The organism is Polaromonas sp., assembly GCF_030689685.1.
Taxonomy (GTDB): Bacteria; Pseudomonadota; Gammaproteobacteria; order Burkholderiales; family Burkholderiaceae_C; genus Polaromonas.
Genome location: NZ_JAUYEY010000019.1, coordinates 1 through 86,784 on the forward strand (window position 1 = coordinate 1; position 86,784 = coordinate 86,784).

At 61.7% G+C, this 86,784-nt stretch carries 91 protein-coding genes, 1 other RNA gene and 3 pseudogenes; 59 read left to right on the plus strand and 36 right to left on the minus strand.

The window, feature by feature from the left end:
• The 3 genes from Q8O29_RS04420 to Q8O29_RS04430 all read right to left on the minus strand — a co-directional run.
• Window positions 1-421, minus strand: a 421-nt coding sequence (locus Q8O29_RS04420) for a carboxypeptidase-like regulatory domain-containing protein (RefSeq protein WP_305560848.1), incomplete at its 3' end; no start/stop codon positions are given.
• Window positions 422-535: 114 nt separating this feature from the next.
• On the minus strand, window positions 536-895 hold the full coding sequence (locus Q8O29_RS04425) for a hypothetical protein (protein ID WP_305560849.1): 360 nt from the start codon (window positions 893-895) through the stop codon (window positions 536-538).
• A 109-nt stretch (window positions 896-1,004) separates the two neighbouring features.
• Entirely contained in the window at window positions 1,005-1,781 is a 777-nt protein-coding gene (locus Q8O29_RS04430) for a hypothetical protein (protein WP_305560850.1), read from the minus strand.
• 272 nt (window positions 1,782-2,053) lie between these two features.
• On the opposite strand from Q8O29_RS04430, the gene Q8O29_RS04435 reads away from it, so the two are divergent.
• From Q8O29_RS04435 to Q8O29_RS04445, 3 genes are all read left to right on the plus strand, one after another.
• Window positions 2,054-2,176: a hypothetical protein gene (locus tag Q8O29_RS04435; RefSeq protein WP_305560937.1), complete on the plus strand. Its 123-nt coding sequence runs from the start codon at window positions 2,054-2,056 to the stop codon at window positions 2,174-2,176.
• A gap of 218 nt (window positions 2,177-2,394) precedes the next feature.
• Window positions 2,395-2,943 (plus strand): TVP38/TMEM64 family protein, encoded by a 549-nt coding sequence (locus Q8O29_RS04440; protein WP_305560851.1) that lies wholly within the window; start codon window positions 2,395-2,397, stop codon window positions 2,941-2,943.
• Between the two features lies 1 nt (window position 2,944).
• Window positions 2,945-3,265, plus strand: coding sequence for a hypothetical protein (locus Q8O29_RS04445; protein ID WP_305560852.1), 321 nt, complete (start codon window positions 2,945-2,947; stop codon window positions 3,263-3,265).
• A gap of 171 nt (window positions 3,266-3,436) precedes the next feature.
• On the opposite strand, the gene Q8O29_RS04450 is transcribed toward Q8O29_RS04445, so the two are convergent.
• The 12 genes and pseudogenes from Q8O29_RS04450 to gyrA all read right to left on the minus strand — a co-directional run bounded on the left by Q8O29_RS04450 (window position 3,437) and on the right by gyrA (window position 17,042).
• Window positions 3,437-3,904, minus strand: coding sequence for a helix-hairpin-helix domain-containing protein (locus Q8O29_RS04450; RefSeq protein WP_305560853.1), 468 nt, complete (start codon window positions 3,902-3,904; stop codon window positions 3,437-3,439).
• 125 nt (window positions 3,905-4,029) lie between these two features.
• Window positions 4,030-5,031, minus strand: a pseudogene (gene rfaD / locus Q8O29_RS04455) (ADP-glyceromanno-heptose 6-epimerase); the annotation flags it as partial.
• Window positions 5,028-5,969 carry a D-glycero-beta-D-manno-heptose-7-phosphate kinase gene (rfaE1, locus tag Q8O29_RS04460; protein ID WP_305560854.1) on the minus strand — a complete coding sequence of 314 codons (942 nt, stop codon included), beginning with the start codon at window positions 5,967-5,969 and terminating at the stop codon, window positions 5,028-5,030. The gene rfaE1 and the pseudogene rfaD, both read right to left, overlap by 4 nt.
• Before the next feature lie 113 nt (window positions 5,970-6,082).
• The gene (lapB, locus tag Q8O29_RS04465) at window positions 6,083-7,228 is read right to left on the minus strand and encodes a lipopolysaccharide assembly protein LapB (protein WP_305560855.1); all 1,146 of its coding nucleotides are present in this window, start codon (window positions 7,226-7,228) and stop codon (window positions 6,083-6,085) included.
• Window positions 7,218-7,490: a lipopolysaccharide assembly LapA domain-containing protein gene (locus Q8O29_RS04470; protein WP_305560856.1), complete on the minus strand. Its 273-nt coding sequence runs from the start codon at window positions 7,488-7,490 to the stop codon at window positions 7,218-7,220. The genes lapB and Q8O29_RS04470 overlap by 11 nt, the downstream gene beginning before the upstream one ends.
• 53 nt (window positions 7,491-7,543) lie before the next feature.
• Entirely contained in the window at window positions 7,544-7,855 is a 312-nt protein-coding gene (locus tag Q8O29_RS04475) for an integration host factor subunit beta (RefSeq protein WP_305560857.1), read from the minus strand.
• 67 nt (window positions 7,856-7,922) lie between these two features.
• Complete coding sequence (rpsA, locus tag Q8O29_RS04480) at window positions 7,923-9,608, minus strand: 30S ribosomal protein S1 (protein ID WP_305560858.1); 1,686 nt, start codon at window positions 9,606-9,608, stop codon at window positions 7,923-7,925.
• 150 nt (window positions 9,609-9,758) lie between these two features.
• Window positions 9,759-11,747, minus strand: coding sequence for a bifunctional 3-phosphoshikimate 1-carboxyvinyltransferase/cytidylate kinase (locus Q8O29_RS04485; RefSeq protein WP_305560859.1), 1,989 nt, complete (start codon window positions 11,745-11,747; stop codon window positions 9,759-9,761).
• Window positions 11,748-12,626 carry a prephenate dehydrogenase/arogenate dehydrogenase family protein gene (locus tag Q8O29_RS04490; RefSeq protein WP_305560860.1) on the minus strand — a complete coding sequence of 293 codons (879 nt, stop codon included), beginning with the start codon at window positions 12,624-12,626 and terminating at the stop codon, window positions 11,748-11,750.
• Window positions 12,627-12,665: 39 nt separating this feature from the next.
• Window positions 12,666-13,748 (minus strand): prephenate dehydratase, encoded by a 1,083-nt coding sequence (gene pheA, locus Q8O29_RS04495; RefSeq protein WP_305560861.1) that lies wholly within the window; start codon window positions 13,746-13,748, stop codon window positions 12,666-12,668.
• A 79-nt stretch (window positions 13,749-13,827) separates the two neighbouring features.
• The gene (locus tag Q8O29_RS04500) at window positions 13,828-14,397 is read right to left on the minus strand and encodes a DUF2059 domain-containing protein (protein WP_305560862.1); all 570 of its coding nucleotides are present in this window, start codon (window positions 14,395-14,397) and stop codon (window positions 13,828-13,830) included.
• Window positions 14,394-17,042 (minus strand): DNA gyrase subunit A, encoded by a 2,649-nt coding sequence (gene gyrA / locus Q8O29_RS04505; protein ID WP_305560863.1) that lies wholly within the window; start codon window positions 17,040-17,042, stop codon window positions 14,394-14,396. Before gyrA ends, Q8O29_RS04500 begins: the two co-directional genes overlap by 4 nt.
• A 257-nt stretch (window positions 17,043-17,299) precedes the next feature.
• Here gyrA and ompA point away from each other — a divergent pair, with 257 nt between their 5' ends.
• The 4 genes from ompA (at window position 17,300) to ssrA (ending at window position 19,786) form a co-directional block, all read left to right on the plus strand.
• On the plus strand, window positions 17,300-17,944 hold the full coding sequence (ompA, locus tag Q8O29_RS04510; RefSeq protein ID WP_305560864.1) for an outer membrane protein OmpA: 645 nt from the start codon (window positions 17,300-17,302) through the stop codon (window positions 17,942-17,944).
• 68 nt (window positions 17,945-18,012) lie between these two features.
• Window positions 18,013-18,720, plus strand: a complete 708-nt coding sequence (gene ubiG, locus Q8O29_RS04515) for a bifunctional 2-polyprenyl-6-hydroxyphenol methylase/3-demethylubiquinol 3-O-methyltransferase UbiG (RefSeq protein WP_305560865.1) — start codon at window positions 18,013-18,015, stop codon at window positions 18,718-18,720.
• 1 nt (window position 18,721) lies between these two features.
• The gene (locus tag Q8O29_RS04520) at window positions 18,722-19,387 is read left to right on the plus strand and encodes an HAD-IA family hydrolase (RefSeq protein WP_305560866.1); all 666 of its coding nucleotides are present in this window, start codon (window positions 18,722-18,724) and stop codon (window positions 19,385-19,387) included.
• Between the two features lie 12 nt (window positions 19,388-19,399).
• Window positions 19,400-19,786: a transfer-messenger RNA gene (gene ssrA / locus Q8O29_RS04525) on the plus strand.
• Window positions 19,787-19,840: 54 nt separating this feature from the next.
• Here the strand turns inward: ssrA and Q8O29_RS04530 are convergent.
• Window positions 19,841-21,139, minus strand: a complete 1,299-nt coding sequence (locus Q8O29_RS04530) for a phosphatidylserine/phosphatidylglycerophosphate/cardiolipin synthase family protein (RefSeq protein ID WP_305560867.1) — start codon at window positions 21,137-21,139, stop codon at window positions 19,841-19,843.
• 181 nt (window positions 21,140-21,320) lie between these two features.
• On the opposite strand from Q8O29_RS04530, the gene Q8O29_RS04535 reads away from it, so the two are divergent.
• The 4 genes from Q8O29_RS04535 (at window position 21,321) to Q8O29_RS04550 (ending at window position 23,906) form a co-directional block, all read left to right on the plus strand.
• Window positions 21,321-21,650 carry a type II toxin-antitoxin system RelE/ParE family toxin gene (locus Q8O29_RS04535; RefSeq protein ID WP_305560868.1) on the plus strand — a complete coding sequence of 110 codons (330 nt, stop codon included), beginning with the start codon at window positions 21,321-21,323 and terminating at the stop codon, window positions 21,648-21,650.
• Window positions 21,647-21,964: an addiction module antidote protein gene (locus tag Q8O29_RS04540; protein ID WP_305560869.1), complete on the plus strand. Its 318-nt coding sequence runs from the start codon at window positions 21,647-21,649 to the stop codon at window positions 21,962-21,964. Before Q8O29_RS04535 ends, Q8O29_RS04540 begins: the two co-directional genes overlap by 4 nt.
• A gap of 336 nt (window positions 21,965-22,300) precedes the next feature.
• Window positions 22,301-22,768, plus strand: coding sequence for a hypothetical protein (locus tag Q8O29_RS04545; protein ID WP_305560870.1), 468 nt, complete (start codon window positions 22,301-22,303; stop codon window positions 22,766-22,768).
• A 409-nt stretch (window positions 22,769-23,177) separates the two neighbouring features.
• Complete coding sequence (locus tag Q8O29_RS04550) at window positions 23,178-23,906, plus strand: pseudouridine synthase (RefSeq protein ID WP_305560930.1); 729 nt, start codon at window positions 23,178-23,180, stop codon at window positions 23,904-23,906.
• Window positions 23,907-23,989: 83 nt separating this feature from the next.
• Here Q8O29_RS04550 and Q8O29_RS04555 read toward each other — a convergent pair whose 3' ends face one another.
• Window positions 23,990-24,769 (minus strand): alpha/beta fold hydrolase, encoded by a 780-nt coding sequence (locus tag Q8O29_RS04555; protein ID WP_305560871.1) that lies wholly within the window; start codon window positions 24,767-24,769, stop codon window positions 23,990-23,992.
• 160 nt (window positions 24,770-24,929) lie between these two features.
• Here Q8O29_RS04555 and Q8O29_RS04560 point away from each other — a divergent pair, with 160 nt between their 5' ends.
• The 10 genes from Q8O29_RS04560 (at window position 24,930) to Q8O29_RS04605 (ending at window position 35,274) form a co-directional block, all read left to right on the plus strand.
• Window positions 24,930-25,853 (plus strand): YncE family protein, encoded by a 924-nt coding sequence (locus Q8O29_RS04560; protein ID WP_305560931.1) that lies wholly within the window; start codon window positions 24,930-24,932, stop codon window positions 25,851-25,853.
• 127 nt (window positions 25,854-25,980) lie between these two features.
• Complete coding sequence (locus tag Q8O29_RS04565; protein WP_371134149.1) at window positions 25,981-26,793, plus strand: polysaccharide deacetylase family protein; 813 nt, start codon at window positions 25,981-25,983, stop codon at window positions 26,791-26,793.
• 5 nt (window positions 26,794-26,798) lie between these two features.
• Window positions 26,799-27,755, plus strand: a complete 957-nt coding sequence (locus Q8O29_RS04570; RefSeq protein WP_305560873.1) for a sterol desaturase family protein — start codon at window positions 26,799-26,801, stop codon at window positions 27,753-27,755.
• Window positions 27,756-27,908: 153 nt separating this feature from the next.
• Entirely contained in the window at window positions 27,909-28,799 is an 891-nt protein-coding gene (locus Q8O29_RS04575) for an EI24 domain-containing protein (RefSeq protein ID WP_305560874.1), read from the plus strand.
• A gap of 28 nt (window positions 28,800-28,827) precedes the next feature.
• Window positions 28,828-29,754, plus strand: a complete 927-nt coding sequence (locus Q8O29_RS04580; RefSeq protein ID WP_305560875.1) for a molybdopterin-binding protein — start codon at window positions 28,828-28,830, stop codon at window positions 29,752-29,754.
• A 219-nt stretch (window positions 29,755-29,973) separates the two neighbouring features.
• Window positions 29,974-31,389, plus strand: coding sequence for a type I glutamate--ammonia ligase (glnA, locus tag Q8O29_RS04585; protein WP_305560876.1), 1,416 nt, complete (start codon window positions 29,974-29,976; stop codon window positions 31,387-31,389).
• Window positions 31,390-31,537: 148 nt separating this feature from the next.
• Window positions 31,538-32,056: a hypothetical protein gene (locus tag Q8O29_RS04590; RefSeq protein WP_305560877.1), complete on the plus strand. Its 519-nt coding sequence runs from the start codon at window positions 31,538-31,540 to the stop codon at window positions 32,054-32,056.
• Between the two features lie 26 nt (window positions 32,057-32,082).
• Complete coding sequence (gene glnL / locus Q8O29_RS04595; RefSeq protein ID WP_371134150.1) at window positions 32,083-33,186, plus strand: nitrogen regulation protein NR(II); 1,104 nt, start codon at window positions 32,083-32,085, stop codon at window positions 33,184-33,186.
• A gap of 54 nt (window positions 33,187-33,240) precedes the next feature.
• Window positions 33,241-34,782: a nitrogen regulation protein NR(I) gene (ntrC, locus tag Q8O29_RS04600; protein WP_305560879.1), complete on the plus strand. Its 1,542-nt coding sequence runs from the start codon at window positions 33,241-33,243 to the stop codon at window positions 34,780-34,782.
• Between the two features lie 228 nt (window positions 34,783-35,010).
• Entirely contained in the window at window positions 35,011-35,274 is a 264-nt protein-coding gene (locus Q8O29_RS04605; protein WP_305560880.1) for an HNH endonuclease, read from the plus strand.
• Window positions 35,275-35,324: 50 nt separating this feature from the next.
• Here the strand turns inward: Q8O29_RS04605 and xth are convergent, their stop codons facing one another.
• The 8 genes from xth to Q8O29_RS04645 form a co-directional block, all read right to left on the minus strand.
• On the minus strand, window positions 35,325-36,107 hold the full coding sequence (gene xth, locus Q8O29_RS04610) for an exodeoxyribonuclease III (RefSeq protein WP_305560881.1): 783 nt from the start codon (window positions 36,105-36,107) through the stop codon (window positions 35,325-35,327).
• Window positions 36,104-36,598: a dihydrofolate reductase gene (locus Q8O29_RS04615; RefSeq protein ID WP_305560882.1), complete on the minus strand. Its 495-nt coding sequence runs from the start codon at window positions 36,596-36,598 to the stop codon at window positions 36,104-36,106. Before Q8O29_RS04615 ends, xth begins: the two co-directional genes overlap by 4 nt.
• Window positions 36,595-36,999 carry a FosX/FosE/FosI family fosfomycin resistance hydrolase gene (fosX, locus tag Q8O29_RS04620; RefSeq protein WP_305560883.1) on the minus strand — a complete coding sequence of 135 codons (405 nt, stop codon included), beginning with the start codon at window positions 36,997-36,999 and terminating at the stop codon, window positions 36,595-36,597. The genes Q8O29_RS04615 and fosX overlap by 4 nt, the downstream gene beginning before the upstream one ends.
• 211 nt (window positions 37,000-37,210) lie before the next feature.
• On the minus strand, window positions 37,211-38,059 hold the full coding sequence (locus tag Q8O29_RS04625) for a thymidylate synthase (RefSeq protein WP_305560884.1): 849 nt from the start codon (window positions 38,057-38,059) through the stop codon (window positions 37,211-37,213).
• 26 nt (window positions 38,060-38,085) lie between these two features.
• Window positions 38,086-38,400 (minus strand): CcdB family protein, encoded by a 315-nt coding sequence (locus Q8O29_RS04630; RefSeq protein WP_305560885.1) that lies wholly within the window; start codon window positions 38,398-38,400, stop codon window positions 38,086-38,088.
• A 3-nt stretch (window positions 38,401-38,403) separates the two neighbouring features.
• The gene (locus Q8O29_RS04635) at window positions 38,404-38,694 is read right to left on the minus strand and encodes a type II toxin-antitoxin system CcdA family antitoxin (protein WP_305560886.1); all 291 of its coding nucleotides are present in this window, start codon (window positions 38,692-38,694) and stop codon (window positions 38,404-38,406) included.
• A 27-nt stretch (window positions 38,695-38,721) separates the two neighbouring features.
• Window positions 38,722-40,143: an FAD-binding oxidoreductase gene (locus tag Q8O29_RS04640; RefSeq protein WP_305560887.1), complete on the minus strand. Its 1,422-nt coding sequence runs from the start codon at window positions 40,141-40,143 to the stop codon at window positions 38,722-38,724.
• On the minus strand, window positions 40,140-40,550 hold the full coding sequence (locus Q8O29_RS04645; protein WP_305560932.1) for a DUF2069 domain-containing protein: 411 nt from the start codon (window positions 40,548-40,550) through the stop codon (window positions 40,140-40,142). The genes Q8O29_RS04640 and Q8O29_RS04645 overlap by 4 nt, the downstream gene beginning before the upstream one ends.
• A 32-nt stretch (window positions 40,551-40,582) precedes the next feature.
• Between Q8O29_RS04645 and Q8O29_RS04650 the strand changes: the two genes are divergently transcribed.
• Window positions 40,583-41,797: a YihY family inner membrane protein gene (locus Q8O29_RS04650; RefSeq protein ID WP_305560888.1), complete on the plus strand. Its 1,215-nt coding sequence runs from the start codon at window positions 40,583-40,585 to the stop codon at window positions 41,795-41,797.
• Between the two features lie 30 nt (window positions 41,798-41,827).
• On the opposite strand, the gene Q8O29_RS04655 is transcribed toward Q8O29_RS04650, so the two are convergent.
• From Q8O29_RS04655 to Q8O29_RS04675, 5 genes are read right to left on the minus strand one after another with little or no spacing between them, the layout of a single operon-like run.
• Window positions 41,828-42,556: a ribonuclease activity regulator RraA gene (locus tag Q8O29_RS04655; RefSeq protein ID WP_305560889.1), complete on the minus strand. Its 729-nt coding sequence runs from the start codon at window positions 42,554-42,556 to the stop codon at window positions 41,828-41,830.
• Entirely contained in the window at window positions 42,556-42,906 is a 351-nt protein-coding gene (locus Q8O29_RS04660; protein ID WP_305560890.1) for an Mpo1-like protein, read from the minus strand. Before Q8O29_RS04660 ends, Q8O29_RS04655 begins: the two co-directional genes overlap by 1 nt.
• A 56-nt stretch (window positions 42,907-42,962) precedes the next feature.
• Window positions 42,963-44,267, minus strand: a complete 1,305-nt coding sequence (locus Q8O29_RS04665) for a cytochrome P450 (protein WP_305560891.1) — start codon at window positions 44,265-44,267, stop codon at window positions 42,963-42,965.
• Complete coding sequence (locus Q8O29_RS04670; protein ID WP_305560892.1) at window positions 44,264-45,082, minus strand: alpha/beta fold hydrolase; 819 nt, start codon at window positions 45,080-45,082, stop codon at window positions 44,264-44,266. The genes Q8O29_RS04665 and Q8O29_RS04670 overlap by 4 nt, the downstream gene beginning before the upstream one ends.
• Complete coding sequence (locus tag Q8O29_RS04675) at window positions 45,079-46,377, minus strand: O-acetylhomoserine aminocarboxypropyltransferase (protein WP_305560893.1); 1,299 nt, start codon at window positions 46,375-46,377, stop codon at window positions 45,079-45,081. Before Q8O29_RS04675 ends, Q8O29_RS04670 begins: the two co-directional genes overlap by 4 nt.
• 173 nt (window positions 46,378-46,550) lie before the next feature.
• Here Q8O29_RS04675 and Q8O29_RS04680 point away from each other — a divergent pair, with 173 nt between their 5' ends.
• Entirely contained in the window at window positions 46,551-47,015 is a 465-nt protein-coding gene (locus Q8O29_RS04680; RefSeq protein WP_305560894.1) for a CBS domain-containing protein, read from the plus strand.
• 80 nt (window positions 47,016-47,095) lie between these two features.
• On the opposite strand, the gene Q8O29_RS04685 is transcribed toward Q8O29_RS04680, so the two are convergent.
• Together Q8O29_RS04685 and Q8O29_RS04690 are read right to left on the minus strand one after the other, a co-directional pair.
• Window positions 47,096-50,266: an FAD-binding and (Fe-S)-binding domain-containing protein gene (locus Q8O29_RS04685; protein WP_305560895.1), complete on the minus strand. Its 3,171-nt coding sequence runs from the start codon at window positions 50,264-50,266 to the stop codon at window positions 47,096-47,098.
• Window positions 50,263-50,958, minus strand: a complete 696-nt coding sequence (locus Q8O29_RS04690; RefSeq protein ID WP_305560896.1) for a GntR family transcriptional regulator — start codon at window positions 50,956-50,958, stop codon at window positions 50,263-50,265. Before Q8O29_RS04690 ends, Q8O29_RS04685 begins: the two co-directional genes overlap by 4 nt.
• A gap of 114 nt (window positions 50,959-51,072) precedes the next feature.
• Here Q8O29_RS04690 and Q8O29_RS04695 point away from each other — a divergent pair, with 114 nt between their 5' ends.
• The 5 genes from Q8O29_RS04695 (at window position 51,073) to Q8O29_RS04715 (ending at window position 56,887) form a co-directional block, all read left to right on the plus strand.
• Entirely contained in the window at window positions 51,073-52,293 is a 1,221-nt protein-coding gene (locus Q8O29_RS04695) for an alanine--glyoxylate aminotransferase family protein (RefSeq protein ID WP_305560897.1), read from the plus strand.
• Between the two features lie 80 nt (window positions 52,294-52,373).
• On the plus strand, window positions 52,374-53,342 hold the full coding sequence (locus Q8O29_RS04700; RefSeq protein ID WP_305560898.1) for a tripartite tricarboxylate transporter substrate binding protein: 969 nt from the start codon (window positions 52,374-52,376) through the stop codon (window positions 53,340-53,342).
• 150 nt (window positions 53,343-53,492) lie between these two features.
• The gene (locus tag Q8O29_RS04705; protein WP_305560899.1) at window positions 53,493-54,731 is read left to right on the plus strand and encodes a CaiB/BaiF CoA-transferase family protein; all 1,239 of its coding nucleotides are present in this window, start codon (window positions 53,493-53,495) and stop codon (window positions 54,729-54,731) included.
• On the plus strand, window positions 54,728-55,516 hold the full coding sequence (locus tag Q8O29_RS04710) for an enoyl-CoA hydratase/isomerase family protein (protein ID WP_305560900.1): 789 nt from the start codon (window positions 54,728-54,730) through the stop codon (window positions 55,514-55,516). Before Q8O29_RS04705 ends, Q8O29_RS04710 begins: the two co-directional genes overlap by 4 nt.
• A gap of 297 nt (window positions 55,517-55,813) precedes the next feature.
• Entirely contained in the window at window positions 55,814-56,887 is a 1,074-nt protein-coding gene (locus Q8O29_RS04715; protein WP_305560901.1) for an ABC transporter substrate-binding protein, read from the plus strand.
• Between the two features lie 14 nt (window positions 56,888-56,901).
• Here Q8O29_RS04715 and Q8O29_RS04720 read toward each other — a convergent pair whose 3' ends face one another.
• The gene (locus Q8O29_RS04720) at window positions 56,902-57,792 is read right to left on the minus strand and encodes a LysR family transcriptional regulator (protein ID WP_305560902.1); all 891 of its coding nucleotides are present in this window, start codon (window positions 57,790-57,792) and stop codon (window positions 56,902-56,904) included.
• A gap of 113 nt (window positions 57,793-57,905) precedes the next feature.
• Between Q8O29_RS04720 and Q8O29_RS04725 the strand changes: the two genes are divergently transcribed.
• From Q8O29_RS04725 to Q8O29_RS04790, 15 genes and pseudogenes are all read left to right on the plus strand, one after another.
• Window positions 57,906-58,901 carry a Bug family tripartite tricarboxylate transporter substrate binding protein gene (locus Q8O29_RS04725; protein ID WP_371134145.1) on the plus strand — a complete coding sequence of 332 codons (996 nt, stop codon included), beginning with the start codon at window positions 57,906-57,908 and terminating at the stop codon, window positions 58,899-58,901.
• Between the two features lie 25 nt (window positions 58,902-58,926).
• A complete protein-coding gene (locus Q8O29_RS04730) occupies window positions 58,927-59,817 on the plus strand; it encodes a MaoC family dehydratase N-terminal domain-containing protein (RefSeq protein ID WP_371134146.1) in 891 nt (296 codons plus the stop codon).
• 144 nt (window positions 59,818-59,961) lie between these two features.
• On the plus strand, window positions 59,962-61,131 hold the full coding sequence (locus Q8O29_RS04735; RefSeq protein ID WP_305560903.1) for an acyl-CoA dehydrogenase family protein: 1,170 nt from the start codon (window positions 59,962-59,964) through the stop codon (window positions 61,129-61,131).
• A 17-nt stretch (window positions 61,132-61,148) separates the two neighbouring features.
• Entirely contained in the window at window positions 61,149-61,343 is a 195-nt protein-coding gene (locus Q8O29_RS04740) for a hypothetical protein (RefSeq protein WP_305560904.1), read from the plus strand.
• A complete protein-coding gene (locus tag Q8O29_RS04745; protein ID WP_305560905.1) occupies window positions 61,340-62,527 on the plus strand; it encodes a CaiB/BaiF CoA-transferase family protein in 1,188 nt (395 codons plus the stop codon). The genes Q8O29_RS04740 and Q8O29_RS04745 overlap by 4 nt, the downstream gene beginning before the upstream one ends.
• Before the next feature lie 65 nt (window positions 62,528-62,592).
• Window positions 62,593-63,966, plus strand: coding sequence for an MmgE/PrpD family protein (locus Q8O29_RS04750; RefSeq protein WP_305560906.1), 1,374 nt, complete (start codon window positions 62,593-62,595; stop codon window positions 63,964-63,966).
• A complete protein-coding gene (locus Q8O29_RS04755; protein WP_305560907.1) occupies window positions 63,963-64,808 on the plus strand; it encodes a CoA ester lyase in 846 nt (281 codons plus the stop codon). The genes Q8O29_RS04750 and Q8O29_RS04755 overlap by 4 nt, the downstream gene beginning before the upstream one ends.
• A 68-nt stretch (window positions 64,809-64,876) precedes the next feature.
• A complete protein-coding gene (locus Q8O29_RS04760; protein ID WP_305560908.1) occupies window positions 64,877-65,863 on the plus strand; it encodes a tripartite tricarboxylate transporter substrate binding protein BugD in 987 nt (328 codons plus the stop codon).
• Between the two features lie 274 nt (window positions 65,864-66,137).
• The gene (locus Q8O29_RS04765; protein WP_305560909.1) at window positions 66,138-66,773 is read left to right on the plus strand and encodes a glutathione S-transferase family protein; all 636 of its coding nucleotides are present in this window, start codon (window positions 66,138-66,140) and stop codon (window positions 66,771-66,773) included.
• 71 nt (window positions 66,774-66,844) lie between these two features.
• Window positions 66,845-67,096, plus strand: coding sequence for an antitoxin (locus Q8O29_RS04770; RefSeq protein WP_305560910.1), 252 nt, complete (start codon window positions 66,845-66,847; stop codon window positions 67,094-67,096).
• Window positions 67,093-67,506 (plus strand): type II toxin-antitoxin system VapC family toxin, encoded by a 414-nt coding sequence (locus Q8O29_RS04775; protein ID WP_305560911.1) that lies wholly within the window; start codon window positions 67,093-67,095, stop codon window positions 67,504-67,506. Before Q8O29_RS04770 ends, Q8O29_RS04775 begins: the two co-directional genes overlap by 4 nt.
• A 17-nt stretch (window positions 67,507-67,523) precedes the next feature.
• Window positions 67,524-67,685: a glutathione binding-like protein gene (locus Q8O29_RS20330; protein WP_371134147.1), complete on the plus strand. Its 162-nt coding sequence runs from the start codon at window positions 67,524-67,526 to the stop codon at window positions 67,683-67,685.
• Window positions 67,686-67,694: 9 nt separating this feature from the next.
• Complete coding sequence (locus Q8O29_RS04780; protein ID WP_305560912.1) at window positions 67,695-67,955, plus strand: AbrB/MazE/SpoVT family DNA-binding domain-containing protein; 261 nt, start codon at window positions 67,695-67,697, stop codon at window positions 67,953-67,955.
• Window positions 67,952-68,350 (plus strand): PIN domain-containing protein, encoded by a 399-nt coding sequence (locus Q8O29_RS04785; RefSeq protein WP_305560913.1) that lies wholly within the window; start codon window positions 67,952-67,954, stop codon window positions 68,348-68,350. Before Q8O29_RS04780 ends, Q8O29_RS04785 begins: the two co-directional genes overlap by 4 nt.
• A gap of 130 nt (window positions 68,351-68,480) precedes the next feature.
• Window positions 68,481-69,031, plus strand: a pseudogene (locus Q8O29_RS04790) (AbiEi antitoxin N-terminal domain-containing protein).
• Window positions 69,032-69,238: 207 nt separating this feature from the next.
• Here Q8O29_RS04790 and Q8O29_RS04795 read toward each other — a convergent pair.
• Window positions 69,239-70,363, minus strand: coding sequence for a 5-methyltetrahydropteroyltriglutamate--homocysteine S-methyltransferase (locus Q8O29_RS04795; RefSeq protein WP_305560914.1), 1,125 nt, complete (start codon window positions 70,361-70,363; stop codon window positions 69,239-69,241).
• Window positions 70,364-70,503: 140 nt separating this feature from the next.
• Between Q8O29_RS04795 and Q8O29_RS04800 the strand changes: the two genes are divergently transcribed.
• The 8 genes from Q8O29_RS04800 (at window position 70,504) to Q8O29_RS04835 (ending at window position 78,655) form a co-directional block, all read left to right on the plus strand.
• The gene (locus Q8O29_RS04800; protein ID WP_305560915.1) at window positions 70,504-71,598 is read left to right on the plus strand and encodes an aromatic ring-hydroxylating dioxygenase subunit alpha; all 1,095 of its coding nucleotides are present in this window, start codon (window positions 70,504-70,506) and stop codon (window positions 71,596-71,598) included.
• A gap of 4 nt (window positions 71,599-71,602) precedes the next feature.
• Window positions 71,603-72,400: a GntR family transcriptional regulator gene (locus Q8O29_RS04805; protein WP_305560916.1), complete on the plus strand. Its 798-nt coding sequence runs from the start codon at window positions 71,603-71,605 to the stop codon at window positions 72,398-72,400.
• Window positions 72,401-72,527: 127 nt separating this feature from the next.
• Window positions 72,528-73,514 carry a PDR/VanB family oxidoreductase gene (locus Q8O29_RS04810; RefSeq protein ID WP_305560917.1) on the plus strand — a complete coding sequence of 329 codons (987 nt, stop codon included), beginning with the start codon at window positions 72,528-72,530 and terminating at the stop codon, window positions 73,512-73,514.
• Between the two features lie 181 nt (window positions 73,515-73,695).
• Window positions 73,696-74,724 carry a TRAP transporter substrate-binding protein gene (locus Q8O29_RS04815; protein ID WP_305560918.1) on the plus strand — a complete coding sequence of 343 codons (1,029 nt, stop codon included), beginning with the start codon at window positions 73,696-73,698 and terminating at the stop codon, window positions 74,722-74,724.
• A gap of 102 nt (window positions 74,725-74,826) precedes the next feature.
• A complete protein-coding gene (locus tag Q8O29_RS04820; protein WP_305560919.1) occupies window positions 74,827-75,303 on the plus strand; it encodes a TRAP transporter small permease in 477 nt (158 codons plus the stop codon).
• The gene (locus tag Q8O29_RS04825; RefSeq protein WP_305560920.1) at window positions 75,300-76,619 is read left to right on the plus strand and encodes a TRAP transporter large permease; all 1,320 of its coding nucleotides are present in this window, start codon (window positions 75,300-75,302) and stop codon (window positions 76,617-76,619) included. The genes Q8O29_RS04820 and Q8O29_RS04825 overlap by 4 nt, the downstream gene beginning before the upstream one ends.
• A 170-nt stretch (window positions 76,620-76,789) precedes the next feature.
• Window positions 76,790-77,713 (plus strand): tripartite tricarboxylate transporter substrate binding protein, encoded by a 924-nt coding sequence (locus Q8O29_RS04830; RefSeq protein WP_305560935.1) that lies wholly within the window; start codon window positions 76,790-76,792, stop codon window positions 77,711-77,713.
• A 57-nt stretch (window positions 77,714-77,770) separates the two neighbouring features.
• Entirely contained in the window at window positions 77,771-78,655 is an 885-nt protein-coding gene (locus Q8O29_RS04835) for a DUF1932 domain-containing protein (protein ID WP_371134151.1), read from the plus strand.
• 42 nt (window positions 78,656-78,697) lie between these two features.
• On the opposite strand, the gene Q8O29_RS04840 is transcribed toward Q8O29_RS04835, so the two are convergent.
• Window positions 78,698-79,630 (minus strand): LysR substrate-binding domain-containing protein, encoded by a 933-nt coding sequence (locus tag Q8O29_RS04840; protein ID WP_305560922.1) that lies wholly within the window; start codon window positions 79,628-79,630, stop codon window positions 78,698-78,700.
• Window positions 79,631-79,732: 102 nt separating this feature from the next.
• Here Q8O29_RS04840 and Q8O29_RS04845 point away from each other — a divergent pair, with 102 nt between their 5' ends.
• The 8 genes from Q8O29_RS04845 to Q8O29_RS04880 are packed head-to-tail and all read left to right on the plus strand — an operon-like array spanning window position 79,733 to window position 86,435.
• A complete protein-coding gene (locus tag Q8O29_RS04845; RefSeq protein ID WP_305560923.1) occupies window positions 79,733-80,443 on the plus strand; it encodes a substrate-binding domain-containing protein in 711 nt (236 codons plus the stop codon).
• A gap of 24 nt (window positions 80,444-80,467) precedes the next feature.
• Window positions 80,468-81,502, plus strand: coding sequence for an amidohydrolase family protein (locus Q8O29_RS04850; RefSeq protein WP_305560924.1), 1,035 nt, complete (start codon window positions 80,468-80,470; stop codon window positions 81,500-81,502).
• A 2-nt stretch (window positions 81,503-81,504) separates the two neighbouring features.
• The gene (gene ligK / locus Q8O29_RS04855) at window positions 81,505-82,188 is read left to right on the plus strand and encodes a 4-carboxy-4-hydroxy-2-oxoadipate aldolase/oxaloacetate decarboxylase (protein ID WP_305560925.1); all 684 of its coding nucleotides are present in this window, start codon (window positions 81,505-81,507) and stop codon (window positions 82,186-82,188) included.
• A 19-nt stretch (window positions 82,189-82,207) separates the two neighbouring features.
• Window positions 82,208-83,134 (plus strand): amidohydrolase family protein, encoded by a 927-nt coding sequence (locus Q8O29_RS04860; protein ID WP_305560926.1) that lies wholly within the window; start codon window positions 82,208-82,210, stop codon window positions 83,132-83,134.
• Window positions 83,135-83,136: 2 nt separating this feature from the next.
• Window positions 83,137-83,580: a protocatechuate 4,5-dioxygenase subunit alpha gene (gene ligA / locus Q8O29_RS04865; RefSeq protein ID WP_305560927.1), complete on the plus strand. Its 444-nt coding sequence runs from the start codon at window positions 83,137-83,139 to the stop codon at window positions 83,578-83,580.
• Window positions 83,581-83,582: 2 nt separating this feature from the next.
• Window positions 83,583-84,449 (plus strand): class III extradiol dioxygenase subunit beta, encoded by an 867-nt coding sequence (locus Q8O29_RS04870; RefSeq protein WP_305560928.1) that lies wholly within the window; start codon window positions 83,583-83,585, stop codon window positions 84,447-84,449.
• Entirely contained in the window at window positions 84,450-85,415 is a 966-nt protein-coding gene (locus Q8O29_RS04875) for a Gfo/Idh/MocA family oxidoreductase (RefSeq protein ID WP_305560929.1), read from the plus strand.
• Between the two features lie 3 nt (window positions 85,416-85,418).
• On the plus strand, window positions 85,419-86,435 hold the full coding sequence (locus tag Q8O29_RS04880) for an aldo/keto reductase (protein WP_371134148.1): 1,017 nt from the start codon (window positions 85,419-85,421) through the stop codon (window positions 86,433-86,435).
• A 163-nt stretch (window positions 86,436-86,598) separates the two neighbouring features.
• On the opposite strand, the pseudogene Q8O29_RS04885 reads toward Q8O29_RS04880, so the two are convergent.
• A pseudogene (locus Q8O29_RS04885) lies at window positions 86,599-86,784 on the minus strand (sigma factor-like helix-turn-helix DNA-binding protein); the annotation flags it as partial.

Consider the following 86,784-nt stretch of genomic DNA (forward strand, 5'->3'; position numbering starts at 1 on the left):
GGGTAGCCGTACCGGGGGGGGTAACCGTGACAGGGATATCCGTGGTGCTGCTATAGGTGACTGTGCCGTCGTCGTTGCGCATCAACATGCCGGCTATGGTTCGTTTTTCGTCGACGGTGATCGATTGATTACGTCGACCGACGATAATAAGGTCGTACTTTCCCGGTGCCAGCCCAGTGAATTTATAAATTCCATCTTTGTTCGTCACGGTCGTAAGTGCGCTGCCATCGGGATGCTTCTTCACGACGACGACGACATTCGGAATAGGTTCACTGGCCGCCATTGCCGCCGAGCTCAGCAGCGTGAAAGCCAATCCAAGGACGAGCGCGCGCGTGCCAGCGTATGCCGACGAAAGTCTTACTTTTTTTTCTTCGGCGTTTATGACACGGCTATGCTGGTAGTTGATTTCGCTGCTCCTCATTGGAGGTTGGGTGATGGATCATTCAATTTCGAAATACTTGTCAATTCGCTCGGTGGTTTTGATACCGCCCGGTTTGACGGTGAACAGCCTTAGCGGCAAGGGTCCGGAAATGGACTATCTCGGCCCCATCGCTCCGCTGCCCGTGCTTGCAGTGCCCGTCATCGAAGGACGGGAAAGGGGGCCGGAGCCGATGGTTTGCTGTTGATTGAAGCCACCGCCGAAAGTTTGACCGCCTGAGCCGCTGCCGCTCATTTGTGAGCTGAATCCGCCGGACAGGCTGCTGGCGCTGCCGGTACCGCCTGCGGGACCCATGCCAGTGCCGCTACCGAAGCCGATAACCGGGTTGGGTACAGTTTGCTCCGCAACTATGGCGGTGCCGACCGCCTGGTTGAATCCAGGTTGAGCCGCTGCATTGATGGGGCCGATGGCGATGAAGGCGTATGCCGCTGTGAAAATTGCAGGTTTGATTTTCATTTCAATGACCTTTCATTGGGGTTGAACCTCGATGGCAAGAGGCATTAAGCTCTACAAGCTTGAGGCGCAGTGGGCAGGTTTTTGGTTGTCGATTTAGCTTGCGGAGCTATCAATAACTGAAATTCAGGCCTACCGACACCGTGTGGTTGGTATAGGCTGTTCCGGCCAAATTGGAATCATTGCGCCCATAGGCGTAGCCGCCGCTCAGATACCAGTTTTTCGCCACCCGCTGTGTCACCTCGGCGAACAGCGTTTCCGATTTGCTGACAAAAAGCGTGGCACCCTTGAAATCACGCGTAGCGTGGCTGTAGCCGAGGTTGACGAACGTGTCCTTGAGCGGCAGGTAGCCCAGATTCACGCCGTAGGTTTCGCCGGTGTAGCTGTAGCCACTGAGGTTGGCTTTGGAGTCCTCATAGTCGCCAAACCCTTTGACCCAGACAGTCGGGCTCAATTGCTTCTTGATTTCAAGGGTTCCGCCGAAACCTTTGGAGTCGCTCGCGGTCTGCTGGGTGTAGCGAGTAAAACCGCGAGCCGTGACCTGCCCCGACCAGGTGGGGGAAAGCTGCTGGTAGAGCCCCGCGCTCGCCACCAGCATGGAACTGTTGAGGTTGTTGAATTTGTTGTAGGCAGAAGACAGGGCACCGATCTGACCGATGAAGTAGCGGGTTTGCGCGTCATCCAGCGGGGTGAAGTACACTGCAGAAGTGCTCAGTGTAAGGTAGTTGTCGCTGAGCTGATTCGGGGTATTTGGCGCGCCGTTGACGTTGTTGTCATGGGACAGCTTGGCACCCGCATTGAAGGTGACTTCGGCTTGCGCCGGGCCGACCAGAACCGCCAAAACGGAGGCAAAGACGAAAGCAGGGGCCAAATTAAATCTCACTGGCATGGCCGTTCTTCTTTATGGTTTGAGCTTCTTGCAAAACGTTCGAACTGAGTGGGTTTAGCCGCCGATGGGGCAGGGATGGACGGCCATTGCTGGCAAGATGGAGATTCCAAAGACCTCGGCGGTGCCCAAATGCATAGTATGCCACTCCAAGAATATTGCAACAACTTGTGAGGGACTTGCAGAATTCAAAACCACAGCCGCCCGTAATTGATCTTGCCGCTGACAAACGGACTCCATAGCTGATGTAAAAATTCAGCAATTGGAGAACATTGATGAGCAAGAGAAGCGACGGGCAGGCCTGGGGCAAGTACACCCTGGAATTCAAACTGGAGGCGGTGCGCCTGGTCAAAGGCGGGCAAGCCCGTGCCTTGTTTTTTGCCTCAAGCTGCGGTTAATTCGACTGGTTTGTCGAATTCTGTAAGTCCCTCGCATGATCACACTTTTGTAAGAATCGTGCTTTTCGATCGACTGACTTCAGACAACAACCCACAAAGGCGGCTTTGGGTACGCGAAAATTGATCATTGCCGCGCTCCTGCTGGCCGGCATAGGCGCTTTTTTGCGTTTGATCTGGGGCGCTATTTCAGTCTGACCTTTGTCAAGGAAAGCCAGGCTTTGTTTGCAGCGCTATATGCCGAGCAGCCGGTGCTTCTGGCACTCGGTCTCTTTGCCGCTTGTGTGGCTGTGACCGCGCTGTCCCTGCCTGGGGCTGCCATCATGACGTTGGCCGCAGGTGCCAGTTTCGGCCTGGTGATGGGTACGGTGCTGGTGTCTTTCGCTTCGACCCTGGGCGCGACGCTGGCCATGCTGGCGGCACGTTACCTGCTGCGTGACAGTATTCAGGCACGTTTTGGTCGGCGCCTGGATGAAGTCAACCAAGGCATCAAAAAAGAGGGCGCGTTATACCTCTTCACGCTGCGGCTGATCCCGCTGGTGCCGTTTTTTGTGCTGAATCTGCTGATGGGCCTGACCCGCATCAGGACCTGGACTTACTTCTGCGTCAGCCAGTTAGGCATGTTGGCCGGTACCGTGGTGTATGGGATCGCGGGTACGCAGATCGCCAAAATTGATTCGCTGCAGTCAATAGCCTCTCCAGCGCTGATCGGTTCGTTTGTGTTGCTGGGCCTGCTGCCGCTGCTGGTCAACAAGGTATTGCAATTTTGAAGTGACCCGTTATGGCATGGACGACCTGGACCGCGCCATTGCCGACAGCGAGGCCAGGGGCTTTGTCAAAGTGCTGACGGTTCCAGGCAAGGACACCATTTTGGGGGTGACAATTGTGGGTACCCATGCGGCTGACCTGCTGGCCGAGTACGTGCTAGCCATGCGCCACGGCCTGGGCCTGAACAAGGTGCTGTCAACCATCCACACCTACCCCACGCTGGCTGAGGCCAACAAGTACGCGGCTGGTGAATGGAAGCGCGCGCACCAGCCCAAACGCCTGCTTGAGTGGGTGCGCAAATACCATGACTGGAAGCGTGGTTGACGGGAGCCGAGGGTGTTGCAGTTGCTATGTTTTTGATAGCTTCTTACGCTTGTGCGACGGGGGCTAAAGGCATTTTTTAATAGCTCCATTACTTTGCTGGGCAAGGGTTGGAGGTAAAAAAAGGCATGAAAAAACCCGCACAAGGCGGGTTGATTCACAAGCGCGGAGTGCTTACTTCTTGACGGGTTCGGTCTTGGTGTCGGCTTTGGGTGTCACGGCGGCCTTCACGTCCTTGGCAGTTTCCTTGACCGCATCCTTGGTTGCGACGGCGGCGCCTTTCGCGGCATCCTTGGTGGCCACGGCCGCATCCTTGGCTTTTTCAGTCACCGGTTTGGCAGCTTTGGGGTCGGCCTTGACATCGGCTTTGCCGCCGGCCTTGTAGCTGGCGCCGTTGACCGTCATGCCTTCGGCCGAGAACTTGGCCGCGCTGTCGGTGCCTACGCCTTTGACGCGGGTGACAAAATCATTCCAGTCCTTGAAGGGCGCCTTCTTGCGCTCGGACATGATCAGTGCGGACTTGACCGGGCCAATGCCCTTGATGCTGTCGAGTTCGGCAGAGGTGGCGGTATTGACATCGACAGCGGCAAAGGCCATGGCGACATACAGGGTGGCGACGAAGGCCAGCAGTTTCTTGAACATCGGGAAGCTCCTCATGGTTGTTGAAAGCGGATGATCCTTCCTGCGAATCAGGAAGTCCCGCTTTTAACGGTTGCGCAGCCCCAAACGTTGACCGGGGCGACGGGAACCCCCAGCATACGGCCTACAGGCCCTTGGGCCAGCTTGTTCATGTAAGCAGATACACCTGTCTGGACATCTGCAAACGAATGCTTACAGCCTACCGCCCGCAGGGCCGTCAAATCCGCTTGGGTGTAACTCTGGTATTTGCCCACCAGGGCGGGCGGGAAGTCGATGTAGTCGATCATGCCGCCGTGCGCGGCTTCTTCCAGGCTCAAGGGCTTTTCACCCTGGTGGTGGCGCAGCGTGTTGACAACCGCGAGCGCCACATCGTTGAAGGGCTGGGCCCGGCCGGTGCCGAGGTTGAAGATGCCGCTTGCTTCCGGATGGTCGAGGAACCACAGGTTGACGGCAACCACGTCGTCGATGAAGACGAAGTCGCGCATCTGCCCGCCAGGGCCGTAGCCGCCGTACTCGCCAAACAGCTTGACCTTGCCTTCCGTGCGGAACTGGCTGAACTGGTGGAAGGCGACGCTGGCCATGCGACCCTTGTGTTGCTCGCGCGGGCCGTAGACGTTGAAATAACGAAAACCTGCCACCTGGGTTTGCGCATTTTTGAAAAGCGGGCCCAGCTCGCGCCGCAGCCGCTGGTCGAACAGCAGCTTGGAGTAGCCATAGACGTTGAGCGGCTTCTCGAACTCGGGCGACTCGCGGAAGGTGTCCGAGCCGCCGTAGGTGGCCGCCGACGAGGCATAGATCAGCCGCGTGCCTTGGGCCTGGCAGGCGTCGAACAGGTCGCAGGACAAGGTGTAGTTGTTGTCCATCATGTACTTGCCGTTGGGCTCCATGGTGTCGCTGCAGGCACCCTCATGGAACACGGCCTCGACCTCGCCGAAAGCCGCTTCGGCAAACAGGTCGTAAAAGTCATCGACGTCGATGTACTCGGCAATCTGCAGGTCCGCCAGGTTGCGGAATTTGTCGCCATGGGTCAGGTCGTCCACCGCGATGACGTCGTCGATGCCGCGCGCGTTGAGGCCCTGGATGATGTTGGCGCCGATAAAACCTGCGGCACCCGTGACGACGATTTTCATGTGAAGAGTTCCTCGTAACTGACGGTTGCAGTGCCGAATTTGCCGACCACGATGCCGCTGGCGCGATTGGCCACCGGCACCGCCTCGCGCAGACTCAGGCCGGCGGCCAGCATGGCGGCCAGTGTGCCGATTACCGTGTCGCCGGCGCCTGTCACGTCAAACACCTCGCGTGCCAGCGCAGGCACATGAAGCTGACCCTGGGCGTCGAACAGCGTCATGCCTTCCTCGCTGCGGGTCAGCAGCACGGCTTGCAATTGCAGGTCCTCGCGCAGCCTGTGCGCGCGCAATTGCAGGTCCGCCTCATCGTGCCAGGGGCCGATGACCTGTTCAAGTTCGGCGCGATTCGGTGTGATGGCCGTGGCATTTCGGTAGCGTGAGTAGTCCGATCCCTTGGGATCGACCAGCACCAACTTGCCGGCGGCGCGGGCCTGGCCAATCATCAGTGCGATGTGTGCCAGGCCACCCTTGCCGTAGTCAGAGAACAGCACGGCGTCGTGCTGCGGCAGCAGTTTGTCGAAGGCGGCCGACTGCGAGGCCAGCACTTCGTTTTCAGGCGTGTTTTCAAAATCCAGCCGCAGCAACTGCTGCTGACGCCCGATCACGCGCATCTTGACGGTTGTCTTGAGCTGCGGGTCGCGCCCGAAGCAGGGCGTGATGCCAGAGGCGGCCACCAGCGCTTCGAGCTGGTGGCTGGCTTCATCATCACCGACCACGCTCAGCAGCGAGGCGCGGGCGCCGACGGTCACGATGTTGTAAGCCACATTGGCAGCGCCGCCCATGCGTTCTTCCTGGCGCGTCACGCGCACCACCGGCACCGGCGCTTCGGGCGAGATGCGGTCCACCGCGCCATACCAGTAGCGGTCCAGCATGGCGTCGCCGACCACCAGCACACGGGCCTTGGCCAGCTGTTCACGCGTTAAAGTCGTATGTGTTGTCATGTGTATGGATTCTTACACCAGCGGACACTGCGGAACCGGCTTTGCCGGGCCGCTGGTGTCGCCCCCTGCAAGGGGGAAGGCGCAGCGAAGCGAAGCCACGGGGGTGTGCAATGTCATAGTTCTTCGATCCGCCGCGCCGGGTAGCTGTCCCAGGCCTGGCAACCTGGGCAGTGCCAGAAGTGCTGGGTCGCCTCGAAGCCGCAGGCCGCGCAGCGGTAGCGCAGCAATGGTTTGGTGGCTTTGTCCAGCGCCCTTTGAAGCAGCCCGTGCTGATGTTCGTTGCCCAGTTTTTCACCCGCAATCCACTTGGCCGCAGCGACCAGCGAGGCTTCGCGCTCAAGGTGCCGCCCATACCACTGGCGCGCCTCGCCAGCGGCAATGTCCAGCCGGATGATGGCCTCCAGCAGATCGAGTGAAGGCAACTGGGCGTAACTGGTTTTGAGCAGTTCCAGGGCAGCGGCCTGCTGCCCGCCTTGCTGCGCAATGTTGACCAGCAAGCCAGCGGCAAGCGGCAAGGCCTGCGGGGCATTTTGCGCAAGCGTGCCCAGACTGGCGAAGGCCGCAGCGTGCTGGCCCAGCTGGGTCTGGAGTTTCGCCAGATCAATCAGCGGACGGGGCGAGGCCGGCGCCAGTGCAACTGCCTGTTGCAGGCTGTCCAGCGCCTGCGCCGTGGCCCCCGATGCGGCTGCGGCCAGGGCCTGTTCACACAGGTAGTGCGCCTGCCGGTTGCTGAAGCTGCCCTGGCTGGTACTGTCAAGCTTGCCAGCGATCTCGGTCGCGTGGTCCCAGTCGCGTGAACGTTCGTAAATCGACAGCAGCGCCAGCCGGGCTTCTTCCTCGTAAGGGGTGCCCTCGAGCTTTCGCAGGGCGACCTCGGCGCGGTCCAGCAGGCCGGCCTTCAGGAAGTCGAGCGCCAGCGCGTGCTGCGCGCGGTCGCGCTCGGGCTGGGTTAGGTCGCCGCGCGACATCAGGTGTTCGTGCACGCGCACCGCGCGTTCGTATTCACCGCGGCGGCGAAACAGGTTACCGAGCGCGAAATGCAGCTCCGAGGTGTCGGGGTCGTTCTGCACCGCCTCGATGAAGGCGTCGATGGCCTGGTCCTGCTGCTCGTTGAGCAGGAAGTTCAGGCCTCGGAAGTAGGCCTTGGGCGCCTGCCGGTTTTCGATGCGCATCTGCCTCAGGTCAAGGCGGGAGGCCAGCCAGCCGAGGGTGAAGGCGATGGGAAAGCCGAGCAGGACCCAGGTGAAGTCAAAGTCCATGGTGCATGGTGGAGGGGTTCTCGCTGAGCTGGCTTTGCTGGCTGAGGCGTGTGCCCCGGCGTTTTTTCCACCAGCGCGGCATCATCATCAGGATGCCGGCCGCCAGGCCAAAAGCAAACGTGACCAGCACCACCAGCACCAGCGGCGCCTGCCAATGTGTTCCGAAAAAGAAATTGACGGAAACGACCTGCTGGTTGTTCAGCGCGAACGCAAAAAGCGTAAAAAAAATGGCTGCCTTGAGCAGCCACATCAGGTATTTCACGTCGGGACCCCTTGTGGTGCGGCAATTGTAGCCAGCCCGAACAGGGAAAGCGCTTATTTGGCTTTGGGCGCCAGCATTTCTTCGGTGCGGGTGTCCACCGCTTCACGCAAGGCTTTGCCTGGCTTGAAGTGGGGCACGCGTTTTTCCGGGATGGCCACGCTTTCGCCGGAGCGCGGATTGCGCCCCATGCGGGGCGGGCGCCGGTTGATGGAAAAGCTGCCAAAGCCTCGGATCTCGATCCGGTGCCCACGCACCAGCGCGTCGCTCATGGCGTCAAGAATCGTCTTGACGGCATATTCGGCATCGCGGTGTGTTAGCTGGCCGAATCGGGCCGCCAGTTCTTCGACAAGATCGCTTCGGGTCATGGGAATGTGGGGACAGCGAAATGGCGTGCCGTTCCGGAGAGGGGGCAGGCCATTCGCAGAAGTCCGTTTATTTCTCGGTGTTGTCCAGCTTGGCGCGCAGCAGGGCGCCCAGGCTCGTCAGGCCGGCGCTCTCGCGCGAGGACTGCTGGCTCAGGGTGGCCATGGCTTCTTGCTGGTCCGCGTTGTCCTTGGCTTTGACCGACAGCTGGATGTTGCGGGTCTTGCGATCCACGTTCACCACGACTGCCGACACTTCATCGCCTTCTTTCAGCACGTTGCGTGCGTCTTCAACGCGGTCACGGCTGATTTCGCTGGCACGCAGGTAACCAATGATGTCTTCGCCCAGATCGATCTCGGCGCCTTTGGCATCCACCGTCTTGACCTTGCCGGTCACAATCGCGCCTTTGTCGTTGATCGACACAAAGGTGGTGAACGGGTCAGAGTCAAGCTGCTTGATGCCCAGCGAGATACGCTCGCGGTCTACATCGACAGCCAGCACAATCGCTTCGACTTCCTGGCCCTTTTTGTAGTTGCGCACGGCAGCCTCACCAGGCTCGTTCCATGACAGGTCAGACAGATGCACCAGGCCGTCGATACCGGCAGCCAGGCCAACGAACACGCCGAAGTCGGTGATCGACTTGATCGGACCCTTGACGCGGTCGCCGCGCTTGGTGTCCTGCGCGAACTCTTGCCATGGGTTGGCCTTGCACTGCTTCATGCCCAGGCTGATGCGGCGTTTGTCTTCGTCGATCTCGAGGACCATGACTTCAACTTCATCACCCAGGGTGACCAGCTTGCTTGGGGCTACGTTTTTGTTGGTCCAGTCCATTTCGGACACGTGGACCAGGCCTTCGATGCCGGGCTCGAGTTCCACAAACGCGCCGTAGTCGGCAATGTTGGTGATCTTGCCGAACAGGCGGGTGCTTTGCGGGTAACGGCGGTTCACGCCCATCCATGGGTCGTCGCCCATTTGCTTCAGACCCAGCGAGACACGGTTTTTCTCGGTGTCGAACTTGAGGATCTTGGCGATGATTTCCTGGCCAGCCGTGACCACTTCGCTTGGGTGACGCACGCGGCGCCATGCCATGTCGGTGATGTGCAGCAGGCCGTCGATTCCGCCCAGGTCCACGAAGGCACCGTATTCGGTGATGTTCTTGACGATGCCCTTGACGGCAGAGCCTTCTTTCAGGGTTTCCATCAGCTTGGCGCGTTCTTCGCCCATGCTGGCTTCGACCACGGCGCGGCGGCTCAGCACCACGTTGTTGCGCTTGCGGTCCAGCTTGATGACCTTGAATTCCATGGTCTTGTTCTCATACGGAGACAAGTCCTTGATCGGGCGGGTGTCGATCAGCGACCCGGGGAGGAAGGCGCGGATGCCGTTGACCAGAACGGTCAGGCCGCCCTTGACTTTGCCGCTAGTCTGGCCGGTGACGAATTCGCCGGATTCCAGGGCTTTTTCCAGGCTCATCCACGAAGCCAGGCGTTTCGCCTTGTCGCGGCTCAGCAGGGTGTCGCCGTAGCCGTTTTCGACGGAGTCGATGGCAACAGACACAAAGTCGCCGACCTGGACTTCGAGCTCGCCCTGGTCGTTTTTGAATTCTTCGAGGGGAACGTAGGCCTCGGATTTGAGTCCGGCGTTGACGACGACGTGGTTGTGGTCGATACGCACGACCTCAGCGGTGATGACTTCACCGGTACGCATTTCAGAGCGTTTCAGCGATTCTTCGAATAGGGCGGCAAAAGATTCAGACATTGATATTTCCTAGTCCACAGAGCAGGGTTCCAATAGCGGAATTGCTATTGTTTTTAGAGCTGACTGCGGCGATTTGGTGCGGGTGACCGCAGTTAAGTTAATGATCCTGCTGACCGAAGCACTGGCGTGCCTACAAAAAATGTACAGGGGTCAGAAGGGCCGGGTGCGTTGCCAGAGTTGCAACACCTGGGCCACCGATTCTTCGATCGACAGCTCGGAGTTGTCCAATAGCGCAGCGTCATCAGCGGGTTTCAAAGGAGCTGCTTGCCGTGACATGTCGCGGGCGTCGCGGGCCTCCAAATCCTGCTGAATCTCAGCGATTGTAGCCGAAATTCCCTTTGAAATCAACTGCTTATGGCGCCGTTCGGCACGGTGGCGGGCGCTTGCCGTCAAGAAGATTTTCAGCGCGGCGTCCGGAAAGATCACCGTGCCCATGTCCCGGCCGTCAGCCACCAGCCCCGGCAGTTGCCTGAAGCCGTGTTGCAGGTCCACCAGTGCCAGACGTACGCTGGGCAGGGCCGAGACGCGCGAGGCATTCATGCCCCCCTCCTCGGTGCGGATCGCCTCGGTTACATTTTGTTCGCCCAGCAAAACCTTGCCTTCTGAGAAGCGGACCGGAAGCTGGCGAGCCAGGGACGCAATAGCTGCCTCCTGTTCCGCAGTGATGGCCAGCCCGGCCTGCGTGGCAGCGAGCGCCGTAATGCGGTACATCGCGCCGGAATCGAGAAAGTGGTAACCCAGTTTTTGAGCCACCACCGCAGCGACCGTGCCCTTGCCGGAGGCGGTCGGGCCGTCGATGCAGATCACGGGGATGAGTTCTTGCGCGGTACGTGTCACGGAAAACAGGGTTTCAAAATAATCGGGGAAAGTCTTGCCGACGCAGCGCGGATCCAGGATTCGGATGGGAAGCCGGGCGGAATTAAAAGCTGCCAGCGAAAAACACATCGCGACGCGGTGATCGTCGTAGGTGTGAATCGGTGCGCTAGTCCACTTCACTGGCGGCGTGATGCGGATGAAGTCCGCGCCTTCCTCGACGCTTGCACCCAGCTTGCGCAGCTCGCAGGCCATGGCGGCGATGCGGTCAGTTTCCTTGACGCGCCAACTGGCGATGTTGCGCAGCGTGCTGGTGCCGTCGGCGTACAAGGCCATCACGGCCAGGGTCATGGCCGCATCGGGGATGTGGTTGCAGTCCAGGTCGATAGCCTTGAGCGGCCAGGCGCCGCGGCGGATGCGCAGGCTGTTGGCGCTGGCGTCGATGCTGGCGCCCATTTGCCGAGCTGCCTCGATAAAACGAATGTCGCCCTGGATGGAAGCTTCGCCCAGACCCGAGATTTCTATGCCATTTTGGACCTCAGCCCATGCCCCTATTGCCCCAAGTGCTATGAAATAGCTAGCAGAAGAAGCGTCGCCCTCGACGTGAATGGTGCCGGGGGAACGGTAGCGGCTGCCGACCGGAATGGTGAAACGCTGCCAGCCCTCGCGCCGGACGGCGATGCCGAAGCGCGCCAGCAGGTTCAGCGTGATTTTGATGTAGGGCCGGGAGATCAGCTCGCCGACCACGTCGATGTGGATGTCGCGTCCAGACAGCAGGGGCAGCGCCAGCAGCAGGGCGGTCAGGAACTGGCTGGAGACATCGCCGCGCACGCGGATCGGGGCATCCAGCATCAGTTGGCCGGTGCGGATGCGCAGCGGCGGAAAGCCGTCCTCGCCCAGGTAGTCGATGGCGCAGCCGAGCCCGCGCAGCGCATCGACCAGGTCGCCGATCGGCCGCTCATGCATGCGAGGCACGCCCGAAAGTTCAAAGTCGCCGCCCAGCAGGGCGAGTGCCGCAGTCAGGGGCCGCATCGCCGTGCCGGCGTTGCCCAGATAGAGCTTTGCCTGTTGCTGCACCGGTCGGCCACCCAGGCCGGTGATCACGGCCGTGCTGCCGTTTTCCTCGACGCCGCAGCCCAGTTGCCTCAGCGCGGCCAGCATCACGGCGGTGTCGTCGGAGGCCAGCAAGTCGTGTACCGTGGTGCGGCCTTCGCTGAGCGCCGCAAGCAACAACACGCGGTTGGAAATGCTTTTGGAGCCGGGCAGGTGAACGGTGCCACCAGCACCCGTCAACGCTGGAATGTCCAGGAAGGCGGTGTCGAACATCTATTTAAGCGATTTCGGCGAGCTGATGCGCCAGTTGGCGCGTGTATGGCTGGCTTTTTCGATCCGGTCTTCCAGCGCATCCCCGTCGGCGGCTGCGATCAGTTTTTCCAGATCCTGCAGAGTGCTGTGGAAGATTTTGGATTGCTCCAGCAACTCTTCCTTGTTGGCGATCAGGATGTCGCGCCACATCTTGGGATCGCTGGCAGCGATACGCGTGAAGTCCCGGAAACCGGGGCCCGCCAGCGACAGGTAGTCCTTGCCCTGGGCTTGGCCCGAAATGCTGTTGATCAGCGCAAAGGCAATCAGGTGCGGCAGGTGGCTGACGGCGGCGTAGGCGGCGTCATGCGACTGGGGCGACATCTTCACCACGTTGCAGCCCAGGGCGGTCCAGACATTGACTGCTTTTTCGAGCTGGACGGTGAAGGTGCGTTCGATCGGCGTCAGGATGACCTGCTTGCCGAAGTAAAGATCCGGGTCGGCATGCTCCACGCCCGAAACTTCCTTGCCGGTAATCGGGTGTGCCGGCACAAAGCAACCCAGGTGGTCGCGCAGTACGCGGCGTGCCGCATCCACCACGTCGCGTTTGGTGGAGCCGACGTCCATGATCAGCGTGGTGGGGCCCACCAGATGGCGGATGGCCTTGAAGGTGGCCTCGGTTGCCGAGACCGGCACCGCCAGCAGCACGATGTCTGCGCCGGATACCGCCAGCAGGGCCGAGGGCGCTTCCACGTCAATCACACCCATCTGGCGCGCTCGCTCGGTGGTGGACGGCGACTTGCTGTAACCGACCACACGCTTGACCAAGCCGGCGCGTTTGAGGGCGAGCGCGAACGAGCCGCCCATCAGGCCGCAACCGATGAGTCCCAATTGTTCAAACATGAAGGGGTGCCCGGGTGGACGGTAGATATTTCATTTTTTTCAATCGGCTATCGGATAGGTACCCAGCACTTTGTAAAACGCGCAAAGCTGCTGCAGGTCTTTCAAGGCGGCGGCAACATGCGGCTGCGAGGGGTGACCCTGCAAATCGATGTAGAAGAAATACTCCCACTGGCCCGAGCGGGCAGGGCGGGACTCGAAACGCGTCATCGACACGCCGTGGGTTTTTAGTGGAACCAGAATGTCATGCACGGCGCCGGGCCGGTTCGGCACCGAAACGATCAGGCTGATGCAGTCCTTGCCAGAGGCTTCAGGCGCGTCCAGCACCTGCGGCAGACAGATCACGGCAAAGCGGGTGCGGTTGAAGGCGTCGTCCTGGATGGCATGGGCGCCAATGTGCAGGCCGAATTCCGATCCGGCGCGTTCGCTCGCAATCGCAGCCCAGGCCGGGTTGCCAGCGGCCAGGCGCGCGCCTTCCGCGTTGCTGGACACCGCGCGGCGCTCGGCGTCGGGCAGATGCGTGCCCAGCCAGCCCTGGCACTGAGCCAATGCCTGGGCATGGGCCAACACCACGTCGACGCCCTCAAGTGTGGGCGACAGGCGCAGCAGGTTGTGGCGCACCAATAGACTGGTTTCACCGATGACATGCACCGGGGAGTTGAGAAACAGGTCCAGCGTGCGCGTGACCACGCCTTCGGTGTTGTTCTCAACCGGCACCACGCCGAACTGGGCCGTGCCTGAGGTCGCGGCGCGAAACACCTCGTCAAAACTGGCACAGGGCACATGCTCGATGCTGGAGCCAAAAAACTGCACGGCGGCTTGTTCGCTGAAGGTGCCGGCAGGCCCCAGGTAGGCCACGCGCTGCGGTGCTTCGAGCGCGCGGCAGGCCGACATGACCTCGCGCCAGATATAGGCAATGCTGTCGTCCTTGAGCGGTCCGGGGCTGCTTGTCTGCAGGCTGTGAATCACCTGGGCTTCGCGCTCCGGTCGAAAAACTGGCGAGCCTTCATGCCGCTTGATGTCGCCGACCTCATTGGCCAGTGCCGCACGCTGGTTCAGCAGCATCAGCAATTGCTGGTCCACGGAATCGATTTGCTGGCGGAGTTGCTGCAGGGTCTGGGTCATGTCGGGTCAGTATCGGGCAAGGCGTTTGCGCCGGGGCCCTGGCACTGCGAGGGACGGTGCTAGGGCTTGGACGCGAGGATCACTTTTTCTGTGGCTGTGGTTTTGCGGCCGGTGCTGCAGGCGCTGAGCCCACAATCTTGCTCGCTGCCACATCAAACTGTTTGGCGCGGGCGAGAATGTCTGGCTGCGTACTTGCCACAAGTTTTTTCACGAACACATCCACCAGTTCTGGGGTGGCAGCCTTGTATTTTTTGATGACAGGCGACTCGAAAAAGGCGGCCAGCTGTTTGAGCTCGTCCAGGCTGAAACGCTCCATGTAGGCCGGTACCAAGGCTTCGCTGTTCGCCTGCCCGACCTTGCTGGTGATGATTTTGTTGGCGTCAGAGGCAAATTTGGCAAGTTCTGCATTGAACTCCTCCGTGGCCTTGGCTTGACGCGCTTTGGTTACCGTGGTGTCAAAGCGTGGTGCCCAGCCGGCGACGATGTCCTGGGCGGCTGTGCCGACCAGTTGCCCCACGAGGCCGTCCAGGTCGGCCTGCTGCAGGGCGACCACTTTGGTGGCCCACTCCAACTTGGGATCGTTGGCGGTCTGGCCAGCGGCGGAGAACGTACAGCCTGCGATCAGCAGGGCTGTCAGTAGTTTTTTCATTCAGGGGTATCCGGGTTGGAGGTGTTGGCAGGATCGCCTTCGCTATCGTTGTCGTCCAGTGTCGCGTCGTTTTCGACGATGCGCTGCAGGCCGCTGAGCTGGGAGCCTTCGTCCAGGCCGATCAGGGTGACGCCTTGGGTGGCGCGCCCCATCTCACGTATTTCGCTGACGCGGGTGCGAACCAATACACCCTTGTCGGTGATCAGCATGATTTCATCGTCCACATGCACCAGCGTCGCCGCGACCACCTTGCCGTTGCGTTCGCTTTGCTGGATCGCGATCATGCCCTTGGTGCCGCGGCCATGGCGCGTGTATTCCTGAATGGAAGTGCGCTTGCCGAAGCCGTGCTGGGTGGCAGTCAATACGCTTTGCTGCTCGTCCTCGGCGACCAGCATGGCAATGACGTTCTGCCCCGGCTCAAGCATCATGCCGCGCACGCCGCGCGTATCGCGGCCCATGGGGCGTACATCATTTTCGTCGAAACGCACCGCTTTTCCGCCATCGGAAAAAAGCATCACGTCATGTTTGCCGTCGGTCAAGGCTGCGCCGATCAGGAAGTCGCCCTCGTCCAGCTTGACCGCGATGATGCCGCCCTTGCGCGGATTGTTGAACTCGTCCAATGCCGTTTTCTTGACCGTGCCCATGGACGTCGCCATGAACACGTACTGGTCGGCCGGGAACGTCCGCTTTTCACCTGTCAGGGGAAGCACCACCGTGATTTTTTCGCCTTCCTGCAGGGGGAACATATTGACGATGGGCCGGCCGCGCGAGCCGCGCGAGCCGGCCGGCACTTCCCAGACCTTGAGCCAGTAGAGCCGGCCGCGGTTGGAGAAGCACAGGATGTAGTCATGCGTATTGGCAATGAAGAGCTGGTCCACCCAGTCGTCTTCCTTGGTGGCGGTAGCCAGCTTGCCGCGGCCACCACGTTTTTGTGCCCGGTATTCCGACAGTGGCTGGCTCTTGATGTAGCCGGTGTGCGACAAGGTGACCACCATGTCTGTCGGGGTGATCAGGTCTTCGGTGCTGAGGTCAAACGAGCTGTGTTCGATGTGGCTGCGGCGCGCGCCCAACTTGGTCTGGCCGAACTCCTGGCGGATGACCGACAGCTCTTCGCCAATGATGGTCGAGACGCGTTCCGGCCGCGCCAGGATGTCCAGCAAATCGTCAATTTCTGCCATCACTTCCTTGTACTCGGCGACGATCTTGTCCTGCTCCAGGCCGGTCAGGCGCTGCAGGCGCATTTGCAGGATTTCCTGGGCCTGCGTGTCGGACAGTCGGTACAGGCCGTCGCTGCCCATGCCAAATTCCTTTTCCAGTCCATCAGGCCGGTAATCGTCGGCATTGACCACGCCGCCGTCGGTGCGGGTGCGCGTCAGCATCTCGCGAACCAGGCTGCTGTCCCAGGGGCGCAGCATCAGCTCGGCTTTGGCGACGGGCGGCGTCGGCGCGTTGCGGATGATGGCAATGAAATCATCAATATTGGCCAGCGCGATGGCCAGGCCTTCGAGCACATGGCCACGCTCGCGTGCCTTGCGCAGGGTGAAGACCGTGCGACGCGTCACCACTTCGCGGCGGTGCGACAAAAACACCTGGATCAGGTCCTTCAGGTTGCACAGCTTGGGCTGGCCATTGACCAGCGCCACCATGTTGATGCCGAAGGTGTCCTGAAGCTGCGTCTGCTTGTACAGGTTGTTCAGCACCACCTCGGGCACTTCGCCACGTTTGAGTTCAATCACCAGGCGCATGCCTGACTTGTCGCTTTCATCCTGGATGTGGCTGATACCCTCGATTTTTTTCTCGTGAACCAGCTCGGCCATGCGCTCCTGTAGCGTCTTTTTGTTGACCTGGTAGGGCAGTTCGTCAACGATGATGGACTGGCGCTGGCCCTTGTCGATGTCTTCAAAATGGCAGCGCGCACGCATGACCACCTTGCCGCGGCCGGTGCGGTAACCGTCCTTGACGCCATTGATGCCGTAAATGATGCCGGCGGTGGGAAAGTCGGGTGCCGGAATGATTTCCATCAGCTCGTCGATGCTGGCCTGCGGGTTTTTCAGCAGATGCAGGCAGGCATCAACGACTTCGTTGAGGTTGTGCGGCGGGATGTTGGTGGCCATGCCCACCGCAATGCCGCCGGAGCCGTTGATCAGAAGGTTGGGAATACGCGAGGGCAGGACCAGCGGCTCTTTTTCGCTGCCGTCATAGTTGGGTCCGAAATCGACGGTTTCCTTGTCGATGTCAGCCAGCATTTCCTGGGCAATCTTGGCCAGCCGAATCTCGGTGTAACGCATGGCGGCCGGGTTGTCGCCATCGACCGAGCCGAAGTTGCCCTGGCCGTCCACCAGCATGTGGCGCAAAGAGAAATCCTGCGCCATCCGCACGATCGCGTCATAGACCGACTGGTCGCCGTGCGGATGGTATTTGCCAATCACGTCGCCGACAATACGCGCCGACTTTTTGTAAGGCCGATTCCAGTCATTGTTCAACTCATGCATCGCGAACAGCACTCGCCGGTGCACTGGCTTGAGACCATCGCGGGCATCCGGCAGGGCGCGCCCGACGATCACGCTCATCGCGTAATCAAGGTAGCTGCGCCGCATTTCCTCTTCAAGACTGATGGGGAGGGTTTCTTTGGCAAACTGGGTCATGAGAGGCCTGAATTGGAATTCGCAACGCGCGGAGAGAAGATAAGCCCGCTGATTTTAAGGCCTGCTTCGAGCTTAGCCGGGGTGTGGCAAGCCCGCAACAAAAAACAAAGATTCTTGATTCTGTGTCGGACGAAGCCGCTACCGCGCTTGAACCGCGAATGAGCTATGGCACAATAACTGTAACGCTTTGAGTGATGGTCACTTACGGCGTGCATTTAATTCGCAGCGAGTCTGCGGCTTTTCTCTAGAGGAGAACCATGAAGAAACTCAACAAAGTGGCAATGTTGTTTGCTTCCGCAGCGCTTGCAACCGCCGCTGGTGCACAAACAATTGACAACTGGAAAAACGGCACAAACGAGCTGGTTTGGAAAAATGGCACCAACGAACTGTGCTGGCGCAATGGCTTCTGGACCCCCGCTACCGCCGCTCCAGGCTGTGATGGTGCTATCGTGCCGGTTCCTGCACCCGCGCCTGCTCCCGCTCCCGCTCCCGCTGCCGCACCTCCCCGTCCTGCTCCTCCTGCAGTTGTGGCTCCTCCTGCAGCTACTAAAGTTACTTACGCTGCTGACGCCTTTTTCGATTTCGACAAGTCTGTGCTCAAGCCTGAAGGCAAAGCCAAGCTCGACGACCTGGTTGGCAAGATCAAAGGCATCAATCTTGAAGTCATCATTGCTGTCGGTCACACCGACGCCGTGGGTAGCGACTCCTACAACCAGAAGTTGTCGGTCCGCCGTTCAGAAGCTGTCAAGGCTTATCTGGTGTCCAAAGGCGTCGAGAAAAACCGCGTTTACACCGAAGGCAAAGGCGAGAAGCAGCCTGTTGCCGACAACAAGACCGGCGAAGGCCGCGCGAAAAACCGTCGCGTGGAAATCGAAGTGGTTGGTACCCGCGCCAACAAGTAATCCCTCGCGGATCGCTTAAAAAACCGCGCTACGGCGCGGTTTTTTTATGTCCGGACGATAATCACCCCATGCAAACCACTGAAAATGCCGACCCGGTCGAACTGGCCAAATTCTCCGACCTGGCCCACCGCTGGTGGGACACCGAAAGCGAGTTCCGGCCCCTACACCAGATCAATCCGCTGCGCCTGGGCTGGATTGAAAACCTGGCGCCGCTCAAAGACAAGCGCGTTCTGGATATCGGTTGCGGCGGCGGCATACTGGCCGACGCCATGGCCAGACGCGGCGCGCAGGTGTTGGGCATTGACCTGGCAGCCAAGGCCCTTAAAGTGGCCCAGTTACACGCGCTTGAGGCCGGAACCCAGGGGGTTGAGTACCGTGAAGTCAGCGCCGAGGCCCTGGCGCTGGAGGACCCGGGCGGGTTTGATGTGGTTACTTGCATGGAGATGCTGGAGCATGTGCCCGACCCGTCCTCGGTGGTTCGCGCTTGCGCCACCCTGGTCAAGCCGGGCGGTCACGTGTTTTTCTCCACCATCAACCGCAATGCCAAGGCTTTCCTGTTTGCGATTGTCGGGGCCGAGTACGTGTTAAGTCTGCTGCCGCGCGGCACCCACGAATACGCCAAGTTCATCAAACCGAGCGAGCTGGCGGGCTATTGCCGCAGTGTGGGCCTGAACCTGCAGCACACCCGCGGCATGGAATACAACCCGCTGAGTCAGCATTACTGGCTCAGCGCCGATACCAGCGTGAACTACCTGCTGGCCACGCAGAAGGCCTGACATGTTTCACCGGATAGAGGCCGTGCTGTTTGACCTGGACGGCACGCTTATCGACAGTGCGCCCGACCTCGGCGCCGCTGCTGACAAGATGCGCACCGACCGGGGGCTGGCGCCGCTTCCGCTGGTTGACTACAGGCCGATGGCCGGTGCCGGTGCCAGGGGCATGCTGGGCGTGGCTTTTGGCCTGACGCCCGAACATGCCGACTACGGGGCACTGAAAGAAGAGTTTTTTGCAAACTATGAAGCCTGCATGACCGAACGCACCTACGCCTTTGACGGGGTATCCGAGCTGATAGCCCGGATTGACGGCGCCGGACTCAAATGGGGCGTGGTCACGAACAAATCGGAGCGCTTCACCTTGCCGCTGACCTGCCGTATGCCCCTGTTTGTCACAGCGCGGGCCATCATCAGCGGTGATACCACGCCACATGCCAAGCCGCATCCGGCGCCCCTGCTCGAAGCGGCCCGTCAGCTCAACGTTCAGCCGGGCCGCTGTGTGTATGTCGGAGACGACGAGCGCGACATTGTTGCCGGCCGCGCCGCCGGCATGCCGACCGTGGCCGCCTCTTACGGTTATCTGGGTGCGATCGCCGACACACTGCACTGGAAAGCCGACGCCACGATTGTTTCGCCGACCGCGCTCTTGAATTTGCTGCGTTTGGCGTAAACTAGGATGCCTGGGGCTGCATTGGTTTCGACGTGGGTTCGGACGCGGTGTGGTGCATGTCGAGCTGAATGTGCTCGTAAAACTGATTCAAACAAACTAACTGCAAACGACGAACGTTTCGCACTCGCTGCTTAATTGCCAGTGAGCTTTACAACAGCAGGCCGATGGGCTGGGCAAGGGGTGTTTAGCGCAAGTTGAACGCTCCCGGCTGTAAAGATAATTTCATCGGCTGGCACCTAGCTGGGTACCTTAGCTAGGGGCAAGAAAATAGGGTGCTGGCGTCCTGTGTAGCGTGCGACTGCGCGACACAGGTGGCGAGACTTAAATCAGACCGCTAAACATGTAGATCTGCCCGAACAAGGCTTGCGGACGGGGGTTCAAATCCCCCCAGCTCCACCATTTTTTTTCCAATCCCGGCCTTTTTTGGCCGGGCTTTTTTCTGTGCGCTGCAGCTCAAAGCTGCGACCCCAGCAACAGCGCCAGCCGCTCCATCGCGCGCTCTTTCAGGGGGCGATTGGCCCACTCCTCATAAGTGATGCGGCGTGTGCGCTTGAGATCGTCTTCAAACACCTGGGTCTGACGCGCGGCGAAGGTGGTGTCAAAAACGTTGAGGTTGGCCTCGTCGTTCAGCCGGAATGAGCGGTTGTCAAAGTTGGTCGAGCCGACCGAGACCATCAAATTGTCGATGATCATGACCTTGCAGTGGTACATGGTCGGCTGGTACTCATAAATCTCGGCGCCCGCTTTGAGCAGTGGGCCCCAGCTACCGCGCGATGCGGCGCGCACGGTGCCGGTGTCGATGATCTCGCCGGGCGTGATGATGCGCAGCTTGACACCGCGTTTGAGCGCCTCGGTCAGCGCACGGGTGGTCAGGTCGTCGGGCACAAAATAAGCACTGGACAAATCGATGCTGCGTGAAGCCGCTGTGATGGACAGCAGGTACATCAGCTGCATGCTCTCGCTACCGCCCGACGGCGAGCTGGAAAACACCTGCGCGCGACTGCTGCCGGCCACCGACAATGCGGGAAAGTAAGCCTCGCCATGCATCACCTGCCCGGTGACCTTGAGCCAGTTGTCCATGAAAACCGCCTGCATCTGCGCCACGGCCGGGCCCTCGATGCTGAAGTGCGAGTCGCGCCAATGCTCGGCGTCCTGTCCGTTGCCGGTCCACTGGGGTGCAATACCTACGCCGCCGGTAAAACCGGTCTTGCCGTCCACCACCAGAAGCTTGCGGTGCGTACGGTTGTTCATGCGGCCCCAGTTGTACCAGTGGGGTTTGTGAAATTTGCGTATTTCCACCCCCGCCGTCTCCATTTTTTCAAGAAACGAGTCGTCAATCTTGGCGCTGCCGACCCAATCCAGCAGCACATGCACCTTGACGCCGGCGCGCGCCCGCTCGGTCAGTGCGTCGGCAAACTCCCGGCCAATGTCGCCCGACCAGTAGATGTAGGTTTCAAACGTGATGCTGCGTTTGGCGCCGCGTATTGCTGCCAGCATGGCCGGAAAGATCTGGTCGCCATTGAGCAGCTCTTGGGCGCGATTGCCGCCCACGATTGCGGGGCCCAATAGCGAACCCATGGCCCGCAGGTATTGCGGATCGTCGGTGTTGTAGAGGCGGGGCAGTTCCCGATCGACATTTTTCTCGCCGGTGGTGAAGTTGGCGGCCAGCAGCACCACGGCCAGCGTGGCGAAAAAAGTGATGAGAATGGTCATGACTAGGCGTTTTTTCTTGATCATCGTGGTGGTGCTCATGCCCTGCGGTTGGAGGAAAGACGTTGCGCCGGCGCGCACGACAGGGCAATTTATAACGCGTGCGCGCCAGCTGCAGCGGGAAGCCGTCGCTTTGGCAAGTAGGCGGGCGGCGCGTCACACGGTCTGAGCTTGGTTGTATGCGATGATTTTTGCTGGTTGTAACTTATAATCCACAAAGACAATGTTTGAAATCCTTGACTACCTGCGTCCCGACGGCCAAGACCCCTATCTAACGTGGTTGAGTGGGTTGAATGACAGGCACGCGCGGGCCCGCATTCTGGTTCGGGTGCAGCGCATGGCCGCTGGCAATTTCGGGGACTGCAAGGCGCTACAAAGCGGCGTATGGGAGCTTCGTATCGACCACGGACCAGGCTACCGCGTGTATTACGCGCAAGCTGGAAAACGCCTGATTCTGCTGCTGGTTGGAGGCGACAAGCGCAAGCAACAGACCGACATTGCAGCCGCGCTTGAATATTGGCAAGATTGGCAACACCGAAGGAAAGCAACATGAAAACAGCCAAATCCCCAGCATCCCGCTCACATGATGCCGCTGTGGTCGACATGCTCAAGGCCGACCCCGAGTTTGCCGATGCCTACCTGGCTACCGCACTGGAGGAGGCTGACCAGCCGGGCGGGCAAACTGCGCTGCTCGCGGCGCTCAGGCATGTTGCCGAGGCTCAGGGTATGGCCGCCGTGGCCGAGCGCGCGGGAATTCCCCGTGAGAGCCTGTACCGCGCTTTGTCGCCCAGGGGCAACCCGACGATCAAGACGCTGCTTGCGGTGATGGGGGCTGCTGGTTTGCAACTGGCTGTGACACGAGGGTGAATACGCGGTAAACGCACGTACCTAAACACTGACCTGGTGGTTCCGAGTGTCTATGTGGGATATTGAGGAACGCAAATGGCGAAACAAAATTTGAAAATTTCAGAACCATAGCTAATTGACCAAAAAGATCCAGATAATTTTCTTGTAATTCCAGATTTTGGTGTCAATCCTGTTGATGTCGCTTTCGAAGGTTTTGCGTTTCCAATCGTCACCCCAAGCTCCAACGAGCTGCGGGAACGGCATGAAAACATTCGCGAACTGGTCAAGTTAATAAGATCGAAGATTCGTAAGCAATTCAATTCATTGGCTGACGTACGGGCCGCGCATCTTCGCGTGTTGGATGTGCTCTACCCGCAAGATGGAAGTCTATCGAACGAAAACGAAGTTGAGCACTTATCCCACCAGGACAAGTGCGCGTCCTTTTATATGTTTACGATGCAGTCGCTGGACAGCGCGACCAGCGATTACGTCTATGCGGGCTTGTCGAAATCCGCTGGGAACGCTGCGCTTAATCTGAGTCGCGCTGCATTGTGGATAGCGCAATGGACGGATAGCGATGTTGGCTCTCTTTCTCAATCTTTGCGGGAAGCGGCCGAGGCAAGCTCAGATCGTGCGCGAAAAGCAGCAGATGCACGGCACAATAAACCAGGCGGCAGCAGACAGAAGCAGGATGCGATACGCGCTGCATGGGCCACGGGCAAATACACCAGCAGAGACATTTGTGCAGAGCAAGAGTGCGCAGCGCTGATGATGTCTTTTTCAACTGCACGCAAAGCACTTAGAAATACGATTAATCCGTCCTAGCCGGTGCGCAGGACAGGCTAGCCGCAGCATTGCATGAGGTATTCCCGCAAAGGCCAGAAAGCCAAACACTAACCTTGTTGCAGCAATCTTGCTGCTTCAATCGCAACAAGTGCGGGAGGGTTCAGTCGTGACTATTGTGAGAGTGCCAGTCATTGCCGCTGGGGTGGCGCACTGTGGTTGCGTGTACCCCTTGAGCTCCAGTCGGGCTGTGCCATGCAAAAAAACTATGCAAATCGGTATGGGCATCGCATGGCGTTTATGTGCTGATCGATCCGTGCGATACATCACCCCAGGATGGCATCTGGCAACTGAGTGGCATCGCACCCTCTCGATGCGGAGGTCTTGTGATTTGTTGGCTCAAGGCATTTCGACAGCATGCTCACCCAGCGACAATACGGCCATGGCCTCCATGCAACTTCAAGACATTCTTTTCTCCCAGGGTTTCGGCACGCGGCGCGTCTGCGCGGGGCTGATTCAACAGGGTTTTGTGGCTGTAGCCGGGGTTCCGTGTGCGGAGCCAGCTATGGAATTTATAGCGGACGGGCTGCAGTTCAGCGTGCAGAGCGTGGCCTGGGAATACCACGCCAAGGCTTACCTGATGCTGCACAAACCGGCGGGTTACGAGTGTTCGCAAAAACCCAGCACCTATCCCAGCATCTACACCCTGTTGCCGGCGCCGATTCGCCAGCGCGGCGGCGGGGCGGCGGCCGGCGTGCAGGCGGTCGGCCGGCTGGACCAGGACACCACCGGCCTGCTGCTGCTGTCAGACGACGGCAAGTTCATTCACCGCATGAGTTCGCCCAAGCACCATGTGCCCAAGGTCTATGAAGTCCGGGCGAAACACCCGGTGGACGACAAACAGGTTGCCAAATTGCTGGCCGGCGTGGTGCTGGACGACGACCCGAAGCCAGTGCGCGCCGCTGCCTGCGAAAAAACCGGCGAGCAGACGCTGAGTCTGACCCTGACCGAAGGCAAGTACCACCAGGTCAAACGCATGATTGCGGCCGTCGGCAACCGGGTTGAGGAGGTCGGCGGCCTGCACCGTGCGCGCATTGGTTCATTGGCGTTGCCGACTGAACTGAAAGCCGGGCAGTGGCGCTGGCTGACGCCGCAGGACCTGGCCGCCATTTCAGCCTGAGTCTGCACGTATGAGTATAAAAAAGGCCTCCAGTCCATGACTGGCGGGCATAAGCAGCTACTTATTCGATAGCAAATAAAAACTCAAGGCAGAGGCTGCAGGAAGGCGGCCACCGCCTTCAGCGTGCGTTCCGGCTGGTCGCGCTGCGGCGAATGACCGCAATCGGCCAGCCGCAACTGCACCGTCTGCGGCGCCGCCAGCGTTAGTTCGTCGAGCTGGGCCATCGTGCCGTATTCATCGCCCAGGCCCTGGATCGCCAGCAGGGGAGCGCCGATGCGGACGCAGTCGGGACGGATGTCGAAGCGGCGAAAACCTTCGGACAGCCAGACATCGTTCCATTGCCAGAAAGCGCTTTCCACGTCGGCGTGATGGCGTGCCAGCTTTTCCCGCAGCCCCCCCGACTCAAAGGCAGTGGTCGCTTGCGCAATCGCCTGCACCGCGATGTCCTCGACCATCAGGTGCGGCGCCATCACGATGCCGGCGGTCACCGGATGCCGCGAGGCGTGGAGCAGGGCGATGCTGGCGCCGTCCGAATGGCCCAACAGCACGGGTTTTTCCATATGCAGCGCCGCCAGCAGCGCCGGCAACACCTCCCAGGCTTCGCGGTGCATGTAGTCGGGGGTCAAGCGGCCGCTGTGGCGCACATCGGGCACAGCGGCCGACTGGCCGTAACCGCGCCTTGAATACACGACACCGCTTCGGCCGGTGGCCTCGCAAACTGCCTGCGGCCAGCTTTGGCCGCGCTGGGTCCAGAGGCTGACCGAGCCCAGGCCTTCATGCAGGAAGACCAGCGGCGCTTTGTCGGCGGGCCCGGCAATCTGCTGCAGCTCAAGCCGCGTGCCATGGATAGCTAAAAATTTCATCGTGTCATCGTAAAGGATGTAAGCGGCTCGCTGCCCTGGCGCGTTAGGGTTAGGAAATGCCCGCCCGCTACACTTGCCGGTCGTCTGAAGAAAGTCGTTTGTGACCCTGTCCCTCCGTTTGTTTGCCGCAGCGCTGTGCTGCCTGTCGGGCGCCGCCGCCATGCCTGCCCTGGCCCAGCCCGCGCCACTGTTTGTGCTCAATTCGCTGGACGCCAATGTCAGTGTCATCAACCCGCTGACCTGGACGGAAACCAAACGCATTGCCACCGGCAAGGAGCCGCACCACATTTACCTCACGCCCGACGAAAAGTCGGTGATTGTGGCCAATGCGCTGTCCGACACCTTGACCTTCATCGACCCGAAAACGGCCGAGGTCCAGCGCGTGATTCCCGGCATCCTCGACCCCTACCAGCTGCGCTTCTCGCCAGACATGAAGTGGTTTGTCACGGCGGCCAACCGGCTCAACCACATCGACATCTACCGCTGGGACGGCAGCAACATCACCCTGGTCAAGCGTGTGGCCACCGGCAAGACGCCCAGCCATTTGTGGATAGACAGCAAAAGCACCACGGTGTATTCGACCATGCAGGACAGCGACGAGCTGATCGCACTCGATCTGTCGACGCAAACCATCAAGTGGCGCACGGCCACCGGCTCGATCCCGGCTGACGTGTACGGCACCTCCGACGACAAGCTGATCCTGGTCGGCCTGACTGGCGGCGACACGGTCGAGGTGTTCGACGTCAGCGGCAAGCTGCCGCAGCGCACACGGGTGATCAAGACCGGCGCCGGCGCGCACGCCTTTCGCGCGCTCGGCGATGGTCGCCATGTGCTGGTCAGCAACCGCGTGGCCAACAGCATCAGCAAGATTGATCTGCAGACACTGAGCGTGGTGGACAGCTACCCGGCGCCCGGCGGGCCGGACTGTATCGAGATTTCGCGCGACGGCAAGCTGATTTACGTGACCTCGCGCTGGGCGCGCAAACTCACGGTGATCGACATGGCCAGCCGCAAGGTGGTGCGCCAAGTCAATGTTGGAAAGAGTCCCCATGGTGTCTGGACGCTGGATCACGCGCCTAGATAGACCCCCACGGTTGCTCACTTCGTGTAGCGCCCTGCCCCCCGAGGGGGCCGCTGCGCCTGCGGCCGGGCAAAGCCCGTTCTGCGGCCCCGGCTTGAAGGGGAGATCGGTTCAGTCCTTCGTTGCATTGCTGGTTGCTACGGTTTTTATAGCTGGTGGCGCCCGTCCGGCGTGGGCTGAGGGTTGTTTTGATGCCCAAGGCAAGCCGGGAAAGCCGGTCTACCTGACGCTGGACACCGGCCACATGGGCGTGGCGCCGCTGATGGCGGACATCCTCAACAAGCATCAGGTCAAGGTCACGTTTTTTGGTGCCAACGAACGCACGCAGACCGGCGACGGCAGCCTGGGCAAGGACTGGGCGCCCTGGTGGAAGGCGCGTGCGGCCGAGGGCCACGAATTCGCTTCGCACACCTTCGACCACACCTATTGGCGCGCAGACGTCGGTTCTGACCAGTTCAGGGTGCGCCCCTCGGCCGGGCCTTCGGAAGGCCAGGAATCGGTCTGGACGACCGCCCAGTACTGTGCCGAAATCGCCAAAGCCGGCAGCCGGCTGGAAGAGCTCACCGGTAAGAAACCGCTGCCGCTGTTCCGTGCGCCGGGTGGCAAGACCTCGCCGAAGCTGCTGGCCGCCGCCCAGGCCTGTGGTTACGACCATGTGGGCTGGGCACCGGCCGGTTTTCTTGGTGACGAACTGTCCAGCGGGGCCTACCCCAACGACCAATTGCTCAAAAAAGCGCTGCGCGATATCCGTTCCGGCAACATCTTGCTGGCGCACCTGGGCATCTGGTCGCGCAAAGACCCGTGGGCACCGGCTGTGCTGGAGCCGCTGATCACCGGGCTGAAAGCGCGCGGTTTCTGCTTTGCGACCCTGCGCGATCACCCCCGCTACCGGGCCTGGATTGCGCAGCAGTCCGGCCAGGCGCCGGCCCGGACGGAAAAATAAGCGGCATGGACAGTCTGGAGGCTTTTTTTTCGACGGTACAGCAATGGCTGTTTGAGAGTGCTGTGCAACCCGCGATGTTTGCGCTGGGTCTGGGCAACCTGCTGGAAACTGGCTATGAAGCCACCGCCTGGTTCATGGTTGGCCTGATCCAGATTCTGATTTTGCTGGCCGTGGTTGGCCCGTTGCAGCGCTGGCGCCCGGTCGAGCCGGTGACGGACCGCGCGACGATTCGGACCGACATCCTCTACACCCTGATCCACCGTCTCGGCCTGTTTCGCATTGCGCTGTTTTTCACGCTGGAGCCGCTGTTCAACGATCTCTTTGGCATGGCACGCACGGCCGGTTACGGCACTTTTCACCTGGACCAGATCTGGCGGGGCATGACGGACAACGCGCTGGTCAGCCTGCTGATCTACCTGGTGGTCTTCGACTTCATCGCCTACTGGACGCACCGTGGCCAGCACCAGATCGAGTGGTGGTGGCGCCTGCATTCGCTGCACCACGCGCAGCGGCAAATGACCATGTGGAGCGACAACCGCAACCATTTGCTTGACGACATCATCGTGGACGTGATCGTGGTGCTGGTGGCGCAACTGATTGGCGTGGCGCCGGGTCAGTTCATCGCCATCGTGGCGCTGACCCAGCTCAGCGAAAGTTTCCAGCACGCCAACCTCAAGCTCTGGTTTGGCTGTGTCGGCGAGCGCCTGTGGGTCAGTCCGCGTTTTCACCGGTTGCATCACAGCATAGGCATCGGACATGAAAGCGCGGGCAAGGGGTCGCTGGGGGGATATAACTTCGGCGTGCTGCTGCCGTGGTGGGATGTGCTTTTCGGCACCGCCAACTTCGAGCAGCGTTACGATCCCACCGGCATCCGCGACCAGGTCGAGCAGTCGCGCGACTACGGCCGCGGCTTCTGGGCGCAGCAGTGGCTGGGGTTGAAGCGCCTGGTGGGGCGCGCCTGATGGTTGCAGCCCTCTGCGTAAGGCTATCCTATTGAGCGTTACAAAATTCATGACAGTAGAAACGCTCAATCCCTCACCCCGGCCCTCTCCCAAAGGGCGAGGGTGAGAACCGTCCAAGTCACTGTCGTGTAATTGGAAAAAATCAATAGACCGATGAACAAACTTCTCGATTCCTTCTGGCGCGCAGTCATGTACTGCCTGCACCTGCGGGTGATTGCGCTGTCGATGCTGCCGCTGGTCATCATGGTAGCGCTGTCGCTGGGGCTGGGCTACTTCTTTTGGGATGATGCGCTGGCCGCCGTGCGGGCTGGCCTGGAAAGCTGGGAGTTGCTCGGCACCATGGCGCGCTGGCTGGAAGGCCTGGGCTTGGGCGGCCTGCGTGTGGTGCTGGCGCCGACGATTTTGCTGTTCCTGAGTATCCCGGTGATCGTCATCGTGGCGTTGCTGTTCGTCGCGATCCTGATGACACCGGCCATGGTGGCGCTGGTGGCCGAACGCCGCTTTCCGCTGCTGCAGCGCAAGCAGGGCGGATCGCAGGTGGCCAGCCTGTTCTGGTCGTTGGGCTCGACGGTGCTGGCCGCCGTCGCGCTGGTCATTTCGATCCCGCTGTGGCTGATCCCGCCGCTGATATTGATTCTTCCGCCGCTGATCTGGGGTTGGCTGACTTACCGCGTGATGTCTTACGACGCGCTGGTTGACCACGCCAGCGCCGAAGAGCGGCGCGAGATTTTCCGGCGCCACCGCGCCAGCCTGCTGGGCATAGGCGTGCTCAGCGGTTACCTGGGTGCCGCGCCCAGCCTGCTGTGGGCGTCCGGTGCGATGTTTGTGGCCATGGCGCCGATTTTGGTGCCAGTGGCGATCTGGATTTACACCCTGGTGTTTGCTTTCTCTTCTCTTTGGTTTGCCCACTACTGCCTGGCGGCGCTGGAGCAACTTCGCAAGCAAAATGCCCCGTCGGCCCTTGATCTGCTGGGCCGGACAGCCATTGAACAAGGAGCTCAAGGAGATCAAAAAAAGGACACACAGGCATTTCTGCCTCCTTGATCTCCTTGTTCATCCCATCTTTTTCAGCATGACCACTCATTTCGGACTCATCATCGTCGGCGACGAAATCCTCTCCGGCAAACGCACCGACAAACACATGCCCAAAGTCATTGAACTGCTGGCCGCGCGCGGGTTGCAACTCAGTTATGCCGACTATGTGGGCGATGACCCGGTGCGCATCACCACCGTGCTGGCGCGTGCCCTCGGCGCCGCGCGTGAATCGGGCGACGTGGTTTTTTCCTGTGGCGGCATAGGCGCGACGCCGGACGACCACACGCGCCAGTGCGCCGCCGCTGCGCTGGGCGTGGACCTGGCCCTGCACCCCGAGGCCGAGCGCCTGATCCGCGAGCGCATGCAGGACATCGCCAAAGAGCAGGGCGTGCGCTATGAGCCGGACCGGCACGACAACATCCACCGGCTCAACATGGGCATGTTCCCGGCGGGGTCGGAGATTATCCCGAATCCGTACAACAAGATCCCCGGGTTCAGTTGCCTTGTTGAGCGTGGGGGCTCTTCAATCAAGCAGGGGCCGCGGGACTGGCTTCGCCAGACCGCAGGCGCAGCGGCCCCCTCGGGGGGCAGGGAGTTACACGAAGTGAGCGACCGTGGGGGCGTCCACTTCGTCCCGGGGTTTCCAGTGATGGCCTGGCCGATGATCGAGTGGGTACTGGACACGCACTGCGCGCATCTGCACCAAAAATCAGCCTACACCGAGAAGTCGGTCATCGTCATGGGCTCAATGGAAGCTACGCTGACGCCACTGATGCTCGCGATTCAAGCAAGGCACAGCGGCGTCAAGGTGTTCAGCCTGCCCAGCGTCGATCACCCCGAATACGGGCGCCATATCGAGCTGGGCGTCAAAGGGGCACCCAAGGCCGTGAATGCGGCTTTTCCAGCCTTGCTGGCGGGTCTGCACGCGTTTAACGCCAAGCTTGGCCCCGAATTGGTGCGTTGAATAATTGCACCAATCATGTGCATTTTGATTTGCACATGATTGGTGCCTGAAAAATTTGGCAATTTTTCGAACTGACGGCCGGATGTCATGCTTATCGGTACCAAGTTGACGGCACAATCACAGGCTTGGCAGAAAAAAGCGCCATCAGTGGTGGCACAAAACGTGCATCCATCGAAGCCGAAAGTATTTTTAACAACCATCCAACAACAGGAGATTTTGATGGCAAAGACCGTCGCAGACGTCATGAAAATGGTCAAGGAAAACGAAGTCAAGTTTGTTGACTTCCGTTTCACCGACACTCGGGGCAAAGAGCAGCACGTGACCGTGCCAGTGTCCCACTTTGACGAAGACAAATTCACCTCGGGCCATGCTTTCGACGGCTCCTCCGTGGCCGGCTGGAAGGGTATTGAAGCCTCCGACATGCAACTGATGCCTGACCCGAAAACGGCCAACATCGACCCCTTCTTTGAAGAGACCACGCTGTTCATGAGCTGCGATGTGCTTGAGCCCGCTGACGGCAAGGCCTATGATCGCGACCCGCGTTCCATCGCGCAGCGCGCCGAGGCTTACCTCAAGGCGTCCGGCCTGGGCGACACCGCCTACTTCGGTCCTGAGCCAGAATTTTTCATCTTCGACGACGTGCGCTGGAACACCGACATGTCGGGTACCTTCTTCAAGATCGAAGAATACGAAGCCCCCTGGAATTCAGGCGCCAAGCTTGAAGGCGGCAACCGCGGCCACCGCCCGACCGTCAAGGGCGGCTACTTCCCGGTGCCTCCGGTCGACAGCACCCAGGACATGCGCGCCGAGATGTCCCTGATCCTCGAATCGCTGGGCATCCCGGTTGAAGTGTTCCACCACGAAGTGGCCGGCGCCGGCCAGAACGAAATCGGCACCAAGTTCAGCACGCTGGTCCAGCGCGCCGACTGGACCCAGATCCTCAAATACGTGGTCCAAAACGTCGCCAACGCCTACGGCAAAACCGCGACTTTCATGCCCAAGCCCATCGTGGGCGACAACGGTTCCGGCATGCACGTGCACCAGTCGATCTGGAAAGACGGCAAAAACCTGTTTGCCGGCGACGGTTACGCAGGTCTGTCGGACTTTGCGCTGTACTACATCGGCGGCATCATCAAGCACGCCCGTGCATTGAACGCCATCACCAACCCGGGCACCAACAGCTACAAGCGTCTGGTGCCCGGTTACGAGGCACCGGTCAAGCTGGCTTACTCGGCCAAAAACCGCTCGGCCTCGATCCGCATTCCTTACGTCGCCAATCCCAAAGGCCGCCGTATCGAGGCACGCTTCCCCGATCCACTGATGAACCCTTACCTCGGCTTCTCGGCCCTGATGATGGCGGGTCTCGATGGCGTGGAAAACAAGATCCATCCCGGCGAGGCGGCCACCAAGGACCTGTACCATCTGCCGCCCGAGGAAGATGCGAAAGTGCCAACCGTGTGCCACAGCCTGGACCAGGCGCTGGACTGCCTCGACGTGGGCCGCAGCTTCCTGACCAAGGGCGGTGTGTTCACCGACAGCATGATCGACGCCTACATCGAACTGAAAATGGGTGAAGTGACACGCCTGCGCCAGGCCACGCACCCGATCGAGTTCGACATGTATTACTCACTGTAATTCCTTACAGTCTGTGGTCAAAAAAGGACGGCTTGTGCCGTCCTTTTTTATTTCCTTGCAGGGTTATCAATTGCAGGATTTTGTTTTTCTTACCCTTTGCAGGATACTGACAGACCGTCCAAGCCTTAACAGGCACTTGGGGTTACGCATGAAACCTACAGTACTTCTTTCAACCTTTCTAGTTCTCGCGGGCAGCCTGGTCGCCGCTTCCGCGCAGGAGCGCATCTACCGCTGCGCCGGAAAAGACGGCGCCACGCCAGAGTACATCAACAACGCCAGGGATGCCCAGGCTCGGGGCTGCAAACAGATCGATGGTGGCAACGTCACGGTGGTGCAGAGCACACCAGCGAGCCGTCCGGCGGTTGTTCGTGTGGCCGGGGCCGTGCAGGCCGCGCCCGTATCGAGCAGCAGCGAGCAACGTGCACGCGACAGCGACACACGGGCCATTCTCGAGTCCGAACTCAAAAAAGCCGAGATCAAGCTGGCCGAGCAGCAAAAAGAGTTCAACAAGGGCGAGCCGGAAAAGCAAGGCATTGAAAGCCGTAACTACCAGCGTTACCTCGACCGCGTGGCTGAAATGAAGGAAAGCATTGCACGCCACGAAAGCGACATTGCCGGCTTGAAACGCGAAATCGGCCGCCTGCCGGCACCCACTGCCCGTCAGTAAGCCAGTCCCGTTGCTTCTGCGTCAAAATAGGACGCTTGAAAAAGCCAAACTTCTTCCCTGCCGCCGCTACCACTGCGGCGTCTTCACGCTTTCAGTCCTTTGACCTGCTGGCTACGCTGGTGGCTGTCGTGCGCACCAATGGTGTGGTGGTGTTTGCCAACGCAGCGCTCGAAGACGCGCTGGGCACCTCGCGTCGGACCATCGAGGGCTCGCAGTTACCCGACTGTTTCACCGAGCCGATGATCCTGCACAACGCGCTGGAAGGCGCGGGCAGCAACGAGTTTGCGGCGCTGCGTTACGACGCCTGGCTCAAGCCGCTGAACCGCGAGCCCATGCCGGTGCATGTGGTGGTGGCGCAGACCGACACGCCGGGCGAAGCGATTGTCGAGTTGCTGCCGCTGGAGCAGCAAGCCAAGCAGGACAGGGAAGAGCGGCTGATCGACCAGGCCCAGGCCAACAAGGAGCTGATCCGCAACCTGGCGCACGAGATCAAGAACCCGCTGGGCGGTATACGCGGCGCGGCGCAACTGCTGCAGATGGATATCCAGTCTAAAGAGCTGACCGAATACACCCAGGTCATCATCCATGAGGCCGACCGGCTGCAGACCCTGGTGGACCGCCTGCTGGCGCCGCACCGTCGGCCTCACCTGGTGGGTGATGTGAATATTCACGAGGTTAGTGAACGCGTGCGCTCGCTGATTCTGGCCGAGTTTCCGAAAGGCCTGCGCGTGCTGCGCGACTACGACATCTCGATCCCCGACTTCCGTGGCGACCGCGAGCAGCTAATCCAGGCGGTTCTGAACATTGCCCACAACGCTGCGCAGGCGTTGGCCGAGCGCATTGCCGCCGGTGATGCGCAGATCAGTTTCAGGAGCCGGATTGCGCGGCAGGTGACTTTCGGCAAGCAGCGGTATCGCTTGGCACTGGAATTGCATGTTATCGACAATGGACCGGGTGTTCCGGACTCCATCAAGGACCGTATCTTCTATCCCCTGATCTCGGGGCGCGAGGGCGGTTCCGGGCTGGGGCTGACACTGGCGCAAACCTTTATTCAGCAACATCACGGCTTGATCGAGTGCGACAGCGTCCCCGGTCGGACGGATTTCAAGCTGCTGATACCTTTGCCTTGAAACCGTCACCTTCATTGATGGATAACCGGTAGAAGTACCAAAGGGATAAAAAACATGAAACCGATCTGGATTGTTGACGATGACCAGTCCATCCGGTTTGTGCTGGAAAAGGCCTTGCTGCGCGAAGGCCTGCCAACCCGCAGCTTCATCAACCCGCGCGAGGTGCTGGCGGCACTGGACATTGCCACCGACGACGACGGCCCACAAGTGCTGGTCAGCGACATCCGCATGCCCGGTGGCTCCGGCCTGGACCTTCTTTCCACCGTCAAGGAAAAACATCCCGGCCTGCCCGTCATCATCATGACGGCGTTCTCCGACCTCGACAGCGCGGTCTCGGCCTTTCAGGGCGGCGCTTTCGAATACCTGCCCAAGCCCTTCGACCTGACCAAGGCGGTCGAGCTGATCCGCCGCGCCGTGGAAGAAAGCCAGCGCGAGGAAGTGGCCGAAGAACGCATGGCCGCCACGCCCGAGATGCTGGGCCAGGCGCCGGCCATGCAGGACGTGTTCCGCGCGATCGGCCGGCTCAGCCAGAGCAATGTCACGGTGATGATCACTGGCGAGTCCGGCTCCGGCAAGGAACTGGTGGCACGCGCGCTGCACAAACATTCGCCGCGTGCCAACGGGCCCTTCGTGGCCATCAACACCGCCGCCATCCCCAAGGACTTGCTGGAGTCCGAGCTGTTCGGCCATGAACGCGGCGCCTTCACCGGCGCGCAAACCATGCGCCGCGGCCGCTTCGAGCAGGCCGATGGCGGCACGCTGTTTCTCGACGAGATCGGCGACATGCCCTTCGATTTGCAGACGCGGCTGCTGCGGGTGCTCTCCGACGGCAACTTCTACCGCGTCGGGGGTCACAATGCCGTCAAAACCAATGTGCGCGTGATCGCCGCCACCCACCAGGACCTGGAGCAACGCGTCAAGGAAGGCGGCTTCCGCGAGGATTTGTTCCACCGCCTCAACGTGATCCGCCTGCGCCTGCCGGCGCTGCGCGAGCGGCGTGAAGACGTGTTCATGCTGACGCGCCACTTCCTGCAGCAAAGCGCCAAGCAGCTCGGCGTGGTCGAACCCAAGCGAATTTCTGACGCGGCGTTGCAAAAGCTCAGCACCTTTGGTTTTCCCGGCAATGTCCGCCAACTCGAAAACATTTGCCACTGGCTGACCGTGATGGCCCCGGCCCAGGTCATCGAGGCCAAAGACTTGCCGCCCGAGGTGCTGGACGCTGCGCCCGAGCCGCTGCGCGCGCCTGCGCCCGTGCTGGTCGAAGGCGGTGCGGTGGTCCGTCATACATCCTCGCCGGATGCCGGCATGGCTGCTGCTGTGGACTCTGCGCCTGTCGAGAAAATCTCGTTGGCGCCTGCGAACCTCGGGCTGTCGCTGCCGGGGAGCACCTGGGAAACCGGGCTGGAGGCCGAGGCCATGGCCCTGCTGGCCACTGGCCGCAGCGATGTCTGGGACGTGCTGACCCGGCGTTTCGAGTCCAAGCTGATCCAGACTGCGTTGCTCAACACCCGCGGCCGCCGCATTGAAGCCGCACAAAAGCTGGGTATAGGCCGCAACACCATCACGCGAAAGATCCAGGAGCTCAATCTGGAGTGATGGAGCCCCCACGCTTGTCGCTTCGCGTACTGCGCTGCCCCCCGAGGGGGCGCTGCGCCTGCGGGCCGGCAAAGCCGGACCCGCGGCCCCTGCTTGAAAAGAGATGCCTCCGCAGGCGTCGCTATTTATCCGTTCGTCCTGAGCTTGTCGAAGGATGCCCCCCTGAGGGAGACGCTGCTTGAATGTAGATCCCGCGTGGACCGTGTCGCTCTGATTTAAAGTCCAGGCATGAGCCGTTTATCCCTGACCCGCGACAAGATATACAAAACTGTGGCGCGCCAGTTGCATGGCAAAGTGCCGTGCTGGGTCTGTGGTGAACATGTGTTGCCGGCGGCTGCGACGCTGGAACACATCCAGCCGCTCAGCGAGGGCGGCAACAGCCATGCAGAGAACCTGGCCATCAGCCACGAGCTCTGCAACAGCCAGCGCCACGCCAAAGGCGTTGTTGCCGGCTCTATCGACTCACCGGGGCGGGTCGCCCGCAGTTTATGAATGAAATCGGCCACCAGCCCATAGCGGGCGGGCGTGAACAGCTATTTTATTTATAGCAAATCAAGGTGGGCGACGACCGGCACATGGTCGCTGGGGCGCTCGTTTTTGCGCGGCAGCTTGTCGATCACGCAGCTTTGTACCAGCGGTTTGAGCGCGTCGCTGACCAGGATGTAGTCGATGCGAAGGCCACGGTTGCGGCGGAAGGCGAAGTCGCGGTAGTCCCACCAGGAGTAACTTTTCTCGGGCTGCTCGAACAAGCGGAAGGCGTCGTGCAAACCCAAACCTAGCAGCGCCTTCAGGTGCTCGCGCTCCTCGGTCGTGTGGTGGATGGTTTCGCGCAGGCCTTCGGCGTCGTAGGTGTCGCGGTCGTCGAAGGTGATGTTGAAGTCGCCGACCAGCACCAGATTCGGCTGCGCTGCCAGCTCCTGGCCCAGCCAGTTGCGCAGGCCTTCGAGCCACTTCATCTTGTACTCAAATTTCTCGGTACCGGGTGCCTGGCCGTTGACGAAATAAGCGTTGACCAGACGCAACTCGCCCTGTGGCGTGTCCAGGGTAGCGGCAATCACACGCGATTGCTCGTCGGTGAAACCGACGATGTTTTTCACGATGTTGCGCGCGGGGTTGCGGCTCAGAATCGCCACGCCGTTGTAGGTCTTCTGGCCGAAGACCGCGCTCTGGTAACCGGCGGCGGCCAGCGCTTCGAGCGGGAACTTGTCGTCGCTGAGCTTGAGCTCCTGCAGGCACAGCGCATCAACCGGGTTGGTGGCCAGCCAGTCCAGCACCTGCGGCAGGCGCACCGCCAGCGAATTCACATTCCAGGTAGCGATTTTCATGGGCGCTCCAGCGTGACAAAACTGAAAGGCAGGCCCTTGGCCGAGACGTGTGTGCTGCGCGCAGTTTCGCGCCAGGCAGGGCCCAGGGCGGGCGCGTGGGCATCGCCGTCGAAGTCCTGGGCGATCTCGGTGACTTCGGCGCGTGCGGCCAGCGGCTCGGCCTGGGCATAAATTTGCGCGCCGCCTATGACCCAAATTTCCGGGGCGGGGCTCGCCTGCTGCAGGGCTTCTTCCAGGCTGGCGGCACGCTGCGCTCCCTCGGCCTGCCAGTCGTCATTGCGTGTAATCACAATGTTGGTCCGGCCCGGTAGTGGACGAAATTTAGGTGGCAATGAGTCCCAGGTTTTCCGACCCATAACCACCGGGCAACCCTGGGTGAGCTGTTTGAAGTGCGCGAGATCTTCCGGCAAATGCCAGGGCATGACGCCGTCCTTGCCGATGACGCCGTTGGCGGCGCGCGCGTAGATCAGGTTGATGCTGGGAGAAATCATGCGCGGTAGTTCCTGAGCCGTTCTTCCAGCGTTCCTGTGTGCAGTTCAAACAGGTGGTTGTCAAAATCATAAAAATACAGCGATTGCCCTTCACCTGGAACGCGCGGGCGTGGCTCCTTGACTTCGGCGCCTATGGCTCGCAGCCTGACTTCAAAGTCGGCCAGCTCATCCGCCTCGACCTTCAATGCCAGATGGCGGTAGCTGCGATCCGCTGGAGGCTCGCCCTCCATGGCTGCCAGCCAGGTGTCACCAAGAACAAAAAACTTTTCCCGTGCCAGAGAGAAATTTTTTGCATTGCTGTCGTAGACCTCTTTGGCACCGAGGCCTTCACACAAAAAGGTCGCCATGCGGTCCAGATCGCGCACGATGAAGGTGATGTGGCTGACGCCCTGCACTGGCATGGCTAAACTATCGCCTCCCAAACCAAGCAGTTCGCAAAGGACGCAGGTGTCGGCGCCCAGCGGCACTCCGGCGCGGCTATCCCCGCTTTGCGGGGCCCCTCGCCTACCGTCGCCTCCCGAACGAAGTAGGTTTCAGAAGGCACAGGTGTCGACTCCCAGCGGCCTTCGCGCGGTGTCGATCCCCGCTTTGCGGGGCCCCTCGCCAGTGCGCTCATACCGCTACAGGCGCCTTGATCGTCGCATGGTGCTGGTAGTCGACAAACTCGAAGTCTTCGAACTCGTAGCCAAAAATCGAGTCGGGTTTGCGCTTGATCTTCAGCGTCGGGTAGGGGAAGGGCGCGCGGCTCAGTTGCAGCGCCACCTGCTCGGCGTGGTTGCTGTAGATGTGGCAATCACCGCCAGTCCAGATGAAGTCGCCGATGTCGAGGTCGCACTGCTGAGCCACCATGTGGGTTAGCAGCGCGTAACTCGCGATGTTGAAGGGCACGCCGAGGAAGATGTCGGCACTGCGCTGGTAAAGCTGGCAGCTCAGTTTGCCCTTGCCACCGGCCTCGGTGGCGGGCGCCACATAAAACTGGAAGAAGGCATGGCAGGGCATCAGCGCCATCTTCGACAGCTCGGCCACGTTCCAGGCGCTGACGATGATGCGGCGCGAATCCGGGTTGGTTTTCAGTGTCTTGATGACATCGCTGATCTGGTCGATGTGACCGCCGTCCGGCGTCGGCCAACTGCGCCATTGCACGCCGTAAACCGGCCCGAGGTCGCCGTCCTCGCGCGCCCACTCGTCCCAGATTGTGACGCCGCGTTCCTTCAGCCAGTTGTTGTCGCTGGAGCCCTGCAAAAACCACAGCAACTCTTGGATGATAGAGCGCAGGTGCACCTTCTTGGTCGTCACCAGCGGAAAGCCTTCGTTGAGATCAAAACGCATCTGGTAGCCAAACACGCTTTTGGTGCCGGTGCCGGTGCGGTCGGCCTTGAATACGCCGTGGGTATCCACATGGCGCATGAAATCTTCGTACTGGGAGCGGATGGGACGGCTGGACGCGGAAGTCGGAATCATGAAGAAGCTTTCTGGGCGTATCGGTATCAGTAAGCGCCAAACAATGCGTCCAGGGCGTCCTGGACCAAGGCCTGTTGGGGTTGCAGGCTGGCCACCGGTGTGTGCAGCCAGTTGCGCGGAAAGGTCGCCATGGTGGGTGTGTCCAGAACGACTTTGCGGCCCGCTACGGAGAAAGTGGGGTGCACTCTTTCAAGCCGCGCTCCATGCATCTTGGCATCGCGCAAGGGGATGACGATGCGCGTTTCGACGCCGCTGAGATGATCGTTTTGGACGTCGAGCACAAAAGGCGTATGGGCGTGTTCGGATTTTTCCGGGTTGGCGTAAACGTCAAAGCGCGCCATCGGTCAGGCAGCTTTCTTGTCTTTGGTGCTCGTCCGGCCATCGCCCATGCTGCGGGCGAAAGTCCGGTATTTCGCGCCCCAAATGCCGTGTTCCCGAATTCGCTCGTTGTAAGCTTCGATGGCCTCTTTGTTGCGCTCATTCCACTGCTCCCAATAGCGCCGCTCCACTTCCCTGGTCAGCAATTCATTGACCGTCTGGGAGACATTCATGCCCATTTCACGAGCGGCCTCCAGCACCTTTGAATTGAGCGACAGATTGGTGGCTTTTTTGGGGGCGTGATCAAATTTGAGCATGATTGGCCTTCATGAACGATGCGCATATTATATGCGCAACACCCGCCCCGGGTTCATCAGATTATCGGGATCCAGGCCCTGCTTGATCGCGCGCATCATGCCAAGTGCGACCGGCGATTTGTGTTTCGGCAGGGTGTTGACCTTGAGGCTGCCGACACCATGCTCGGCCGAGATCGAACCGCGGTAACGGTCCACCACCTCGTAGACCACGGCATTCATGGGCGCTTCCTGCTCGTTGAGGAAACGCGCCTGGTCCTCGTTCTCGGGCGCCTGCACGTTGTAGTGCAGGTTGCCGTCACCCAGGTGGCCATAGACCACCAGGCGAGCGCCGGGGAAGCGGGCTAGCAGCAGGGCGTTGGTCTCTTCCACAAACGCGGGAATGCGCGAAACATTGATCGAGATGTCGTGTTTGATGTTCAGGCCCTCTTCGGCCTGCGCCAGCGGAATGCTTTCGCGGATGTGCCACAGCGCATGCGCCTGGGCCATGCTTTCGGCCACCACCGCATCGCTGACGCAGCCGGCTTCCATGGCGGCTTCGAGCAGGCGCTCAAAACATTCCCGCGCATGCGTTTCCGATTCGTTGTCCGAATTCTCCAGCACCACGGCCCAGGCCGACTCCTGCCAGAAGGGCACACGCTGCTGTGGAAAATGTTTGGCCACCAGGCCGAGCGCGAACTGGCCCATGACCTCGAAGCCGGTCAGGCCAGCACCCAGGTGTTCATGCGCCAGGCCCAGCAACTGCACCGCAGCTTCGAGCGAAGGCACGGCGGCAAAAGCGGTGAGCTGGGCTTTGGGTAGGGGATACAGCTTCATGGTCGCGCCGGTGATGACGCCCAAGGTGCCTTCGCTGCCGATGAACAGATGGCGCAGGTCGTAGCCGGTGTTGTCTTTGCGCAGGCCAGTGAGGCCATCCCAGATCTCGCCCTGCGCCGTCACGACCTCCAGCCCGAGGCAGAGTTCACGGGTGTTGCCGTAACGCACGACCTGGGTGCCGCCGGCATTGGTGCCGAGGTTGCCGCCTATGGTGCAACTGCCCTCCGAGGCCAGGCTCAGCGGGAACAGAAAGCCGGCTTGTTCGCAGGCTTCCTGCAGGTTTTGCAACACGCAGCCGGCATCGACGGTGATGGTCAGGTTGCCGGCATCGAGCGTGCGCACCTGGTTCATGCGTGTCAGGCTCAGCACGACCTGTGTACCGCTGGCGTCCGGCGTTGACCCGACCACCATGCCGGTGTTGCCACCTTGCGGCACCATGCTGACGCGGGCGGCGGCGCAGGCTTTCACCACCGCAGCGACTTCCGCCGTAGAGCCGGGGCGCACCACAGCCAGGGCCTTGCCGGTTTCGCGCCGGCGCCAGTCCTGCACCCAGGCGGTCAGGTCGCCCTCGGTCAGGACGTTGGGCGCGCCGACGATCTGGCGCAGCGATTCAATCAGTTCGTTGTGTGTGCTCACGGTGTTTGGGCTTGCGGTTCAGGAATCGTCTGGGTTTTTGCGTTTTTCAGGCGAATCCGCACATGCATCGCGCAGGCGGTGAACAGCAGCAAGCACAGTGCCACTTCAATCATCGCCAGGTAGTTGCCGGGCGGCTTGTCGCTCCAGGCGCGCACCACGCCTTCGGTGAAGTAGAGCCAGACCATCAGGCTGAGCCAGCGGTAGGTGTACATGCGGTTTTTCAGCAGGCCGGCCAGCGGAATACACAGCGGCAGCACCTTCAGCGCCAGCAGCGAGCCGCCCGGGCGAATCGGCGCCAGCCACATCTCCCAGGCCAGGCCCAGCACGATCAGGCCGCCGAGGCTGCCCAGGGCCAGCCAGCGGGTGGCGTCGATTTGCGTGGTTTTGTTCATGGGGGAGGGGGTCATCATTTGCACAGGTCGATGGCATGATACCGGGGATGACATTCAAGCAGTCCCTGCAGCAGTTATTGACGGACCTCTCGCACTTTCCCTGGCGCGACACCGCCTTCACGCTGCGCCAGCGTTTTCGCGAAGACCACATGGGCCTGACGGCCAGCAGCCTGACCTTCACCACCAGCATTGCGCTGGTGCCGTTTTTTACGGTAGCACTGGCGATCTTCACGGCGTTTCCGATGTTTTCCAAGCTGCAGGGGGCGCTGCAGGTCTGGCTGGTCAACAGCCTGATCCCGGACAACATCTCGCGCCAGGTGCTCGGTTACCTGACCCAGTTCGCCCGTCAGGCCAACAAGCTGGGCGTGGCTGGCCTGGCGGTGCTGCTGGGCACGGCGATTGCGCTGATCCTGACCATAGACCGCACGCTCAACGGCATCTGGCGCGTGAAAAAGCCGCGGCCGTTGGCGCAGCGTGTGCTGATCTACTGGGCGGCCATCACGCTGGGCCCGCTGGTGCTGGGTGCCAGTCTGGCGGTCACCTCCTATGTGATCTCGGGCTCGCGTGGCGTCGTCAGCACCATGCCGGGCGGGCTGCGCGTGTTACTGGACATCCTGCAGTTCTTCCTGCTGGCCGGCGGCATGGCGGCGCTGTACCGTTACGTGCCCAACACCTTTGTGCGCTGGTCGCATGCCTGGGTAGGCGGGCTGTTTGTGGCGGCCGGGATCGAACTGGCCAAAAAGCTGCTGAGCCTGTACCTGAGCAGTGTGCCGACTTATTCGCTGGTCTACGGCGCGTTTGCCACGCTGCCGATTTTGCTGGTCTGGATTTATGTGGCCTGGGTCATCGTATTGCTGGGCGCAGTGATCGCGGCCTACCTGCCCAGCCTGCTGGCCGGCGTGGCGCGACGCGGCAGTGCGCACGGCTGGCAGTTCCAGCTCGCGGTGGAACTGCTGCAGCAACTTCACCTGGCGCGCAGTACCACACGCATCGGGCTGGAAGCGTCGGAGCTGGCAAAGGCGCTTCAGGTCGATGTGTTGCAGTTAGAGCCCGTGCTGGAAACCTTGATGTCTTTGGACTGGATCGGCCAGTTGACCGACCCCGACGACGAGAAGGAAGCGCGCTACCTGTTGCTGGCCGACCCGGATGCGACCCGGCTGGCGCCGCTGATGGCGCAGTTGCTGCTCAGCCGCGATCCGTCCATGGAAAATTTATGGGAAAACGGCCGTTTCCCCATGCTGCGCCTGCGTGACGTGTTATGAAATTGATAGCAAATCGAAGGCGCGACGGACTCAGTTGGCCGTTTTTTTAGCCGCCTCATAACGCGCCTTGTTCTCTACATTCGGCGGGTACAACCCCGGCAGCGAAGCGCCAGCCTCGACCTCGGCCATGATCCAGGCCTCCAGCTTTTCCTGCTCGGGCGCCAGCGTGAGCATTTCGTCCAGCAGCGCCGCCGGGATCAGCACCGCGCCGTCGTCATCGACCACCACCACATCGCCGGGAAATACCGCGACGCCGCCGCAGGCAATCGGCTGCTGCCAGGCCACAAAGGTCAGGCCCGCCACCGAAGGCGGCGCGGCCGCACCATGGCACCAGACCGGCAGGCCGGTCGCCAGCACGCCCGCCTGGTCGCGCACCACGCCGTCGGTCACCAGTGCGGCCACGCCGCGTTTGCCCATGCGGGCGCAAAGAATGTCGCCGAAGATGCCGGCGTCAGCCACGCCCATGGCGTCCACCACGGCAATGCAGCCCGCCGGCATGTCCTCGATTGCGGCGCGGGTGGAGATTGGTGAGGACCACGATTCCGGCGTGGCCAAGTCTTCCCGAGCCGGCACAAAGCGCAGTGTGAAAGCACGCCCGACCAAGCGCGGCTGACCAGTACGCAGCGGCCGCGCGCCGCGCAGCCAGACATTGCGCAAGCCTTTTTTTAGCAGTAGCGTGGTCAGCGTGGCGGTGGTGATGCCCGAGAGAATCTCTACAGCCCGGGCGTCGAGCTGCATGGGGATGGCGTTGGCGGTCATCAGATATTCACCTTGCCGGTCCAGATGTCTTTGTACATGACCCAGTCGCCCATGAAGCTGTAGAGCGGGCGCTTGAAGGAGGCGGGCTTGTTTTTCTCGAACACGAAATGGCCGACCCAGGCAAAACCGTAGCCGCAGAGCAGGCCGGCCAGCAGCCACCAGGGGTTGCGGGTGACTGCTGCGGCCGCCAGGCACAGCAGCGCCAGCGTCGAGCCGGCGAAGTGCAGGCGGCGGCAGGTGCGGTCGCTGTGTTCGGTCAGATAAAAGGGGTAGAACTCGGCAAAACTCCCGAAGGCTCTGGCGTCGGTGGCGCCCGCTTGCGGCTGGGCGCTGGGGTGGGTGTTGTCCATGGCGGGTCTCCTGTCGAATGGTTGTGGCCCATGATAGCCACAGCGGCTCCCCGAGATCAAGCGATTGAAAACGGCGCCTTCAGAAAGCCCCGAAAGCGCGCCCGCCCGCCACGCGTCGGCGCGGCGCTCAGCACATAGTCCGGAAAGCGCTGCAGAAAACGCCCGACGGCGATCCGGCCTTCGAGCCGCGCCAGGCTCAAGCCCGCGCACTGGTGGATGCCAAAACCGAAGGCCAGATGGCGGTTGTTCTCGCGCGCCAGGTCCAGTTGCTCGGGGTGGGCAAACTGCGCCGGGTCGCGGTTCGCCGCGCCTATACACAGTGTCAGCAACGTGCCTTCTGGCAGGTCCACGCCGCCCACCTGACAGGCCTTGATGGCGCGGCGGTTGCTGAGCTGGTTGGACGACTCGAAACGCAGGAATTCGTCGATTTCCACAGTCAAATCGGCCTCCAGCCCATGTCCAGGCTGGCTAGATAGCTTCACTTTTGATAGCAGTTGGGCCTTTGCCTGCGGCCATTCTTGCAGCGCGACCAGCGCATTGCCGATCAGGTTGGTGGTGGTCTCATGGCCGGCGTTGAGGATGAAGACACAGTTTTGCAGCAGCTCGGTCTCGCTGAGTTGCTCGCCGGCGACCAGCCCCTCGGGCGAGTCCCTGTTTTCGCCCTGGATCAACCGCGTCAGCACATCGTGCTCCGGGTCGCCCGGATGTTGGCGGCGTTCAGCCACCAGCGTTGTGAGGTAGGTCGTGAACTCGCTGACGCTGCGGTTGCCCAGCGCTTCCTGTTCGGGCGTGAGCCTGGGCTCCAGCGCGCCCAAAATGGCCAGCGACCAGTCGCGCAGCGGCCTGCGGTTGGCATGTGGCACGCCCAGCAGGTTGCCGATGATTTCGACCGGGATCGCCGAGGCGAAGTCCTCGATCAGGTCGCCGCCGCCTTGGGCTGCGAGGGCGTCCAGCAAGCCGTCCACGAGGGTGATCAAGCCGGGTTCCATGTCGGCGATGGCGCGGCGCGTCAGCGCGCCCATGATGAGCTTGCGCACGCGTGTGTGCAGCGGCGGGTCGTTGAAGACCAGGCTGGTCGTGTGGTGCGCCAGCAGCGGCGAGCCGGCTCCATACTTGGGCGTGAACTCCACCTTCTTGTCCGAGCTGAAGGTCTGCGCATCGCGGTAGACCGCCACGATGTCGGCGTAACGCGTCAAAAAGTACGAACCATCGGGCATGCGCCGCACCGGTTCATGTTCGCGCAGCCAGGCGTACACCGGGTAGGGGTTGGCATAAAAGTCGGCAGGCAGGGCACGCAGGTCGAGATCCGTCGCGATCTCGCGCGCGCGTTCGGGCGTCATGGCCGGGGTGCTGACGCTCATGTGCGCAAAAAGTCGCGCATCGCGAACAGCGTTTCTTCCGGCGCCTCGGTCATCTGGTGGTGGCCGACCGGGACCTTGACGAGTTGCACGAACTTGCCGCTGCTTTTTGCCTTCTCGATCAGCGGCTGCGCGGCCCTGGCCTGCGTCATCTGGTCCTGCGCACCGAGCAGGAAAAGCACCGGGCAGCTGATCTGCGTGATCGCCGTGTCACCGTTCGCATAACTGTCGCAAGCCATGAAGCCGCGGTGAAACACATTGACCTGGGTGTTGCTGGCGATCACGCGCCGGCCCAGCGCCATGCTGGCGCCGTGCACCCAGGTGCCGGGGCCCAGTGCCGAGGGCGGGGGGGCCAGGGTGCTGCGCGAAAAGATGTTGACCATCTCCAGCGCCTTCATCGGCTGGTTCAGCGCGGCGTCCAGCAGCGCGGCGGATACCTTCATCGGAAAAGCCGTGCCGACCAGCACCAGGTGGCTGACCCGCTCTTTCAGCAGCGCGGCCGCTTCCAGCGCGATCAGCGAGCCCCAGCTATGGCCGACCAGCGCCGCGCGCTGCACGCCGGCGGCATCGAGCAGGGCCGCGACAAAGGCCGCGCCTTCCTCGACGCTGGACGGCGCCTCGCCGTCGCTTTTGCAGTGCCCGGGCAGGTCCACCGCCAGCACGTTCCAGCCGTGGTGGGCCAGGTAGCGGCTTTGCAGAATCCAGACGCTGTGGTCGTTGATCACGCCGTGGATGAAGACTACCGTGGGTTTGGCGGCATCGAAAGGCTTGCCGCCGGTGTAGCAGTAGGTGGGGTGGCCGTTGACCTGGAGAATCATGCTGCTTTCTCCGCCGCCTTCAGCGCACGCTTGAGGTCGTCGATCAGATCGTCTGGGTCTTCGAGGCCGATGCTCAGGCGAATCGTGCCCTGGGTGATGCCGCCGGCCGCCAGCGCGTCGTCGCTCATGCGGAAGTGGGTGGTGCTGGCCGGGTGGATCACCAGGCTGCGGCAGTCGCCGACGTTGGCCAGATGGCTGAAGACCTTGAGCGTTTCGATGAAGGCCTTGCCCTGCTCGCGGTGGCCTTTGATATCGAAGCTGAACACCGAGCCGGCGCCGCGCGGCAGCAGTTTTTTTGCCAGCGCATGGCTCGTGTGCGTGTCGAGCATGGGGTGGCCGACGCGCGAGACCAGCGGGTGGCTGGCCAGGAAGGCCACGACTTTTTCGGTGTTGCCCATGTGCCGTGCCATGCGTAGCGGCAAGGTCTCGATGCCCTGCAAAATCAGCCAGGCGGTGTGCGGGCTCATGCAGGCGCCGAAGTCGCGCAGGCCTTCACGCCGTGCGCGCAGCAAAAATGCGCCGACCGTGCTTTCCTCAGTAAACACCATGTTGTGAAAGCCGTCGTAGGCCTGGCTCAGTTCGGCGAATTTTCCCGACTTGTCCCAGTCGAAGCTGCCGCCGTCGACCACGATGCCGCCAATCACCGTGCCGTGGCCGCTCAAAAACTTGGTCGCCGAGTGGTACACGATGTCGGCGCCATGCTCGAACGGCTTGATCAGCCAGGGCGAGGTCAGCGTTGAGTCCACCAGCAGCGGCACGCCGGCCTCGTGCGCAATGGCCGAGACGGTGGGCATGTCCAGCACGTCGAGTCCAGGGTTGCCCACGGTCTCACCGAAGAAGAGTTTGGTCTCGGGCCGCACGGCGGCGCGCCAGCCATCGATGTCGCCGGGCTTGACGAAAGTGGTGTTTATGCCGAAGCGCCGCATCGTGTAGTGCAGCAGGTTCTGCGAGCCACCGTAAAGCGCGGTGGACGCCACGATGTGGGAGCCCGCACTCATCAGGGTGGCGATAGCCAGGTGCAGCGCCGCCTGGCCGCTGGCCGTGGCGATGGAGCCGATGCCGCCTTCGAGTGCGGCAACACGCTGCTCCAGCACCGCATTGGTCGGGTTGCTGATGCGTGAGTAGACGTGCCCGGCGCGCTCCAGGTTGAACAGGCTGGCCGCGTGGTCACTGGACTCGAAAACGAAGGAGGTGGTCAGGTGAATCGGCACAGCGCGCGCGCCGGTGGCCGGGTCGGGTGCAGCGCCGGCATGCAGGGCCAGCGTGTCAAAGCCCGGATCAGAGTAGCCAGACATGGAGTCTCCAGTAGTTGTCGGTCGGAATATGCCCGAAAAATGAGGCCAGCCTCCTGAAACAAATCACGATGGCCTGCCGGGGCATTGTGGGCTATATTTGAACTGAATTTTCCCCGAGCGGCACCGGGGGAAAACCTGCAGACTGCCGAGACAAATTCCTGAAGGAACGCCCCATGAAAGTCCTTGATATCCTGCGCGTCAAAGGCAACACCCTGTACACCGTCCAGTCCGACGAACCGCTGGCCAAGGCGGCCCAGATCATGGCTGAAAAAGACATTGGCTCACTGGTCGTCATGGACCACGGCGAGCTGGTCGGCATGCTGACCTTTCGTGAGGTGATCCTGTGCATCGTGAAGAACGGCGGAGAGATCGGCGGCACATTGGTGCGTACGGCCATGGACGACGCACCGCTGACCTGCACCCCCGAGACCGAGATCGACGAGGTGCGCCGCATGATGCTGGGCCGCCATGCGCGCTACATGCCGGTGCTCAACAAGAAGGTGCTCGAAGGCGTGATTTCGTTTTACGACGTGGCCAAGGCGGTGGTCGACGGCCAGAACTTCGAAAACAAGATGCTCAAGGCTTATATCCGCGACTGGCCTGCTGAAGAAGACGAGACGCCAGAGACCAAGCTCTGAGCGCAAACCACCACTACTGCCCAGGCTCCTAGCCCTTGCTGTGCGAGCTTAGGCGGCTATCAAATCAGTAGCATGGTGATTTATACAGCTCGCAGCTGCCGCGCCATCAGCACCGCCACATGCACCGCCTCGCGCTGCGCGCCGTCCTTGATCTGGTGCCTGCAACTGGTACCGTCGGCGACCACGATGGCGTCGGGCTGTTCGCGTACCGCCGGCAACAGGCTCAACTCGGCCATCTGCATCGACACCTCGTAGTGACTGGCTTCGTAGCCAAAGCTGCCAGCCATGCCGCAGCAACTTGACTCAATCAGTTCGGGCTGGGCGCCGGGGATCAGCCTGAGCACGTCGAGGATGGGGCTCACCGCGCCAAACGCCTTCTGATGGCAGTGCCCGTGCAGCAGAATGGCCCGGTCCACCGGCTGCAGTTTCGCTTTCAATCCCTCCAGCTTGCCGGCTGCCGCTTCACGCGCCAGAAACTCCTCGAACAGCAAGGCCTGGTCGCTGATGGTTTGTGCCGCTTCACCCAGGTCCATCACCAGCATCTCGTCGCGCATCGTCAGCAGGCAGGACGGCTCCAGGCCGACGATGGCGATGCCGCGCTCGGCGAAGGGTAGCAGGGCGTCTACCAGCTCCGTGGCCTTGGCCTTCGCTTCATCCACCATGCCGCTGGCCAGGTAGGTGCGGCCGCAGCACAGGCTTTTGCCATCCGCTATGGTTTTGGCAGCTATGTGAACGGTGTAGCCGCCGGCCTGCAGTACCTTGACAGCCGCGCTGGCGTTGTCGGACTCGAAATAACCGTTGAAGGTGTCGACGAACAGCACCACCGGTTTGCTCGCGGCCAGAACCTCTTCACAAGTAGCCGTTGCATGCGGGGTGTTGAAGAAGGTGCGGCTTTGCCATTGAGGCAGCGTGCGTTTGGCGGAAAAACCGGTGAATTTTTCGCTGAGCGCGGCCAGTCCGGGAATTTTGTCGCGCAGGTTCAGCAGCGGCGCAAAGCGGCTGGCCCAATGCGCATACTCGGGCAGTCTTGCGACCAGCTTGTCCTTGAGCGTATAGCCGTGTTTCGCCTTGTAGTGGTGCAAAAACTCGACTTTCATCTTCGCCATGTCCACGCCGGTCGGGCAGTCGCGCTTGCAGCCCTTGCAGCCGACGCACAGGTCCAGTGCGTCGCGCACGGCTTCAAGCGTACCCTCACCCCAGCCCTCTCCCAGGGGGAGAGGGGGCGATTCGGACTCACTTCGGGGGGGGGTGAGCGATTCGGACCGACTCCCTCTCCCCTCGCGAGAGGGCAGGGGTGAGGGCTGCCCGAGTTGGCCACTCAAGGCCAGCCGCAGCGTGTTGGCGCGTCCGCGCGTCAAATGTTTTTCATCGCGCGTGACGCGGTAGCTCGGGCACATGGTCCCGGCATCAAACTTGCGGCAATGGCCGTTGTTGTTGCACATCTCCACGGCCTTGGCAAAGCCTTGGGCCGGGTCGCCGCCGCTGCCAGGCGCGCTGGTCTGTTCGGTGGCCGGATTGTTTTGCACGTCCCAGGCGCGCCAGTCCAGCGCGGTCCTGATCGGGATGACTTTGTAGGCGGGCGGAAAACGCATCAGCCGCGTGTCGTCCATCTTTGGCGGGTTGACCATGCGGCCGGGGCTCAGCAGGCCGGCCGGGTCCATGAACTGCTTGATCTTCGCAAAGGCTTCGTTGATTTGTGGGCCGAACTGCCACTGGATCCACTCGCCGCGGCACAGGCCGTCGCCGTGTTCGCCGCTGTAGGCGCCCTTGAACTTGCGCACCAACTCCGAGGCTTCCTCGGCAATCGCGCGCATCTTGGGCGCGCCCTCGCGCCGCATGTCCAGGATGGGCCGCACATGCAGGGTGCCGACCGACGCATGGGCGTACCAGGTGCCCTTGCTGCCGTATTTTTTGAAGACCTCCGTCAGCGCATCGGTGTATTCGGCCAGGTGGGCCAAAGGCACGGCGCAGTCCTCGATAAAACTCACCGGCTTGCCATCACCTTTGAGGCTCATCATGATGTTGAGTCCGGCCTTGCGCACTTCCCACAGGTTTTTTTGCGGCGCGTCGTCCGTCATTTCAACCACCGAGTCGGGCAACAGCAAATCGCCCATTAACTCGCCCAGGCGTTTGAGTTTGGGTTGCAGCTCGGCCTTGCTCGCCCCTGAAAATTCAACCAGCAAAATGGCAGCGGGCTGGCCGATCAGCGCGCTGCGTATGGTGGGCGCAAAGGCCGGGTTTTGCAGCGACAGGTCAATCATGGTGCGGTCCACCAGCTCGACTGCCGTGAGTGTGCCTTCCCCGATCTTGACGATGTGCTGCGCCGCATCCATGGCGCGGTAAAAAGTCGGGAAGTTCACCACGCCCAGCACCTTGGCGCGCGGCAGCTCGCTCAGGCGCAGGGTCAGTGATTTGGTCAGGGCCAGCGTGCCTTCGCTGCCAATCAGCAAATGCGCCAGGTTGACCGAGCCGTCGCTGGTGTAGGGCCGCTCGCTCTGCGGGTCAAAAATGTCCAGGTTGTAGCCGCCCACGCGGCGCATCACCTTGGGCCACATCTGATGGATGGCCGGGTGCAGCTCCTCAGCCAGCGAGCGCACGTAGTTGCCCAGCTCGCGCGCCTTGCCGCTGCTGCCGGCATAGAGCCCTAGCTGCAGCAGCTGACTGCCCGATGTCCAGGCCTGCGCACCAAGCACGTTGTGCACCATGTTGCCGTAGGCAATGCTGCGGCTGCCACAGGAGTTGTTGCCCGCCATGCCGCCCAGTGTGGCCTGCGCGCTGGTGGACACATCCACTGGGTACCAGAGGCCATGCTGTTTCAGGGCGGCGTTGAGGTGGTCCAGCACGATACCCGGTTCGACTTCGACAGTACGCTGCGCAGCATCCACATCAATGATGTTGCGTATGTGTTTGGCGTAGTCGATCACCAGGCCGGCGCCCACCGTCTGGCCACACTGGCTGGTGCCGGCGCCGCGCGGCACGATGGGCACACCCATGTCGCGGCAGATGTCCAGGGCGGTTTTGACGTCGGGCGCACTGCGCGGCACAAACACGCCGACCGGCATCACCTGGTAAATCGAGGCATCGGTGGCGTAGCGGCCGCAGTCGGCGGCGGAGAACAGTACCTCGCCGCAGGTTTCAGTGGCCAGCCGCGCAGCCAGCTTGCCGGCGACTTCGTTACTCACGCGGGCCACTTGCTCGTAGGCCTGTGCCGCGCTTTCGCGCGTCACCTTCAGGGGCAGGGGCGCGTTCATGCCTTGGCCAGCGCCATGGCTGCCCTGTTGGCCGCGCGCACTTGTTCGATCACCACACCGAGTTTGTTGTTGAGGTGGCTGCCCAGCACGGTTCGCATGGCCTGCGGGTCGCGTGCGCTCAAGGCCTGAATCATCAACTCGTGCTCCGTGACGGCGGCCTTCCATTTTTCACCGTCCTGGTTGGAGCGAAAGCGCAGGGCCTGGAGGCGGGCGTTGACCTGGTTGTAGGTGGCGGTCAGCACCGGGTTCTTGGCCGCCGCATTGATGGCGCGATGAATCGCCGAGTTGAGCTGGTAGTAGGTCGGCAGGTCGCGCCGCGTGTAAGCCGCCAGCATTTCGTAATGCATGGCCTTGATCTCGTCGAGCTCGGCCTCGGTGATGCGCTCGGCCGCCAGTGCGCCCGATTGGGCTTCGAGCCCGGACATCACTTCAAAGGTATTGAGTACGTCGGTTTCTGACAGCTCCACCGCAATCGCTCCACGGTTCGGCAGCAACTCGACCAGGCCTTCAGCGGCCAGCATCTTGATGGCTTCGCGCAGCGGCGTGCGCGAGACGTTGAGGACCTCACTGAGTTCGCGTTCGTTGAGCTTGGCGCCCGGCGCGATGCGGTTTTCAACCAGCATCTGGCGCAGGCGGTGGACGACCTGTTCATGCAGGGCGGAACGCGGAATGGCAAAAATTTCAGCAGTCATGGGCAAATTTTGTATGCAAAAAATTTGTGTGTCAAATCCGATATTACGGGTTAAATCGGTTGACAAATGAATTTTGTATGCAAAAAATGAAGGTAATTCCCGGAGCCCCTGATTATGTTGACGCTTGACTTTCATCCCACCGGCCGCCATTTCCTGCAGATTCCTGGCCCGTCTCCCGTGCCGGACCGCATTCTGCGCGCCATGAGCCTGCCGACCATCGACCACCGAGGCCCCGAGTTCGGCGCGCTGGGGCTGAAGGTGCTGGCCGACATCAAGAAAATTTTTAAGACCAAACAGCCGGTGATGATTTATCCGGCCTCCGGCACAGGCGCCTGGGAAGCGGCCCTGGTCAACACCCTGAGCGCCGGCGACCATGTGCTGATGTACGAAACCGGTCACTTCGCCGCGCTGTGGCAAAAGCTGGCCGCGCGTGTCGGTCTCAAGACCGAGGTCATGAGCGACCCCGGCGCCGAAGTCTGGCGTCACGGCGTGCGCGCTGACCTGATCGAGGAGCGGCTCAAGGCCGACACCCAGCACAGCATCAAGGCGGTCTGCGTGGTGCACAACGAGACCTCGACCGGCGTGACCAGCAACATCGCCGCCGTGCGCAAGGCCATCGACGCTGCGAAACATCCGGCGCTGCTGCTGGTCGACACCATCTCTGGCCTGGCGTCGGCAGACTACAAACACGACGAGTGGGGCGTGGATGTCAGCATCAGCGGCTCGCAAAAAGGCCTGATGCTGCCGCCCGGCATCAGCTTCAATGCGGTGTCCGCCAAGGCGCTGGAGGCCAGCAAGCGCGCCAAACTGCCCAAGGCCTTCTGGGCCTGGGACGAAATCATCGAGATGAACAAGAGCGGCTACTGGCCGTCCACGCCCAACACCAATTTGCTGTATGGCCTGAACGAAGCCTGCGACATGTTGCTCGAACATGGGCTGGACATAGTGTTTGCGCGCCATCAGCGCTGGGCCGAAGGCGTGCGCGCTGCGGTGCGCGCCTGGGGCCTGCAGATCCAGTGCGCCGACGCTGCCGTGTATTCCCCCATCCTGACCGGCGTGATGACACCCGAGGGGGTGGACGCCGACGTGGTCCGCAAGATCATTTACGAGCGTTTTGACTGCTCGCTGGGCACTGGCCTGGGCAAGGTCAAGGGAAAAATGTTCCGCATCGGCCACCTCGGTGACTGCAACGACCTGACCCTGATGGCCGCGCTGTCGGGCTGCGAGATGGGCCTCAAGCTGGCCGGCGTCAAGCTGGCCGGTTCGGGCGTGCAGGCTGCGATGGACCATTTTTCGAGCCACGTCGCCGTAATGCCGCTGCGCAAGGCGGCCTGACCACCGTTTTCCTTTTCCCGCTTTCCCGCGTTTTTCCGCTTCTTTCTGACGATTTCAAAAACAACCCACTGGAGACAACCATGCAACGCAGAACCCTTGTTACCGCCGGCGCCGCGACCCTGGCCTTTCCTTCACTACTCCTCGCGCAGAACCTGCCCAACGGGCCGGTGCGCATCATCGTCGGCTTCGCGCCCGGCGGAGGCACCGACATCCTGGCGCGGGTGATCGGCCAGAAGCTGGCCGTGATGTGGAACACGCAGGTCATCGTCGAGAACAGGGCCGGCGCTTCGGGCACCATCGCCGCCGACTACGTGGCCAAGCAGCCCGGCGACGGCGCCACGCTGCTGATGGCGCACATCAACAGCCAGGCCATCACGCCAGCCCTGCAGAAGGTCAACTACGACCCGGCAAAAGACTTCCAGCCGGTGGTGCTGGTCGGCGTCACGCCCAACTTGTTGATCTGCAACGAAAACCAGCCGGCCAAGACGGTGAAGGACCTGGTCGAGTTGTGCCGTGCCAACCCCGGCAAGATCAGCTTCGGTTCGGCCGGCACCGGTAGCGCGCAGCACCTGGCGCTGGAGATGTTCATGCTGGCCGCCAAGGTCAAGGCCATCCATGTGCCGTACAAAGGCTCCGGCCCGATGCTCACCGACCTGATCGGCGGCACCATCCAGTACAGCTTCGACACCATGACGGCCGCCACGCCGCATGTGAAAAGCGGCAAGGCCATCGCCATTGCGCAGACGCGCCAGCAGCGCGTGCCCGCCTACGCCAACGTGCCGACCATGGCCGAGTCGGGCTTCCCTGGCTTCGAAGCCACCACCTGGTACGGCCTGGCCGGTCCCGCGAAGATGCCGCTGGCCATGGCCAAACGCATGAACGAAGACATCAACAAGGTCATGCTGATGCCTGATGTGATGGAAAGGCTGGCCGCCTCGGGCGCCCAGGACGGCGGTGGCTCAACCGAAAAGTTCGGCGACTTCATGCAGGCCGAGCAGGTCAAGTGGGCCAAGATCATCAAGGACGGTGGGGTCAAAGCCGATTCTTGAGCCATTCGTGCCGAGGCGCGCTGCGCCCCTGACCTTCTTTGCTTCCGGACGACCGCCGTGCGGCGGCGTCTCGGGTGTTCCTCCCGGCCTGATGCGGGAGGATTTTTTAATTTCACAAGCCGGGCAACACCCATCCACAAGGACTATTGAGTGAACCAAGCGTTAACGAATGAGCGGGCAAAAAAAGCGGCACGTCCGCTGCCTCTGGCCGGCGTCCGCGTGCTGGACATCAGCCAGGTGATGGCCGGCCCGTACGCCTGCATGCTGCTGGCGGACATGGGGGCCGACGTGATCAAGATCGAGCCGCCGGGCAGCGGCGACCAGACACGCGGCGCCATGGGTTTCAAGATGAAGGGGCCGGATTCGCTGGGCTTCCTGAACATGAACCGCAACAAGCGCAGCGTCGCGCTCAACCTCAAGTCGGAAGCCGGCAAGGTCCTGCTGCTGCGGCTGGCCAAAGACGCCGACATCCTGCTGGAGAACTACCGCCCCGGCGCGATGAAGCGGTTGGGCCTGGGCTACGACGTCCTGAAAGAAGTCAATCCGCGCCTGGTCTACACCAGCATCTCGGGCTTCGGCCAGACCGGCCCCTGGGCCGACCGGCCAGGCTTCGATCTGATGGCGCAGGCCATGTCGGGGGTGATGAGTGTCACTGGTTATCCCGGTGGCCCGCCGGTGAAGGCTGGCGTGCCAGTGGCCGACATTGGCTGCGCGCTGTTCTCGGTGTATGCCACGCTGTCGGCTTTTATCGGCGCTAAAACGAGCGGACAAGGCCAGCATGTCGATGCCTCGCTCTTCGATTCGGCGCTGGCCTTCTCGGTTTGGGACATTTGCGACTACTGGGGCACCGGCAAGGCGCCCGAGCCATTGGGCACCTCCAATAAAATGACCGCGCCTTACCAGGCGATGGCCTGCTCCGACGGTTACTTCGTGATGGGCGCGAATAACCAGAAGCTCTGGCTGCAGTTGTGCAAACTGATGGGGCGTGAAGAGCTGCTGGCCGACGAACGCTTCTCCACCATCTCGCTGCGTCTGGCCAACCGGCATGCGCTGGAAGTGGAGTTGGAGAAAAGCTTCCGCCTCCAGCCCAAGGATTATTGGGTGAATACTTTTCTAGAGGCCGGCATCCCCGCCGGCCCTATCCTGACCTATCCCGAGGCTTTCGATAGTGACCACGCCAAGGCGCGTGAGATGCGCATGGAGATCGACCATCCGGTGGAAGGCAAGGTGCCCAACATAGGCTTCGCAGTCAAGATGTCTGGCACGCCGCAACAAGTGACTCGTCATCCACCGCGCCTGGGCGAACACACGGCCGAGGTGTTGGCCGAGCTGGGTATCAGCGCTGAGGAACAGGCCCGCCTCGGCGAGCAGGGGGCTTTCGCAGCATGAGCGAACACAGCGCCGAAGGCACGGTCCACCTGAGCATCAACGCCGGCGTGGCCTCAGTGGTGTTTGATCGCCCGGCCGCGCGCAACGCCATGACCTGGGCCATGTACGAGCGGCTCAATGAGATCTGCGAGCAGCTCAAGACCGACCCTTCGGTGCGCGTCGTGAGTTTTCGCGGCGCGGGCGGCCAGGCCTTTGTGGCCGGCACTGACATCGAGCAGTTCACGACTTTCAGCAGCGGCGAGGACGGGGTCGCCTACGAAAAGCAGATCGACCAGTGCATTGCCCGGCTGGAGTCGCTGCCCATGCCCACGGTCGCCGTGATTGAGGGCTGGACCATAGGCGGTGGCCTGGCAATTGCCACGGCGTGTGACTTCCGCATCGCCACTGCGGGGTCCCGCTTTGGCGTGCCGATTGCCAAAACCTTAGGCAACTGCCTGTCGGTCGCCAACCTGGCGCGGCTTTGCGCGGTGTTTGGCATGCCACGTGTCAAGCGCATGTTGATGCTGGCCGAGGTCTTGACGGCCGATGAGGCGCTGGCCTGTGGCTTTCTGCTGCAACTGGTCGAGCCCGGCGAGATCGATGTACTGCTGGGCAAGCTGTGTGAACGCCTGACAGCGCTGGCCCCGGAGACGCAAAGCGTGAGCAAGGAAGGCCTGCACCGTCTGGTGAGCAGCAGCCTGCCGCCCGACGAGGACCTGATCCGCCAGTGTTACGGCAGTGCCGATTTTCATGAAGGTGTCGCGGCCTTTGTTGAAAAAAGAAGTCCTGTCTGGAAGGGCGCCTAGGCGCGCGAGTCCGAATCGGCCGCAAGCCGTGTATCGGTGGTCCCGATGTTCGGAAAGCCTTGTGCAAGCGCTGAACAAGTCCCCGGTGTTGTACATGACAGACGCTGTGGCGCCGCTTGTCGCGCACGCTGCAGCATCCGTCGCAAGGCGCCTGCGCAGCGATAGATTTTGCAAATGTGTGCAATAACATTCAAACCTTGTTCCTGGCTGTCGCCAGGTTTTTTTTGATTGATGAAATTTATGTTTGCTGCTAAAAAATCTCTTTTCTCCGTCCTCTCCCCCCTGTGCCTGTCGCTCATGTTTTTCGCGGGCATCAGCCATGCACAAAAAGCCTGGGTCGTCGGCCAGTCGGTTCCCTTGAGCGGCGGCAATGCCAGTTTCGGACGTGACATCCAGGCCGGCGCGCAGGCCTACTTCAAATCAGTGAATGCCAAGGGCGGTGTCGGCGGCTTGCCGATTGAGCTGGTTTCGCTGGACGACAAGAACGACAGAAAACTTGCCGGTGCCAACACCCAAAAACTGCTTGGCACCAATGACGCGGTGGCCTTGTTCGGTTTTGCCTCGGCCACGCTGAGCCTGGACGCCATGCCGCAGGCCGAAAAAGCCGGTGTGCTGTTTTTCGCGCCGTTTTCAGGTGCCAACCCGGTGCGCAAGGCCAGCCCGGTGGTGTTTACCCTGCGCGCGTCCTACGGCGACGAGCTGGAAAAAATGTTGGCGTTCTGGACCGGTCTGGGTTTCAAGCAGGTGGTGGTGGTGCATTACGACGACGAGGTTGGCAAGCAGAACCTGGCCGTGGTCACCGACTATCTGGCCAGGCAGGACAAGAAGCCCGCAGCCTTTGCCCTGCAACGAAACACCAAGGTGAGTGAGGTGCAAGTCAGCCAGTTGCTCAAGCTCAAGCCCGACGTGATTATCAACACCGTGCTGTCCGGTCCTGCGTCTGAGATCAGCAAGCAGATCGTGGCTCAGGGAAAGTTCATTCCAACTTCCAGTCTGTCATTTGTGGGTGCCCAGCAATATATAGAGGCGGCGGCTGAAGCCGGTGCTGGCGTGTCCATCTCGCAGGTCGTTCCCAATGCGGCCTCATCGCTGCCGGTCGTCAAGGAATGCGCCAAAGCCCTGAAAGATGCCGGCGTGAACCAGGCCATGAACAGCACCCACCTTGAGTCCTGCATAGGCGCCAAGGTGCTGACGGAGGCAATGCGCCGCAGCAAAAAGCCCGGCGATGCCAAGGCGCTGCTTGCGGCCATGGGTTCTCTGGGCAGTTATGACGCCGGTGGTTTTACCGTGACCTACACGGCCAATCAGCACCATGGCAGCAAGTATGTCGAGCTGGGCATGGTCACACGCGACGGCAAGCTGCGCAACTAAGGCCGAGCCGTCGCTCAGCGGTAGTGCGCGCACAGCGTCTCAATCAGTGACTCTGCGTAGCGGGGCAGGGCGCTGCGGTTGCGCACCAGGATATAACGCTCGCGCACGCTCCACGGGTCGGTCAACGCGATCAGTGTGATGCCCATGGCAGCCTGGTTGCGCCGCGCGGCCGACTCCGGCACGATGCCCACCGCAACGCCCGCGCCTATCATGCGGCACATCGCGTCAAAGCTCGATAGCTGGATGCGCAGCTTTAGCGGCTTGCCCAATGCATCGGTCACCTGGGCCAGGAATGTTTGCAGTGTGCTGCCCGATTGCATGCCCACCTGCTCGTCGTCCAGGGTTTCGGCAAAGGCAATTTTTTTGCGGCGCGCAAACCGATGGTTCTTCGCCGTGGCCAGTACCAACTGGTCGGTGCTGAAGTGGATGGACTCCAGCCCCAGCGTGTCAACCTTGCCGGCGACGATGCCGATGTCGGCCCGGCCGTCGAGCACGCCGCGTGCAATTTCCGGGTTGGGTTTTTCTTGCAGGTCCATGTTGATTTTCGGGTTGCGGGTCAAAAAGCCGGGCAGGATTTCCGGCAGAAAATCCGTCACCGCCGTGGTGTTGGCAAACACCCGCAGATGGCCGCGCAGCCCGCCGCCGTACTCCTGCAGATCGGTGCGCATTTGCTCGGCCTGCCGCAACACGCTCCGGGCGTGGTACAAAAACGCCTCGCCCGCCGGCGTGAGCCGAACGCCGCGGGCTTCGCGGTAAAGCAGGGGCATGCCCGCCTGTTTTTCGAGCGCCTTGATGCGCGCGCTGGCTGCGGCCAGCGACATATGACGCCCCGCAGCGGCGTGCGTGATATTGCTCTTGTCGGCGGTGAGTACGAACAGGCGCAGGTCGGTCAGGTCGAATTGCATACCCTATGGTAGCTGAGCCTTTTGATATTCCGAAGGCTTGGTCTTGAAATGCGTGATTGCATGCTGTCTTGCAATCGGCGACGATGCTTACTCAAATTAAAGGGAGACGACCGATGTTCAAGTTGATCCACAGTCTTTTTCGCCCGACATTGTTGGCGGTCGTGCTGGCCGCGCCGATGCTGGCCGGCGCACAAGCCGCGTATCCCAGCCGCCCCATCGTCATGATCGTGCCGCAGGCAGCGGGAGGCACCAATGACATCGTCGGCCGCCTGGTTGGCCAGAAGCTGGGCGAGGTGCTGGGCGCCTCGGCGGTGGTTGAAAATCGTCCAGGCGCGGGAGGGAACATCGGCACCCAGGCCGCGGCCAAGGCTCCCAAAGACGGCTATACCCTGCTCATGACAATCAGCAGCAGCCAGGCCATCAACCCAGCGCTCTACAAGAATGCAGGTTTTGATCCGGTCAAGGATTTCAAGCCCATCAGCCTGATTGGCGCGGTGCCGAACGTGCTGCTGGTACACCCTTCGTTTCCGGCAAAGTCGGTCGCCGAGCTGGTGGCGCTGGCCAAAAGCAAACCGGGTCAGTACCAGTACGCCTCGGCCGGCAATGGCACGCTCAATCACTTACTGGGTGAAATGCTGGGCAGCATGACCGGCATCAATCTGCAGCACGTGCCCTACAAGGGCGTGGCCCCGGCCCTGAACGACGTGCTGGGCGGGCAGTTGCCCATGCTGTTTGCGAGCCTGCCGTCGTCGCTGTCACACATCAAGGCGGGCAAGTTGCGTCCGCTGGCGGTCAGCGGCGCCGGTCGCTCAGCCGTGCTGCCCGATGTGCCCACGGTCGCCGAAACGGTGCCGGGCTATAGCGGCACTCTGTGGATAGGCCTGTTCGCGCCGGCCGGCGTGCCGCAAGACGTGCTGGCCCGCCTGCAGGATGGCATGGCCAAGACGCTGGCCGCCAAAGACCTGCGGGACAAGCTGGAACAGCAGGGCGTGGAAATGGCCGGCCCGCCCGAGCGGCCAGTGACACCCGATCAGTTCGCCGCATTGCTCAATGAAGACATCGTCAAGTGGGCGCGTATTGTCAAGTCTTCCGGCGCGTCGGTCGATTGATTTCGAACTTCAAATTCACACCGTTTTGAAAATAACCATTGACACCCGAAGCCTCGACGCCACCACACTGGCCCATCTGCAAGGCTGGGTCGGCAAGACCGAGACCTTGACAGACCAGATCACCGCCTCGCCAGTGCGCGCCCTGTCGGCTACGCTGGACCGCGATGATCCAGCGCCGGAAGCCGGAACCCCACTGCCGCCGCTTTGGCACTGGCTTTACTTTGTGCCGCAGCCGCGCCAGTCCGAGCTTGGTTCGGACGGCCACGCCAAACGCGGCGGTTTCTTGCCGCCGGTGCCTCTGCCGCGTCGCATGTGGGCGGGGGGGCGGCTGCGATGGCATCCCGACAATTCCCTGGTGGTCGGTGACGTGGTCAAGCGCATTTCCCGCATTGAGTCTGTGACGCACAAGGCTGGTCGAACTGGCGATCTGCTGTTTGTGCTGGTCAAACACGAATTGCACGACGCGAAAGGCCTCGCACTGAGCGAAGAGCACGACATTGTTTACCGCGCCAATCCGCAGCCGGGGGACCCGGTGCCGCCGCCACAGCCTGCAGCGAAAGATGCCGCGTGGACGCTCGAAGTCGTGCCCGACGACGTGCTGCTGTTCCGCTATTCGGCGCTGACCTTCAATGGCCACCGCATCCACTACGACCGCAAGTACGTGACCGAGGTCGAGGGCTACCCTGGCCTGATCGTGCATGGTCCGCTGATCGCGACCCTGCTGGCCGACCTGCTGCGCCGCAACCTGCCCGGCGCGCGCCTGCTGAAATTCGAGTTCCGCGCGGCGCGCCCAGTGTTTGACCTTTGGCCCTTCAAGCTGCATGGGCTGCCGTCGGCCGACGGCAAGACCGTCAGCCTCTGGACCGAGGACCACGAAGGTTGGCTCACCATGCAGGCCACGGCCACGCTGGCCTGACGATGACCGGCGTCAACAGGCTTGTCATTGCGGACGCCATCCGCAATCCATGTCTGCGCACCCGTGCCGGTAGCTCATGCCGCATGGATCCCGGATCAGGTCCGGGACGACACCCATTTCCAAAGTTATCACTAGAAGCCCTTCATGAAAACACAAATCCCGACCCCCGACGCCTACCAGGACATGCGCGAGGCCCTGCGCAGCATGCTCGCGTCTTTCGATTCCGCCTACTGGCAAAAAGTCGACCATGAGCGCGGCTACCCGGAGACCTTTGTCAACGCGCTGGCCGAAGCTGGCTGGCTGGCAGCATTGATTCCTGTGGAGTACGGCGGCTCCGGTCTGGGTCTGGCCGAAGCGTCCGTCATCATGGAAGAGATCAACTTCGCCGGCGGCAATGCCGGCGCCTGCCACGGCCAGATGTACAACATGGGCACCCTGCTGCGCCACGGCTCGGATGCGCAAAAAAAACTGTACCTGCCGAAAATCGCCAGCGGCGAGTTGCGCCTGCAGTCCATGGCTGTGACCGAGCCGACCACCGGCACCGACACCACCCAGCTCAAGACCACTGCGGTGAAGAAGGGCGGCAAATACATCGTCAACGGCCAGAAGGTCTGGATCTCGCGCATCCAGCACTCCGATTTGATGATCCTGCTGGCCCGCACCACGCCGCTGGCCGAGGTCAAGAAGAAGGCCGAGGGCATGTCCATCTTCATCGTGAACCTGAAGGACGCCATTGGCAAAGGCATGGCGGTGCAACCGATTGCCAACATGGTCAACCACGAAACCAACGAAGTCTTCTTCGACAACCTGGAAATCCCCGCAGACAACCTGATCGGTGAAGAGGGCAAGGGCTTCAAGTACATCCTCGACGGCCTGAACGCCGAGCGCACGCTGATCGCGGCCGAATGCATAGGCGACGCTTACTGGTTTGTCGACAAGGCGCGCCGCTACGCCAGCGACCGCGTGGTCTTCAACCGCCCCATCGGCCAGAACCAGGGCGTGCAATTCCCGATGGCCGACGCCTACATAGAAACCGAAGCCGCCAACCTGATGCGCTTCAAGGCTTGCGAACTGTTTGACGCCGGCAAGCCCTGCGGCGCCGAAGCCAACATGGCGAAATACCTGGCCGCCAAGGCTTCCTGGGAGGCGGCCAACATGTGTTTGCAGACGCATGGTGGTTTTGGCTTTGCCTGTGAATACGACGTGGAACGCAAGTTCCGCGAAACCCGGCTGTATCAGGTGGCGCCGATTTCCACCAATCTCATTTACTCGTATGTGGCGGAGCATTTGCTTGGCTTGCCACGGTCGTTCTGAACTGCCGGATTGCAGTTATGAAGACTTCTTCTCCAGCGGTGTTGTTCGCCACCAAGCCGGGTCTCGCCCCAGCGGGCGACTTACTTTTCTTTGGCGAGACAAAGAAAAGTGAGTTGCCGCCGGGCAACCCCGGCCAGCAGGCGCAGGCAAGCCACTTACTTCAGATCAAACACCAGGCGCCGAGATACAGCGCCCGAACGGACGATCAATGAAAAACCAAACAAGACCCCTTGACGGCATCACCGTCATCTCCCTCGAACACGCCATCGCCGCCCCCTTCTGCACACGCCAACTCGCCGACCTGGGCGCGCGCGTGATCAAGGTCGAGCGGCCTGGGGCCGGCGACTTTGCGCGGGCCTATGACCAGCGTGTGGATGGCATGGCCTCGCACTTCGTCTGGGTCAACCGCTCCAAGGAAAGCCTGACGCTGGACTTGAAGCAACCGGCCGCGCTGGCCGTGCTCAAACAGTTGCTGGAAAGCGCCGATGTGCTGGTGCAAAACCTGGCGCCTGGCGCGGCTGCGCGCATGGGTTTGGGCTTTGAGGCGCTGAGCAAGACCTTGCCCAAGTTGATCGTCTGCGACATTTCAGGCTACGGCGACGACGGCCCTTACCGCGACAAAAAAGCCTACGACCTGCTGATCCAGAGCGAAGCCGGCTTCTTGTCGGTGACCGGCGCGCCGGACGAACCCTGCAAGGCCGGCAACTCGATTGCCGACATTGCCGCTGGCATGTATGCCTACTCCAGCGTGCTGGCCGCGCTGCTGCAGCGCGGCAAGACCGGCAAGGGCTCACACATCGATGTGTCCATGCTGGAGTCGCTGGCCGAGTGGATGGGCTTTCCCATGTATTACGCCTACGCTGGCGCCGCACCCCCGCCACGCAGCGCTGCCTCGCACGCCACCATTTTTCCCTACGGCCCGTTTGCAGCCAGTGACGGCACTGTCATGCTGGGCCTGCAGAACGAGCGCGAGTGGCTTGTTTTCTGTGAAGTTGTGCTGGCCCAGCCCGCGCTGGCCCAAGACCCGCGCTTTGACAGCAATGCCCGGCGCAACGAACACCGCGAGGCGCTCAAGGCCATCATCCTGGCCGCGTTTACCGGCATGAGCACCATCGACGTGACACGCAAGCTCGACGAAGCGCAGATTGCCAACGCCCGCATGAACAGCATGGCCGAACTCTGGGCGCATCCGCAGCTCAAGGCACGTGATCGCTGGCGCCAGGTCGGGTCTCCCGCAGGCGACATTGCAGCGCTGTTGCCGCCCGGCCGGGTCAGCAGTTTCGAGTACCGCATGGATGCCATCCCCGCCGTCGGCCAGCACACCCAGGCCATCCTGCGCGAGCTGGGCCAGGGGGAGGCCGGCATCGCTGCCCTGCAGCAATCGGGCGCTATTTAATTGATAGCTATACCCTTATATCCAACATGGGCTAGCGAGCGATTTGACTTAAAAATGACACAAGCATGAACACCACACACCCAAGCCCCAGCGCCCAACTCGCCGCCTTTGCCGCCAACCTGCGCTTCAACGCGATTCCCGCCTCCGTGGTCGCCAAGACGGAAGACTTGCTGGTGGACTGGTTCGGCTCGGCGATCGCCGGCAAGGGTTCGCGCCCGGTCGAGACCATCACAAGCTTTGCGACCAGCATGGGGTCCAACGGCGGCGCTGCCGAGGTGCTGATTCACCGAAGTCGCAGCAGCGCCTACTTCGCGGCCATGGCCAACGCCGCCGCCTCGCATGTGGCCGAGCAGGACGATGTTCACAACGGTTCGGTCTTCCACCCGGCCACTGTCGTGTTCCCCGCCGCGCTGGCGATGGCGCAAACCCTGGGCAGCAGCGGCCAGCAACTGCTGACCGCTGCTGTGGCGGGCTACGAAGTCGGTATCCGTGTCGGCGAGTTCCTGGGCCGCTCGCATTACAAGGTGTTTCATACCACGGGCACCGCCGGCACGCTGGCCGCCGCAGCGGCCGCCGGCAGCCTGCTGGGCCTGAACGCGGCGCAGATGCAGCATGCCTTCGGTTCGGCCGGCACGCAGTCGGCCGGCTTATGGGAGTTTCTGCGCACAGCCGCCGACTCCAAGCAGTTGCACACCGCTCACGCGGCTGCGGCCGGTCTGATGTCGGCCTGCCTCGCGCGTGACGGTTTCACTGGCGCCGCGCAGATCCTCGAAGGCCCGCAGGGCATGGCGGCTGGCATGTCCAGCGACGCCGACCCCGCCAAACTGACCGACGCACTGGGCACGCGCTGGGCCACGGTCGAAACTTCCTTCAAGTACCACGCCTCCTGCCGCCACACCCATCCGGCGGCCGACGCGCTGCTGCAGGTGATGCAGGCCAACCATCTGAAGCCTGCCGACCTGGCGCGCGTCGTCACACATGTGCACCAGGGCGCGATCGACGTGCTGGGCCCCGTGGTCAATCCCGTCACGGCGCACCAGAGCAAGTTCTCCATGGGCACAGTGCTTGGCTTGGTCGCGCGTTTCGGCCACGCTGGCCTGGTCGAGTTCGACAAACACTTCCAGGAAGATTTGACCGTCGCGCTGCGCGACAAGGTCGTGATGGAACTCGACGCCGAAGTCGATGCCGCCTACCCGCGCCGATGGATCGGCAAGGTCACCGTCACCACCAGCGACGGCCGCACGCTACAGGGCAGGGTGGACGAACCCAAGGGCGACCCTGGCAACACCCTGAGCCGCGAAGAGATCACCGCCAAGGCGCAGCGTCTGGCAGCCTTCAGCGGCGGCGCCAGCGAGGCCGACATGGCGCACGCCATCAACGCGCTCTGGGCCATTGCGCAGCACCCGAAGGTCGGGCCGCTTCTGGCAGGTGCCGCATGACAAGCATCGCATCGGCGCGTTCCTTTTTGTTTGTGCCGGCGGACCGGCCCGAGCGTTATGCCAAGGCACTGGCCTCGGGCGCCGGCGCCGTGATCGTCGATCTGGAAGACGCGGTCGCGCCCGACGCCAAGGTGACGGCGCGCCAGCAACTGGCCGATGGCTTCGACGCGCTGCATGCGGACGAGCGCGCGCGTGTGCTGGTGCGCATCAACGCCGCTGGCTCGCCCTGGCATGCGGACGACCTGGCGCTGGTGGCGTTGTTGTCCAAGCTCAACCTCGGTGGTGTGGTGCTGCCCAAGGCCGAAGCCGTGGCCGGTGTCGTGCAACTCGCCGCCAACGTCGGCGCCGGCTGTGCTGTGTTGCCCATGATCGAGACCGCTGCCGGCCTCGCCGGGCTCGATGGGTTGGCGGCCTGCACAGGTGTGACACGCCTGGTGTTCGGCAACCTGGATTTTCAGGCCGACCTCGGCATGGCCTGCAGTCCGGACGAGGCCGAGCTGCGGCCGGTGCGCCTGGCACTGGTGCTGGCCTCGCGTCGCGCCGGCCTGGCCGCGCCCGTCGATGGCGTCACCTCGGCCACAGGCGACACCGCGCAACTGCAGCGGGATGCCGCGCGCAGCCGGCGCAGCGGCTTCGGCGCCAAACTCTGCATCCATCCCACCCAGGTGACGGCCGTCAACACAGCGCTGGCACCCACGGCCGCCGAGCTCGACTGGGCCAGACGCGTTGTCGAGGGCAGCCGCAAGGCCGGCGGCGCCGTATTCACGTTGGACGGCCGCATGGTCGATACGCCGGTGCTGCGGCTGGCCGAGCGCACGCTGGCAGCAGAGTCAAACACATGAACATCAGACTGTTTTTTGAAGCCATCGCAGCGAACGGCGCAGCATTTTTTAACCACAAGGAGACAAGCATGAAACTCAAACTCAACACCCTGCTGCTGGCCTGCAGCGCAGCACTCAGCCTGGGTGCGGCCACGCAGGCGCACAGCCAGGCCTTTCCCGACAAACCGGTCGCGCTGGTCGTGCCGTTTGCCGCCGGCGGCCCGACCGACGTGGTCGCGCGCATGATCGCCATCCCCATGGGCAAAGCGCTAGGCCAGACCGTGCTGGTGGAAAACACCGTGGGCGCAGGCGGCACCATTGCCGCTACCCGCGTGGCGCGCGCCACCCCCAATGGTTACACCATCTTCATCCACCACATGGGCATGGCGACCGCGCCTGCCTTGTACAAAAAGCTGAACTTCGACCCGCTCAAGGACTTTGAGTACATCGGCCAGGTGGTTGATGTGCCGATGACGCTGCTGGCGCGCAAGGACTTCCCGGCCGCCAACTTTGCCGAGCTGCAAACCTATGTAAAGGCCAACGCCGGCAAGGTCTCGCTGGCCAACGCCGGCCTGGGCGCGGTCTCGCACCTGTGCGGCCTGCTGTTCATGAGCCAGATGGGCGTCGAGCTCAACACCATCCCCTACAAGGGCACCGGCCCGGCCATGAACGACCTGCTCGGCGGGCAGGTCGATCTGCTGTGCGACCAGACCACGCAGACCGTGCCGCTGATCAAGGAAAACCGCGTCAAGGTTTACGGCGTCACTTCGCTGACCCGCCTGGCTGCGCTGCCCAATGTGCCCACGCTCAACGAACAAGGCCTCAAGGGCTTCGAGGTCAAGGTCTGGCACGGCATGTATGCACCCAAGGGCACACCGGCCCCCGTGATGGAAAAGCTCAACGCCGCGCTGAAGGCCGCCATGCAGGACCCCGTGGTCAAGCAGCGCCTGACTGATTTGAGCTCGGACATTCCGCCGATGGACAAGATTTCGGCCACCGGCCTGAAGACGCACCTGGAGACCGAGATCAGCAAGTGGGGGCCGGTGATCAAGAAAGCCGGCATTTACGCCGACTGAGCGGTTTGCAAGCGAAAAAGGCCTGTAGCCCATGTCGGGTGGGCGCATATTGCTATTAATACAGGAGCATAGGAAGCGCCGCGCGCACGCAGGCATGGATTGCGGGTCAAGCCTGCAATGACAGCCAAGGAGCCCAGAACGCCCGAAGCTGTCATCCCGGACTCGATCCGGGTTCCATGCCCCCGATCCCGCATTCGCCCCGCATCCGCACCAAGCGCCGGACCCCCATCCTGTGGCAGACTGCCTTCCGCCGACCAAACACCACAAAAAACCCATGACCATCCAGCTCTACGCCTTCGACACCCCCAACGGCCGCAAGATCAGCGTCGCCCTCGAAGAAATGGGCTTGCCCTACGAAGTGTTTGTTGTTGACATAACCAAGGGCGATCAGACCGCGCCCGACTTCCTGAAGATCAGCCCCAACAACAAGATCCCCTCCATCATCGATACCGACGGCCCGGGTGGCCAGCCCATCAGCGTTTTCGAGTCCGGCGCCATCCTGATCTACCTGGCCGAAAAGACCGGCCAATTTTTGCCCAAAGACCCACGCGCTCGTATTGCCGTGATGGAGTGGCTGATGTTCCAGATGGGCGGCTTCGGCCCCATGCCCGGCCAGGTGCACCACTTCATCGCTTTGACAAACGAAGCCGACCGCCGCTACGGCCTGGAGCGCTTCATGGCAGAAACAAAACGCCTCTACGGCGTGATGGACCGCCGCCTGGCCGACCACGCCTTCTTCGCAGGCGAAGAAATCTCAATAGCCGACTTCGCCATCGTCGGCTGGGTCTGGCGACATGAGCGGCACAAGATTGATCTGGCGGACTTTCCGAATGTGCAGCGGTGGTACCGGGCGGTGATGGCGCGGCCTGCGGTAACGCGTGGGTTTGATGTCGCGTTGAAGCGCATATAACAACACGGTTGTTGACAGTCTGAGGGTTGGTATATATCATGATAAATACCACTTTATGGGGGGCGCTCAACATGCACCAAACCGCCAAAATTTTTGCCACCGGCCGTAGCCAGGCCGTCCGCTTGCCGCTGGAGTTTCGCTTCGACGTCTCTGAAGTCTTTATCCGCCACGACCCTCTCACGGGCGATGTGGTGCTGTCGCGTAAACCGACAGACTGGCAGGGCTTGCTCGACGTGGTGGCGCACAACAAGGACGATGAGCTGCTGATAAAGCGTCGCCAAACCCGCACGCGACGCGACCCCTTTGAGGGCGCGGAGGAATGAGCCAGCGCTACATGCTCGACACCAATGTGGTCAGCCACATCATGCAAGGGTGCGATTCAGCCCTACTGGCACGGCTCACGGCCTTGCCCGTGGGGCAGGTGGTGATGTCCAGCATCACCCTGGCAGAACTGGAGTACGGCTTGCACCGCAAAGGGCAGCCGGCACGATTGAGAAACGCCATGACCCAGGTGCTGCTGCGCATGGACGTACTGCCCTGGGATGAAGCCGTCGCCACTTGCTACGGTGAGTTGTGCGCCACCCTTGAAACCCAGGGTATCAACCTCAGTGACTTTGACATGATGATTGCCGCCCACGCTGTTACGGTGGACGCAACCCTGGTCAGCCGTGACAAGGCATTTGCCCCAGTGCCGGCGGGGCCGCCGTATCGCTTGAAGCTGGAGGTTTGGTAGCGCATGCGACACGCGCCGTGCCAGGGGTTCACGGCCGGTTGGCCGACTACGCCTTCTTTGCAGGGGAAGAAATCTCAATAGCCGACTTCGCCAATGTTGGCTGGCTGTGCCCGAGACTTCAAACCGGCCTGAGCGCCTTGAAGCGAGATGAACCCTGTGCTATTCTTACCAAAAGGTAAGGAATTTTAATGCAAGCCACACTCACCACCAAAGGTCAGATGACGCTGCCCAGCGCTGTGCGAACGCGCCTTGGCCTGGAGGCAGGAGACCAATTATTGGTGACCATCCAGGACGATGACACCATTATTTTGAAACGGCGCCCCAGTGCCGGCGTGACAGCTTTGCGCGGTTTGTTGCCCAAGCCCAAGCGGGCACTCACGGTAGAGGAGATGGATGCAGGCATTGCGGCACACCTGGCGGCCAAGCACAGGCCAGGCGGCAAATCTTGATTGCGCTGGACACCAATCTGCTGGTGCGCCTGCTCACCAACGATGACCCACGGCAGGCTGCAAAAGTAGAAGCATGGTTGAAGGGCAACGCCACACCCAAATCACCGGCATATGTTGACCATGTGGTGCTGTGCGAACTGGCTTGGGTTCTGGAGCGCAGTTACACCTATGCCCGTGCCGAGGTTCATGCAGCCCTGGCCGCGCTTTTGGAGCAAGACCATTTGAAGGTAGAGTCCCCTGCGCTTGTGCGGCAGTCCCTGATGATGTTTGCCGAAGGGCCGGCCGATTTCTCTGACTACCTGCTGGCTGTGCGGTCACAGGCAGCAGGCTATGCCCCCGTACTCACCCTGGACAAAAGAGCGGCCAAAACCGGAACACACCAGTTATTGCGTTGAGTAGTGCGCTGAGAAGTAACACCGTGAAAGGTGCAACCATGAAACAGGGCACAGGCCCTCAGGGCGCATCCCCCTCGCGCCTGATCGACGAGAAGATCAAAAGCCTGGGCGACTGGCGCGCCAGAAGGGCATGCTGCGCGCGGGCGATCTGAAGGAAACAGGCGTGGCGCGGGTGACGCTGACGCGGCTGACAGCCAGCGGTCAACTCGAAAAAGTGGGCCGTGGCCTGTACCGGCTGCCGGGCACACAGACATCCGAACACGAAACCCTCGCCACGATTGCGGCCAGGGTCCCCCAAGCGGTGTTCTGCCTGCTCACCGCCCTGCAGTTCCATGGCATCACGACGCAACTGCCGCGCCAGGTCTGGATTGCCATGCCGCGCGGCAGCCATGTGCCAAAAATCGATTACCCACCGGTCAGGATGATTCAATCCACCGGCGAGGCTTATGCAGAAGGCATCGAGGTGTTTGAGCGCGACCAGGTTTCACTGAAGGTGTACGGCGTGGCTAAAACTGTGGCCGACTGCTTCAAGCACCGCAACAAGATTGGCCTCGATGTGGCGCTGGAAGCGCTGCGTGATGCTCGCTCGCAAAAAAAGCAAGAGCCGACGAGCTCTGGCACTTCGCAAAGATCTGCCGCGTGGCCAACGTGATGCGCCCTTATCTTGAGTCGATTGAATGAGCAAAGACCTGGCAGCTTCGGTACGCGCGCGACTGCTGAATCTGGCGAAGGCTGAGCAATCGGACTTCAATGGCGTGCCGGCTAATTGCTATTGAATTCATAGCTGCTTGCGAACGCCTGACATGGGCTGGAGCCCGATTTGTCATAAAAAAAGCCGCTGGCAACCACCAGCGGCTTTTTTGTTCAGCGAACAGTCCCTGAAGCAAATCAGACCGAACCCCAGACCTCCTGCGCCGTCTCGATCACCAGGCGCAGCTTGGTGCGCTGGGCTTCGACGGCGATGTCGTTGCCGTGCACGGTGCTGCTGAAGCCGCACTGCGGTGACAGCGCCAGCTGCTCCAGCGGCGCGTATTTGGCGGCTTGTTCGATGCGGCGCTTGAGTTCGTCCTTGTCTTCCAGCGTGCCGAACTTGGTGGTCACCAGGCCCAGCACCACAGTTTTGCCTTTGGGCAGGTAACGCAGGGGTTTGAAGTCGCCGCTGCGGATGTCGTCGTACTCCATGAAGTAGGCGTCGAGGTTCATCTCTTTGAGCAGCGCCTCGGCCACCGGCTCGTAGTTGCCGCTGGCGGCGTGCGTGCTTTTGAAGTTGCCGCGGCACAGGTGCATGGCCAGCGTCATGCCGGCGGGTTTTTGCGCCACCACCAGGTTGATGAACTTGGCGTAGCGGTGCGGCAGCTCATTGGGGTCGTCACCGCGCTGGCGGGCGGCTTCGCGCATTTTTTCGTCGCACAGGTAGGCCAGGTTGGTGTCGTCCATCTGCACATAGGTGCAACCGGCGGCAGCCAGGCTGCGCAGCTCGTCGCCGTAGGCATTGGCCACGTCCTGGTAGAACTCGGGCTCGAGTTCGGGATAGTGTTCGCGGCTGATGCCGGCGCGGCCGCCGCGAAAGTGCAGCATGGTGGGTGAGGGGATCGTCACCTTGGGCGTGTTGCCGGCTGACACCTGGCTCTTGAGGTACTGGAAGTCGGCCAGCTGGATGTCTTTGACGTGGCGCACTTTGTCGATCACACGCATCACCGGCGGGGCCAGCTCCTGAGAGCCGTCAGGGCGCACGATGGTGACCGGTATGTCGGTTTTCACGCCGCCGATCTGCGCCAGAAAGTCGATGTGAAAGTAGGTGCGGCGAAACTCGCCGTCGGTGATGGATTTCAGGCCCACGTCTTCCTGGAACTTCACGATCTCAGTGATGGCCTTGTCTTCCACCTTGCGCAACTGCGCGGGTGTGATCTCACCTTTCGCTTTCTGCTCACGGGCTTCCAGCAGGTATTGGGGGCGCAAAAAACTGCCGACGTGGTCGTAGCGAGCCGGCAGGTGGGGGGTGGGGGTGCGCATACAGGTCTCCTGAGAAGTTTTGGCCAGCTTGCATGTTAAAGCATGTTTTGTATCAATCAATGAATACAAAAATCTAATAAAATCAGATAAATAGCCTGAAAATATTTATTTATGGAAATAAATGTATACAATACGTATCCATGGAAGCTGAAAAAGCCACCTTTCCTCTCAGTGCCTGGTATGCCGCTGCCTATGACGTGGAGGTCGCGCGCAAGCTGCTACCGCGCACCATCTGCAAGCAAAAGCTGGTGATGTTTCGCAAGCTGGACGGCAGTGTGGCCGCGCTGGAAGACGCCTGCTGGCACCGGTTGCTGCCGCTGTCCATGGGTTCACTCGATGGGGATGAGGTCACCTGCGGTTACCACGGCCTGGTTTACAACGCGCAGGGCCGCTGCACCCACATGCCGAGCCAGGAGACGCTGAACCCGTCGGCCTGCGTGCGCAGCTTTCCGGTGCTTGAGAAACACCGCTTCATCTGGGTCTGGCCGGGCGACCCGGCCAAGGCCGACCCGGCGCTGGTGCCCGACATGCACTGGAACGACGACCCTGCCTGGGCCGGAGACGGCAAGCTGATCACCGTGCAGTGTGACTACCGCCTGGTGATCGACAACCTGATGGACCTGACACACGAGACCTTTGTGCACGGCTCCAGCATTGGCCAGCGCGCCGTGGCCGAAGCACCGTTTGTGGCCACCCATGGCGACCGCAGCGCCAGCGTCACGCGCTGGATGGAAAACATTGACGCCCCGCCGTTCTGGGCCGGGCAGATCAACCATGCGCGCGGCTACCAGGGCAAGGTGGACCGCTGGCAGATCATCCGTTTTGAAGCGCCGTGTACCGTCAACATCGACGTGGGTGTGGCCGAGGCCGGCAGCGGTGCGCCGCCCAAAGACGGCCAGCCCGGCGACCGCAGCCGCGGCGTCAATGGGTATGTGCTCAACACCGTGACACCCGAGACCGACGGTAGCTGTCACTACTTCTGGGCCTTTGCGCGCAACTACTGCCTGAATGAACAGGCGCTGACACACCAGCTACGCGAAGGTGTGGCCACCATCTTCCGCGAGGACGAGCATGTGCTGGAGGCGCAGCAGATTGCCATGAACGAACACCCGGACCACCCGTTTTACAACCTCAACATCGACGCCGGCTCCATGTGGGCGCGGCGCCTGATTGACAAGCTGGTGGCGCGTGAAACACCGCCCGCAGCGGTGATCCCCATCCTGCAGGTGGCTTGAGGACATGGCGACCGCTATCAAAAATATAGCTGCTGGCGCAGATCAGCCGGGGGCTGAAGGCCAAATTGGCACTCAAAGTGCGCAGGTGCGGGCACAGCTCAAGCTGCGCGAGCTGATTCTCTCGGGCGAACTCGGCGGCGGCACCCGTATTGCCGAGCTGGCCATCGTCGAGCGCATCGGTGTCTCGCGCACGCCGATACGTGCCGCGCTGATGCGGCTGGAGCAAGAGGGCCTGCTGGAGGCCCTGCCCAACGGCGGTTACGCGGTCAAGGCGTTTTCAGAGCGCGACATTGCCGATGCGATTGAGCTGCGCGGCACCTTGGAAGGCCTGCTGGTGCGCCTGGCGGCAGAGCGTGGCGCACCTGCGGTTGTGCTGGCCGAGGCGCGTGAGTGTTTGCGCCAGGTGGATGCGGTGCTGGCCGACCCGGCGCTGACGGACGAAGCGTTTTCTGCCTACGTTGATTTCAACGAGCGTTTTCATGCGCTGCTGTATGAGATGGCCGACAGCCCGGTCACCGTGCGCCAGCTGGAGCGGGTGGTGAGTCTGCCGTTTGCATCGGCCTCGGCCTTTGTGGTGGCGCAGTCCAACTCGCCGCAGGCGCGCGACATGCTGGTGGTGGCGCAGGACCAGCACTGGCAGGTGCTGGACGCGATTGAGCGCGGCGAGGGCACACGCGCCGAGGCGCTGATGCGCGAACACTCGCGCCTGGCGCAGCGCAATTTGCGCCACGCGCTTTCCGGCCAGGCCGGTGCCCACATGCCCGAGTCACTCAAGGCCATGAAGCTGATACGGCGCCGCTGATACATGGCCCCCACGCTCGCCACTTCGTGTGCTTCGCTGCCCCCCGAGGGGGCGCTGCGCCTGCGGCCCGGCAAAGCCGGTTCCGCGGCCCCGGCTTGAAGAGACAGATGCCAACGGTTAGTGAATCATGAAAAGCAACGCAACCCTTTACCCCGCCACCGTTGTCGCCACGCGCGACCTGACACCGACCGTGCGCGAGTTCGATATCCGGCCCACGCAGGGCCAGGCCACTGCATGGGAGCCGGGCGCGCATTTGCAGATGCAGCTGCTGGTCAACGGCCAGGTGCAGATACGCTCTTATTCACTGGTGGGCCTGCCCGACGGCAGCCACTTCCGCATTGCCGTCAAACGCATGGATGACGGCCGCGGTGGCTCGCTGGCCATGTGGCGTCTCGCCACGGGTGAGCGTTTGCAGGTCAGCGAGCCGCAAAACCATTTTGCGCTGGACCTGTCGGCGCCACACTACCTGCTGGTCGCCGGCGGTATCGGCATCACACCGCTGGTCATGATGGCGCAGCAGCTCAAAGCCCATGGATTAAAAACCGGCGCCACGCTGCGCATGTTGTACGGCGCACGCACCCAGGAAGAACTGGCGTTTTTGCCGCTGCTGCGTGAAAGCCTGGGCGACAGCCTGCAAACCTTTGTGGCGGGACGTGGCGAAAGCATGGACATCGCGGCCGAGGTCGCTGCCCTGCCTGCCGGTGGGCAGCTCTACACCTGCGGGCCGGTGCCCATGCTGGAAGCGATCAAGCTGGCCTGGTCCGGGGGCGGGCGCCCGCCCGCCGGCTTGCGTTTTGAAACCTTTGGCAGCAGCGGCCGCTTTGCCGCGCAGGCCTTTCGCGTGTGTGTGCCGCGCCAGCAGATCGACATCATGGTGCCGGCCGACACCACGCTGCTGGACGCGCTGGAGCGCGCCGGCGTGGAAACCTTGTGGGACTGCCGCCGCGGCGAATGTGGCCTGTGCGCCATGGACGTGCTGGCACTCGACGGCGAGGCGGACCACCGCGATGTGTTTCTCAGTGCCCACGAAAAGCAGGAGAACCGCCGCATCTGCGCCTGTGTGTCGCGAGTGGTTGGCTCGGTCACGCTGGATTCGGCATGGCGGGCGGAATGATCCCCATGCAAAATGCTTGTTGAAATATCGGAGGCTCGGATATATCAAAATCGTATAGCTGATAGAGCCCGGTCCACCGTTCCCTTGACGGTTTTGCCGGGTGACAATTCGCAATGCCCGCATGAAGGAACTGCCAACGCAGTAGTACCCTCGATTCTTACCACCACGACTGGAGACTGAAGTGACAAAAAGAGCCCTTATCAAGACCGCCCTGGCGGTTGCCGCCTTGTGTGCGGCCAGCGCAGGTTTCGCGCAACAGGTTACGCTGCGTCTGCACCAGATGCTGCCGCAGCAGGCAACCATTCCGGCCAAGGCGCTGATCCCCTGGGCTCAAAAAGTTGAGAAGGACTCGGGCGGCAAGATCAAGGTGCAGCTATTTCACGCCATGCAGCTTGGCGGCACACCTCCCCAGTTGTTCGACCAGGCCCGTGACGGCGTGGTGGACCTGACCTGGACGGTGCTGGGCTACACGCCGGGCCGGTTCAACAAGTCCGAAGTGTTCGAGCTGCCCTTCATGAGCGGCAACGCTGAGCAGTCTTCGCGCGCGTTCCAAGAATATGTCGAGAAGTTCGCGGCCGACGAGTTCAAGGACATCAAGCTGATCGCGGTGCACACCCATGGCCCTGGGTTGTTCCACACGAAGACGCCCGTGACGGGGCTTGAAAGCCTGCGCGGCATGAAGATACGCGGCGGCTCGCGCGTGATCAGCAGCATGCTGACCAAGCTGGGCGCCACGCCGGTGGGCATGCCGGTGCCGGCCGTGACCGACGCCTTGTCCAAGGGCGTGATCGATGGCACCACCATCCCCTGGGAAGTGACGCCTGCGCTCAAGGTCAGCGAGCTGGTCAAGAACCACACCACCTTTGCCGGCCAGGAAGGCCTGTACACGCAGACCTTCGCGTTCTCGATGAACAAGGCGGCTTACGAGAAATTGCCCGCCGACCTGAAGAAGGTGATTGACGCCAACTCCGGCATCGAAACCGCAGCTATGTTTGGCCGTGCCATGGACGAAGGCGACAAGGTCGGCCGCGCCATCGCTGAAAAAGCCGGCAACAACATCGTTGCACTGGACATCGCCGAGACGCAGCGCTGGCGCCGCACGGCCTCCACAGTCGAGACCGACTGGGTGGCCGAGATGAAGGGCAAGAACATCGATGGCGTCAAACTGGCTTCCGAAGCTCGTGCGCTGATCGCCAAGTACCAACGATAATCGGCGCGCAGGTCGCTCGCGGTCTGCAGGTGTTGCCAACAACGTTGCCCCCTGTTTTGCCGTGAAGGCGAAGGGGGTGGCTTACTCTTACATGGTGATGAATTGAAGTTGCTTTCCCTGTTGGCCGGAGCCTGCGCGGTTCTGGCGGGTGTGATCCTGACGGTCATCACGCTGATCACCTGCGTCAGCCTGATCGGGCGCAATACCATTGGCACGACGCTGGTCGGCGATTATGAGTTGACCGCCGCTGCCGCCGGCGCCGCCGTGGCGCTGTTCCTGCCGCTGTGCCAGCTCAGGCGCGAAAACATCATCGTGGACTTTTTCACCGCGCGCCTGTCCGCTGCTGCCAACAGCCGGCTGGACCGCCTGGGCAGCGCCTTGCTGGGCGCGGTGCTGCTGGTGCTGGCCTGGCGCACGGCGGTGGGCGGCCTCAGCGCCTTCCGCTCCAATTCCTCCACCATGATGCTGGGCTTTCCCGAGTGGATCGTCTACGCTTTCATGGTGCCCCCGATTGTGCTGGCCGGGGTGATTGCCTTGGCCCAGACTGTGTATGGCGATTTTCCGGAGCAGGCCAAATGAGTTCCTTGATGTTGGCGGGCCTCATTTTTGCCTGCATGCTGGGCCTGATGGCGATCCGGGTGCCGATCGCGATTTCCATGTTTATCGCGGGCGTGTTCGGCTACCTTTATCAGGTCGGCCTGGCGCCGTTTCTCAACAACCTCAATGGCCTGGCGTACGCGCGGTTTGCCAGCTACGACCTGTCGGTCATTCCGCTGTTCATTCTGATGGGCAACTTCGCCACACAGGGTGGCATTTCCAAGGCCTTGTTCCAGTTTGCGAGTGTGGTCATGGCTGGCTTTCGCGGCGGGCTGGCCATGGCAGCGGTGATGGCCAGTGCGGCCTTCGGCGCCATCTGCGGCTCGTCCATTGCCACAGCGGCCACCATCACCTCGGTGGCCCTGCCCGAGATGAAGCGCCACGGCTATTCCGGGCGCCTCGCCACCGGCACGCTGGCGGCAGGCGGCACGCTGGGCATATTGATTCCGCCGTCCGTCCCCCTGGTGATTTACGCCATCCTGACCGAGCAGAACATTGCCAAGCTGTTTGCGGCGGCCACCATCCCCGGCATCATTGCCATGTTCGGGTACATGGTTGCCATCGCCGTGTATGTACGCCTGTTTCCCGGCCATGCGCCCGAACATGACGAGGATCGCCCGCGCATGACGCTGGCCGGCGTCATGGCTGTGACGCCCATCGCCATTATTTTCGTCATCGTCTTTGGCGGCATCTACGGCGGGCTGTTCACGCCCACCGAGGGCGCGGGCGTGGGTGCGGCGGCGACCTTCATCGCGGCCATGCTCCGGCGCGAGCTGACGCTGCACAAGATCAAGTTGTGCTTTTATTCCACGGCGGGCAGCAGCGCGATGATCTTCATGATCTTTATCGGCGCCGACATGATGAATACCGCTCTGGCCTTGACCCAGGTGCCGGCCCAGCTGGCCGGCGTCATCCAGGGCTGGGGCGTGGCGCCGGTGTTGGTGGTGTCGGGCATCCTGCTGTTTTACGTGGTGCTGGGCGCGGTGATGGACGAGTTGTCCATGATCCTGCTGACCATCCCGATCTTCTTCCCGGTGGTGATGGGGCTGGACTTCGGCATGCCAGCCGAGTCGGTGGCCATCTGGTTTGGCATCATGGTGCTGATGACGGTGGGCTTTGGCCTGCTGGCGCCGCCAGTGGGGCTGAACGTCTACGTGGTCAACGGCATGGCCAAGGACGTGCCCATCTCGGAGAGTTACAAGGGCGTGATGCCTTTCCTGGTCAGCGACGTGCTCCGTACCATCTTGTTGCTGGCGTTCCCACCCATATCGCTTTGGCTGGTCAAGTTCGTGGGGTAATGCAGGTCTGCGCCGCGCAGTTGTTGGCGTGCTATTGAATCAATAGCTGACTACGACCGACGGCTATGGGCTGGAGCTATTTTTTATTCATGACTTTTTGCGAAGATGGCAAACCCCGGAGATTTTTCATGACATTCCAACGCCTTGCTTGCGGCCTCCTGGTCTCCCTGATGCTGGCTTCGTTGGCCGCAGCACAAACCTTTCCAAGTAAACCCGTCAGGATCGTGGTGCCTTTCGGTGCCGGTGGCGTGGCGGACCTGACCGCGCGCACGGTGGCGCAAAAGCTCAGCGAGTCGCTGGGGCAGCCGGTGGTGGTGGACAACAAGCCCGGAGCCGGCGGCGTGGTAGCCGGCGATGCGGTGGCCAAGGCCGAGCCCGATGGCCACACGCTGCTGCTGATGTCCAACGGAACGGCGGTCAGCGCGGGCCTGTTCAAGTCGTTGCCGTTTGACACGGCGCGCGATTTCGCGCCGGTGTCTACATTGGGATTTTTTGACATCGCCATTCTCACACCGGCAGATTCGAAATTCAAGACGCTTGCAGAGTTACTGGCCTTCGCCAAAGCCAATCCCGGCAAGCTCAATCTCGGTAGCATCAACATTGGCAGCACGCAAAACCTGGCCGCCGAATTGTTCAAGACCAGCTCGGGCACGGATGTGCAGATCGTTCCGTTCAACGGCACGCCGGCCGTGATCACGGCATTGCGTGGCGGCCAGATCGACGCGGCGGTGGAAATCCTGGGCCCCGTCCTGCCGCAGGTCAAGGCCAATGCACTGCGCGTGCTGGCGGTCACCGGCGACAAGCGCACCGCCGTGTTGCCCGATGTGCCCACCGCCAAGGAAAGCGGCTTGACGACTTTCGTGGCGTCTAGCTGGAATGCCCTGGCCGCGCCGGCCAAAACCCCCAAGGACGTGATCGCCCGTTTGAACAAGGAAATCGCCGCTGCGGTCAATTCGCCAGATGTTCGCAAGAAGCTGCAGGACCTGAACGTGGAAGCACGCTCCAGCTCACCCGCGCAGGCGGCCGAGTTGCTGGCCAGCGAAACGAAGCGGTGGGGTGATGTGATCGTCCGCGCAAAAATACCCACGCAATAAAAAACGCAGGCCTGTCTGATGAAGGAGTTGTCAGTCGTGAAGTTTGAACACTTGGGCATGATTGGTTATGGCGAGGTGGGCAAAATTTTTGCCGCTGGCCTGCAAAGCAATGTTTCGGGCGTCAGTGTCTGGGATCTCAAGTTCGATGCGCCCGCACTGCGTGAGGCGCAACGCGCACATGCAGCGCAGGCGGGCGTGGCGGCTTGTGGTTCGGTGGCCGAGTTATGCGCGCGCTCGGATCTGCTGATCTCGGCCGTCACCGCATCCAACACACTGGCCGTGGCCCAGACGGCCGCGCCCCATATCCGGCCCGGCACGGTGTTTCTGGACCTCAACTCGGCCTCGCCCGGCACCAAGCAGCAAGCAGCGGAACTCATCAATGCAGCCGGTGGCCGCTATGTGGAAGCAGGCGTGATGACCTCGGTGCCGCCTTATGGCATTCGGGTGCCCATGCTGCTGGGCGGCGCGCTGGCTGCCGATCTGGCGGCCGTGCTGGGCGCGTGGGGCATGGAGGCCAAAGCTGTCAGCGAAAAACTTGGTGTGGCCAGCGCCATCAAGATGTGCCGCAGCGTGATGATCAAGGGCCTGGAGGCGCTGGTGATCGAAAGTTACACCACCGCCCGCGCTTACGGCGTGGAGGACCATGTGCTGCCTACGCTGGCTGAAACCTTTCCGGGCATTGACTGGGACAAGCAGGGCGCTTACTTTTTCAGCCGGGTGGTGCAGCACGGCCAGCGCCGTGCCGAGGAGATGCGCGAGGCGGCCAACACCGTGGGCGAAGCCGGTTCGGGCTTCGAGCCCGTCATGGCTTCCGCCATCGCCAGCAAGCAGCAGTGGGTGGCCGATCAGGCGAAGCAAGGCGTGTTCAGAGGGCTTGGCAAAGAGGCGCGTTGGCAGGACTACGCTGACCGGCTGTTGGCTGCAACATTGACGAAGCCGTAGTGCGCGTCTGGACCTGCCTTCAGGGTCGGGGATGCCGCCAGATCAGGCGTAAGGCTTGATCGCTTCAATGACCACGGACTTGACCAGGTTGATCGCCTTTTTCTGGGTGTCCGTGCTGGCCCGCCGCGATGAACGCACCAGTGTCAACTCGCTCATGATGCGCGGCGAGCGGATGCTGCGCAAGGTGAAATGCGCAGGATCTTCGGCGTTGCTCAGCGTATAACTTGGCAGCACGGCGTGACCCATGCCCTCCCTGACCAGGCTCAGGATGGCGTTCAGACCGTCCACCTCCAGCGTGATCTGCGGCTTGCAGCCTATCGTGATCATTTCGCCTTCGACCAGGATGCGGAAAGCATTCGGCCGGCTGGGCAGAATCAGTGGCAGCTTGGCCACTTCTGCGAGGGTGATGGGCAGACGCTTGCCGGGCACAATTTTTTTTGCAGCGCCGGCCTTGTCGCTGCTTTTTTGTGAAATGAGCACCAGCTCTTCGGAATTCAGTGTTGCCGTTTCCAGCTCGGGGGATCGTTCGGAGTTGTAGAGCACGGCCATGTCGAGGTTGCCGACACGCAGACCCTCCTGCATCAACACCGAAAACCCCTCTGTCAAGGTCAGTTGCGCCAGTGGCAGTTGTTGCCTGAAGGCCTGGGTCAGCGGCACCGTGACAAGCTTGGACAGGCTGGGCGGCAGGCCGATGGAAACCCGGCCTGCCAGGTTGCCGCGCACGGCGCCCAGTTCTTCACGCGCGACCTCCACCTGGTGCAAAATGCCGCGCCCGTGTTTGAGCAGCAGCTTGCCGGCTTCTGTCGGCAGGGCGCCGCGTCCGGTGCGGGTCAGCAGGTTTTGCCGCAGCTCGACTTCCAGCAGGCGCACCTGTCGGCTCAGCGCAGGCTGGGCAATGTCCAGCGCAATCGAGGCGCGGGTGAAACTGCCGAGTTCGGCGACCCGCACAAAGTATTCGAGTTGCTTGAGGTCCATGATGGTGTTTTGAATAAGCTTTGGAAAATTATGCCCAAATGGTATACCTGCTAGTCGGGGCGGGGCCTTTTCCCGCGCCGCAAAACCAACCAGAATTGCCTCATGCAAACCGCCGCATTCGCGCTCCACGGTATTTCTTCCATGGCCACCCGGCAGGTGCTGGCCGAACTGGTGTCGACGTTCGAGCGGCAGTCGGACTGCGCGGTCACGATGGAGGCGGTGGCTGGGGTGGATGCCGCAAAACGTGTGCAGGCCGGTGAAGTTTTCGACCTGGTGGTGCTGGCCTCCGACGCCATCGACAGATTGATCACCAGCGGGCACCTGCAGGCGGGCAGCAAGCTTGATCTGGTTCGCTCAGGAGTCGCGGTTTGCGTGCGTGCCGGTGCGCCTTTGCCGCAGATCGACTCTGAAGACGCAGTCAAACGAGCTGTGTTGGCCGCGCGCAGCATCAGCTACTCGACCGGGCCCAGTGGTGTGGCCCTGGCTAAATTGTTCGAGCACTGGGGTATCGCAGACGAGATCCAGGACCGTATGGTGCAGGCGCCGCCGGGCGTGCCGGTCGGAGCGCTGGTGGCGCGCGGCGCGGTCGAGCTGGGTTTCCAGCAACTGAGCGAGCTGCTCAACGTCGAAGGCATCACCGTGCTTGGCCCGTTGCCGCCGGCGATCCAGATCATCACCACCTTTTGCGCCGGCGTTCACGCCAGCGTGGCTGCGGGTTCAGCGCAAGCCGGGCGGGTGCATGCTCTGCTCGATTACATGCGTTCGCCGCAGGCCGCTGAGGCCAAACGCCGCCAGGGCATGGAGCCGGCCTGACCACAACATGAACACAGGAGAAACATGAGCATCATCATTGACTGCCACGGCCACTACACTACCGCGCCCAAGGCGCTGGAGGCCTGGCGCAACCAGCAGATCGCTGGCATCAAGGACCCCTCGGTCAAGCCAAGGGTGGCAGATCTGAAGATCAGCGACGACGAGCTGCGCGAGTCCATAGCGACCAACCAGTTGCGCCTGATGAAAGAGCGTGGCAGCGACATCACGCTGTTCTCGCCGCGCGCCAGTTTCATGGCCCATCACATCGGCGACTTCGAGGTGTCATCGACCTGGGCCGCTATCTGCAACGAGCTTTGCTTTCGTGTCAGCCAGTTGTTTCCCGACCATTTTGTGCCGGTGGCCATGCTGCCGCAGTCGCCCGGTGTTCAGCCTTCGACCTGCATCCCCGAACTTGAGAAATGCGTCAAGGAATTCGGCAACGTCGGCATCAACCTCAACCCCGACCCGTCAGGCGGCCACTGGACCAGCCCACCGCTGACCGACAAGCTCTGGTACCCGATCTACGAAAAGATGGTCGAGTACGACCTGCCGGCGATGATCCACGTCTCTACCTCCTGCAACCCGGCCTTTCACACCACCGGCGCGCATTACCTGAATGCCGACACCACGGCCTTCATGCAATTGATCCAGGGCGATTTGTTCAAGGACTTCCCGACGCTGCGCTTTTTGATTCCGCATGGCGGAGGCGCCGTGCCTTACCACTGGGGTCGCTTTCGCGGCCTGGCGCAGGAGATGAAAAAGCCGCTGCTGGCCGATCACCTGCTGGGCAACGTCTTCTTTGACACCTGCGTCTACCACCAGCCGGGCATCAACCTGCTCAACACGGTGATCCCGGTGAAAAACGTGCTGTTTGCCTCGGAGATGATCGGCGCGGTACGCGGCATCGATCCGGAGACCGGCCACTACTATGACGACACCAAGCGCTACATTGAGGCCTCCACAATCCTGAGCGCCGACGACAAGCACCAGATCTACGAAGCCAACACGCGCCGCGTGTTCCCGCGCCTCGACGCGCTGCTCAAAAAACAAGGGAAGTGAACATGTTTGAACTAGGCGTTGTTTACCGCAATATCAAACGGGCTGACCGCACGGCGACCGACAGACTGGCGCAGTACGGCTCAGCCACCGTGCATGAAGCCATGGGTCGCGTTGGCCTGATGAAGACCTGTATGCGACCCATCTATGCCGGTGCGCAGATTTCGGGCACGGCCGTGACCGTGCTGCTGCAGCCCGGCGACAACTGGATGATGCATGTGGCGGCCGAGCAGATTCAGCCCGGTGACATCGTGGTGGCGGCCTGCACCACCGACAACACCGATGGTTTTTTTGGCGACTTGCTGGCCACAAGCTTCATGGCGCGCGGCGCGCGTGGCCTGATCATCGACGGCGGTTGCCGCGACGTGAAGACCCTGACTGAAATGGGCTTTCCGGTCTGGAGCCGTGCGATCAGCTCCAAGGGCACGGTCAAGGCCACGTTGGGCTCGGTCAATATCCCCGTGGTGTGCGCCGGCATGAGCGTCAAACCCGGCGACGTGGTTGTCGCCGATGACGATGGCGTGGTGGTGGTGCCTGCAGATTGGGCTCAAAAAGTGGCGGACAGCGCGCAGGCTAGAGAAGCCAATGAAGGCGAAAAACGCGCCAAACTCGCCTCGGGTGTGTTGGGCCTGGACATGTACAGCATGCGAGAGCCGCTGGCCAAGCTGGGCCTGAAGTACATCGACTGACACAGACTGATTGCTGACCATGACAAAAGCTGCAAGCGTCGACTTCGCCAAAACGCCTGGCTGGCTCGACTGGTACACCGGCCCCAGCAAACCCCGCTTCAAGCTGCCTGCCGGCGCGGTGGACGCGCATTGCCATGTGTTCGGTCCTGGCGCACAGTTTCCCTATGCGCCAGAGCGCAAGTACACGCCGTGTGATGCGTCCAAACACCAGTTGTTCGCGCTGCGCGACCATCTGGGCTTCGATAAAAATGTGATCGTGCAGGCCACCTGCCACGGCAGCGACAACCGGGCGCTGGTCGATGCCCTCAGGCACGCGGACAACAAGGCACGCGGCGTGGCCACGGTCAAGCGCGATGTGCTTGATTCCGAGCTGCAGGACATGCACGCCGCCGGTGTGCGCGGCACGCGTTTCAACTTCGTCAAGCGCCTGGCCGACTTCACGCCGCGCGAGGTTTTGCTGGAGATTGCCCAGCGCATTGCCCCGCTGGGCTGGCATGTGGTGGTGTACTTCGAGGCGCAGGACCTGCCCGAGCTGTACGATTTTTTCACCACGCTGCCGACCACGGTGGTGGTGGACCACATGGGCAGGCCCGATGTCAGCAAGCCGGTGGACGGCCCCGAGTTCGAGCTGTTTGTGAAGATGATGCGTGAGCACAGCAACATCTGGAGCAAGGTCAGCTGCCCGGAACGCCTGAGCGTGAGCGGCCCGCCGGCCCTGAACGGCCAGCAGCACGCTTACCAGGACGTGGTGCCGTTTGCCCGGCGCCTGGTAGAGACTTTTTCTGACCGTGTGCTCTGGGGCACCGACTGGCCGCACCCCAACATGAAAGACCACATGCCCGACGACGGCCTGCTGGTGGACTACATTCCCCAGATTGCCACCACCTCTGAGTTGCAACAAAAACTGCTGGTCGATAACCCGACGCGGCTTTACTGGACCAACTGACCATGTCCCTCGCAAAACCTTACCTTGACGTTCCAGGCACCACCATTTTTGATGCCGAGCAGTCGCGCCTCGGTTACCACCTGAACCAGTTCTGCATGTCGCTCATGAAGGCGGCCAACCGCGAGCGCTTCAAGGCCAGCGAACGCGCCTACCTCGACGAGTGGCCGATGACCGAAGAGCAGAAGCAGGCAGTGCTGGCGCGCGACCTGAACCGCTGTATCAAGGCCGGCGGCAATATTTACTTCCTGGCCAAGATCGGGGCCACCGACGGCAAGAGTTTTCAGCAAATGGCAGGCAGCATGACCGGCATGACCGAAGAGGAGTACCGCGACATGATGATCTCCGGCGGCCGTTCGGTCGAAGGCAACCGCGTGATCGGCGAAGACGGCAGCGCCCAGGCCCATCGCCAGCCGCAAGGCAAAGCCGGCGCAGCACGGAATCCATGAACATGGCAAAAATTACCGCATCGGTTTATACCTCTCACGTACCTGCCATTGGTGCAGCACTCGATCTGGGCAAAAGCAGCGAGCCTTACTGGCAAGCTGTGTTCAAGGGGTATGACTTCTCGAAACAGTGGCTCAAGGAGAATCCGCCCGACGTGATTTTTCTGGTCTACAACGATCATGCCACCGCTTTCAGCCTGGAGATGATTCCCACTTTTGCGATTGGTACGGCGGCGTCCTACCAGCCAGCCGACGAAGGCTGGGGGCCGCGCCCCGTGCCGGTGGTGCAGGGCCACCCCGAGCTGGCGGCGCATATTGCGCAGTCGGTGATCCAGCAGGACTTTGACCTGACCATCGTCAACAAGATGGACGTGGACCATGGCCTGACTGTGCCGCTGTCGCTGATGTGCGGCCAGCCTCCCCAGTCGAATTTTGCCTGGCCCTGCCCGGTGATTCCGTTTGCCGTCAACGTCGTGCAGTACCCGGTGCCGTCGGGCATGCGCTGCTTTAAATTAGGCCAGGCGATTCGCAAGGCGATTGAGAGTTTTGACAAACCACTCAATGTCCAGATCTGGGGCACCGGCGGCATGAGCCACCAGTTGCAGGGGCCGCGCGCCGGTCTGATCAACAAAGAGTTTGACAACGCCTTTCTGGACCAGCTGATCGCCGACCCGGAAGGCCTGGCCTGCAAGCCGCACATTGACTATGTGCGCGAAGCAGGCTCGGAGGGGATAGAGCTGGTCATGTGGCTGATTGCACGCGGCGCCATGGCCGATGTGGCCGGCGGCCCCGCGCCCACGGTGGCGCATCGCTTCTACCACGTGCCCGCCAGCAACACTGCGGTGGGCCACCTGATTCTGGAGAACAAATAAATGGCTCAAACCATCAAAGTGGCGCTGGCAGGCGCCGGCGCCTTCGGCATCAAACATCTTGACGGCATCAAGAACATAGACGGCGTTGAAGTGGTGTCGCTGATCAGCCGCGACCTGGAGAAGACAAAAGAAATTGCCGCCAAATACGGCATCGCCCACGTCAGCACCGATCTGGCTGACAGCCTGTCGCTCAAGGAGGTCGATGCCGTCATTTTGTGCACGCCGACACAAATGCATGCCGGGCAAAGCCTCGCCTGTTTGAAAGCCGGCAAACATGTGCAGGTGGAGATCCCGCTGGCCGACACGCTCAAAGGCGCGAAAGAGGTGGTCGCCTTGCAAAAGCAGACCGGCCTGGTGGCGATGTGCGGCCACACCCGGCGCTTCAACCCCAGCCACCAGTACGTGCACCAGGAAATTGCGGCGGGCAAATTCAACATCCAGCAGATGGATGTGCAGACCTATTTCTTCCGCCGCAGCAACATGAATGCGCTGGGCCAGCCGCGCAGCTGGACCGACCACCTGCTGTGGCACCACGCGGCGCACACGGTAGATCTGTTTGCCTACCAGTGCGGCAGCCCGATTGTTCAGGCCAACGCCATCCAGGGACCGATTCACCCGACGCTGGGCATCGCCATGGACATGAGCATCCAGCTCAAGGCGGCCAGCGGTGCGATCTGCACGCTGTCACTGAGTTTCAACAATGACGGGCCGCTGGGTACCTTCTTCCGCTACATCGGCGACACAGCCACCTATCTGGCCCGTTATGACGACCTGTGGCAATCGACGAAAGAGGGCAAGGAAGAAAAAATTGACGTGAGCAAAGTGGACGTGTCCATGAACGGCATCGAGCTGCAGGACCGCGAATTTTTTGCCGCCATCCGCGAGGGGCGTGAACCCAACAGCAGTGTGGCCCAGGTGCTGGCCTGCTACGAGGTGCTGCACAAGCTTGAGCAGCAGTTGAACTAAGCCATGGCATTGCCCACCCGAAAAATCGGTGCCTTCGATGTCTCGGCCATAGGCCTGGGCTGCATGAACCTGAGCCACGCTTACGGCACGCCGCCGTCGGCAGAGCAGGGCGAACGTGTGCTGCTGGCCGCACTCGATGCCGGCGTCACGCTGTTTGATACCGCAGCGCTGTATGGCTTTGGCGCCAACGAAACCCTGGTCGGAAAAGTCTTGTCCAAACACCGCAGCCGCTTCACGCTGGCCAGCAAGGGCGGCATGGCGGGCGTGCAGTTTGACGACGGTATCAAGCGGGTCATCGATGGGCGGCCGGCAACCATTCGCAAAAACTGCGAAGACAGCCTGAAGCGCCTGCAGACCGATGTGATTGATCTGTACTACCTGCACCGCTGGGACAAAAAGGTGCCGATTGAAGACAGTGTGGGCGCCATGGCCGAGTTGGTGCGGGAGGGCAAGGTACGCAGCATAGGCCTGTCCGAGGTATCGGCAGCGACGCTGCGCAAGGCCCATGCGGTGCACCCGATTGCTGCGGTGCAGACCGAGTATTCGCTGTGGACGCGCAACCCCGAGATTGCTGTTCTGGATGCCTGCCGCGAGATTGGGGCAGCTTTTGTCGCTTTCAGCCCGGTGGCGCGCGGCTTTCTGTGCGACGCGCTGCACGACGTGAGCACGCTGCAGGCCAAAGACATACGCAGCGCCATGCCACGTTTTGCGCCCGACAACTACGCCGCCAACCTCAAGCTGCTGCCGCCTTACAAGGCGCTGGCCCTGGAGGCGGGTTGCACACCGGCTCAGCTGGCGCTGGCCTGGCTGCTGCACAAGGCGCCGCATATCGTGCCGATTCCCGGCACTACCAGCGTGGCGCACCTGCAGGACGATCTGGGTGCGATGGCGGTGCGTCTGGATGCCGGGCTGCTGGCGAAGCTTGAGGCGCTGATCAACCAGCAGACGGTGACCGGCCAGCGCTACAGCGCGCAGAGCGCCAGCGAAGTCGATACCGAAGAGTTTGGTGCCAAGGCCTGAGCCTGGGCAGATTCTGAACTTGCTACCGTATTAATAGCTGGTTGCGCCCGTCGCATAAGGGCTACAGCCGTTTTTTCTTGTAATCGCAGCGCCTGGCAGCCCAGAATAAAAAAAGCCGCAACCCGTCAAAACGGGATGCGGCTTTTATTTGCCGGGCCTGGCTTTACAGCGTGTCAATAAAGCTGCGCAACTTGTCCGAACGCGAAGGGCTTGAGCTTGCGCAGCGCCTTGGCTTCGATCTGGCGGATGCGTTCACGCGTCACGTCGAACTGCTTGCCGACTTCTTCCAGCGTATGGTCGGTGGACATCTCGATACCAAAACGCATGCGCAGCACCTTGGCTTCGCGCG

Bases quoted from the DNA above. Each gene is read 5' to 3' on its own strand.
- Q8O29_RS04560 (WP_305560931.1), top strand. From the start codon at position 24,930: ATGCCTGCCCTGGCCCAGCCCGCGCCACTGTTTGTGCTCAATTCGCTG.
- Q8O29_RS04430 (WP_305560850.1), bottom strand. From the start codon at position 1,781: ATGCCAGTGAGATTTAATTTGGCCCCTGCTTTCGTCTTTGCCTCCGTT.
- Q8O29_RS04685 (WP_305560895.1), bottom strand. From the start codon at position 50,266: ATGAACGCGCCCCTGCCCCTGAAGGTGACGCGCGAAAGCGCGGCACAG.
- Q8O29_RS04800 (WP_305560915.1), top strand. From the start codon at position 70,504: ATGGAAGCTGAAAAAGCCACCTTTCCTCTCAGTGCCTGGTATGCCGCT.
- Q8O29_RS04680 (WP_305560894.1), top strand. From the start codon at position 46,551: ATGAAAGTCCTTGATATCCTGCGCGTCAAAGGCAACACCCTGTACACC.
- Q8O29_RS04765 (WP_305560909.1), top strand. From the start codon at position 66,138: ATGACCATCCAGCTCTACGCCTTCGACACCCCCAACGGCCGCAAGATC.
- Q8O29_RS04850 (WP_305560924.1), top strand. From the start codon at position 80,468: ATGAGCATCATCATTGACTGCCACGGCCACTACACTACCGCGCCCAAG.
- Q8O29_RS04535 (WP_305560868.1), top strand. From the start codon at position 21,321: ATGTTTGAAATCCTTGACTACCTGCGTCCCGACGGCCAAGACCCCTAT.
- ntrC (WP_305560879.1), top strand. From the start codon at position 33,241: ATGAAACCGATCTGGATTGTTGACGATGACCAGTCCATCCGGTTTGTG.
- Q8O29_RS04615 (WP_305560882.1), bottom strand. From the start codon at position 36,598: ATGATTTCTCCCAGCATCAACCTGATCTACGCGCGCGCCGCCAACGGC.
- Q8O29_RS04720 (WP_305560902.1), bottom strand. From the start codon at position 57,792: ATGCAATTCGACCTGACCGACCTGCGCCTGTTCGTACTCACCGCCGAC.
- Q8O29_RS04845 (WP_305560923.1), top strand. From the start codon at position 79,733: ATGCAAACCGCCGCATTCGCGCTCCACGGTATTTCTTCCATGGCCACC.
- Q8O29_RS04695 (WP_305560897.1), top strand. From the start codon at position 51,073: ATGTTGACGCTTGACTTTCATCCCACCGGCCGCCATTTCCTGCAGATT.
- fosX (WP_305560883.1), bottom strand. From the start codon at position 36,999: ATGCCAGTGCAGGGCGTCAGCCACATCACCTTCATCGTGCGCGATCTG.
- ligK (WP_305560925.1), top strand. From the start codon at position 81,505: ATGTTTGAACTAGGCGTTGTTTACCGCAATATCAAACGGGCTGACCGC.
- Q8O29_RS04635 (WP_305560886.1), bottom strand. From the start codon at position 38,694: ATGCTCAAATTTGATCACGCCCCCAAAAAAGCCACCAATCTGTCGCTC.
- Q8O29_RS04475 (WP_305560857.1), bottom strand. From the start codon at position 7,855: ATGACCCGAAGCGATCTTGTCGAAGAACTGGCGGCCCGATTCGGCCAG.
- Q8O29_RS04645 (WP_305560932.1), bottom strand. From the start codon at position 40,550: ATGACCCCCTCCCCCATGAACAAAACCACGCAAATCGACGCCACCCGC.
- Q8O29_RS04775 (WP_305560911.1), top strand. From the start codon at position 67,093: ATGAGCCAGCGCTACATGCTCGACACCAATGTGGTCAGCCACATCATG.
- Q8O29_RS04665 (WP_305560891.1), bottom strand. From the start codon at position 44,267: ATGAGCGTCAGCACCCCGGCCATGACGCCCGAACGCGCGCGCGAGATC.
- Q8O29_RS04755 (WP_305560907.1), top strand. From the start codon at position 63,963: ATGACAAGCATCGCATCGGCGCGTTCCTTTTTGTTTGTGCCGGCGGAC.
- Q8O29_RS04570 (WP_305560873.1), top strand. From the start codon at position 26,799: ATGGACAGTCTGGAGGCTTTTTTTTCGACGGTACAGCAATGGCTGTTT.
- lapB (WP_305560855.1), bottom strand. From the start codon at position 7,228: ATGGACTTTGACTTCACCTGGGTCCTGCTCGGCTTTCCCATCGCCTTC.
- Q8O29_RS04710 (WP_305560900.1), top strand. From the start codon at position 54,728: ATGAGCGAACACAGCGCCGAAGGCACGGTCCACCTGAGCATCAACGCC.
- Q8O29_RS04875 (WP_305560929.1), top strand. From the start codon at position 84,450: ATGGCTCAAACCATCAAAGTGGCGCTGGCAGGCGCCGGCGCCTTCGGC.
- glnA (WP_305560876.1), top strand. From the start codon at position 29,974: ATGGCAAAGACCGTCGCAGACGTCATGAAAATGGTCAAGGAAAACGAA.
- Q8O29_RS04840 (WP_305560922.1), bottom strand. From the start codon at position 79,630: ATGGACCTCAAGCAACTCGAATACTTTGTGCGGGTCGCCGAACTCGGC.
- Q8O29_RS04690 (WP_305560896.1), bottom strand. From the start codon at position 50,958: ATGACTGCTGAAATTTTTGCCATTCCGCGTTCCGCCCTGCATGAACAG.
- Q8O29_RS04795 (WP_305560914.1), bottom strand. From the start codon at position 70,363: ATGCGCACCCCCACCCCCCACCTGCCGGCTCGCTACGACCACGTCGGC.
- Q8O29_RS04605 (WP_305560880.1), top strand. From the start codon at position 35,011: ATGAGCCGTTTATCCCTGACCCGCGACAAGATATACAAAACTGTGGCG.
- Q8O29_RS04860 (WP_305560926.1), top strand. From the start codon at position 82,208: ATGACAAAAGCTGCAAGCGTCGACTTCGCCAAAACGCCTGGCTGGCTC.
- ligA (WP_305560927.1), top strand. From the start codon at position 83,137: ATGTCCCTCGCAAAACCTTACCTTGACGTTCCAGGCACCACCATTTTT.
- Q8O29_RS04425 (WP_305560849.1), bottom strand. From the start codon at position 895: ATGAAAATCAAACCTGCAATTTTCACAGCGGCATACGCCTTCATCGCC.
- Q8O29_RS04880 (WP_371134148.1), top strand. From the start codon at position 85,419: ATGGCATTGCCCACCCGAAAAATCGGTGCCTTCGATGTCTCGGCCATA.
- ompA (WP_305560864.1), top strand. From the start codon at position 17,300: ATGAAGAAACTCAACAAAGTGGCAATGTTGTTTGCTTCCGCAGCGCTT.
- Q8O29_RS04715 (WP_305560901.1), top strand. From the start codon at position 55,814: ATGTTTTTCGCGGGCATCAGCCATGCACAAAAAGCCTGGGTCGTCGGC.
- Q8O29_RS04745 (WP_305560905.1), top strand. From the start codon at position 61,340: ATGAAAAACCAAACAAGACCCCTTGACGGCATCACCGTCATCTCCCTC.
- gyrA (WP_305560863.1), bottom strand. From the start codon at position 17,042: ATGACCCAGTTTGCCAAAGAAACCCTCCCCATCAGTCTTGAAGAGGAA.
- rpsA (WP_305560858.1), bottom strand. From the start codon at position 9,608: ATGTCTGAATCTTTTGCCGCCCTATTCGAAGAATCGCTGAAACGCTCT.
- Q8O29_RS04530 (WP_305560867.1), bottom strand. From the start codon at position 21,139: ATGAGCACCACCACGATGATCAAGAAAAAACGCCTAGTCATGACCATT.
- Q8O29_RS04625 (WP_305560884.1), bottom strand. From the start codon at position 38,059: ATGATTCCGACTTCCGCGTCCAGCCGTCCCATCCGCTCCCAGTACGAA.
- Q8O29_RS04540 (WP_305560869.1), top strand. From the start codon at position 21,647: ATGAAAACAGCCAAATCCCCAGCATCCCGCTCACATGATGCCGCTGTG.
- Q8O29_RS04675 (WP_305560893.1), bottom strand. From the start codon at position 46,377: ATGTCTGGCTACTCTGATCCGGGCTTTGACACGCTGGCCCTGCATGCC.
- Q8O29_RS04770 (WP_305560910.1), top strand. From the start codon at position 66,845: ATGCACCAAACCGCCAAAATTTTTGCCACCGGCCGTAGCCAGGCCGTC.
- Q8O29_RS04630 (WP_305560885.1), bottom strand. From the start codon at position 38,400: ATGGCGCGCTTTGACGTTTACGCCAACCCGGAAAAATCCGAACACGCC.
- Q8O29_RS04700 (WP_305560898.1), top strand. From the start codon at position 52,374: ATGCAACGCAGAACCCTTGTTACCGCCGGCGCCGCGACCCTGGCCTTT.
- Q8O29_RS04555 (WP_305560871.1), bottom strand. From the start codon at position 24,769: ATGAAATTTTTAGCTATCCATGGCACGCGGCTTGAGCTGCAGCAGATT.
- Q8O29_RS04500 (WP_305560862.1), bottom strand. From the start codon at position 14,397: ATGAAAAAACTACTGACAGCCCTGCTGATCGCAGGCTGTACGTTCTCC.
- Q8O29_RS04830 (WP_305560935.1), top strand. From the start codon at position 76,790: ATGCTGGCTTCGTTGGCCGCAGCACAAACCTTTCCAAGTAAACCCGTC.
- Q8O29_RS04650 (WP_305560888.1), top strand. From the start codon at position 40,583: ATGACATTCAAGCAGTCCCTGCAGCAGTTATTGACGGACCTCTCGCAC.
- xth (WP_305560881.1), bottom strand. From the start codon at position 36,107: ATGAAAATCGCTACCTGGAATGTGAATTCGCTGGCGGTGCGCCTGCCG.
- Q8O29_RS04810 (WP_305560917.1), top strand. From the start codon at position 72,528: ATGAAAAGCAACGCAACCCTTTACCCCGCCACCGTTGTCGCCACGCGC.
- Q8O29_RS04835 (WP_371134151.1), top strand. From the start codon at position 77,771: ATGATTGGTTATGGCGAGGTGGGCAAAATTTTTGCCGCTGGCCTGCAA.
- Q8O29_RS04825 (WP_305560920.1), top strand. From the start codon at position 75,300: ATGAGTTCCTTGATGTTGGCGGGCCTCATTTTTGCCTGCATGCTGGGC.
- ubiG (WP_305560865.1), top strand. From the start codon at position 18,013: ATGCAAACCACTGAAAATGCCGACCCGGTCGAACTGGCCAAATTCTCC.
- Q8O29_RS04655 (WP_305560889.1), bottom strand. From the start codon at position 42,556: ATGACCGCCAACGCCATCCCCATGCAGCTCGACGCCCGGGCTGTAGAG.
- Q8O29_RS04550 (WP_305560930.1), top strand. From the start codon at position 23,178: ATGCAACTTCAAGACATTCTTTTCTCCCAGGGTTTCGGCACGCGGCGC.
- Q8O29_RS04740 (WP_305560904.1), top strand. From the start codon at position 61,149: ATGAAGACTTCTTCTCCAGCGGTGTTGTTCGCCACCAAGCCGGGTCTC.
- Q8O29_RS04870 (WP_305560928.1), top strand. From the start codon at position 83,583: ATGGCAAAAATTACCGCATCGGTTTATACCTCTCACGTACCTGCCATT.
- Q8O29_RS04575 (WP_305560874.1), top strand. From the start codon at position 27,909: ATGAACAAACTTCTCGATTCCTTCTGGCGCGCAGTCATGTACTGCCTG.
- Q8O29_RS04660 (WP_305560890.1), bottom strand. From the start codon at position 42,906: ATGGACAACACCCACCCCAGCGCCCAGCCGCAAGCGGGCGCCACCGAC.
- Q8O29_RS04580 (WP_305560875.1), top strand. From the start codon at position 28,828: ATGACCACTCATTTCGGACTCATCATCGTCGGCGACGAAATCCTCTCC.
- pheA (WP_305560861.1), bottom strand. From the start codon at position 13,748: ATGACCCAGACCCTGCAGCAACTCCGCCAGCAAATCGATTCCGTGGAC.
- Q8O29_RS04450 (WP_305560853.1), bottom strand. From the start codon at position 3,904: ATGTTCAAGAAACTGCTGGCCTTCGTCGCCACCCTGTATGTCGCCATG.
- Q8O29_RS04760 (WP_305560908.1), top strand. From the start codon at position 64,877: ATGAAACTCAAACTCAACACCCTGCTGCTGGCCTGCAGCGCAGCACTC.
- Q8O29_RS04780 (WP_305560912.1), top strand. From the start codon at position 67,695: ATGCAAGCCACACTCACCACCAAAGGTCAGATGACGCTGCCCAGCGCT.
- Q8O29_RS04725 (WP_371134145.1), top strand. From the start codon at position 57,906: ATGTTCAAGTTGATCCACAGTCTTTTTCGCCCGACATTGTTGGCGGTC.
- Q8O29_RS04520 (WP_305560866.1), top strand. From the start codon at position 18,722: ATGTTTCACCGGATAGAGGCCGTGCTGTTTGACCTGGACGGCACGCTT.
- Q8O29_RS04490 (WP_305560860.1), bottom strand. From the start codon at position 12,626: ATGTTTGAACAATTGGGACTCATCGGTTGCGGCCTGATGGGCGGCTCG.
- Q8O29_RS04805 (WP_305560916.1), top strand. From the start codon at position 71,603: ATGGCGACCGCTATCAAAAATATAGCTGCTGGCGCAGATCAGCCGGGG.
- Q8O29_RS04435 (WP_305560937.1), top strand. From the start codon at position 2,054: ATGAGCAAGAGAAGCGACGGGCAGGCCTGGGGCAAGTACACCCTGGAA.
- Q8O29_RS04735 (WP_305560903.1), top strand. From the start codon at position 59,962: ATGAAAACACAAATCCCGACCCCCGACGCCTACCAGGACATGCGCGAG.
- Q8O29_RS04590 (WP_305560877.1), top strand. From the start codon at position 31,538: ATGAAACCTACAGTACTTCTTTCAACCTTTCTAGTTCTCGCGGGCAGC.
- rfaE1 (WP_305560854.1), bottom strand. From the start codon at position 5,969: ATGACAACACATACGACTTTAACGCGTGAACAGCTGGCCAAGGCCCGT.
- Q8O29_RS04485 (WP_305560859.1), bottom strand. From the start codon at position 11,747: ATGTTCGACACCGCCTTCCTGGACATTCCAGCGTTGACGGGTGCTGGT.
- Q8O29_RS04670 (WP_305560892.1), bottom strand. From the start codon at position 45,082: ATGATTCTCCAGGTCAACGGCCACCCCACCTACTGCTACACCGGCGGC.
- Q8O29_RS04750 (WP_305560906.1), top strand. From the start codon at position 62,593: ATGAACACCACACACCCAAGCCCCAGCGCCCAACTCGCCGCCTTTGCC.